The organism is Paenibacillus anseongensis (assembly GCF_009757995.1).
Taxonomy (GTDB): Bacteria; Bacillota; Bacilli; order Paenibacillales; family NBRC-103111; genus Paenibacillus_E; species Paenibacillus_E chondroitinus.
Window position 1 is genome coordinate 288,356 of record NZ_WSEM01000008.1, and the last position, 115,343, is coordinate 403,698.

At 44.7% G+C, this 115,343-nt stretch carries 91 protein-coding genes and 1 riboswitch (2 of these 92 running past the window's edge); of the genes, 13 read left to right on the forward strand and 78 right to left on the reverse strand.

Annotation, left to right across the window (positions count from 1 at the left end):
• From GON05_RS39025 to GON05_RS09115, 14 genes are all read right to left on the reverse strand, one after another.
• Nucleotides 1–763, reverse strand: the beginning of a protein-coding gene (locus GON05_RS39025; protein ID WP_220138836.1) for an SfnB family sulfur acquisition oxidoreductase. 1,472 nt of this gene lie to the left of the window's left edge; 763 of the gene's 2,235 nt are visible here — the first part of the coding sequence; its start codon is at nucleotides 761–763; its stop codon lies off the left edge, out of view.
• A 13-nt stretch (nucleotides 764–776) separates the two neighbouring features.
• A complete protein-coding gene (locus GON05_RS09055; RefSeq protein ID WP_157318852.1) occupies nucleotides 777–2,156 on the reverse strand; it encodes an LLM class flavin-dependent oxidoreductase in 1,380 nt (459 codons plus the stop codon).
• A gap of 17 nt (nucleotides 2,157–2,173) precedes the next feature.
• Nucleotides 2,174–2,839 carry a methionine ABC transporter permease gene (locus tag GON05_RS09060; RefSeq protein WP_157318853.1) on the reverse strand — a complete coding sequence of 222 codons (666 nt, stop codon included), beginning with the start codon at nucleotides 2,837–2,839 and terminating at the stop codon, nucleotides 2,174–2,176.
• Complete coding sequence (locus GON05_RS09065) at nucleotides 2,832–3,602, reverse strand: methionine ABC transporter ATP-binding protein (RefSeq protein ID WP_157318854.1); 771 nt, start codon at nucleotides 3,600–3,602, stop codon at nucleotides 2,832–2,834. The genes GON05_RS09060 and GON05_RS09065 overlap by 8 nt, the downstream gene beginning before the upstream one ends.
• An 18-nt stretch (nucleotides 3,603–3,620) precedes the next feature.
• The gene (locus tag GON05_RS09070; RefSeq protein ID WP_157318855.1) at nucleotides 3,621–4,514 is read right to left on the reverse strand and encodes a MetQ/NlpA family ABC transporter substrate-binding protein; all 894 of its coding nucleotides are present in this window, start codon (nucleotides 4,512–4,514) and stop codon (nucleotides 3,621–3,623) included.
• Nucleotides 4,515–4,561: 47 nt separating this feature from the next.
• Complete coding sequence (locus GON05_RS09075) at nucleotides 4,562–5,845, reverse strand: acyl-CoA dehydrogenase family protein (protein ID WP_157318856.1); 1,284 nt, start codon at nucleotides 5,843–5,845, stop codon at nucleotides 4,562–4,564.
• Between the two features lie 43 nt (nucleotides 5,846–5,888).
• Nucleotides 5,889–7,046 (reverse strand): FMNH2-dependent alkanesulfonate monooxygenase, encoded by a 1,158-nt coding sequence (gene ssuD / locus GON05_RS09080; RefSeq protein WP_157318857.1) that lies wholly within the window; start codon nucleotides 7,044–7,046, stop codon nucleotides 5,889–5,891.
• A gap of 97 nt (nucleotides 7,047–7,143) precedes the next feature.
• Nucleotides 7,144–8,601 (reverse strand): 4-hydroxyphenylacetate 3-hydroxylase family protein, encoded by a 1,458-nt coding sequence (locus GON05_RS09085; RefSeq protein ID WP_157318858.1) that lies wholly within the window; start codon nucleotides 8,599–8,601, stop codon nucleotides 7,144–7,146.
• Nucleotides 8,602–8,788: 187 nt separating this feature from the next.
• Nucleotides 8,789–9,388, reverse strand: a complete 600-nt coding sequence (locus tag GON05_RS09090; protein WP_181646234.1) for a TetR/AcrR family transcriptional regulator — start codon at nucleotides 9,386–9,388, stop codon at nucleotides 8,789–8,791.
• 504 nt (nucleotides 9,389–9,892) lie between these two features.
• Nucleotides 9,893–10,879 carry an ABC transporter permease gene (locus tag GON05_RS09095; protein WP_157318860.1) on the reverse strand — a complete coding sequence of 329 codons (987 nt, stop codon included), beginning with the start codon at nucleotides 10,877–10,879 and terminating at the stop codon, nucleotides 9,893–9,895.
• Between the two features lies 1 nt (nucleotide 10,880).
• Entirely contained in the window at nucleotides 10,881–12,386 is a 1,506-nt protein-coding gene (locus GON05_RS09100) for a sugar ABC transporter ATP-binding protein (protein WP_157319275.1), read from the reverse strand.
• Nucleotides 12,387–12,462: 76 nt separating this feature from the next.
• Complete coding sequence (locus GON05_RS09105; protein WP_157318861.1) at nucleotides 12,463–13,560, reverse strand: sugar ABC transporter substrate-binding protein; 1,098 nt, start codon at nucleotides 13,558–13,560, stop codon at nucleotides 12,463–12,465.
• A 141-nt stretch (nucleotides 13,561–13,701) separates the two neighbouring features.
• Nucleotides 13,702–14,307: a pentapeptide repeat-containing protein gene (locus GON05_RS09110; protein ID WP_157318862.1), complete on the reverse strand. Its 606-nt coding sequence runs from the start codon at nucleotides 14,305–14,307 to the stop codon at nucleotides 13,702–13,704.
• Nucleotides 14,300–15,241, reverse strand: coding sequence for a helix-turn-helix transcriptional regulator (locus tag GON05_RS09115; protein WP_157318863.1), 942 nt, complete (start codon nucleotides 15,239–15,241; stop codon nucleotides 14,300–14,302). The genes GON05_RS09110 and GON05_RS09115 overlap by 8 nt, the downstream gene beginning before the upstream one ends.
• A 102-nt stretch (nucleotides 15,242–15,343) precedes the next feature.
• Between GON05_RS09115 and GON05_RS09120 the strand changes: the two genes are divergently transcribed.
• Nucleotides 15,344–15,808, forward strand: coding sequence for a VOC family protein (locus GON05_RS09120; protein ID WP_157318864.1), 465 nt, complete (start codon nucleotides 15,344–15,346; stop codon nucleotides 15,806–15,808).
• A gap of 4 nt (nucleotides 15,809–15,812) precedes the next feature.
• Nucleotides 15,813–16,382 (forward strand): YdeI/OmpD-associated family protein, encoded by a 570-nt coding sequence (locus GON05_RS09125; RefSeq protein WP_181646235.1) that lies wholly within the window; start codon nucleotides 15,813–15,815, stop codon nucleotides 16,380–16,382.
• 87 nt (nucleotides 16,383–16,469) lie between these two features.
• On the opposite strand, the gene GON05_RS09130 is transcribed toward GON05_RS09125, so the two are convergent.
• From GON05_RS09130 to GON05_RS09145, 4 genes are all read right to left on the reverse strand, one after another.
• The gene (locus tag GON05_RS09130; protein WP_157318866.1) at nucleotides 16,470–17,291 is read right to left on the reverse strand and encodes a carbohydrate ABC transporter permease; all 822 of its coding nucleotides are present in this window, start codon (nucleotides 17,289–17,291) and stop codon (nucleotides 16,470–16,472) included.
• Nucleotides 17,291–18,157: a carbohydrate ABC transporter permease gene (locus GON05_RS09135; RefSeq protein WP_157318867.1), complete on the reverse strand. Its 867-nt coding sequence runs from the start codon at nucleotides 18,155–18,157 to the stop codon at nucleotides 17,291–17,293. Before GON05_RS09135 ends, GON05_RS09130 begins: the two co-directional genes overlap by 1 nt.
• 65 nt (nucleotides 18,158–18,222) lie before the next feature.
• A complete protein-coding gene (locus tag GON05_RS09140; RefSeq protein ID WP_157318868.1) occupies nucleotides 18,223–19,491 on the reverse strand; it encodes an ABC transporter substrate-binding protein in 1,269 nt (422 codons plus the stop codon).
• Between the two features lie 217 nt (nucleotides 19,492–19,708).
• Nucleotides 19,709–20,719: a LacI family DNA-binding transcriptional regulator gene (locus GON05_RS09145; protein ID WP_157318869.1), complete on the reverse strand. Its 1,011-nt coding sequence runs from the start codon at nucleotides 20,717–20,719 to the stop codon at nucleotides 19,709–19,711.
• Nucleotides 20,720–20,888: 169 nt separating this feature from the next.
• Nucleotides 20,889–20,949, forward strand: a riboswitch (Fluoride riboswitch).
• Nucleotides 20,950–21,046: 97 nt separating this feature from the next.
• On the opposite strand from GON05_RS09145, the gene GON05_RS09150 reads away from it, so the two are divergent.
• Nucleotides 21,047–22,327 carry a voltage-gated chloride channel family protein gene (locus GON05_RS09150; RefSeq protein ID WP_157319276.1) on the forward strand — a complete coding sequence of 427 codons (1,281 nt, stop codon included), beginning with the start codon at nucleotides 21,047–21,049 and terminating at the stop codon, nucleotides 22,325–22,327.
• Between the two features lie 20 nt (nucleotides 22,328–22,347).
• Here the strand turns inward: GON05_RS09150 and GON05_RS09155 are convergent, their stop codons facing one another.
• Genes GON05_RS09155 through GON05_RS09170 form a run of 4 tightly spaced genes read right to left on the reverse strand, consistent with a single transcriptional unit; the run spans nucleotide 22,348 to nucleotide 26,455 of the window.
• Nucleotides 22,348–23,460, reverse strand: coding sequence for a GerAB/ArcD/ProY family transporter (locus GON05_RS09155; RefSeq protein WP_157318870.1), 1,113 nt, complete (start codon nucleotides 23,458–23,460; stop codon nucleotides 22,348–22,350).
• 32 nt (nucleotides 23,461–23,492) lie between these two features.
• Nucleotides 23,493–23,693, reverse strand: a complete 201-nt coding sequence (locus tag GON05_RS09160; RefSeq protein ID WP_157318871.1) for a hypothetical protein — start codon at nucleotides 23,691–23,693, stop codon at nucleotides 23,493–23,495.
• 13 nt (nucleotides 23,694–23,706) lie between these two features.
• Nucleotides 23,707–24,900 (reverse strand): Ger(x)C family spore germination protein, encoded by a 1,194-nt coding sequence (locus tag GON05_RS09165; RefSeq protein WP_309491784.1) that lies wholly within the window; start codon nucleotides 24,898–24,900, stop codon nucleotides 23,707–23,709.
• On the reverse strand, nucleotides 24,887–26,455 hold the full coding sequence (locus GON05_RS09170) for a spore germination protein (protein WP_157318873.1): 1,569 nt from the start codon (nucleotides 26,453–26,455) through the stop codon (nucleotides 24,887–24,889). The genes GON05_RS09165 and GON05_RS09170 overlap by 14 nt, the downstream gene beginning before the upstream one ends.
• A 148-nt stretch (nucleotides 26,456–26,603) precedes the next feature.
• Between GON05_RS09170 and GON05_RS09175 the strand changes: the two genes are divergently transcribed.
• Nucleotides 26,604–26,984: a hypothetical protein gene (locus GON05_RS09175; protein ID WP_157318874.1), complete on the forward strand. Its 381-nt coding sequence runs from the start codon at nucleotides 26,604–26,606 to the stop codon at nucleotides 26,982–26,984.
• Between the two features lie 87 nt (nucleotides 26,985–27,071).
• Here GON05_RS09175 and GON05_RS09180 read toward each other — a convergent pair whose 3' ends face one another.
• The 14 genes from GON05_RS09180 to GON05_RS09245 form a co-directional block, all read right to left on the reverse strand.
• Nucleotides 27,072–27,806 (reverse strand): glycerophosphodiester phosphodiesterase, encoded by a 735-nt coding sequence (locus GON05_RS09180; RefSeq protein WP_157318875.1) that lies wholly within the window; start codon nucleotides 27,804–27,806, stop codon nucleotides 27,072–27,074.
• Between the two features lie 14 nt (nucleotides 27,807–27,820).
• Nucleotides 27,821–28,636 (reverse strand): carbohydrate ABC transporter permease, encoded by an 816-nt coding sequence (locus GON05_RS09185; RefSeq protein ID WP_157318876.1) that lies wholly within the window; start codon nucleotides 28,634–28,636, stop codon nucleotides 27,821–27,823.
• Between the two features lie 15 nt (nucleotides 28,637–28,651).
• Nucleotides 28,652–29,545 (reverse strand): carbohydrate ABC transporter permease, encoded by an 894-nt coding sequence (locus GON05_RS09190; protein ID WP_157318877.1) that lies wholly within the window; start codon nucleotides 29,543–29,545, stop codon nucleotides 28,652–28,654.
• A gap of 124 nt (nucleotides 29,546–29,669) precedes the next feature.
• Complete coding sequence (locus GON05_RS09195) at nucleotides 29,670–30,992, reverse strand: ABC transporter substrate-binding protein (RefSeq protein WP_157318878.1); 1,323 nt, start codon at nucleotides 30,990–30,992, stop codon at nucleotides 29,670–29,672.
• An 11-nt stretch (nucleotides 30,993–31,003) separates the two neighbouring features.
• Complete coding sequence (locus tag GON05_RS09200; protein ID WP_309491785.1) at nucleotides 31,004–31,882, reverse strand: HAD-IIA family hydrolase; 879 nt, start codon at nucleotides 31,880–31,882, stop codon at nucleotides 31,004–31,006.
• A 220-nt stretch (nucleotides 31,883–32,102) separates the two neighbouring features.
• Entirely contained in the window at nucleotides 32,103–32,651 is a 549-nt protein-coding gene (locus tag GON05_RS09205) for a glycerol-3-phosphate responsive antiterminator (RefSeq protein ID WP_309491786.1), read from the reverse strand.
• 104 nt (nucleotides 32,652–32,755) lie between these two features.
• On the reverse strand, nucleotides 32,756–38,344 hold the full coding sequence (locus GON05_RS09210) for a glycerophosphodiester phosphodiesterase family protein (RefSeq protein WP_157318880.1): 5,589 nt from the start codon (nucleotides 38,342–38,344) through the stop codon (nucleotides 32,756–32,758).
• 244 nt (nucleotides 38,345–38,588) lie between these two features.
• A complete protein-coding gene (locus tag GON05_RS09215) occupies nucleotides 38,589–41,249 on the reverse strand; it encodes a glycosylhydrolase-like jelly roll fold domain-containing protein (RefSeq protein ID WP_157318881.1) in 2,661 nt (886 codons plus the stop codon).
• 75 nt (nucleotides 41,250–41,324) lie between these two features.
• On the reverse strand, nucleotides 41,325–42,905 hold the full coding sequence (locus tag GON05_RS09220) for a type 2 periplasmic-binding domain-containing protein (protein WP_157318882.1): 1,581 nt from the start codon (nucleotides 42,903–42,905) through the stop codon (nucleotides 41,325–41,327).
• A gap of 77 nt (nucleotides 42,906–42,982) precedes the next feature.
• Nucleotides 42,983–43,852, reverse strand: a complete 870-nt coding sequence (locus GON05_RS09225; protein WP_157318883.1) for a carbohydrate ABC transporter permease — start codon at nucleotides 43,850–43,852, stop codon at nucleotides 42,983–42,985.
• 2 nt (nucleotides 43,853–43,854) lie between these two features.
• On the reverse strand, nucleotides 43,855–44,709 hold the full coding sequence (locus GON05_RS09230) for an ABC transporter permease (RefSeq protein ID WP_157319278.1): 855 nt from the start codon (nucleotides 44,707–44,709) through the stop codon (nucleotides 43,855–43,857).
• 203 nt (nucleotides 44,710–44,912) lie between these two features.
• On the reverse strand, nucleotides 44,913–46,496 hold the full coding sequence (locus tag GON05_RS09235; protein ID WP_157318884.1) for a response regulator transcription factor: 1,584 nt from the start codon (nucleotides 46,494–46,496) through the stop codon (nucleotides 44,913–44,915).
• 27 nt (nucleotides 46,497–46,523) lie between these two features.
• Nucleotides 46,524–48,353 carry a sensor histidine kinase gene (locus tag GON05_RS09240; protein ID WP_157318885.1) on the reverse strand — a complete coding sequence of 610 codons (1,830 nt, stop codon included), beginning with the start codon at nucleotides 48,351–48,353 and terminating at the stop codon, nucleotides 46,524–46,526.
• 216 nt (nucleotides 48,354–48,569) lie between these two features.
• Entirely contained in the window at nucleotides 48,570–49,439 is an 870-nt protein-coding gene (locus GON05_RS09245; protein ID WP_258567551.1) for an NADPH-dependent F420 reductase, read from the reverse strand.
• 149 nt (nucleotides 49,440–49,588) lie between these two features.
• Between GON05_RS09245 and GON05_RS09250 the strand changes: the two genes are divergently transcribed.
• Nucleotides 49,589–50,197, forward strand: a complete 609-nt coding sequence (locus GON05_RS09250; RefSeq protein ID WP_157318887.1) for a TetR/AcrR family transcriptional regulator — start codon at nucleotides 49,589–49,591, stop codon at nucleotides 50,195–50,197.
• An 85-nt stretch (nucleotides 50,198–50,282) separates the two neighbouring features.
• Here GON05_RS09250 and GON05_RS09255 read toward each other — a convergent pair whose 3' ends face one another.
• Complete coding sequence (locus tag GON05_RS09255) at nucleotides 50,283–51,047, reverse strand: GTP cyclohydrolase II (RefSeq protein WP_397369395.1); 765 nt, start codon at nucleotides 51,045–51,047, stop codon at nucleotides 50,283–50,285.
• A gap of 219 nt (nucleotides 51,048–51,266) precedes the next feature.
• Here GON05_RS09255 and GON05_RS09260 point away from each other — a divergent pair, with 219 nt between their 5' ends.
• The 3 genes from GON05_RS09260 (at nucleotide 51,267) to GON05_RS09270 (ending at nucleotide 54,778) form a co-directional block, all read left to right on the forward strand.
• Nucleotides 51,267–52,886 (forward strand): AraC family transcriptional regulator, encoded by a 1,620-nt coding sequence (locus GON05_RS09260; RefSeq protein WP_157318888.1) that lies wholly within the window; start codon nucleotides 51,267–51,269, stop codon nucleotides 52,884–52,886.
• 103 nt (nucleotides 52,887–52,989) lie between these two features.
• Entirely contained in the window at nucleotides 52,990–53,985 is a 996-nt protein-coding gene (locus tag GON05_RS09265) for an ABC transporter substrate-binding protein (protein ID WP_246238939.1), read from the forward strand.
• A gap of 319 nt (nucleotides 53,986–54,304) precedes the next feature.
• Nucleotides 54,305–54,778, forward strand: coding sequence for a hypothetical protein (locus GON05_RS09270; protein WP_157318889.1), 474 nt, complete (start codon nucleotides 54,305–54,307; stop codon nucleotides 54,776–54,778).
• Between the two features lie 66 nt (nucleotides 54,779–54,844).
• On the opposite strand, the gene GON05_RS09275 is transcribed toward GON05_RS09270, so the two are convergent.
• The 5 genes from GON05_RS09275 to GON05_RS09295 all read right to left on the reverse strand — a co-directional run bounded on the left by GON05_RS09275 (nucleotide 54,845) and on the right by GON05_RS09295 (nucleotide 60,310).
• Nucleotides 54,845–56,476, reverse strand: coding sequence for an extracellular solute-binding protein (locus tag GON05_RS09275; RefSeq protein WP_157318890.1), 1,632 nt, complete (start codon nucleotides 56,474–56,476; stop codon nucleotides 54,845–54,847).
• Nucleotides 56,477–56,554: 78 nt separating this feature from the next.
• Nucleotides 56,555–57,415, reverse strand: a complete 861-nt coding sequence (locus tag GON05_RS09280; RefSeq protein WP_157318891.1) for a carbohydrate ABC transporter permease — start codon at nucleotides 57,413–57,415, stop codon at nucleotides 56,555–56,557.
• 13 nt (nucleotides 57,416–57,428) lie between these two features.
• The gene (locus GON05_RS09285; RefSeq protein ID WP_397369399.1) at nucleotides 57,429–58,397 is read right to left on the reverse strand and encodes an ABC transporter permease; all 969 of its coding nucleotides are present in this window, start codon (nucleotides 58,395–58,397) and stop codon (nucleotides 57,429–57,431) included.
• Between the two features lie 46 nt (nucleotides 58,398–58,443).
• On the reverse strand, nucleotides 58,444–59,604 hold the full coding sequence (locus GON05_RS09290; protein ID WP_157318892.1) for a Gfo/Idh/MocA family protein: 1,161 nt from the start codon (nucleotides 59,602–59,604) through the stop codon (nucleotides 58,444–58,446).
• Between the two features lie 19 nt (nucleotides 59,605–59,623).
• Entirely contained in the window at nucleotides 59,624–60,310 is a 687-nt protein-coding gene (locus tag GON05_RS09295; protein WP_157318893.1) for a GntR family transcriptional regulator, read from the reverse strand.
• 349 nt (nucleotides 60,311–60,659) lie between these two features.
• On the opposite strand from GON05_RS09295, the gene GON05_RS09300 reads away from it, so the two are divergent.
• Nucleotides 60,660–61,595: an AraC family transcriptional regulator gene (locus GON05_RS09300; RefSeq protein ID WP_157318894.1), complete on the forward strand. Its 936-nt coding sequence runs from the start codon at nucleotides 60,660–60,662 to the stop codon at nucleotides 61,593–61,595.
• A gap of 102 nt (nucleotides 61,596–61,697) precedes the next feature.
• Here the strand turns inward: GON05_RS09300 and GON05_RS09305 are convergent, their stop codons facing one another.
• The 4 genes from GON05_RS09305 to GON05_RS09320 form a co-directional block, all read right to left on the reverse strand.
• The gene (locus GON05_RS09305; protein ID WP_246238941.1) at nucleotides 61,698–62,501 is read right to left on the reverse strand and encodes a polysaccharide deacetylase family protein; all 804 of its coding nucleotides are present in this window, start codon (nucleotides 62,499–62,501) and stop codon (nucleotides 61,698–61,700) included.
• Between the two features lie 170 nt (nucleotides 62,502–62,671).
• Entirely contained in the window at nucleotides 62,672–63,967 is a 1,296-nt protein-coding gene (locus tag GON05_RS09310; RefSeq protein WP_157318895.1) for a hypothetical protein, read from the reverse strand.
• A gap of 18 nt (nucleotides 63,968–63,985) precedes the next feature.
• Nucleotides 63,986–65,218 carry an oligogalacturonate lyase family protein gene (locus GON05_RS09315; RefSeq protein WP_157318896.1) on the reverse strand — a complete coding sequence of 411 codons (1,233 nt, stop codon included), beginning with the start codon at nucleotides 65,216–65,218 and terminating at the stop codon, nucleotides 63,986–63,988.
• Between the two features lie 15 nt (nucleotides 65,219–65,233).
• Nucleotides 65,234–66,619: a family 4 glycosyl hydrolase gene (locus tag GON05_RS09320; protein ID WP_157318897.1), complete on the reverse strand. Its 1,386-nt coding sequence runs from the start codon at nucleotides 66,617–66,619 to the stop codon at nucleotides 65,234–65,236.
• A 161-nt stretch (nucleotides 66,620–66,780) separates the two neighbouring features.
• Here GON05_RS09320 and GON05_RS09325 point away from each other — a divergent pair, with 161 nt between their 5' ends.
• Nucleotides 66,781–67,641 (forward strand): AraC family transcriptional regulator, encoded by an 861-nt coding sequence (locus tag GON05_RS09325; protein WP_157318898.1) that lies wholly within the window; start codon nucleotides 66,781–66,783, stop codon nucleotides 67,639–67,641.
• Between the two features lie 25 nt (nucleotides 67,642–67,666).
• Here the strand turns inward: GON05_RS09325 and GON05_RS09330 are convergent, their stop codons facing one another.
• The 15 genes from GON05_RS09330 to GON05_RS09395 all read right to left on the reverse strand — a co-directional run bounded on the left by GON05_RS09330 (nucleotide 67,667) and on the right by GON05_RS09395 (nucleotide 87,501).
• Nucleotides 67,667–67,942: a hypothetical protein gene (locus GON05_RS09330; RefSeq protein ID WP_220138837.1), complete on the reverse strand. Its 276-nt coding sequence runs from the start codon at nucleotides 67,940–67,942 to the stop codon at nucleotides 67,667–67,669.
• 221 nt (nucleotides 67,943–68,163) lie between these two features.
• Complete coding sequence (locus GON05_RS09335; RefSeq protein WP_157318899.1) at nucleotides 68,164–68,520, reverse strand: cyclic-phosphate processing receiver domain-containing protein; 357 nt, start codon at nucleotides 68,518–68,520, stop codon at nucleotides 68,164–68,166.
• A gap of 68 nt (nucleotides 68,521–68,588) precedes the next feature.
• Nucleotides 68,589–69,566 (reverse strand): phosphotransferase enzyme family protein, encoded by a 978-nt coding sequence (locus GON05_RS09340; protein WP_157318900.1) that lies wholly within the window; start codon nucleotides 69,564–69,566, stop codon nucleotides 68,589–68,591.
• A 113-nt stretch (nucleotides 69,567–69,679) separates the two neighbouring features.
• Nucleotides 69,680–69,808: a hypothetical protein gene (locus GON05_RS39665; protein WP_276509480.1), complete on the reverse strand. Its 129-nt coding sequence runs from the start codon at nucleotides 69,806–69,808 to the stop codon at nucleotides 69,680–69,682.
• Between the two features lie 84 nt (nucleotides 69,809–69,892).
• Nucleotides 69,893–70,402, reverse strand: coding sequence for a shikimate kinase (locus GON05_RS09345; protein ID WP_157318901.1), 510 nt, complete (start codon nucleotides 70,400–70,402; stop codon nucleotides 69,893–69,895).
• 73 nt (nucleotides 70,403–70,475) lie between these two features.
• A complete protein-coding gene (locus tag GON05_RS09350; RefSeq protein ID WP_157318902.1) occupies nucleotides 70,476–71,948 on the reverse strand; it encodes an amidase family protein in 1,473 nt (490 codons plus the stop codon).
• An 82-nt stretch (nucleotides 71,949–72,030) separates the two neighbouring features.
• Complete coding sequence (locus tag GON05_RS09355) at nucleotides 72,031–72,477, reverse strand: acetyltransferase (protein WP_157318903.1); 447 nt, start codon at nucleotides 72,475–72,477, stop codon at nucleotides 72,031–72,033.
• A gap of 119 nt (nucleotides 72,478–72,596) precedes the next feature.
• Nucleotides 72,597–72,992, reverse strand: a complete 396-nt coding sequence (locus tag GON05_RS09360) for a GNAT family N-acetyltransferase (RefSeq protein ID WP_157318904.1) — start codon at nucleotides 72,990–72,992, stop codon at nucleotides 72,597–72,599.
• A 113-nt stretch (nucleotides 72,993–73,105) separates the two neighbouring features.
• The gene (locus tag GON05_RS09365) at nucleotides 73,106–73,825 is read right to left on the reverse strand and encodes a hypothetical protein (RefSeq protein ID WP_157318905.1); all 720 of its coding nucleotides are present in this window, start codon (nucleotides 73,823–73,825) and stop codon (nucleotides 73,106–73,108) included.
• A gap of 63 nt (nucleotides 73,826–73,888) precedes the next feature.
• Nucleotides 73,889–80,383, reverse strand: coding sequence for an InlB B-repeat-containing protein (locus GON05_RS09370; RefSeq protein ID WP_157318906.1), 6,495 nt, complete (start codon nucleotides 80,381–80,383; stop codon nucleotides 73,889–73,891).
• 169 nt (nucleotides 80,384–80,552) lie between these two features.
• Nucleotides 80,553–82,145, reverse strand: coding sequence for a response regulator transcription factor (locus GON05_RS09375; protein ID WP_181646238.1), 1,593 nt, complete (start codon nucleotides 82,143–82,145; stop codon nucleotides 80,553–80,555).
• A 23-nt stretch (nucleotides 82,146–82,168) separates the two neighbouring features.
• Complete coding sequence (locus tag GON05_RS09380; RefSeq protein WP_181646239.1) at nucleotides 82,169–83,842, reverse strand: sensor histidine kinase; 1,674 nt, start codon at nucleotides 83,840–83,842, stop codon at nucleotides 82,169–82,171.
• Between the two features lie 110 nt (nucleotides 83,843–83,952).
• Nucleotides 83,953–85,581 (reverse strand): type 2 periplasmic-binding domain-containing protein, encoded by a 1,629-nt coding sequence (locus GON05_RS09385; protein WP_157318909.1) that lies wholly within the window; start codon nucleotides 85,579–85,581, stop codon nucleotides 83,953–83,955.
• A gap of 62 nt (nucleotides 85,582–85,643) precedes the next feature.
• The gene (locus GON05_RS09390; protein WP_157318910.1) at nucleotides 85,644–86,522 is read right to left on the reverse strand and encodes a carbohydrate ABC transporter permease; all 879 of its coding nucleotides are present in this window, start codon (nucleotides 86,520–86,522) and stop codon (nucleotides 85,644–85,646) included.
• 25 nt (nucleotides 86,523–86,547) lie between these two features.
• Nucleotides 86,548–87,501, reverse strand: a complete 954-nt coding sequence (locus tag GON05_RS09395; protein WP_157318911.1) for an ABC transporter permease — start codon at nucleotides 87,499–87,501, stop codon at nucleotides 86,548–86,550.
• 244 nt (nucleotides 87,502–87,745) lie between these two features.
• Between GON05_RS09395 and GON05_RS09400 the strand changes: the two genes are divergently transcribed.
• Nucleotides 87,746–90,529, forward strand: a complete 2,784-nt coding sequence (locus GON05_RS09400; protein WP_157318912.1) for a glycoside hydrolase family 31 protein — start codon at nucleotides 87,746–87,748, stop codon at nucleotides 90,527–90,529.
• 75 nt (nucleotides 90,530–90,604) lie between these two features.
• Here the strand turns inward: GON05_RS09400 and GON05_RS09405 are convergent, their stop codons facing one another.
• The 3 genes from GON05_RS09405 to GON05_RS09415 form a co-directional block, all read right to left on the reverse strand.
• The gene (locus GON05_RS09405) at nucleotides 90,605–90,961 is read right to left on the reverse strand and encodes a 3-keto-alpha-glucoside-1,2-lyase-like domain-containing protein (protein WP_157318913.1); all 357 of its coding nucleotides are present in this window, start codon (nucleotides 90,959–90,961) and stop codon (nucleotides 90,605–90,607) included.
• 3 nt (nucleotides 90,962–90,964) lie between these two features.
• Nucleotides 90,965–91,168 (reverse strand): hypothetical protein, encoded by a 204-nt coding sequence (locus tag GON05_RS09410; RefSeq protein ID WP_157318914.1) that lies wholly within the window; start codon nucleotides 91,166–91,168, stop codon nucleotides 90,965–90,967.
• Between the two features lie 150 nt (nucleotides 91,169–91,318).
• Nucleotides 91,319–92,068 (reverse strand): C1 family peptidase, encoded by a 750-nt coding sequence (locus tag GON05_RS09415; RefSeq protein WP_157318915.1) that lies wholly within the window; start codon nucleotides 92,066–92,068, stop codon nucleotides 91,319–91,321.
• Nucleotides 92,069–92,394: 326 nt separating this feature from the next.
• On the opposite strand from GON05_RS09415, the gene GON05_RS09420 reads away from it, so the two are divergent.
• Nucleotides 92,395–93,480 (forward strand): fibronectin type III domain-containing protein, encoded by a 1,086-nt coding sequence (locus GON05_RS09420; RefSeq protein ID WP_157318916.1) that lies wholly within the window; start codon nucleotides 92,395–92,397, stop codon nucleotides 93,478–93,480.
• A gap of 440 nt (nucleotides 93,481–93,920) precedes the next feature.
• On the opposite strand, the gene GON05_RS39235 is transcribed toward GON05_RS09420, so the two are convergent.
• From GON05_RS39235 to GON05_RS09475, 11 genes are all read right to left on the reverse strand, one after another.
• Nucleotides 93,921–95,279, reverse strand: coding sequence for a fibronectin type III domain-containing protein (locus GON05_RS39235; protein WP_246238942.1), 1,359 nt, complete (start codon nucleotides 95,277–95,279; stop codon nucleotides 93,921–93,923).
• A gap of 253 nt (nucleotides 95,280–95,532) precedes the next feature.
• Nucleotides 95,533–97,143, reverse strand: coding sequence for an RCC1 domain-containing protein (locus GON05_RS39890; RefSeq protein WP_157318917.1), 1,611 nt, complete (start codon nucleotides 97,141–97,143; stop codon nucleotides 95,533–95,535).
• 34 nt (nucleotides 97,144–97,177) lie between these two features.
• Nucleotides 97,178–98,080: an ATP-grasp domain-containing protein gene (locus GON05_RS09435; protein ID WP_157318918.1), complete on the reverse strand. Its 903-nt coding sequence runs from the start codon at nucleotides 98,078–98,080 to the stop codon at nucleotides 97,178–97,180.
• Between the two features lie 195 nt (nucleotides 98,081–98,275).
• Entirely contained in the window at nucleotides 98,276–99,001 is a 726-nt protein-coding gene (locus GON05_RS09440; protein WP_157318919.1) for a LutC/YkgG family protein, read from the reverse strand.
• A complete protein-coding gene (locus tag GON05_RS09445) occupies nucleotides 98,994–100,511 on the reverse strand; it encodes a LutB/LldF family L-lactate oxidation iron-sulfur protein (protein ID WP_157318920.1) in 1,518 nt (505 codons plus the stop codon). The genes GON05_RS09440 and GON05_RS09445 overlap by 8 nt, the downstream gene beginning before the upstream one ends.
• The gene (locus GON05_RS09450) at nucleotides 100,508–101,236 is read right to left on the reverse strand and encodes a (Fe-S)-binding protein (protein WP_157318921.1); all 729 of its coding nucleotides are present in this window, start codon (nucleotides 101,234–101,236) and stop codon (nucleotides 100,508–100,510) included. Before GON05_RS09450 ends, GON05_RS09445 begins: the two co-directional genes overlap by 4 nt.
• 95 nt (nucleotides 101,237–101,331) lie before the next feature.
• Nucleotides 101,332–102,246: a fumarylacetoacetate hydrolase family protein gene (locus GON05_RS09455; protein ID WP_157318922.1), complete on the reverse strand. Its 915-nt coding sequence runs from the start codon at nucleotides 102,244–102,246 to the stop codon at nucleotides 101,332–101,334.
• A gap of 30 nt (nucleotides 102,247–102,276) precedes the next feature.
• Nucleotides 102,277–103,050, reverse strand: a complete 774-nt coding sequence (locus GON05_RS09460) for an SDR family NAD(P)-dependent oxidoreductase (protein WP_157318923.1) — start codon at nucleotides 103,048–103,050, stop codon at nucleotides 102,277–102,279.
• Nucleotides 103,051–103,062: 12 nt separating this feature from the next.
• The gene (locus GON05_RS09465) at nucleotides 103,063–103,908 is read right to left on the reverse strand and encodes an amidohydrolase family protein (protein WP_157318924.1); all 846 of its coding nucleotides are present in this window, start codon (nucleotides 103,906–103,908) and stop codon (nucleotides 103,063–103,065) included.
• Nucleotides 103,909–103,949: 41 nt separating this feature from the next.
• Complete coding sequence (locus GON05_RS09470) at nucleotides 103,950–104,915, reverse strand: aldo/keto reductase (RefSeq protein WP_157318925.1); 966 nt, start codon at nucleotides 104,913–104,915, stop codon at nucleotides 103,950–103,952.
• A gap of 32 nt (nucleotides 104,916–104,947) precedes the next feature.
• The gene (locus tag GON05_RS09475; protein ID WP_157318926.1) at nucleotides 104,948–107,653 is read right to left on the reverse strand and encodes a UxaA family hydrolase; all 2,706 of its coding nucleotides are present in this window, start codon (nucleotides 107,651–107,653) and stop codon (nucleotides 104,948–104,950) included.
• Between the two features lie 196 nt (nucleotides 107,654–107,849).
• Here GON05_RS09475 and GON05_RS09480 point away from each other — a divergent pair, with 196 nt between their 5' ends.
• Nucleotides 107,850–108,752 (forward strand): AraC family transcriptional regulator, encoded by a 903-nt coding sequence (locus GON05_RS09480; RefSeq protein ID WP_157318927.1) that lies wholly within the window; start codon nucleotides 107,850–107,852, stop codon nucleotides 108,750–108,752.
• Between the two features lie 52 nt (nucleotides 108,753–108,804).
• On the opposite strand, the gene GON05_RS09485 is transcribed toward GON05_RS09480, so the two are convergent.
• The 3 genes from GON05_RS09485 to GON05_RS09495 form a co-directional block, all read right to left on the reverse strand.
• Complete coding sequence (locus tag GON05_RS09485) at nucleotides 108,805–109,971, reverse strand: response regulator (protein ID WP_157318928.1); 1,167 nt, start codon at nucleotides 109,969–109,971, stop codon at nucleotides 108,805–108,807.
• Nucleotides 109,968–111,776, reverse strand: a complete 1,809-nt coding sequence (locus GON05_RS09490) for a histidine kinase N-terminal 7TM domain-containing protein (RefSeq protein ID WP_157318929.1) — start codon at nucleotides 111,774–111,776, stop codon at nucleotides 109,968–109,970. The genes GON05_RS09485 and GON05_RS09490 overlap by 4 nt, the downstream gene beginning before the upstream one ends.
• A 186-nt stretch (nucleotides 111,777–111,962) precedes the next feature.
• Nucleotides 111,963–115,343, reverse strand: the 3' portion of a protein-coding gene (locus GON05_RS09495) for an S-layer homology domain-containing protein (RefSeq protein WP_181646240.1). The gene runs 1,731 nt beyond the window's last position; the window shows 3,381 of its 5,112 coding nt (coding positions 1,732–5,112); its start codon lies beyond the right edge, outside the window — the gene reads right to left on this strand; it ends in the stop codon at nucleotides 111,963–111,965.

Below are 115,343 nucleotides of genomic sequence, written 5' to 3' on the forward strand. Positions count from 1 at the left end.
GCTGTTTAGCTGCAAGCCGATGCGCTTCCGTGGGATGATTGATAGCCCAATCGGAAGCTAGGGATATATGGGCGAGCAAACGTTCAACCTCAACGGAATGCTCTTGAATCAGAATCGCCCCCGCCGAGACAGTCAGTACTGTCAGTACGGGAGTATGAAAGCTGAAGCCTTCCATTTCACGAAGGCCTAGAAGCCGTCGGGACTCTTCGGAGAGTGCCCAGTCGGCATACACGGCATCAACTTCATTGCTCAGCAGAGCGCGTAGCTCCCTCCTCCCAGGATGGATTCCGTCCGCAGCCTGTTCGCTTTGAAGTTCAATCCATTTCGGACGTGCTGCCGCAATTTCCGCTTTATGCAGTGCAGCGTCCACGAGCTTTGCCGCATTAAGTTTTCGAAGGCTGTCATCCGGGTTGATCCTCGCAGCGATCCCAAGCTTCGCACCCTTTAAATCGGCAGCTGTTCGTAACGGTGAATCCGAATGCACGAGAATGCCACTTCGCCGATCCTGCTGCTGAAGCCCGATAATGTGCAGCTCCTCTTTCAAGGCTAACCGCTGAAGAACAACCGACGCCGGCTCCATTCGGAGCTCCAATTCATCAGCTGTCCCCGCCTTAATTCGTAGCCTCCCGGATCCAGCATCCCGCAAGACCGGAATGCCTCTTCGCCGCAAATCGAATGGCAGTTCTCCCAATTCATAGGCGAGATCAATGGCATTCGGAATGTCCGTCGCTGGCAACGGTAGAGCATCTATTTTTATTGACATACTTATCCTCCTATCAGGTCAAAGTAGGCTGCTTACGGTAGGCGGCGCCGGGATGATCTTCAGGCAATCTGTTTACGCCAGCACCAAACAAACGTTCTCTTAGCGTCGATTCCTCATACTCTTCCCGAAACAAACCTCTACGCTGCAGTTCAGGAATCACGAGCTCCACAAAATCGCGCAATGTATCTGGGGAGATAATCTGCGTGACATTAAATCCGTCGATCCCCGTCTCCTCTATCCAAAATTGCATTTTGTCGGCTACCTCTTCCGGCGTCCCAACGACGAATAATCCCCGTCCACCAAGCGTCCCTAAGGTTTCCATGACTTCCCGCACTGTCTTCGGACGCGGGCTGTCCTTCGTAAATTGTGCTGCTGCTGTCTGCCCATGGTCCGTTTCCGTGTAGGCTAGCACGTCTCCCGGTTCGTAAGCGGACAAATCATAGCCGCTTCCTCCCCCATAATGAGCCAATACGCCTTCCAAATTGTACAGTTTTTGGAAGCTCTCAAACTTACTCCACGCTTCCTCTTGCGTTCGTCCTACAATAGCCAGCAAACCGGTCATCAGTTTGATATGATCCGGATCACGACCGAAGGCGACGGCCTGTGCGCGAATATCCGCTGCATATCGTTTCAGCGTTTGAACGTTCCCACCGCCAAGAAAGACGGCTTCCGCATGCTTCGCTGCAAATGCGCGTCCGCGTGCGGAACTGCCGGCTTGATAAATAACCGGCGTCCGCTGTATGGAAGGTTCGCTTAAGTGCGGTCCGGGAATTTTGAAATATTTCCCCTCATGATGTATGTGATGCACTTTATTCGGGTCCGTGTATACGCCATTTTCGACATCGCGAATAACGGCATCGTCTTCCCAACTGCTTTCCCAAAGCTTATAGGAAACGTCTAAATATTCTTCAGCAATTTCATAGCGGTCATCGTGTTTGATCATTTGATCCATCCCGAAGTTACGCGCAGCGCTCGGCAAGTATGAGGTCACCACGTTCCAAGCAATTCTGCCCTTCGTTAAGTGATCGAGTGTCGACATCCGCCTCGCATGGCTGAAGGGCTTCTCGTATGTCGTGGAAAAGGTGACAGCGAAGGCCAGATGTTTGGTAACAAGCGCCATAGGCGGCACAACAAGAAAGGGATCGTTGCAGGGAATTTGCACAGCTTCACGAATTGCCGTCTCTGGTCCTTGCTTGTAAACATCATATACCCCGACAACGTCAGCTAAAAATAAAGCGTCAAACTTCCCACGTTCCAGCAATTGCGCCAACTCCGTCCAATAACGGATATCTGTGTAGCGGTGCCGGTTGCTGTCGGGATGCCGCCATAAGCCGTGTGCGATATGGCCGACGCAGTTCATTTCAAAGGCATTGAGGTGGATTTTTTTGGGCATGTTGATTTCCCCCTTCTTTACAACCGTTTATCCAGTTTGCGTACAATATAGTTGCCAGTGAATTGAAAAACTTGAACGAACAGCACCATAATGACGATCGTAACGAACATTACATCCGTTTGGTACCGGTAGTATCCATACCGGATGGCAAAGTCACCGATGCCGCCGCCGCCGACTAGTCCCGCAACTGTAGAGTAGGAGAGGAAGCTGACGGTAACAATCGTAATCGCATTTGCAATACCGGAACGGGCTTCCGTATATAACACTTTCCAAACGATCTGGAATTTACTTGCCCCCATCGACTCAGCTGCTTCTACCACACCACGATTGACTTCCAGCAAAATTTGCTCGATAAATCTCGCAAAATAAGGTACCGCATTGATGATCATCGGCACGGTGGCCGCTGTTGTACCAAGCGCCGTTCCGACGACAAGCCGGGTAAAAGGAATGATCGCAATCATCAGGATTAAAAAAGGAAACGAACGAATCAGGTTGACGAATCCATTCAGAATGAGATAAAACTTGGGCCATTTGAGAAAAGAGTCGGGCCGTGTCAGGAATAAGATTGTTCCTAGCGGTGTACCGATGGCAACGGCGATTGGAATTGTCAAAATAAGCATGTATAGTGTTTCCAACAGCGCCTCAATAAGCTCGGGCCAAGCAGTTGCTATGTTATTAAACATAGTTGGCCTCCAGTTCTCTCTCCAGCGAGATTTCGTTGTTGAACAAATACTGTGCGATGTTGGATTGAGGTACGATATTTTTTTCGCTCAAATCAAATTTCTCCACAATTTTCCCATGCTCCATGACCGCTACTTTATTGCAGATTGCTTTCACAACGTTCATCTCATGAGTAACAATGACAATTGTGATGCCCAGATTGCGATTAATTTCCTTCAATGCAGCCAAAATACTGCCTGTCGTCTGGGGGTCAACCGAAGAAGTCGGCTCGTCGCACAGTAGAATTTTCGGGTTGTTGGCCAGCGCCCGGGCAATTGCAACCCGCTGCTTCTGACCTCCGCTCAGCTTCGCTGGGTACGCCTTTGCCTTGTCGGTTAAGCCGACCATTTCGAGGCAGCTCTCAATGCGTTTATGCCGTTCGGCCTTGGGCACCTTGGCAATTTCAAGCGGGAAGCTCACATTGTCATACACATTTAAATTGTTAAGCAAATTGAAATGCTGAAAGATCATGCCAATCGAGAGTCTTTTCTTCCGCAGTTCGCGCAGCTGAAGTTTCGTCAATTCCTCGCCGTCAACGATGACATTGCCTTCGTCAGGCCGCTCCAACAAATTGATCGTACGCAGCAGAGTGGACTTCCCCGCTCCACTAAACCCGATCAGTCCATAAATATCGCCTTCTTCAATTTGCAGCGAAGCGGAGGATACCGCATGCAGCGGTCCTCCGGCAGTGGTGAACGTTTTGCTTATATTTTGCAGGGTGATCATGGACAACCCTCCCCTTCGTCATTTATTCAAACTTTCCAATGTTTCAATGGCATCTCCGTATTTTTCCTTATAAAAATCTTTTATTGCCTGGCTCTCGTAAGCTTTTTGCAGCGCTTTGACTTTGGGAGTGCCTATTAGCTTGTTATTCACTGCCACGATTCCTTTATAAGGCAAGTCTTTTCCTGTCTCCAACGCCAAAGCATCCTGTTTTGGTTTATAACCAATCTGAACCGCAGTTCCGGCAAACAAGAAACCTACGTCAACGTCGTCAAGCGTCCTCTGCAGCATTAATTGGTCGACTTCTTTAAATTTGTACTTATGCGGATTATCCGTAATGTCTTTCAGCGTCGCATGGATGACATCCACGCCATCCTTCAATTTCAGCAGTCCCAGATCACGAAGCATGAATAGCGCGCGTCCATTGTTTGCGGGATCGACAGGAATACCGATGATTGCGCCGTCGGGAACGTCTTTGAAAGATTTATATTTCTTAGAGTACAAGCCTGAAGGGGTGAACGTTGTATAAAAAGCTCTCGTGATATTCTTGAGGCCCTGATCCTTTACGAATTGATCAAAATACGCTTCGTGCTGAAACGAATTCGTATCCGCCTGGCCTTCGTTGACGATTTTATTGGGTTGGATAATGTCGTTTACAATCACATAGTCAAGCGAATAACCGTCCTTGGCTAGTTCCGCTTTTAATATTTTGACAATCTCTCCGTTGAACCCCGCATCACTCATCACATGATGAATCACCTTATCTTCGGGATTAGCGGTCGCTGCAGCTTTCGAGCTGGCAGCAGGCTGAGCAGCAGCGTTCGTGCTTGCCTTATCCGTTTTCGAGCAAGCCGCAAGAAGGAACGTGAGGGCGAGGATAACGAACATGGTGGTGCGTATGGCTGGTTTTTTCATCTTTTTTTACCACTCCTTTAATCTGATATTTTATATAAAAAAAGAGACTAGGACGGCGGCTTCAGCCCAACGTCATTGTCCCCAGTTGTCTGGTCGGTATTTGATGGTTCGCCTATTCCTGTTTGCCAAGCGAATGGCGGCCGCATGCCGTTAACAACGTAATCACCTATAATACGTTCTTTATAGATTAAGGGGTTATGTGAAGCGATCGTCCGGGCATTCCGCCAATAGCGATCAAGCGCCTTCGATCTGTCTGTTGCCGAAGCGCCCAGCGCATCGAAAATTGCGGCAGTGGCCTCAAGTACCAGTCTCGCGACAATCGTCTGCGCTTGAGCTACTTCCACCTCCGCTTCGACATTCACCCGATCCGCGTATCCGGCGTCTTCCGAAGACTGGGCATCGTACGCGCGCTGCACAGCTTCGGCCGCCTTCAGCACGATCGCACCCGCAGCGTAAGCCTGACTGTGCGTACGTCCAACAACTTGCAGCACTTGAGGATCTTCGCCTGCCCGGGCAGCTGATGCGTGCGAGTACGTTCTCCGCCGTTCAGCAACCGCACCTGCAACATCCCTCGCAGCTGCTCTGGATATGCCAGACAGCGTTGCAAGATGAACCATTTGGGCAAACGCGGTGCCATACTTGGTGTAGGTTTCTCGGTCGAATACATCCTCTCTCTCGACCGGTGTATTAACGAACTTCGTCGTGCCGCTGCCTGTCAGCGTTTGCCCAAAGCCAGCCCAATCATCGACAATGTCGACGCCTTCCGCAGCAGCTGAAACCATAGCTGAGACGATGTCGTCTTTTCCAGCCGTCGCGCTAACTACGATCCAATCCGCATAAATCGTGCCTGTGGAGTAATATTTAACCCCATTTAAACGAAGCCGATCCTCCGTCTCGGACAACGTAGTTGCGTAGCTTCCCACCTTGTTTTCTCCGATCTCCGTCAAAGCATTCCCGACAATTGCACCGCCTGCAATACGCTTTAACCATCGTTGCTTTCGTTCTCCATCCGGCAAGTTTAATACTCTTTCGACGAAGCCGAAATGGATCCGCAGCGCTTGTGTGACGTTGGAATCCGCTTCTGACAACTCGATCAGCAGTCCAAATAATTCCGGAAGCGTAGCACCGAACCCGCCATCCTCCTGCGAAATGCGAACGGTCCCGAAGCCGCACTCCCTCAGCCACTCCATCTCTTCATGTAAAAGTTTACGGCTCCTTTCCCGATCAACAGCCCCTTCGCGAATTTGTTGAAAGGTCGGCCGGAAACGCTCAGCCAGTTTCTCGTAGTTGTCCGACGGGCTACCGCCCCAAACACCTTCGGTTCTTCCCATTTTCCTCCTCCTTGTTCCCAATCTATACGTTGCCCTCAAGCTTTCAAGAGGATGCTAGCGACCTATTATCCGCATTCGGTAAAATATCGTTGGCAACCATTTCGCCAAATGGACTGACGAACGCATATTTCTCTTTTGGCGCCTCCCTGTTGCTCAGTGGAAGTTTGGGAAAAAGCAGCTCTTCCACTCGGTAGGCTTCTTCCAGGTGAGGATATCCGGACATAATGAACGTCTCTATCCCCAGCTCACGGTACTCCAACATCCGCTCCGCCACCGTGTCCGGATCGCCGACCAATGCCGTCCCTGCCCCGCCTCTGACGAGGCCGACACCTGCCCAGAGATTAGGGCTGATCTCCAGCTTGCTGCGATCCCCTCCGTGCAGCTCTGACATCCGCCTTTGACCGACGGAGTCCATTTTGGCGAAGGACGCTTGTGCTTTAGCAATTGTCGCGTCATCCAAGTTCGAAATTAAACGGTCTGCAGCCGCCCAAGCCTCCTCTTCCGTTTCTCGGACAATGACATGCAGCCTTATTCCGAAGCGAACTTTCCTTCCACTTTTTGCAGCGAGCTCCCGAACTGTCTCGATTTTTTCTTTGACTTGTTTAGGCGTCTCACCCCACGTTAGATATACATCCACATGATCCGCAGCGATTTGCTGAGCGACAGGCGATGAACCTCCAAAATAAAGTGGCGGGTAAGGCGTTTGAACCGGCGGATATAAAATTTTGGCATTTTCCACCGTGATATGAGATCCATCAAAGTCGATCTGCTTCCCCTGCATAAGCTGTCTCCAGATCGTCAAATACTCATCGGTAAGCTCATAACGAGTATCATGATCAAGCAGCAGTCCGTCGCCTCTTGCTTCGGAGGTATCTCCGCCGGTAACGATATTGATGAGCAATCTCCCTTGGGACAACCTGTCAAATGTGGCCGCCATCCTTGCCGATAAAGTAGGTGACATCAGACCTGGCCTCAGGGCGATAAGAAACTTTAACCGCTTTGTAGCCGGGATTAACGCAGAGGCTGTTACCCAAGCATCCTCGCATGATCTTCCGGTTGGCAGCAATACGCCGCTGAAGCCAAGCGTGTCAGCCGCCTTGGCAATCTGGGTAGCATAGTCCAAATCTACCTCTCTTGCTCCCTCTCCCGTGCCCAAGTATCGTCCGTCTCCATGTGTCGGTATAAACCAGAAAATTTCCATTTTACAATCCATCCTTTCATCAAATTAAAAAGGAGACCTAATCCGCCTTATATGGCAGAAGGTCTCCGGTTGTCCGGTTGACAATACGTATAATCAATTAACTTCCATTCGCAGCTCCCCGCTTTGCCGACTCTTTAATGAGTTTCCAAATCGGAGCGGTTAAACTTTCTTTATCGTGAGTCAAATATTGATTCGCAAAACCTCGTACAGGATCCCCGGCGTAAAATCTCTCATACAGTTCATGTCTGGAACCAAGCGGGCTCCCCACCAAATCCCAGGCGAGCTTGAACAACTGCACCTTTTTCTCAGCGCTGACAGTGGCTCCCTCGAAGTACTCGCTCATTAACTCAGATATGGTGCCATAGAAATCTTCAATACTAGAGGGGACTTGAACAAACCCGCCACCGCCAATCTGCTGTAAAATCTCAACAGCACGTGGATAAAATTTTGTCCCTATATTTCTGGCCGTGTTTATATAGGACAGCTCTGGAACCAAAACGCCATTCTCATCATATTTGGCTTGTGCCTCAGAAGCAATGACAAGCGCCTTCATGGTATCGATTTGCGTCAACAACTCGCCAAGCTTCTCTTGAATGTGGAGAAACCCGCCTACACCAATCGCTTCCGCAACAGCAAATGTAACGCCGGTAATAAATTCGAGCTTCGCAACATAGCGCACGACATTCTGATGAAACGCTAGTGCATTTGCCGTCGTATTCGCCCTAAGCGCCATGACCTTATCCGCATCGCCGTACATGAGTACGCGTTCCCAAGGAATCAAAACATTATCGAAGAACAAGACGGCATCCATTTCGTCATATCTTGCGCTAAGTGGGGCATCATGCGCTTTATCGCTCGCATAGGATTGCCGGCAAACGATATGAAGTCCTGCAGAATTCGCTGGCACTATTAGGACATGAGCATGCTCTCTATGGGCTTGTTCCAATTTGAGAAAGGAGAAAATAACAAAGTCATGCGTATACGGCGCACCAGTCGCAATCATTTTAGCTCCTCTGACTACAATTCCCTCGCTTGTCTCCCTAACCACATGCAGAAAACGGGATGCGATTCTGTTATCGTCCAATCCGCTCGATCTGTCAATTTGGGGATCAATGATGGCTGTCGTCAAAAAAAGATCGTTGTCCCTGGCCGTTTCATAGTAAGCCGTAATTTTTTGTGCAAAACCCGGTTCTAATCGATCGAGCTCGTGGCGTGCAGCATACCATCCGGTGATGAAAGAACGGGCATAGTCAGAGAGCCGGCTCATCATGCCATTGCATTCTTTGGACCAAAAGGCAAAGGATTGGCTTCTCTTTGCAAGCTGCTCCGGGGTATAGGGAACAAGGAAGGAACTGTGGGCATAAGCCTCCCTGCCCTTGATTCGATAACCTACCTGATCTCGAAGCTCGGGGTCGTCAAGCGAATCAAATAAACCTCGTATTGTTGATAATGTTCCGCGAAAGGCAGGATGCGTGTCGAGATGAGTGACTTTATTGCCACCCAACCATACCGTTCGCCCATCATTCAAACTTTTTATAAACCTTTCGCCTCTCAAGCTCTCACTCCTACCTTTTCGAAATTCCATAATTCCGATGAATTAACTCAGGTATTGACTTCATCATATCCATCCAACGCAGCCCAGTCAACAAACAAAAAGGGATAAAATGAAGCTTTTCGGACATATTGAATCATTTTGACTCGTTTATTTCATCAAACCAAACACAATCCATTCAATTGTGCACCTATAAACTCATAGCCTGATAGAAGCCAATTGATGCTATTCTGCTTAGTTGAATTGCCATATAGTTGGGTGAATAAATCATCCCTTGTTTTAACCAGTTTAAGATCATACCAACAATCCAAGATGCCATGCTTACCAGCAAAATATCCAATGGAATCGGCTGTTTCTGGTCCATTCGATTATTATCAACCCTTTGACCTATCGTGTGCTGGATCGTTTCACTCATACGATCTTCAAACCGTGAATGTGGCAACCGGAAGAGCAGAACACGATAAATGGTTGCTTGCTCGGACAAGTGCATGAAAAGCAGCAGGAAGTAGGGATCAGGGACTTCATGATGCGGTACATATCTCAATATTTGCGTTTTATTGTTTTCGTATAACCGGAATAACTCAACAAGCTTATCTTTTATGATTTGTTCAAGCAGATCGTATTTGTCTTGAAAATGGGTATAAAAGGTGGATCGACTAATATCCGCAGCATCTGTAATATCCCTCACGACAATGTCCTCGAAATCCCTCTTATCACAAAGCGTCAAGAATGCATGGGTAATATGTTGTCTCGTTTTATGAACTCGGCGATCTGATCGTAAAGTAGTCATGCTCATCTCCCCTTTTACATATAAATAGTCGACACTTTAGCAAATTTTGTCCGATAACGGACATTTCCTGGAATTATGTTCCTTTCCTGAATTTGTTATATGTTATCATAGAATATAATTCATAGTTAATCAATTGGAATTATGTAATTTAACAGTGATCATGACTTCGTCGGCCTCCTTAGAGGAACTACAGGCCGCTATGCTAGCAAATTCAGCCCGTTTCCGCGTTCAGCGGAACTACAGGACCTTATTTGCCCGCCTAAACCCGTTTTCTTTAAGAAAACGGACAAATAGCGGCCCTCAGTTCCCTTCCACGCGAAAAGGGCGCTATTTCGATGAAATAGCACCCTGTAGTTCCCACTGGGGAGGAATCGTTGGAGGAGATAACTTCTCCTCTATCGTTCAGCTTGTTAAGAGCCCGGTAGGAGCTAATTTCCGGGTGAGGAACACCAGCGCCGCTATAAATCCAGCGTTACTGAGGCAATTGGCGTAAGAGCTAACCTCTTACGCTTTCTTGCGATTTAAATGAACAAACGTAATCGCTAAAGCAAGCACCAGCACGCCGCCTTTGACAATGTCGAAGCCAAAATAAGGGACATTCAGCATCGTCAAACCATTCAGCAAAATGCCGATCAAAACCGCTCCAAAAAACGTCCCGATTACATTCGGCTTTCCAGCACCAAGCACGGAATAACCCACAAATACGGAAGCAACAGCTTCCATCAGTAATGGAGCACCCGCGTCAATTTGACCGGAACCTACACGAGAAGCATAGAGGATCCCTCCGAACGCGGCAAAAATCCCCGATAGCACGTACGCAGCCAGACGGATTTTATTCACGGAAATGCCTGATAAACGGGCAGCTTCGCGATTTCCGCCTGTCATGTACATTTGCCGACCCCAACGCGTATATGTCAGAAAAATATGAACGGCGATTACAGCCACCAGCATGAGAATAACCGGCACAGGCACCCCGAGCAGCTTGCCTTGGCCAATCCATAGAAACTCCGGTGTGAATTTACCTTTGGCTACGGTCCCATCTTGGAAACGCATATTGTTATAGATGGAGAAACCTTTGGTATAGGTCTTTTGGACACCGCCAATGATGTACATCACAGCCAAAGTCGCGAGCAAATCCGGAATCCGCACCTTCACAATCAGGAGTGCATTCAAAAGCCCAATAACGGCTCCAATAATAATCGGAACAATAATGACAATAATCAAAGGCTGTTGGTACCAGACCATCAACGCCGCCGCACCTACCGTCGCCAACGAAACCGTCGAGCCTACGGACAAGTCAAAGCCGTCTACAATTTGCGATAACGTCACTCCGATAGCAACGAACATAACAATAGAAATGGACCGCAGAATATCGGCGATATTATCATAGGTCATGAAATTCTCATTAATAATCGAAAAAACGACGATGACCAAAGCAATAATGAATAATGCGCCATATTTAAAGGAAAAATCCAAGCTTTTTTCTTTCATGTTATTCGGCCTCCCCCGCACTCGCATATGTTAAAATGAGATCCTGCGTCGCTTCCTCTCGGGTGAGCTCCTTCACGACTGAACCATAACTCATCACTATAATGCGATCAGCAATTCCTATAATTTCATTTAGCTCGCAAGATAAATAAATAATGCCTTTGCCTTCTGTTGCCAGCTGCCCGATGAGGCGGAAAATATCGCTTTTCGCGCCAACGTCAACACCTTTGGTCGGCTCGTCAAACATATAGACGTCGGCATTCGTCGGCAGCCATTTGCCTACGGCAACCTTCTGCTGGTTGCCTCCGCTCAAATGTTTGACGACGCGGTTCGGGTCGCCCGGCTGCACGCCGAGCTGCGCCACCATCTTCGCGGCGTGTTCACTTTCCTCGCGCTGCCGCACGAAGCCCAGCGAGCTCAGCTTGCGCAATATCGGCAGCGACAGATTGCGCTTCACGGTCTCCTCGACGAGGACGCCCTGCTTGCGGCGCTCCTCGGGCACAAGCGCGATGCCGGCGCGCACGGCATCCTCCGGCTGGCGCAGCGCAAGCTTGCGGCCGCTGAGCCACACCTCGCCGCCGTCCGCGGCATCGGCGCCGAAGATCAGCCGGCTCAGCTCCGTCTTGCCGGCGCCGACCAACCCCACGACGCCGAGGATTTCACCTCGGCGGAGGGCAAAGCTGACGCCGCGCACCTTCGTACCGCGGCGCAGATCCTTCACCTCGAGGAGCGTTTCGCCAATGGGCACATTGGCTTTGGGAAACTCCTCGGTGAAGGTCTTGCCCAGCATCGCCTCGATCACGCCGGCGATGTCCATGGCAGCGGCCGCCTGCGTGAGCACCTGGCGGCCGTCGCGCATGATCGTGATCCGGTCAGACACCCGGAACACTTCCTGCAAACGGTGGGAGATGAAGACAATTCCCACCCCCTCCTGCTTCAGGCTATCCATAATCTGGAATAGCCGCTCTGATTCCTCCAGACTGAGAGGGGCCGTCGGCTCATCGAAGATCATGATCTTCGCCTTGTGCGCCATCGCTCTGGCAATCAAAACAAGCTGCTTCTGCGAAATGCTCAGCTCATCCACTTTGCGCCGCACTGAAAACGTTGCGCCGATCTTAGCAAGAATCGCTTCAGCTTCGCTATGCAGCTTGCGCCAGCTAACCCAAGCGCCGCCATGAACCATTCGGTCCATCATCACGTTTTCGGTGACAGTAAGCTCAGGAACCAGCGCGGTATCCACTTCTTGATAGACGCAATAGACGCCCTGAGCCATCGCTTCCTTAGGCGTTTGGATCGTTAGCGTCTCACCGCCTATGGCAATTTGACCGATGTCGTACGTGTAGGCACCGGACAAAACCTTCATCAATGTGCTCTTCCCAGCTCCATTCGCACCTAACAAGGCGTGAATTTCACCTGCATGCAGGTCAAAATGAACCTCCTGCAGCGCCTTCACACCGGCAAACGATTTGGAGATGCCACTCATTTGTAATAAAACTGCGCTATCCTTCATCGACATCCGCCTTCACCTCTCTTAGCAATCTGAAAGTCCCATCGCAGATTTGGCGATGGGACCCCATTTGTTCCGATTATTTTTTTTCTGCTGCTTTCAACCAATCCGTGTAGCCTTGTTGGCTTCCGCCCCAGCCTTTTACATATTCGCTAAGCTGCGTTGTATTCACTTGTTTGTCTTTCGGCAGTTGCTCTCTGGAAACATACACAGGATCCAAAACAACTTTCTCTGGCGTTTGATCACCATGCAGCTTTTGGTACAAGTAACGGACTTGAACGCGCCCGATATCTTTTGGATCTACGGCAGCAGATGCTACCCAAGGGCTTTTTGGATCTTGCAGAAGCTGCAAATCTTCATCGCTAAGGTCGATACCGTATACTTTAATTTCCGTACGGCCTGCTTGTTGAATCGCACGAGTAGCACCTTTGGCAAACTCATCCCAAGCTGCCCATACCGCTGTAATATCGCCTTTGTTCGGATACTTTTTAAGAATCGCTTCCATTTGGGTTTGAGTATCCAAAGCAGGGTCTTTGGCCGTTCCGAATGCCGCTACTTCTTTAATATCCGGATATTTCTTCTGGAAAGCCTGGTAAGCTTCTTGTCTGCGCTCCATCGGGGCGAAACCGGCAACCCATACTTTCACGATATTTCCTTTGCCGCCCGCATCTTTAGCCAACTGCTCCAAAGTTGCTTCAGCCATTTTTTGGTCGCCTTGCTCCAGGGAAGTTACGCCTGGCACAGTGAGGATAGAATCGAAACTAACAACTGGAATTTTCTTCTCGACAGCTTTTTTCACGCCAGCCTCAAGTGCTTCAGCCGTTCCATGGTCGATCAAAATACCATCAAATTTTTGGTTAATGGCTGCATCCAGATTGGAAGCCATTTTGGCAAGGTCCGTATCAGCAACGAATACCGTAACTTTCCCGCCTAGTTTTTCCACTTGCTCTTTCACACCTTCAACATATTGAGATGAGAACGTGCCTGTATTGAATTGCATAATAAGTGCAATTTTCTTTCCGCTTAAATCCGCAGCACCTTTCGCCGCTTCCGTTGCTTTCGCGCTTGCCGCTGGGCTTGCTGTCGCACTGCTGCTCTCTTTTTGTCCGCAGGCTGCAAGCAAACTACCGAACACAGCTAAAATAACAAATAAACTGACCAATCTTGTTTTTTTCATGATTACCCTCCCGATCCTTACTTCTCCTATTTCCCCTATCAATTGTCGGATAAAATATACCAAGTTATCCACTAGGAATTAATTTATATTAGCATCGGTTGAATATCTCGTCAATAGTTTTCATTAAAATTTGTCCATTGATCAATTCACTTTGGCTCCATGCGAGATTGCGAACAACACGGCCTGTTCTGTATCCATTCGTAACCCCTTGAGCGTAATGCTTTTGAAATCCACGCCATCCATCTTAGCTCCCCTTACGTCAGCTCCCTGCAATTTCGCTCTAGCTAACAATGTTCTCGTAAGATCACAATTTCTTAAGTCGGCTTTTTCTAAATTGGCTTCCGTTAAATCTGATTCTAAAAATTTAATTCCACGTAAATCTTGCTTAACCAATCTGGCACTTCTCAAATTCGTATAAGACCAATCTCCTTGGAAGATGGTGATTCCATCCAATTGGGCACTGGAGAAATCTGAACCTGTCATTTTGCAGGTTTCAAACTTCGCAACAAATAAATTGGCTTCGATAAAATTACAATTCTCAAACGCGGATTCCTTATGAACGGAGCTATTTAACGAGGCCCCCCGAAAATTACATTCGACAAAACGGCAGTTCCTCGTTGTAATCTCCTCTAACGATCCGTTAGCAAATTTGCACCGATGAAAAGTGCAGCTGATTAGCTCCCCATACCTTAAATCTTGATTGCTAAAGTCTATTCCTTCATAACTTTGATTGATATGTTCAAACATAGTAATCCTCCTTTAAATCTTTTAACGTATACCTCTCTATCATTTCTTTCAAATAATCTCGAAACTCTTCAACATAGGCCTTCGGCTCTACGATTTCCAGATTTGTCCCGAAGCTCGCTAAAAATTGAAAGCCAATACTATTTTGAGGAACATAAATGGTCGCCAAAAAGTATTCAGAACTATAGGCTTCAATGCTCTTTCGACCGTATCTTTCAAGAAGTTTATCTTTTATGCTCGGTGAAATCAACGCTTTAATAGCGACAAGTTCCGGTTGATAACTTGCTTCATGTTCTTGTTCCAATAAATAATCTCTAGGGTTAAAGGTATTTTCGTCCATAAGAAGATGATCGATCCTGGATAATTTAAAGGTTCTATAACTCTGTCGATGTAAACAAAATCCTTTCAGATACCAGCTCGATTCACTAAAATGAAGCTGATAGGGCTCGACAACTCTATTCGTTGTGGATCCATTTTTATCTATATAGTCAAAGGTTACCAACCTTTTCTTTAATATCGATTCTTGGCATATCTTCAAGGTTTGAAGTATCTCAGACCTTCCCTCCCATTCATAAAAGGACAGTTGGATTGAACCTTTCGGAGATAATGGGCTAACCATGGCTTCTATTTTTTTTATAGTCACTTCAACTTCTTCGCTAATCAGAATTTGTTCCAATCCACCTAGAGCAGTCAATATATTCTCCAAATCCGAGTTGCTTAAAAGACGTTTATCCACCTTGTATTCATCCATAATACCGTAGCCGCCATGAATTCCATTGACCGAATAGATCGGGATGTTTGATAAACTCAGGGTTTCCATATCTCGAAGAATCGTTCTTTTGGAAACGTTAAATAATTGTGCAAATACTTTTGTTGAAACGATATCTTTTTTCAGCAATATCATGATGATCGATAATAATCTCTCAACCTTCTCCATATTTCCCCCTTAATTTTTGTTCCTTTATTTTAAAAAGGTGACATACGTATGTCACCACTTATCTAGTATACTTCATTTATCACAAGAAAGAGGAGTGGTTTTATGGCAGCTATTGCCTATTTAAACTTTGATGGAATCGCAGAACAAGCTATTGAATTTTATTCGAAGGCTTTACATGCAACCGAGGTAAAAAAAGTAAGATTCAGCGATTTCCCGCAAGATCCCAACTATCCATTGCCAGAAAATGAATTAACTATGATTATGGAGTCTTCCATCGAATTTGCAGGCGGTAAAATCATGATGTCGGATATTCTCCCTTCGATGAAGCGTGTAACGGGCGAGTTGGTTAAAGGCAACAATATCCTGATTACTATCGTTATCGATGATACGCAGCTACTAGAAAATTACTTTGCTAATTTGTCTGTAGGTGGTCATGTTATCATGCCATTATCAGAAATGCCTTGGTCTTCCTGCTTCGGAATGTTGGTTGATAAGTTTGGAGTTTCTTGGAAGTTTAATAGTGACGCAGATAAGTTCCTCGATAAAGTTATTTCCAGCAAACGGTAACTCCGTGAAAATTGAAAATTTTATTCCAGTTAAATCGAGAGCAGATTTCAGAAATTGGCTGCAGAACAATGGCAAATCTGAAAAGTGCTGCTGGGTCTTGGTTAGTATGACGCCCACCACGGATGTGTTGTTATATTTGGACGTTGTCGAGGAAGCTTTGTGCTTCGGATGGATCGATGGAGTCAAGAAGAAGATTTCAGAAACGGAGCTGGCTCAGAGACTATCCCCTAGAACTAAAAAAAGTTCATGGACTGAATTAAATAAAGAACGGGTCCGCCGCCTCGAGAAGTTGGGGTTAATGAGCAACGAAGGAAGAAGGGTTCTTCCTGATATGAATCACAATTCTTTTAGAATAGATGAAGAGATAGAGATCAGGCTTAAAAAGGAAAAGCAAGTATATGATAATTTCATGGCATTTCCAGAACTTTATAGAAGAGTTCGAATCGATACCATACAAAGCATTAAAAGTCAGCCAGAATTGTTCAGTAGCAGATTAGACAAATTTATAACCAATACTAGAGAAAACAACATGTACGGTCAATGGAATGATCAAGGACGTCTACTAGATAATTAGACGCTCTAGGCAATTTAGCTGAATGTACGCCCATCAAAAAAATGGCAGTGCCCGAAGTAGGGACACTGCCTTTTTCTATATCTTTTTCTACTTCACAGCGCCTTGCGTAATTCCATTAATAATCCACTTTTGCGCAATCAGATAGACGATGACCATTGGGGCAAGCGCAAGCAGGTACGAGGCAAAAGCCAAGTTGAAATCCGTGCTGAATTGGCCTTGAAACACGTACTGCACAAGAGGAAGCGTGTAGGATTCCGGTTTGCCTAAAATAATAAGCGGCAGCATAAAATCATTCCACGTCGACAAGCAGCTTAAAATGGCGATGGTGGCATTAATCGGTGCAAGAAGAGGAAATATAATGCGCCAGAAGGTGCCATACGTGGAAGCACCGTCAACCGTAGCGGCTTCTTCCAATTCAATCGGTATCGTGCGGATATACCCGACATACACAAAAATGTTAAAAGCAAGTCCGTACACGATATATAGAATAATTAATCCGGGCATATTGTTCATATGCAAATTTGTTGTCAGTTTTACAATTGGAAGCATAATAATTTGAAAAGGAATGAACATCGCACTGATGAAATAAAAATATAAGCCTTTAAAGAACTTGTTGTTCATATTTCGCGCAATCGCATAGGAAACGAGTGAATTGGTCAAGAGTATGAAACCAACGGAACATACAGTGATCACAAAGCTGTTTCCAAAAGCCGTGAAAAAGTCGGTCGCTTCAATGGCATTTGCGAAGTTTTCAAAATGCAATCCTGTCGGCAGTGAAAAGACTGATATCGCCATTTCCTCCGGATTCTTTAGAGCAATGGCAACCGCCATATATAAAGGGAACAAAATAAGCAATGATCCCAGTGCGATCAAAGTTGTGACGATCCAGTTCGTGGAGTGTTTGGTCATTAGGCTTCCATCTCCCGTTTCTGCAAAAATTTAAGCTGTAGGACAGAGATGACGACAATCACGATAAAGTAGATGACGGCATTCGCGGATTGGTAGGCAAATTCTCCGCCTTGGAAACCGCCTTGATAAATCAAGAAAGCAATGGACTGCGTCGCGCGACCAGGCCCGCCTCCTGTCAATGCGACGATCTGGTCAAATACCATCAGGGATCCCTTCATGGCAAGTACCATATTGATCGTGAAAAAGGAGGAGATCATAGGAAACGTAATTTTCCAAAACGTCTGCCATTTACCGGCCCCGTCCAAAGAGGAGGCTTCATAGATATCTTGTGGAATCGTTTGAAGTCCAGAGAGATATAGAATCGTATTAAACGCAATGCCTTGCCATACAGCTACAATCACGATCCCGATCCATGCCCATTGTTCATTTCCCAGGATGTTGGTGGAAAGAAACTCGATTCCTAATTTCTCCCCCATGGTAGGAACAACGTTGGAAAATAGGTAGTTGAAGATATAACTGACAATAAGTACACCAAGCACGTTAGGGAGAAAATAAACACCCCGAAAGAAATTACGATATTTAATACGTGAATTAAGACCTAGAGCAATGAGCAGGCTTATTACATTAATGAGTATGGTAACGACGATAGCGTATTTAAACGTAAACAAATAGGAGTTAATGACATTGTCATCTTGAAAAAGGTTAATAAAATTCTTAAAACCTATAAAATCGTACCCTTCACTGTACCCATCCCAATTGGTGAATGCGTAATAAATGCCTTGTAGAGCTGGAAAGGTATGAAAAGCGAAAAACAGTAGCAACGCTGGTATTGCCATACTGTAATACGCCGCTTTTTTTGAAACCATGATGAACCTCCTTTATAAATAGGGAGAGAGCACCTTACGGCGCTCTCTTCTATATGTGTCGGCGCTTACTTGCGGTTAGCAACTTTATCCCACTCGGTATCAAATTGTTTCACATAAGCATTGACATCTTTCTTCTGCAGGTAGCTTTGGATAATCGTATCCGCTTTAACAGCACCAGGAATGTAGTGATCGGAGAAGTCTTCAATGGCGCCGCTCGTGAATGAAGCATTCAGATCCTGCACACTGGCATCGGTTTGATTCACATTTTTCACGGCAGAGAACGCTTTTTGCTCATCAATGTAAGTTTGAACGTTTTCCGTTTTCAGCATGAATTCAATAAATTTCTTGGCCTCTTCAGGATGCTTGCTGCTTTTGGAAATGGTCAACAGCGTGTCCACACCGGAAATAACTTTATTTTTAGCCGGATCGTTCGTCGCCGGGAATGGGAATACACCCAAATCTATGCTAGGATTCGCTTTTTTGATTTCTGGAATAGCCCATACCCCTTGCAGATACATGGCAGATTCACCTTTAGCGAAAGCCGTGTTACCATCGTTATAGCCCTTGCCCATCATATCTTTTTGACCAAAATCCAGAAGCTTTAATTGCTTGTCAGCTACTTCACGGAATTCCGGGCTGTCAAACTTCACTGAGCCTTTGGATCTTTTATCATAGAAATCAATACCCAGAATGTTGGTCGACAAGGAGTTAAATGGCACCATCACCGTCCAGGAGTCTTTGATCGTCAAATAGATCGGAGTTTTACCGGCATCTTTCACTTTTTGCGCAGTAGCCAGCAATTCATCCCAGGTTTTTGGAACGCTTAGGCCCAACTCTTTAAACATCGTTTTATTGTAAATAACACCACTTGCATTCGCTGTATAAGGAATCGCGCTCAGTTGATCGCTTCCTGTCAGTTTCTTCAACATATTTATGTAGGAAGGCTGGATATTGGCTGTCAGAGAATCGTTCGAAAAATCTGCAAATAATCCGCTCTTGGATAGCTGAGCATACGTATCCGTTGCTCCGAGACCAATAACATCAGGCACATCTTTTTTGGCAACACGCGTTTTAAGAACCGTTTCCGCATCCGGCGGGTTTACTTGAGTCACGACAATGTTCGGATTCGCATCGTTAAACTTTTTCACCAGCTCATCGAAGGAGGCTTTCGCTTCCGCTTTATTCTGGAAGAACTCGAGTTTCACTTTCTCTCCGGATGCAGCTGAAGTTGCCGGATTGGCAGCAGATTCACTGTTCGTCTTCCCGCCACCACAGCCTGCTAGGACGGAAAGAGCAAGGACACTTGTACAAATCGTTGTAACTGTTTTTTTCATCGAAGAAACCTCCATTTTATAAAAGAATAAATATGAGTAAGACTAAGCTTTAGTAAGAGTAAACGTTTACTTAAGGGAGAAAAAAAAGAACGAACCAACTTGCTTCACATCACCACCCATAAAAAATGAAACTTGTTCAATTTTATGACTCTAAGCCCTTCATGTAGCAGACATTTAGGTTAAACGTTTACTTAAAATTCTGAAAAAGAAGCCCTTTTCAAGGCTTGGATCGCACGGTTTGTCTTTCCACCAATTGATGGCTTACGATACTGCTTGACACTTGCATTTCACTTTGTTCAATTAAAGAAATCAGCTTCTCTGAGGCCAAACGTCCCATCATGGTCAATGGTTGATGGATGGTCGTCAGCGGCGGGTAGACCATTCTCGCAAATTTCAAATCATCATACCCTATGATCGAAAGATCATCCGGAATCTTGATCCCTTGTTCAAAAGCATAATTCATGGCGCCAATGGCCATCTCATCGCTTGCCGCGAACACAGCTGTAAAAGGAGGCGCTTCTGTCAGCAGCTTCTTCATAGCCTCCCTGCTGCGCTCCAATTGAAAACCGCCAATGGCTACGCGCGATTCGAGGTATTCAATGCCATTGTCAGCCAAAGCCTGACGGTACCCCTCCAAGCGTGGATAACCCGCAATCTGATCCTTAAGCGAACCGCTGATCATGGCGATCTCCCGGTGTCCCTTTTGAATGAGATAGTTGGTCGCATGGTAAGCCGCTTGTCGATCATCGACTTTGACATACGGGATCATATGTTTTTGGGACATTGTATTTACAAGTATAACGGGAACTCGCATTTCCTTGATTGCTTGATAGTATTCATCTTTAAGCACTTCGCTTGTGAAAACAATGCCATCTACCTGCTTCTCCCTTAGAACTTGCAGATACTTCATGGTCCGTTTGCCTTCTTCAGCCGTGTTGCACACAATGACACTGAACCCTTTTTCTTGAGCAGTCTCCTCAATACCATGAAGAATATCGGATGAGAAGCTGCTGGACACATGCGGAAACAAGACGCCAATGGTCTGAGTCCTCTTATTAACGAGCCCTCTTGCTATGGCGTTAGGTTGATAACCCAGTTCTTCCACCGCTTGCATAACCTTCTGTCTGGTTCTATCCGAATAGCCAGCGAGGTTATGAAGCACCCGGGAAACCGTAGCGACAGAAACATTCGCTGCCTTGGCCACATCTTTAATTGTCGGAGGATTCATACGGTAAATTCCCTACTTTGCATAACATCGAATGGATTACGTAAACGTTTAAGTAATTTTAGAATAGTCGCCTGTGCAGGATTTGTCAATTAGTTTTTAAATCGCTTACAAAAACTGGACAACACCTTGATATAAATACCGGATATGCGTATACTAATAAAAGCACTATAATTTTATAGGCGATGGAGTTCGCCATTAACCGCCTTTGCGCTAATAACTCCTACCAGTTTATTTGGCATGAAAAACTGGTAGGAGTTTTTTGTTTATACCTGCACGATAAAGGAGAGACAGAAGTTGAAACATTATTTCCAAGGTCATACGTTAAGGATGAAGGACTATGCAGAAAGGTGGATTCACTTTGGCATCCTTGCTTCCATGCTCAAGTGGATTGTAATTGGTGGACTTGTCGGTATTTTAACAGGTTCTGCGTCTGCTCTGTTCTTGGCAAGTTTGGATTGGGCAACGAACACACGGACGAACCATTCGTGGTTGTTATGGCTTTTGCCTATCGGTGGAGCTGTGGTCAGTTACCTATACGTTAAATTTGGTAAAGATTCGTCCAAAGGCAATAACCTCATCTTGGAGCAAATACACGAAGGCAATGGAAAGATCCCTTTCCGAATGGCGCCGCTCGTTCTATTTGGAACCCTCGTCACCCATTTGTTCGGAGGTTCGGCAGGCCGGGAAGGAACAGCGGTACAAATGGGGGGAAGTTTATCCGAATGGATTAGCAACGTCCTCAAACTCCATCCACTCGATCGTAAAATCATTTTGATGTGTGGAATAAGCAGCGGTTTCGGCTCTGTTTTTGGTACTCCTTTGGCTGGCACGGTATTTGGCCTTGAAGTTCTTGTTATTGGCCTCGTCCGGTACGAAGCACTGATTCCTTGTTTTATTGCAAGCTTCGTAGGGGATAAAGTTACCACATCTTGGGGAATCCATCATCTTCACTATTCCATGGGGGCAGTACCGGATTTTAGTACCCTTCTCCTGTTGAAAATCGTGACGGCATCCGTCTTGTTTGGATTGGCAGGCTTACTCTTCAGTGAATTAACCCATCGTCTAAAGGCACTATTTACGAGAATTTTCAAGAATCCCGTCATAAAGAGCTTTTGCGGAGGATTTATCATTATCGGAATGGTCTACCTTTTTGGTACTAGAGATTATCTTGGCTTAGGTATTCCGCTGATACAGCAGTCATTCAGTGAGAGTGTAGCCCCTCTTACATTCTTGCTTAAAACCATCTTCACTTCGGTTACTTTAGGCGCAGGTTTTCAAGGCGGAGAGGTCACCCCATTATTTGCAATCGGCTCGACTCTGGGAAGTTCGCTAGCTCAATACCTACATTTATCTGCTCCGTTCCTGGCGGCAATTGGATTTATCTCTGTTTTCAGCGGCGCAACCAACACGCCAATTGCTTGTTTTATTATGGGCATCGAACTATTCGGGGCGGAAGGTGCTGTGTACATGTTCATCGGCTGCATCATCAGCTTCTTGTTTTCAGGTCACACTGGCATTTATACAGCCCAAAAGATCGGTATTTCAAAAAGCAGGAGTGTCATGATAGAAGAGAATGCAACTCTTGGTTCTCTACATAACAAAAAGTAATAGCAGAAAAAACAATAATTCTAATCTTCCATTACATTCTGGCTCACCCGCGAACGCTGTACGTACCTTTTGATGATGGAAATCCCCCAATAAATGAGTGGGGAACATTCGACAAAGTAGGCAAAATTCACCCAGGAATGCAAGATGAAATCATTCAGTTCGATTAAGTTTTTTACGGAATGCATCGCCATGCCCACCACTATCGCGCCAAAAGAGAAGGATAACGGTCGTGAGTCTTTGAGCTTCAATAGTTGGGAGGATATGAAAACCGCCATGTAAAGTAAAATACTGATTTTAATAAATAATCCTGCCATCCAGATAGCAACTACAATGGGATCTAAATTTTCCAGGAAATCCCCAATACGGATAAACCGCAGCATTTCCAAAATGGGATACGTGAAATGGGCCATTAGCGGCGCATCAAATAACAAAATACATAACAAAAAGTAGACTTCAAAAAATAGGGTACTTATTAACGAGGACCATAATAAAGTCCGAACTGTTTTCTCTGCCTTTGCAAGAAAGGGAAAGATGAACATAACCAAAAACATTTCTCCAAACCAAGGGACGAACGGGTAACTCGTATGTATCAGATCTCTCCAACTAAGACTGGTTATTAAGGCAATTGTCCGGTCATAGTTTAATTCTTTTCCCACTAATAGAGGGACAATCGTGGCTGTGGAAAATATAACAAAAAAGAATCCCGCGGCACATCGAAATATGGCTTCGATCCCTGATCTCACAGCGATGGAGATCACGAGTCCAAACGAGCTTGCTATAACCCAACTTGGGGTAGAAGGCAAATAAATTTGGACCAAGAAATCCGTGGCTTGTCTAAGTACCATCCCAGCAAGATGAATAAAGAAAAAACAATAAATGATCATCATCACGAGATTCAGCCATTTGCCAACAACTTCTTTCCCATAATGAATGATAAACTCGTTTGGCCGCTTCTTGGCATACCAAATCGATAAGCTTGTTATAAGAAGCCCACCGGCGTGGGCGATTATTACGCTTAACCACCCTTGATAACCCGCTACACCCGTGAGAGGACCTATAAGAAACCCGGCAGCGGTTGAGAAATTAAACAAAACAAGCATTAAACCTAACTCCACTTGACTGATCCGTTGCATGCTTGCTTTCATCCTCTCGTCAACAACTGGATTTATTGAAAATGAAATAGGTATTCAATCAATTGGTTAGAGCTAGGTAAATCCTGATACAAATAAATAACCGTCAGATACAAATAAGCCGCTACAATAAATGAGCCCGTAATCCAATATGTTCTCGGTTTACGCTTGTGTCGAATCAAAAAGCTCAGCTCATACGATGTTATCCCTATAAAAACAATGGTTATGCCAATCACAAGAGCAATCCTCCTATTCCTTATTGTTCCTGATGATTGCATTTTTTTCTGCTCCGGTCCGTTTAACGGAAATTTGGGTAACTACATGGAACTCGCATTTTTTATACTGTTCACGCCAATTCCCCTTCATTTGTTGCCATGCTTTGGGGTATCTCCAACTAAGAATTCTTCCAAAGTTAAAGACGTCCACCTCTTCAGATTGCGTAGTTTGCAGCGTTCGTAAAATTCTGCCCTTCAACTGCTCCGAAAGCAGCCCCTCAAGAGCTTTTATTTGTTTTGGGTCCATCAGATCGATATCCGATTCAGATGACAACACATCATCATCAGCTTTAATAAGAATATCAAAACCAATCTGACCACCATTGATCAATGGTTTAATCGAAGATTTGGATGTTTGAATGAGAAAAGAAATCGTTTTGCCATCCGTTGGGGATTTGATTGAATTCATTGAACTGCTCATTTTTCCATTTAACCAAAGTCCTGCCCGCATGCCTATGACATCCAACGTTCCAACCATGACACCGCTTCTGAAAAGTGCTGCACCATCTGTTCCAACCCATGTGCTCATTTTTCCTTCTTCGCTGATCATTTCCGTTTGCCCGATTGTCAGCAGTCCGGTCACCATATCTCCGCCTGATGCCTCCGCTTCCAAAAAGTCTTTGATCGTCGCGCCCAGTGTCACATTTCTCTGAGCAAACTCACGCAACACCTCTGACGGCAGCCGTTCAAACACAGGAGTTAATTTGGCAATATCAAGACCTTTTGTTGGGGATACAAATAGGAAAGATTTCGTATGGAAATTCGGCTCACGTGCAGCAAATTCCAACAATTGATCAATCCCAAATTCCGCCATTCTCCGGCCAACCACAATAACGCGACAGTGACCCCAGGATATTTCTCTTGAAAGATCCGATCGGATTTTACGAATAGCGACGGGGATACTCTCTCCTCTTTTCGTCACAATGGAATAGGGGTTGCCTTTGGGCACACCACTGAGTCCCATACCCGTTGACATTCGATTGGGTAGAGGAAATCCTAATGAAACTTCAAAAACACCATCTTCCGAATAATCAATAAACATGGATGTCACAAAGGCGTGATCATTGATTTCAATTCTGGACCAGCAGCCAGTTAGAAGTAATAAAGAGATAAACATAACAAAATACCTTACGCTTTTTAAGTTCGGGCACAGTTTAATCACCATCATCTTCAGGAATTTGCGGTCTGGGCTTGTACGTTAATCTTTGATCGCCTTCTGTGCCGTATAGCGCTGGCCTTCTCTTCATCATCCACATGGGGACCCGAACCAGCACATCCTTCCAATCACGAAATACAATCGGTGCTGTTGGGGAAAGGTACGATGTACCAAATGAACGAAGGGTCACCAAGTGAAGATAAATAAGGATAATGCTTAGAATGACGCCGTAAAGTCCTAGGGATGCCGCAAGAATCATCACCGGAAACCTCAATAAACGGAAAGTCAAACCCAAATCAAAATGCGGAATGATGAAAGAAGCTATGCCCGTAATGGAGACAACAATGACCATTGGAGCGGAAACAATTCCTGCTTGCACAGCTGCCTGTCCAATGACTAATGCTCCGATAATGGATACCGTTTGTCCTATTGGCTTCGGAATTCGCAAACCCGCTTCCCTCAACGCTTCAAATGTAATTTCCATAATAATGGCTTCAATGATAGCGGGAAAAGGCACATTTTCCCTTGCTGCGGCTACAGCAATCAGTAAATTGGGCGGAAGCATTTCAGGATGGAAGGTTGTGACCGCAATGTAAACGGAGGGAAGCAAAAAAGAAATGAGCAAAAAGAAGTACCGAATCCATCGTATCCATGTACCTGCTACAAATCTTTGATAGTAGTCCTCGGCGGATTGAAGCAGCATATACAAGGTAACAGGGATCAAAATCGGTACAGGCGTTCCATCAACCAGAATAGCAACTCTTCCTTCAAGAAGCGCTGCACACACGGTATCCGGCCTTTCTGTATACTGCACTTGAGGAAACGGAGAAAAGGGATTATCCTCAATAAATTCCTCAATATAACTGCTTCCTAGTACACCGTCTATCTCAATTCTCGATATTCGTTTTTTTACTTCGTCCACCAATTTTTGTTGGCAGATCCCTTCGATATAACACACGGTTACATAAGTGTTCGTGTACTCACCATATTGAAACTTCTCAACCTTCAAAGCAGGATGCTTGATGATTTTGCGGATCATTGTCAGATTAACCGATAGATCCTCAACAAATGCCTGCTTCGGTCCGCGAATGACATTCTCATTTTCCGCTTGTTGAATCGCCCTTTTTTCGACGGATTTCATAGGGAATAAAACCATCTGGGTCTCATTTTCGATTAATAAAACAATCGTGCCTTCAAACAAGCTCTGTAATACAGGACCTACTTCCTTACTGCTGCTTAGGGAGGAAACCGGAATTTGCTTAAATTGAAGAATGTGCTGAACAAGTTCCTCTGTCGACGCTACGCTCAATTCATATAACATCGGAGCAATAACTTGCTCCTGAAGCATTTGTTGATCGACAAGACCCTCAATAAAAATAAATACACAAGAGATGTCACCGATCAGGCATTCATGAAAACAAATGTCAGCACAATTTTTCAATTGTTCTTGGAACCATTGACGTCTTAAAGATAACTCAACCTCAACATTAGGTATGGGAGATAAATTAACGAGTGAACGGGTTGGCCGTGCACTTCGCTGCCTTTTTAACCAACTGGGGAAGCGCATAAATACTCCAAGTTTTTTCTTTTTAGCATGCAATATAACGGAGTTATTTATTCATAAATTTGGAAATTACCCCAAGGGCAACTATCCAAACCATTAAAGCAGTTTCGACATCTACTGTACTATTAGAAGAGAGGAGCGTTGGTTGTTCATGTCAACAAAGCGAATTACATTATCAACCGGTATTTTGCGCAGACCTAAAAAAACTAAATTTGCCTTAATAGACATCGTTAACTTAAATAAAATGCGGTCCCGCAGAGTGACGGTACAAGTTTTCGACTGGTCTAACGGCTCTCCAGTACCTTTGAAGGTAAGTCCTTGTGGTAGAAAAATATGTACAATAACGATCGCTCCCAATAAATCTGTTTTCCTGTTTGCTGATGTGTCGAAGGTAAGCTTTAAGTATGAAGTTCGAATACAACAAAACGAAGATCCAAAACTGATTACGAATGTAACAGGTGTTACGAATACTCCTTTCACCCCGCAACCAGGAGATACCGTGCTGCAGCGAAACTTAGTCAGAATATGTTAGCAATTAGGCCAATCCGCATAATAAAAAAACGGCAGCTAGAGACTTGTAAAAAGTTCTAGACTGCCGCTTTTTATTTAATTCAACCTATCAGCCCACAATCCGCCTCAATTTCGCCGGATAATCCGTTATAATTGCCGAAACACCACACTCCAGCATCCGCTTCATTGCTTCTTCCTCATTCACTGTCCAGACGATGACCTGTCTGCCGCTGTTGCGAATCGCCATGACATCCTCACGTTCAACCATCGCATGATGCAAAGAAACCGCTTCTACCTCCAATTCAAAATCCTCAATCAATCGAAGCGGACGCAGCAGCTTGCCGGCATAGACAAGGCTGATTCGGGCTTCAGGTGCCAGCTGCTTGAGGCGGTATAACATGCGATGATCGAAAGAAGAAAAAATAACTGAGCTTAGCCGCCCGTATTCGCGCAGCAAGGCGACCACCTTGTGCTCAATGCTGCCGCCATAGCTTAGCTTCAGCTCCACATTCAAGCCGATTTCCAGAGGTACCAGCTCAAGGACTTCACGGAGTAAAGGGACAGGCTCTCCGGCATATTGATCTGAAAACCAAGAGCCCGCATCTGCCTGCCGGATGTCGGCGAGCGTCATCTCTCCAATGCATCCGCGCAAATTCGTGGTCCGGTCCAGCGTTTCATCGTGACAGACCACGATTTCCCCATCCTTCGTGAGATGAATATCCAGTTCAATCGCATCGCATTGCTGTTGAAGTGCTAACCGAAGAGCAGCCATCGTATTTTCAGGTGCTTCACTTGCCGACCCACGGTGAGCCAAGACTAACGTCTTTGCATTTTGCCAATTCATTTCAATTCCCCCTATTATTTAATCCCCGAATGCATAAAGCTTTCCACGAACTGACGTTGGAACACGAAAAAGGCCGTTAAAAGAGGCAGAATCACCAGTACCGTAGCCGCTGTTACAGTCCCCCATTGCGCTCCCGTCTCAAACGATTGGGCAAAAATCGCAATTCCTACCGTCAACGGTCTAGTTTCAATGGAATTCGTTACGATGAGCGGCCACATGAAATCATTCCAATGCGCACTGACAGAGATTAAGCCAAAGGCCAAATAGGTTGACTTGGCGGAAGGCAAATAGACGTGCCAGAGGATTTGCCACCAACGGCATCCATCCATTCTCGCAGCTTCGTCCAAGTCCATCGGAATTTGCTTAAACGTTTGCCTGAGAAGGAACACACTGAACGAAGAGGCCCAATAAGGCAGCATAATTGCCAATTTGGTGTCAACAAGGCCTAGCTCTTTCATGATCGTGTAATTCGGAAAAATGAGAATGTCAGGCGGAATCATAATTTGAACAAGAAACAGCATGAACATGAAACCTCGTCCAGCGAAATTCAATCGGGCAAACGCATAAGCGGCAAGGGTTGCCGTTATCAGTTGTGCAGTCAGCACACCGAAGACGATGATCATCGTATTGGAGTAATAGCGTAGAAAAGGAATCGTGTGCCAAGCGGTCATATAATTTTGAATGGTGGGATGCTCAATGGCAAAGGGATTTACACGGGTGATGACCTCACTGGATGGTGTAAACGAGGTGAAAACTGCCCAAACGAGCGGAACCGCAAAAACGATAGCCAGCAGCGCAATGACAAACCTGTTGGTGATCTTAACGACCATGACGCTGACCCCTCTCTAGTAATGGATACGTTTATCCAGAAATGCGTAGTTAAAGATCGAAATACTCAGTAGAATAACGAGTAGAACGACGGTAAGGACTGAAGCTTTTCCCATATCCCAGAAACTAAAAGCCGTCTCATAAATATGGTACAACAGCAAGTTGCTTGCATTGTTCGGACCGCCTTTCGTCATCACATACAGGTGATCCACCAATTTAAAAGAATTCGTCGTGGCAATAATCATAACGAATAGCGTTGTCGGCATTAAGAGCGGGAATGTAATCCTCCTGAAGGTCTGCAAAGGGCTTGCCCCTTCCATGGCTGCCGCTTCATAGACTTCCTTCGGTAAATTCTGCAAACCAGCCAAATAAAAAATCATAAAAAAGCCGGCTTCCTTCCAAATCACCATGAGCATCATCGAAAACAAAACCCATTGCGGATCGCCAAGCCAATGCGGAGCCGGTAAGCCAAACACACCAAGAAACTTATCCAGCAACCCATAACTGGGTGTATAAATAAACAACCATATATTTGCTATAGCAATCATCGGGATGACTGTCGGGTAGAAAAATAGCGCACGCAGCAAGCCGGTACCTCTAAGCTTATTGTTCACCCAGATGGCTGCATACATAGCCAACAAAATACTTACAGGAACCGTACCCATAGCTAGCAGTACATTATTACTCAAAACCTTGAGGAAAATATCGTCCTGGAACACATGCGCATATTGATCGAATCCGACAAACGTCTTGTCGGTGAAATCAGAGCTATAGAAGCTCCAATAGATCGATTTCAGGATAGGGTAAAACGTAAATACCCCTAAGAATAGGAGCGAGGGCATGAGCAGCGCATAGGCGAAACCATGTAATTTCCAGTTGATCTTGCTTTTTGTACGAAGTGCCGGTTGCATCGAATAGATCCCCCTTCTATCTTACAAACTCGTGATAGCGAGCGGAAGGGAAGTGTTGGCCAATAACAGGGAGTTAACCTCCATTAGCCGAACACTTCCCTTTCGTTTTCGCTATCTAACGCTGTTATTTTTGAAAGTTTTTCAAAATGTCATCCGCTTGCTGCTGCGATTTCTCCAATGCCTCTTTCGGTGTCATCGTTCCTAGCAGCGCTGCCTGGATATTATCGTTAAACAGCTTGGTTACTTGGCCATTCTGATAGGTCGAAAGCTCGCTGTCCGCATATTTCAGTTGATCCCTTGCTACAGATGCCTGCGGGAAATCCTTAATGTAGTTTTTCAGCTTGTCTGTCTCATAAGCGGCTTTTGTCGTACCTACATAACCTGTATCAATTGACCACTGTGCGACACGATCAGGCTGCGTCAGGAATTGAATAAACTTGACGGATGCTGCTTTGTGGTCTTCAGGAATATTTTTGAACACATACAGGTTGCCGCCGCCAGTTGGTGAACCATACTTTTTATTGGCTGGCAGGAACGCTACGCCAAAGTTGAATTTCGCATCTGTTTTGACTTTTGTCAGATTTCCTGTTGTGTGGTACATCATGGCCGTTTTCCCGCTGATGAAATCGGAAGGAACGGTTGCCCACTCGAGTGCACCTTCCGGCATGACTTTATCCTTGCGTCCTAAATCGGTGTAAAACTGCAAAGCTTCCTGTACTTCCGGTTTGTTAAAAAATACTTGCTTCCCGTCGGCTGAAACAATGTTCGTACCGGTTTGAAGGGAAAGGGCTTGCGTCATCCAGTATTGATAACCCGTGCTAGGAATTTCAAGCCCCCACTGCGATTTGTCACTCGTCGTGAGCTTCGCTGCATACTCCTTCAGTTCCGTCCAGTTCGCCGGTGCCTTCTCCGGATCAAGACCTGCCTTCTTAAATAAGTCCTTGTTGTAGTAGAGCACGATCGTACTGCGCTGGAACGGTACACTCCAAACCGTATCGCCTGACTTCGTATTTCCCATAAAAGCTTCGTAGAATCCATTGAAATAATCCTTGGAGAAGCGAGGTGTCAGATCCTCAACGGCTTTCATGGATAGCAAACTGTACAGGTCAGTTGAGAGTAGTACCGCTAAGTCAGGCGAGTTCCCCCCTTGTACAGCTGTTGCAACCTTGGTCATCGTATCCTGATAGCTGCCGCCATACACAGGTTTTACAGTAATTGTCGGATTTTCTTTATGGAAATCGTCAGCCAACTGATCAATCAGTTTCGTAATTGGGCCACCGACGGCCACTGGAAAGTAAAACTGCAATTCAACCGGTTTCGTACTTGCCGTTGCTGCGGCGCTTGCTGTCGGCGCTGCTGCCGTTTTGGTTTCTGTTTTGCTCTCTCCTTTCGCGCAAGCTGTTGCAACCAACGTGACCATAAGTAATGAGACTAGTGCTTTTTTCATTGTTTTTCCTCCTAAAGGTTTTTGGATTTAATCTCGCTAAGCTGATTTAAAATATAGTCAGGCTCAATCCCTGTTTGTACAATGTCTTTCTTAGAGTCCGCACCTGTCAGTACAAGAGCGGTGTACATGTCGTTTGAATTCCCGAGCTGTATATCCGTGGATAAGCGATCCCCAACCATCAGGCATTGGGACGGCGGGATTTTCAGCAGATCAAAAGCTTTTTGCGCATAATATTTGGAGGGCTTTCCAATCACACGGACCGTTTTCTGCAGGCTGGCCGTCTCCAGTGCTTTGACAAGCGACCATGTATCCGGAATCACCCCATCATCAATCGGGCAAAAGGGATCGGGATTAGCTGCAATCAGCTTGGCCCCGTTTCGAAGAGCATTCACGCCGACTGTTAGCTTCTCAAAGGTAAACTGTCTGTCCAAGCCGACAAGGACATGTGTCGCCAGCATCGGGTCCATCGTCATCTTGACGCCATACAGCGCCAATTCTTGTTCCATCGCTTGTTCACCAATCATGAGAACGCAGGCATCCGGTTCATGCTCTTGAAAAAATCTTCCAGCCACACATAAGGCCGTGAGCACCTCATTCACCTTGCAAGAAATGCCTAATTCGCTAAGCCTCATCTGCACGCTTTCCTTGGTACGAATGGTTGTATTCGTAACGAACATAATCGATTTGTCTTGCTCACGCAGCCAATTCACCGTATTCAACACACCCGGCAAAAGCTTACTGCCCGCATAGATCGTACCGTCCAAATCGAATAAGTAGCCTTTAAATGCATGCAAATCCTTACTTCTTTTCTTCACATGTTTTCGCTGAAAAGGCACGATACCACTTTTCTCATCGATGCCACGCTCAGGGAATCTGGATGTTTCTGCCACAGCACTGCCTCGCTTTCAATAAAAATAACCCTTATCCGAAAAAACACGAAAACAAGCCTTCTCGGAGGATGACAAGCAAACTCCTGCTTATTTTCACATTTCCTGGACAAGGGTTTTCTCATGGTCTCGACCCTAAGTATCAGTTCTTGTGATAATCATAGTTCTACTATAGAGGAAGATTGTAAGCGGAAAATTATCGATATATAAACCTTTTGTAAATCTATTGTCTATTCCACATGTTCGGATCCCCAATAGATATGAAGTCTGCCCCGCTTTCAAGCGCTTCTACGATCTCTTTTTCATATCGAATAAGCCCTCCGACAATCAACGGTTGTTTAATCATGTTTTTCAATTCCTTGATCACTCTTGGCATTAAGCCTGGCATTAACTCAACTTCATCCGGTTGTATGCTGTTAATCATGCGGACTGCCGTTTGCAATGCGGCCGTATCAATAATGAAGATTCGCTGAATACTTTTTATGCCGGCTTGCCTAGCTGCTGCTATGGAGTTGGATTTCGTCGTAACAATCCCGTCCACTTTAAACTTTTCAGCTAAATATCCGACTGCATGTGCATCTCTGCCAAGACCGCCCACCATCTCCAAGTGCACATATACCTGTTTACCTGCTCGGTGAAGCTGTTCCACAATAGATTCCAAATTGCCAATATGACCTGTCATTAAATTAACGCGAGTTACATCACTTTCTAAAACCTTTGCGAGCTGATCGTCTTTCGTCACTGATGCGATAATTGGATATTTACTAGACATGCGCATACACCCCCACTTTCACCTTAACAAACATTTATTTGCTAAGTGTTAACACCCCTCCGTCATCCGTCAAATGGATTTCGGAGGGAATGTTAACCAGTCCATTAATTAGAAAGGTTTAGGGCTTGCAGCATGCGGCTTAGCATCACAGCACTTTCCGCACGAGTGCCGGTACTTAACGGAGCAAAGGCATTGCCATCCCTGCCGTTAATGATGTGCAGCGTGGAAGCTACTATACTTGCATCCTTGGCCCACTCGGCGATATTCGCATCATCAGCGAACGTGGCTAAGTTATTTGGTTGCGGCTTTGCGTTGTAGCCTGCGAAGCGTAGGGATCTGTCAATCATAACCGCCATTTCTTGGCGGGTTATTGGCGCATCCGGACGGAAGGTATGATCCTCATAGCCGCCAACGAGTCCGAATTCTGCTGCAAGGCTAACCGATGCCGCAAACCAATCGGAAGCTCTGACATCCTTGAAGCTGTTTGCCATTGTGGCTTTGGATGAAGTTAAGCCAAACGATCTCACCAGCAAAGCAGCAAATTCCGCGCGAGTTACTTGGCGATCAGGTGCGAAACTTGAGGCCCCAACACCTTGAACAATCGATTTTGCCGCCATTCCTTCAACAGTTTGCTTGGACCAATGCTGTTCTAAATCACCGAATGTCACTGGGTTCGCGATAAGTAGATACGTGCTGTTCGTGCGGCTGAAAATAACAACTTCATTGCCTCGGATCATAAATGGAACCGGATTATAGACCGAATGGCCATTGGCATCTTGCTCTTCTCGTACGGCGGCCAAAGCTTTGGTATCCGTTCCGGCATCCAGCTTGATGGATCTTGCTATAAACATGTTGAAACCAGAAACGTCTACGCTTTTCCCTTCTCCTGTTCCTACTCCTGCTGTAAGTGTAAAGTCAACGGCTTTCTTGACAGCTTTCCCGCCTGACGTTGATTCTGCAGCCGCTTTTTCATTCAGTTTAATTTGAATCGTGAAGTTTAACTTATCTTGAGAAACCCCTAGCTTATCTGCCAAAGCTTGTAAATCTACAGCTGACAGATTCAGCTCATAGGAACCAAGTTCGCTTTGAATATCGACTGTATGATGGCTTGCAGCCAACAACGTTTGAACGGCAGATGGTAACAGGATGGCAACAGCTTGATCCTTCTTCCCATTCAGAGGCACGGTTACAATCACCTTATCGTTCGTTCCCGATTGCTGGGTGGCCGATTGAATCATCACATCCGTCACTGTATATACAGGATTCTTGATTTCCGTACCAGTGCTTGTGCCACTACCTGCTCCTGATTCTGTTCCTGAACCTGAACCTGGGTCTGGATTCGTTCCCGGATCTGTCCCTGGATCCGTTCCCGGATCTGTTCCTGGATCTGTCCCCGGATCCGTTCCTGGATCTGTCCCCGGATCTGTCCCTGGATCTGTTCCCGGATCTGTCCCCGGATCTGTTCCTGGATCCGTTCCTGGATCTGTTCCCGGATCTGTTCCTGGATCTGTACTTCCAGAAGATACGTTCAACGTGATTGGTTGTGTATATAAGTCATACATATTTCCGTCGTTCATCGTATAGGTGTATCGTAAAAGTCCGTGCGCAACCCCCGACTTCTTGGCAGTAATCTCCCGGCCATTCACAACCAATACCTCTTGTCCATCAAGTAAAATAAAGTCCGGTACAATTGTCTTCGTATCGCCTTTGTACGATGTCACTTGCGCTTGAAGGAGAAGATGCTCATCTTTATTGAGCGTAAACTCCGTTTTCTCCGGTTTAATTCCTGCCGCCATATCTGCCGCCCAGTTGGCATAATCGGTCGTTAATCCCCATGCACCATTTAAGAAAAATTGATTAAACGCCGTTCGATCATTCAGTGTCCAAGGTGAAATCAAGATGCCTCGATGTTTAGCAGCCTCCATAAAATTTTGCGAAATACCGCCGTAGCCATTATTAAAGGTAGCATTCAATGGCTGAATCGAACTAAGTACCGTTCTCAGCATTCCCTTAACATTACTGCCTCCAGACAAGCTGGATAAAAGACCAGAAGGCATCGTCGGCATCAAGCTGTTCGTGCGCGCAATCTGAGCGGCAACGAAGGACATGTTATCGATGTCAGCTTCGGCATTTTTGGCATTCACCAATTGGACGAAAGCGTCAATGGCCGCTGGTGTCGATGTCTTGACTTCGTTCATGATCATTTTCCCGCGTTGTTGAACAAGATCAATTTGTTCTTCCAACGTCGGAATTTTCACATCCGGATAGCCCGCTGGATGAGACTTGTTGGCATTAAGCGCCTTAATTTCGGCTAATGTGTAATTCTCGATATTTCCCGTGCCGTTCGTCGTACCCGACAGTTCTCCATCATGATGAATGACCAGATAACCATCTTTGGAAATATACACGTCATTTTCGATAAAGTCCGCCCCATTATCGAGTGCTAACCGATTACTTTCAATCGTATTTTCCGGCGCAGCCGAAGGCAATCCACGATGACCGATAATATATGGCTTACGGATCATCGTTTTATTTTGGTTATACACGCCCAGTGCGGCGAAAGCAGCAGATGGCGTATCCGTTACGATACCGTTCACTCCTGCCGTAATCAAGGTATGCATGGACAGATTTTTCCCGGCAACTGCCGCTTCATCTTTTGCCCAGACCATGATCGTTCTCATTTGCAAATAATCCGTATTCTCTTTCGTAGCCGCCTGTTGTGGAAGCACAGCAATATGAGCCAGGTTGGCATTCGTTTTCTGGCGAATTTCCATCAATTGTTCTTGGCTAAAATTCGACATAGCGCTAAAATCTACAATTCCGCGAATAATCGGATACGCTAATCTCGCTTTTTTAACCAAATCGCCGTTGTCCGACATCACGAATACATCTTCGATTCGATTATCTTTCAAATAAGCGATCAGTTTATCGACGGTTACTTCATCCTTGAGATAAAATGCCGGCATCGTCTTCGTCCCAAAGGAATCCAAGATGGCTGCTACATCTCCAATAACTACTTCTCCTGTTGGATTGGTTACTTTCAGTTCGTTGTTCACGTGTAAAATAGCCGTAGCCGGTGTTGCTGTTGCCGCATCCGCCCATTTCGTCAAATCTGCCGCCTGGGTAACTTCAGTCACAATGGTCGAAGCCATCGCAATTTTCGTATCAGGCTCTGTTACACTCGCATAGCGATCAGTTGCCGTTGGTGGCAGGGCATCCTGCTGTAACGTTACCCGAATGTTATCAACCTTCATTTTGCTGCCGTTCGCTTGTAAGCCAATTCGACCTTTCATATACGAACCTGCATTATCTGTATCCACGACAACCTTGTCGTTAATCATTTCCATTACACGATTGTTAAAAGCTTTTACCGTATAGTGATACATTTTGCTCGGATCTATGGATTCCGTAAAAGCACCTGTATCCATAACGTTCCACGCATTAGCCGTGGTTCTTTCAGCAAACTCTACGCCATTGGCCGCTGTAGCGTCTTTTCTGACTGCCATTTGATAATACGGATAATCATTATTTTGAATGCGATACATGATGGAATGCCATCTGGCCGTATCGTTCGCTTGCAAATGCGTGACATCGGCTTCGATTTTATAATTGCCAAATGTCCCTAGATAGTCGGGCAAAAGTACGCGCGAAGGATTGTCCGGCGATGCCGCCGCATCCATTTCAAAGCTTCCGGCTTTAACAACGGCTTTACTGGCTGTCGTCCCTTCTTTGCGAGTCCAACCTGCAGGAAGTGTTCCTTCCGTTAGCTGGTCAAAATTTTCTTCATAGAGGACATATTCCCTATCCGTTGCTTCTTTCGCTACGACTAGCATTGAAATGGAAACACCGTCTTTTTGGGCAGTTAAGGTGTATACACCCTTTTGAAGAACGTTCAGGCTGCCGCTATTCACCACAACGGAAGGGCTGCTGGATGTCCAGGTCAGATCATTCCCAGTCACAGTACCTGACGTAAAATCAGTAAAATCGGCTTTAAACGTAATTGAAGTTAAATCTACCGGCTGATTCACTGTGGCCAAAAAATAATTGGTATCATGCTTGAGGGAGCTGACTTTCGCTGGCACCATGCTAGGTGTTACGGTTACTTCTTGCACGTATTCCGCATTCTCATAAATGACTCTAACATCTGCACTCCCTGCTTTCACAGGGTAAAGCACATTGTTCGAGACTTTGATAATCGACTCATCCGAGGAGTAATATTTTAGCGGCTTATTTAAAATGGATTCCGTAATACCGTCCGAATAGTACACACTGCCTGTAACACTTATCGGTCCAGTCAAGGCTTCGATCGAGCCAGGTACAACGAGGTTAAGGCGATCTGCTGTAATTCGCGTCACCTTCAAGTTGTCGAATGACACCTTGCTTTGATCCGCTTGCAGCCCTACCTTGCCTTTTTCCATCACTACCGTTGTTGGCAGGGTGGTGTCCGTTACCATAGTATAACTTGGATCTGACTTGGCCTTCATGTATTCTTTGACATTGTTATCAAAAACGCGAACCTTCATCGAATAGTCGGCATTCAAGGTCAATGCTCTCCAAGTACCAGAGATTGGCGTCGGTGAATACCAGTTGCCGTCCGCTTTCCGATAGGCGAATTCATAGGTACCATTTTGACGGATGGCCATTTGATTGTAAGGCACTTTTCCCGAAGAAGGCACCCTGAACATCAATGAAGCCCATCTTGCCGAATCCAGCACAGATTCAAATCGGATATCAGCTTCTACCGTGTAATTGTCCCATTGGACTGGCGCCACAACTCGAGCTTGTTTGCCCGAAGCTTTCCCATCAAAAGTGACTCTGCCATTGCCATAAGTATCCTGCACGACTGTAAACGCGGGACTTCCTGCGTTCACATCACTAATCCATCCATAAGGTAGGGTTCCTGCCGGAATCGTATCAAAATTTTCCTCAAGCAGCACCGGATTCACTGTATCTGTCACAGGATTGCTATCGATCAAGTTGATCACACCGAAGCCGGAGGTATCATTCCAGAACGAACTTGACTGATAGGCACTCCAATAGCTGTTTCTTTGCTGTGTTGCGTCCACCCCGTAGCGGTCCGTTACCCCAATTTCCAAACCCAACTTCTTGGTGAGATTAGGATCCATCCTCAACATATCCCATGGTATAGCCGTCTCCAAGGACCACCCCGTCGCCGTTTTCTGCATGGCTCTCAGAATCTTATTTGCATCTTTACTGCTTTGGCCGTTTGTTGCAGCTCCGAAATGAAACTCTGGTGACGTAGAATCCGCTTGGTACACAAATCCGAGCTGCATATCATCTGCCACGTAAGGGGAAGATTGGTGCATCGTAGGATCTAGAAAGAAATTAATATTATCCTGGTCAAACCAATTACCTGATCCCGCCGCAGTCAGACTATCATCATCCGCCTTGACTCCTATGTATAGATACTTATTATCCCAGAGCATGCCGAATTTACTATCTTTAAACGTACCGCTGCCTGTTTGTTTGGTTAAGCTTTGGTTAATTGACCATAGTGACTCATCCAACTTCCCGTCTATAACCGGAGCATTCACCGTTTTCCTCACATTTAATGTATTTCTAACGTCATCTGCTGCATGAGCCTGCTGCTCAGGCGAGAGACCATGCGGTACGAAACTGGCAACTAATGCAGCTACGATAAGACGATTAATAACTCTTTGATATCGTTTCATAGAATCAATCCTCTCTTCTGATAGGTATAGCATAAATCCGTGTTCCATCTAGCATTTTCCCCTTGCTCGCTGCTCCTTTCTGTTTTTTGAGAACACAAAAAACCCTTCAAGCAAACAAATGATACAGCTAGCTTCCACTAGCCAATCAATTGCTGCCTAAAGGGTTTTCTCCTGGTCTCCTACCCCTGCCTATTCAATTCGGTTGTCCTATAAACAATACTAGCGAGTGATTGTTTATTAGGTGTTATCTATGCAATAAGAAATTGTAAAGTTTAACAGGCCCGATAAGACCACTTGGTTCCTGCTGCGCGAAGGCCGACAAATAGTCGCGCTGATCCTTCACAAGGGTATTCGTCACTTCAATGACAAGCTTGTTATTGCCCTGCTGGATTAGTCCATGAATCTCCATCCGATATGGAGGACAAATACGCACTCCTGCAGGCTCACCGTTCAACCATACTTCTGCCGTTTCATATACCTCACCCAGATCTAACAAAACGCTGTTCGTCGGCTCACGCCATTCAAACTCCATTTCATAGCGAAAAGTTCCCGAAAAACGTGGTAAATAATCCGGCCCGCTCATGTTCGTTAAAGCCGTTAGTTTTCCCCATTCCGTAAACTGAGGGTAGTGTTCAGCATCAGCGGTAGAGACCGTCCATTCGCTTTGTAACTCAACTTCCGATGAAACCGCGTAACGCGGTGATACTGTATAACCACCTAGATCAGCGCCGTTGAGCAGGATGATGGATTCGTATGGAGACAGGTCCAGCTGAACCATTTTTGCCCCGTTCTCCTCTACGACATTCACATCAATCAACCGATTGGAGAAAGCATCGTAGGCGAATATATCATCTTGGACGGGTAACGTAATTTTTGTCTGAATGGATTCATTGGGGTGTTCATTAAAGAACATATAAACATCCAAATTCTCATGCACATAATGATAATTACGAAGATACGGTTGGTATTGATCAACTTTAATCTCATAATGTCCATCTGCGAGAAGATCTTGCCCCAGCATGTCCAAGGAAGTAAGCTTCACTTTCGGATGAGCGGCAAGCCGAGACTGTTCGTCAGAAACATCACTGCCTTCACTCGACCGCAGCGGTAAGCCATCGATGAAGCGAATCATGAGTCCCTGATCGGCAAACTGGACCAACCGCCTAATCATTGCTCCTGGAAGTGCTTCCGCATAGGGCACGATGAGACACTCGTAATCCTCAACATGAACATGCAGCCTCCCGTCTTTTACGCTTGCCATGTCCAAAAGAGCATCTACCGGAATCACATCACAGTCAATCTGGTGCTGCATCAATTGTTTTACCGGCTTTTGAAAATACATTGCTTCCCCGGACCACTCAGCTTCAGCGTGATATAAGACGGCAGCGGATGCTACATGCCTGCCATCTGATATCAGATGAGAGATGCGATTCATATATTGATTCAAGTACTTATAGTAACGGAACTGCGGATTTTTCCCATTCGCGTACAGATGCGGCGGACAATCCGGATCCGGAAAAGCTTTTTGCGTAAAGGCATGGGGGACAAAATAGTTCACTCCGCGAACGAGCATATGGTCCGTGATCCACTTCATCAGCTTCAAGCCTTCCGCCCACCCGTACGCGCCGTATACCTCGCACATCGTCCTGCCCAGCTTTTTGGGATCGATGTGTCCAAGCGACACGCCAAGCTTGGCAAGGCCATAGTGATAAAACTCACCATCTGCGATCCCCGTAGCACTGCGGAAAGTCAGCTCATCGAAACCGGGGACAATCTGCCACAGCACCACATCGATCCCGGACATGTCTTGCCCCCAGAGTGATCGGAAGAAGTGTCCGGTGCTGGGGCCAAGCCTGGCATGAACGTTGTTGTCCTCAAGTACATGTCCAATGTAGGCTACTCCACGGGCCCTGCACCATTCCCCGATTTGGTTGCAGAAATTCTCCGCATATAACGCACTGACAATGTTCATATAGGCATACCGCACCCTATTTGACTGCTCGCCAGCCTCATGCCAGAGGAGATGCAGGTGCTTGCGGTACTCCTCACCTAACGCCTGCTCAAGTAAAGCCGGCATTTCACGGCTCCAAGGGAGGACAACCCCTTGTTTTCCAGGCCTGGAATGGAAGTCAAAGGTCACTTTATCATTGTAAAATCCCGGTTCATCCGAAAAGAAGCCGGCAAGTGTTTTGCCAAAGTCATCCTTGTAGCGCTCGTAGACAGCCTCATAAACCGTATCAAGCAAGATTCGAACAGAATCCCGAACGAGCGGATTCAAATAATCTTCCTGGAGCTGGCTGCCGCCATCCTTGTTTTCAGAAACAATAAAGACACGCCAATAGCCTTCGGGAATATCCCAGTAGAGGATGCCGTCTTGCACGAGATCCGTAATATCGATGCAGTCATTTGTTAGTGTTTCGTTAGTTGGATGGCGACGGACGGCGACAACGGAAATCAGCTTGTTTTTCCCATTCGCATAGTTGAGTTCAGAAAATGTTGGGCGAAGCCCGCTCATCAGCAGCGTATCCAACAGAAATGATGAACCCTTGGCAGGACCGATGGTATCGATGAAACGTTCGCCTAAAAACTTGCGATGAAGCTCCTCGGGAGCCTCCTTCACTCTGCCTGCTGCATGTCCCGTCGGAAAATGATCATCATCAAGTATCCATACCTTCATGTTGCGCTTACGGGCTTCATCCATAATGATGTCCATATCCTTCCACCACTGTGGACCGAGAAAATCCGGATGAGGACGGGCCTCGACACACACAGCGCCAATTCCCGCTTCATGCACACGAGCTATTTCCTCCCTGATCACGTGCTCTTCCTCTCCATGCTGCCATAGAAATGGAAGGATGTAATTGTGTTCCTGACCCTCTAGCACTTCCTTAAGACGATTGCTCATCGATCGTAGCCTCCTGTGTAAATAAAATACCCGCCCGTCTTTCGCTCGACTTTGGGCGGGTTATCTGGGCAATAATTATTTCTTCACCTTCGAATACCACTCTCTAGCACGTTTCGTAACTTCTTCGCCACCCGTTTTGTTCCATTTCTCTACAAACTCATCGAATTTGCTGAGCGGGTATTGCCCAAGAATAATCTTGGTCGCATATTCAATAAACAGAGTACGATTGTTAATGTCCGGGAAACCGTCATAGATGCTTGCTGGTATACCGTCGCCGGCAATGGTTTTTGCATACTTTTGTGCTTCTTGCATATTTCTGTTGGTCTGATCAACAGCCCACATGCGATCTTCTGACGCTGTACTTTTGTTTAATTCCGTCATAAAGTCAAGTGTCGACAGTTTGGAATATGGATCAAGGATAAGGTTCTCCTGTGTGCTCTTGTCATCCGGAAGTCGGACAGCTTTGCCATCCTTCATCGTATAGTGCATACCTTCTACACCCAGAAATAAAGCGTTCCAATTTTTCTTGTCATACATATTGTTCAGCAGCTTCAACGTAGCCATCAGCTTCTTTTGATCCTTCGAGTTCTTAACAACCCACTGCGGCTCTAAAAATCTCTTCCACGTATAGAAACCTTTGTATCCTGGAACTTCCGGTATGGGGAGAACGGCAAAGTCAGGTTTTACGCCTGTATTTTTATAGGTATTTTCCATGTATAAATAGCTGGTTTCTGCCCAGTGAAAGAAGTTTCCGGCTCTTCCGTCATTCACTTTTCCGTCCCACTTCGCCTTGTCGTTGAGGAGCGACTCTTTATCCAACAGCCCGTCTTTATACAACTTAGCAGCAAATTCCAGAGCAGCTTTCATGTTCGGTGTGACTGCAGCATAACTCAGCTTGCCGTCGTACAGATCCCACTGGGGATATCCTTCGAACATAGCCACTCCATACATCGCGAATAAATGATCCATCCAGCGCGCTTCCTGACGGCCACCTGTAGGAAGTTCATCCTTCAGTCCGTTACCGTTGGGATCTTTGTCCCGGAACGCTTCTAATACTTTTACGTACTCATCTTGCGTTTTCGGCATCTGTAAGCCCAGTTTATCAAGCCAATCCTTGCGAATCATTCCTGCGTATCTGCCATAGTCAACTACACCGGGGATAAAATAAATTTTTCCTTGGCCGGTAGGGTCGTTAGCTTTGACAATATCCCAAATGTCCTTCGGGATGGCTTCCCAGAGATTCGGCGCATATTTGGGCAGCAGATCTGTCAGATCGGCGATCGCGCCATTTTTAGCCAAACTATTTTCAATGCCCTCTTTCGGCAAGAATAAGTCCGGTATTTCACCGGCAGCAATTTTCAGGTTCAACTGGTTCAAGTAGTTCGTGCCACCGTTCCACTCTACATAGGGATGAATAACGCCTACACCAAGCTTCTCTTTATATAATTCATATAGCTTGCTTCCTTTGGTAATCGGTTTGTAGCCGATGTTGGTCCCCCATACTTCAATATCAACAACTTCACTTCCATTCGCATCCTGAACCTTCGCGGAAGGTGCTGAACTGTCGGAGGTGCCATTTTTTGTGCTGCAAGCAGTTACAGCCGTTATCGCAAGGAGACATGCCGCAGAAACCAACCCTAGCTTTTTAATATTCATGTGTGAATCCCCCTCTTAATTGAAAATAAATGAATTCATATGTTCAAGGCAGATGCCAATAAACCAGAAATGTCCGATTACCCTTTTACTGAGCCAATCATAGCTCCTTTGACAAAGTATTTCTGAAGGAAAGGATACACCATCACAATTGGAATGATAGCGAAGATGACCGTGACAGCTCTTAAAGTGCGCTCGTTATAATTCAAGCCAGCCGTAGAAGCCGCCCCCACCATAATCACGTTATCATCGGTAATGAACTGCCGAATTTTAATCTGCAGCGGGAACCAATTCGGATCTTGCAAGAAAAAGAGCGGATGCTGGAACTGATTCCACAGCACAACACCGTAAAAGAGTGCGAGTGTCGCGAGTACGGCTTTGGACAGAGGAAGCACGAATTGAAAGAGCATCCGGAAGTATCCACAGCCTTCGATAAATGCCGCTTCCTCCAATTCCTTCGAAAACTGTTTGAAGAAGCTTCTCATGATGATCAGATTGAACGGATTCAGAATGTGCGGCACGATGAGTACCAATGGGTTATTATACAACCCTACACCTCGAACCGTCAGGAAGTAAGGGATAATCGGTGCTTTAAAGATCATCGCGATGACCACACCGACCATGATAACAGGTCCCGGGCGGAATTCCGATTTCGACAGCGGGTAGGCAAGTAAAGCGGTCATCAACAAAGCAAGCCCCGTGCCTATAACCGTCGTGACGAGCGTTAGAAAAAACGATTTCCACAGGTCGGGACGGTCAATCATTTGCCCCCAGGAATCCAACGTAAACTGCTTGGGCCAGATGGTGACCAGGTTCATATCGACGGCACTTTTCGAGCTTAACGAAGTGGAAATCACCGACAGCAGCGGTATAAGTGCCATAATAGACAACAAGATGAGAATGGCTGTAATGGCCGATACGAATATTTTTTCTCCACGTGATTCGTACATCTCTACCAGAGCCCCCCATCCGAAACTTTCTTCGACAGCCTATTAAAGATAAACACCAAAGTGAACCCAATCACGGATTGAAACAAGCCAACCGCCGTTGCAAAACTGTACTGGGCTTGCTGAATACCGGTTCGGAACACGTACGTATCGAGGATGTCTCCTACGCTGTAGGTCATCGGAGTAAGCATGTTAAAAACCTGATCGAATCCTAGATCCAAGAAATTGCCGATTTCAAGCAAGAACAGAACTAGCACGGTAGGCAGCAGAAGCGGAAAAGTAATATGACGGATTTGCCTAAACTTCGATGCCCCATCGATCATGGCCGATTCGTAGAGCTGAGGGTCGATCGCACTGATGGCAGCCATATACACCACCGTTCCCCAACCAGCGTCTCTCCAAATGGATGAGATTACATAAATAGGCCGGAAGTACGCGCTCTCCTGCATCGCTAACACAGGTTCATGACCAAACCATCCAAAGACGATATTGAACAATCCGCTGATGGAAAAAAAGTCAAAAATGATACCGGCCACAATCACCCATGACAAAAAGTGCGGGATGTACAGCGCGGTTTGAATCCCTTTCTTCAGGGCCGATTTTCGAATTTCGTTCATCATCAGTGCCAGCAGGACAGCTACCGGAAACACTAAAACGATTTTCAACAGCCCCAAAATCATGGTGTTGCTGAACACCCTGACGAAATCAGGATGATGAATTAACGTCTTAAAATGTTTAAGACCTACCCAAGGACTATCGATGAATCCTTTAAAAACCGAATAGTCTTTGAAGGCGATGACAGCACCGGCCAACGGGATGTATTTAAAAATAACGAGAAACACAATTCCCGGAATCGCCATGACATACAACGGCCAATACACCTTCAATCGATTTAATGAGATTACATTCACTTTATTCCCCCCGTATCTTGCTGTTGTTATCGCTTACATGTATAACTATACCGTCGGAAGGAACATCCCTCAATTGGGCAAATCCAAGTAAAAACAAGGTCATTTCTTAGAATATATAAAAACCACTCCTAATCGGAGTGGCGAAATACGCGTTACAGAGTTGGTGTATTTTTTCTATACTCCCTGGGTTTACATCCAGCTAATTTTTCAAATAACCTGGCAAAGTGCTGCGTATCCGAGTATCCGACTATTTGGCAAATTTCATATACTTTGAGATCGGTGTTCTGCAGGAGTTCCTTTGCTTTATTAATTCGGATCTGCGTCAAAAAATTCACATAGGTTTCCCCTGTCTTTTGCTTGAAAAACTGGCTTAAATAATAGGGGCTGATGAAAAAACGGGCGGCCAGATCCGCAATTTTAATCGGTTCATGATAATGCTTGGTCATATATTCCTTGATTTCTGTAATAATGTCTTTCTTCTTTGGAATATTATGCTCTAACTTGAACGAAATAATTCCGCGAATCACTTTCACTGTCCATTCCTCAAGCTGCTCTAACGTCCGAGACCGGGAAATACTATCTAGCGACAGAATATGCCGGCCAAGGAAGTCGTTCTGCTGCAGCTGTTGAAAGGACATATTTCGAACGCTGGATAAAAGGATATTTAAACACTGCGACTGTAGATCGGCCGGTCTCATACTCTTTTCGGCTTCCATCCTGCGAAAAATCTCTCGGATGATGTCCACACACCCTGCTTCGTCCATGTTGTCCAGTCCGGTTTCCAGCTTGGCTATCAGTTCTGTAGGAACAGCGTGGCTTGGTCCTGTTAGATTCGTGATCTCTGGAAACGGAATTACAGCGTTCGTTCCCTTTATGACTTTGTAGCTTAATGCATAACACGCTTCTTCAAAAGATTGACTAACTCCGACAACACGTTTCTGTATTGTGCCTATTCCGATCGTCATGGACAACTTCAGATCTTGATAAACGGCCTGCTTGAGAAGAACACAGGCCCGGACTACATCCTCATTTTTTATCAATTTGTCATTGGCCAGGATGACAGCGACTTGGGCTCCCGTATAGCGAAAGCGGAAAACCCCGCGATAGTGTTTAAAGGCGCGGTCAATGTGGTCAAAAACAGGATGAAGCCCGAACTCCTTACTACCATCGACATTGCTATCGAATTCAAGAAGAACACTTCCGAAAAAGGCGCCTTCCATTGGAATCTGGGCAACCTGAAGAAGTTCTTCCACGAGTTCCAAATTGTCGTTGCCTAGATCGAGAACATCCCTCCAGGCTTTCTCCTGCTTACGACTAAGAACCTCTTGCTTCAATTCGTTTACTTCTTGAACTTTTGCTTTATCCGCCCGAATCGCGTCCATAACCTGATGCACGCTTTCACGTAGCTGATCTATTTCAACCGGTTTGTTGATATAGAAGCGAACACCCAGCTGCATACCGCGCCGAGCATATTCAAAATCTGTATATCCGCTTAAAAGAATACATGGTATCGAGCTGCCTTCGTCCTTCAGCATGGAAATCATCTCGAGACCGTCTGCCTGAGGCATCCGTATATCGGTAATAACAAAATCCGGCTGCAGGGTTTGAATTAGCTTGAAGCCTTCCAAGCCATTGTGGGCTGTACCAATAACCTCACATTCCGGTATATAGCGATTAACCATTCGCTTGAGCCCTTCTACAATGCCCTTCTCATCGTCCACCAAGATGACCTTCATACGAAATAACCTCCCTTTTTCACATAGTTAACCCACTTGGTTCGGCATATAGATTTCAACGATTGTTCCACGCTCACTCCCAGAACGAATCGTTAAATAATACTGATCTCCATAATGGAGTTTAATGCGTTCTGCAATATTTTTAAGACCTAGTCCACTGCGCTCCGATTTGACGTCCTCTTCGAGTTTGTACTTGTCGAGCTCCGCATCCACCAATCCGGCAAGCAGTTCCTGCTGCTTATCGATGGACATCCCGCCGCCATCATCAATGATCCGTATGACGATCTCCCCTTCTTCGGTCCAGGCGCCTTCAATCTCAATATGCATAGGCTGGGTATAGTCCAGAAATCCATGATTGATACTATTCTCAACGATAGGTTGAAAAACGAGAGGGATAATCGTGCATGCCAGCATCTCATCAGGAATCCTGATCTTCAAACTGAACATATTATCAAATCTGATGTTTTGAAGTTGCAGATAGTTCGCTGTATACTCCAATTCGTTCTTCACCGAATGATGTCGGCCTCCCTTGCCTAAGACAAGCCGAAACATGCGAGCCAAGATCATGATCATCTCAGCGCTTTCATCATCATCTTTGGCCAATACCTTCATGCGAATGGATTCCAACGTATTGTAGAGCATATGGGGGTTAATTTGATTTTGGAGTGCCATGAATTTCGCTTGGCGCTGCTTGATTTCCGCAATATATACCTCTTCAATTAAGGTTCGAATCGTTAAAATCATTTTATTGTAACTATAGACAAGACTTCCAATTTCATCGTTCGCCTGCTCTTTCTCAATGGGCAAATATTGTCCCGTTTCCGCCTGCTTCATACTTCTGCGTAGTGCTTTAATAGGCCTTGTGATCGTATAGCTTAATCCAAAAGAAATAAGCATAATAATCAAGCAGCTTAGTACAATGACGATGACCGTTATTCCTTTGATCCGGTTAATTTTCTGCAGCAGCTTAGAACGCGGTATCTCCGTTTTGATGGACAAATCCCCTTTGGAGGTACTTCCTGATAAAAGAATCAGATTTTCGTCTCCGGTATCCTTGATCGCATTCATTTCAGATTCGGAAACCTGATCCCAAGACAAACGCCCGCTAGCCGCATCGGAATGATAAACAATTTCTCCCTGTCGATTGCTGATGATGACACTCATGCCATATTTATCACGGGCCAGGACAAAATCATGATCAAGCTGCAGCAACGTGAAAGGGTCAAGGTCGATCAGGAGCATGCCCGCATAGGCCCCATTGGAGCTGAACAGCACCCTCCCTACAGTCACAACCGCACCAGCACCTTTATCTTCGTAGTAGGAACGATCGTGTAACCCCGTGATGAAAAAAGGATCATCCGTATTCAGATACTTTTTATTCCACTCTTTGGCCTGGGCAAGTAAGGCGTTCTCATTCACTCTGCTTGTTGTCGTCGTGTATTGATACACGTTGTTATCACGACTAACCAGCATCAACGTGCTGATTTCGGATTTGAGCCATGTGACTCGCGTCAGCATGCGTTGAACAGCGACCTTTTGGTTAATCAACTCTTCCATGGACAAGCTTTGTTCTTCGGCCAAATTGTAAATCAAACCGTTATCGACAAGAACCGATTTGGTCACTTTGTCGTATTCGTCGATAAACTGATTCAAAGTAGTCCTGATCTGAGACGTATACAAAGAGGCAAACTCCTGGGAGGAATCTTCAAGTCCCTTTGCCGATTGAGTAAATATGATAACGCTTACACCGATAAGAGGAATAACGCAGGCGAATAAATATCCGAACATGAGTTTGTTTTGAAATTTCATATTTCTGATCATGACAACGATTTTTCGTGTCCAACGGCTGTTCATCATGACGAACCCATCCTTTTGTAAACATCTTATCGACTATTGTACATGCTTTTGTTTCCGTTTACACGAAAATATACCTAAATGGTTGATTGAAGTAAAGGGGGGATTTCTAAGTCTTTACAGGGGCATTTCATGGATATTTTAAAATGACTAAATAAGCCTCCCAATCCGGTTGCAGACTGAGAGGCTCCTGTATCATTCGCTATTATTCATTTTTATTTAATCCAATCGTTTATTCTCAAATATGTTGGCTAGAATGTCTCCCGGATTTTTACCCGACATGAATTGATCAACGATTCCCTTCGTTGCACTTGCTTCTGACCATTGCTTCGTTTCTACCAGAACTTGAATCGCTTTGTTGAAGGTCTCGAAAAACGCGACTTGATTCTCCTGTGCGGTTTTTAATTCTTCTTCGCTATCACGGATGCCTGACGATTCCGGTTTCCGCTCGTTAGTCGCTTGGGAAAGAGCTTTGCGCATTTCTTCGACGCTGAGGTCCGTGCAATAAGCAGGCGAACCGGGCTGTAGACGCCAGGATTCGTCAAGCCCGCCGGCATCGACAGGATCAAAACCTGCCTCGGCGACCAACTGAGACACGACCGCCTTAGCTGCTGCATCATCGCCGGACACAGGTAAAGCAAAGCGATGAGAAAGTTGTGACTGAACTTCTTCCGTCAAGTTATACCAATTCGTGGCGCTGAACGCTTTGATAACCGGATGATTGATTTGCTGCTCAACCCAGCGGCTTTCGGGCACACCTTTTTCAATAGGCTCAATAGCGCCATCACGGTGTAAAGGATAATAATTGCTGGTATCGACCACAATCGCCTCTGGTGCAATTGTATTGAGGAATTCCTTTGGCAAATCGAGAATTCTTTTGGTAGGAATAGAAAGGATAATAACTTCGGCTCCTTGAGCGACATTCTGGACCGTTGCGGAAGTTGCCCCCGTCTCCTTGGCTAATTCGTGCAGAGCTGGGGAGTTACTTGAATTCGCGATAGTTACAGTATGCCCTTTTCGAGTAAAAATACGAGCAAGGCTTCCTCCGACATTCCCCGTACCGACAATAGCAATTTTCATACTGAACAACCTTCTTTCTTTGGTTTTTATATTTCAGTCATATGTGACCGAAGTCACTATACTGTAGTCATGTGACTGAAGTCATTTTACTGCGGTCATATTTAATTTGTCAATTAGGATAACATGCGTTATAGTTTAGATGTCGGGGGTGATATGCGATGGAAAAAAAAGAAACGAGTCGACAACTAAAAGGAATATCCACAAAGAAAAAAATTTTCACGGTAGCGAAAGAACTTATCGTGTCCAAGGGATATAACAACGTTACGGTCGATGAAATTTGCGAAAAGTGTGAGATTTCTAAAGGGACTTTTTATATCTACTATAAATCCAAAGAGGACATCGTCCGAAAGTTATACAGAGACGACATGTCCGAGTATATGGAAGAAAATTTCGGGAAATATATTCAAGAGAACAAAGATGCTTCCCCTGTAGACAAACTCAAAACGTTTATCATGGTTGCGCTTGGCTTTCCTATAACTGTTGGCGAAGAACTTACTAGACTCACTTTCGTGGTCTACCTCTCCCTTAACTCAACCGAAACCTCGTTTTTTGAGGACTGCATCAAACAGGAGTTGTTATTTGAAGCTATTGAAGAAGGCAGAACGCAGTCCATATTTAGAAAAGATTTAACAACGGAAGAAATCGTTAATTATGTTTACTCTTTTTTGACAGGGACCTGCATCACTTGGTGTCTATCTGAAGCTAACTATGACATTGGCAAAGAGAATGAAAAATACGTGGATGCTCTAATCAAAGGTCTCCAATGATAGATTGTTTCGAATAAAAAAGACCGTTCGGCCGAGTCTTGTGCTCGTTCGAATGGTCTTTTCTGTATCTCAGCAATATTCGCGGTTAGTCATTGTTACAACAGTCTTCACCTTCGTTTAAGTGTCCTGATCGCTCGATTTTCGTTTTCAAATACTTCTCATTATATTCAGAGACATCTCCCCAAAGCTGAACACGATCCTCTACATCCAGCCCCGCCTTTCTAAGCGCATCCAATTTCCTCGGATTATTCGTAATCAAGGTAACAGGCTTTGTTCGAAGCGTCTGCAAAACCTTGATGGCATCACTGTAATCACGGGAGTCATCCACGAAACCAAGCTGAAGATTGGCATCTACGGTATCAAATCCATTTTCTTGAAGAATATACGCAAGAGCCTTACTAAAGAGCCCGATGCCTCTTCCTTCATGATTTGCTAGATAAAATAGCGCTCCGTTTCCATGCTCGGCAATATGTTGCATTGACTGTTTGAGCTGGTATCCGCAGTCACATCGCTTACTGCCAAAAATATCTCCGGTATGACAGATCGAGTGAAAACGGATCAAGGCATGATCGGCATTTGAGAAATCCCCATGAACAAGTACACTCGATTGTTGAAGCTCAGCTAAATTAGCAGCGGATAATTTGGCCACTATACGCTCAAAATCTTCCGTCACTTCATTGCAATTCAGCCAGCAATACCATTTAAACTCGACGGTTTCCCCCTGTAAATTAACGGGTAATTTTATGGGGCCAACTAGATAGATAGCTCCTTTGTTTGTTTGGATCCGTTTTATTTTCTCTTGTAAAAGCGAAATCACTTTAGGATCAAAGTTCTTTACGGTTGGCATCATCGAAGTGTCTCCTTTCGCCCTATATTTTTCCATTTTCCATCCATATTATTCTAACAGTCTTGAAATAAACTCCCCGCGGATTACAAGTCATCCTCACACCTCTACATCAGTCAATTTTGTAAAGACGCCCTCATTGCGAAGCTATATAATAAAAATAAGCAATTAATAAGTACATAACCTCCCCTGTTATAAGTTTTGTGTAAGAAAGGAAAATGTGCAATGAACGATTGGAGTTCGAGTGAGCTGCTTGAACATTTGTTTTTTTCATCGATCCGGATTTATTGCAGCAATAAAGATCAGAATGGTCACATTTTGAGCAAAAGAACGATTCAGAGATATGCCATCTGCCTAATTACAAAGGGTACTGGTGTGCTTTCTATTAATGAGGTTACCCATACAGCACAGGAAGGAGATATATTCATCTTGTTGCCTGGAATGATTATCGAGGGCACATCCCAAGTGTTGGATCCCATTCACTATTCAGTTATCTTCTTCTCTTGCTTTCAAGTGAAGAAACATCGCAAAGAATGGCACATGGAGCCTCCCCATTTCCCTGTCAGCGGAAAGCATCCATTATCCTCTCAAGACCGTGCTGTAAAAGAAAGAATCGAGCGCATTCTGGCCCCCGTCAAGAATCGCCAACTCTCTGAAAAGCTCGATTTGAAATATCAATTACACAGCCTACTTACTAAACTAATGATAGTAAAGAGTGCAAAAGAGCAAGAACCTGAGACGCTAGTTGGCATGGAATATGCGCTCGCATTTATAAGTGAGAACTATATGAAAGACCTTAAAATTAGCCAGTTAGCTAAAATGGCCGGTTATAGCATCAATCATTTTACAAGAATCTTTAAAAATCATATGAATATGACTCCAACGGAATACTTTTTGCAACAACGTATTAGAAAAGCCAAACAATTGTTATTTTCTTCTGAGAAAATGAAAGAAGTGGCTCAACAAGTCGGATATAAGGACGAACACTATTTCAGCCGGGCATTTAAAAAAGAAGTAGGGGTCGCTCCTACCCTTTACATGAAAGACAAAAGTCGTCGAATCGCTGCTTTGTACTATGGGCTTGATGATTATTTAATGACGCTGGGCCTGTATCCCGTTGCGTTTTTGTCCTATCAAGGTCGGGTAACCCAACACGCTTCTGTTCCTTTGTTTGAATCCTTTGGTCAAGAAGCTGCCCGACTTGAAAGTATCAAACTGAATTACGATAAGCTGATTCAAACCAAGCCTGACCTCATCCTGACAAGTGATCGTTATGAAATGGGCGGAACCTTGGAATGTATAGCACCGACCATCAAGATAAGGCACTCCAACGATTATACAAAGATGTTATCCTATTTAGCTTCAATACTGGGTAAAGAATCGCAAGCAGCGTCATGGAAAGACATGTACGCGGATCGCAAAAATACGTTACAAAATAAAATAATAGAAAAATGGGGCTCACAAACTGCGTATTATATTCGAGTTAGTTCTGATTTCTATCGCATTTATGGCTCCCTTAATCAAACAGGAACCCTGCTCTATGATGATCTTGGACTGAAACTTCCAGTCGAATTTCCACATAAAGAATGGGCAATTGATTTTCAATTATCTGATCTGAAGTTATTCAATCCGGATCATATTTTTTTAATGACAGATCCTACAGAAATTGCAAGACAGCGGCTGCAACAGCTCATGTTATCTGAGGAATGGTTGGCATTGGAAGCGGTAAGAAAGCAACACGTTTATGAGGCAAGCGATTTGCTATTCAAAACGTTAGGTCCAACCGGCAGACTCTACGCCATGAATCAGATCGCAAGTCAATTACAACTTGATAAGGTGAAATAGTTCAAGGAAAAATAGGGAGATAATCCATTGAACCCGTTAATGTGATTCCCTACAATGATAATGATTATTATTATTAATGTAGAGGAAAGAGGAATGATTACAAATGTTTAGGAACAAATATATGGGATATATCCTGACCATCTTTATAATACTTATGTTATCAGCTTGCGGCACGGGGAAGGAAGCAAGCCAGCAAGTACAACCGAGTACAAGTCCCGATTCACCTGCAGCTACAGCTGCTAATCAAACTACAAGAACCATAACCCATTTGAAGGGTACAACCGTCATCCCTGCTAAAATTAATAAGATTGTTGTCCTTTCAGCAGCCTATATCGACCACCTGTTAACCATTGGCGAAAAGCCTGCCGGCGTAAACAACGAAGTCCGTTATGGCGGAGATTATCTTCCGTATTTATCCAAACAACTGCAAGGTGTTCCCCTTGTTGGATCAGCAGACAAGCCTAATCTTGAGGCTATCTTGACAATTAAGCCAGATGTCATTCTCGTAGAAAGCCGTACGGCTGCTACTACCTATGATCAACTTCAGAAAATCGCACCGACCATTGTGATGGGAAATGAGTGGCAAGAGTATGAGAGCGACGTGAATTTTTGGAAAAAGGATATCATGACGATCGCTGAAATGTATGACAAAGTGGATGTGGCAAAAGCGAAAATTGCCGAGCTTGACCTGAAAGTAGCAAAAGCACGTGACCAAATTAAAACATTGAAAAATAAGAATTTGGCTTACTTACGTGTTAGAGAAAAAAATCTTCAGCTCTATGCTCAAAATGGACATCCGACCAACGTATTGCTCTATAACGACCTAGGATTTACGCCGACTGCACTTACACCTAAAGATAAACGTATTGATCTATCTATGGAAAAAATTCCTGAAATAAATGCAGACTATGTTCTACTAGAGACGGATCCTAATGCCAATGACAATTTAAAGAATCTGAAGTCAAGCCCTCTCTGGAAAAACACACCAGCCGTTACGACAAATAACATATATGAAACGGACTCTTTCTGGTTATTTAAAGGTTGGGGTGTCATCGGCCGTGGTGAAATTATCGATGACATCATGAAGATCATTAAGTAAATGATGATGAATAATAGCGACAGCGACGATGCATTTATTTACTCCATGCAAAAATATTTCGTCACATCTCTTCGCAACTGCAACGAATCGTCATATCCCTTTTCAGCCATGGATCTATTGCAGGAAACTTCTCTTTCTTGCATCCTTACTCAGCAGTCTTCTCTGTTAGGTAATGCTGAACTCATTGTTACAGGCACTCTATTTGCTAAAACGATATTCCGTATTTATTAGGGGCCTCATTGCATCAGCAAGTCTTCATGATACTTTGCTATCAGCATCTCCCAGCCACGTCCGGTTCCGTTTGACTCAGGGCGGTGCTATGGCATATGAGACAGAAATGATGGAAAGCTCTCTCTTACCCGCGTTTTGTACCCTGGAACGTGATCATCAATTGACCGAATATATCAAAAATGTGCAAAATCATACGGAGTCACTTTTCCAAGCAATAGCCTTGCACACAGGTGCTAACATCAAAGTGATGTGGGCGCTTGTCACTCACAATTTGCGACAGCTCTATGTTCAGCTAATGAGCGATCAGAAGCACTGGCGAACAAAGAACCGTTTGGAACTAATACGGAGAGATCAGACGGCTGTGTTTGAATCACGAATGGATAATCGCTTTGCCATTAAGCTAAACCTTTTCGAGCATCCGGATTGGCAGGGTCCTTGCTTCTATTTAAGGCCATACTGCTGTTTAGCTTATCAAATTGATTCTGGCGCAGCGACTCGTGATTACTGCACGACCTGCCCCAAACTAGATCCAGAAGAAAGACTGCTTCTGCTCAACAACTAGCAACATGAAAAAAAGCCGAACTTGGGTAAATCCCTTGTCCGGCTTTTATCACGTTTAGACTCTCACTTATTTACCATTCTGAGCCTTGTAATTCTTTATAAATTCGTCTTCAACTGCTTTCCCGCCCTGATCCATGTACTGTTGAACCAATGATTTGTACAAGCCATCAACTTCAGCCGGTTTAGCAACAATTAGTTTTGCAAGCATTTGTGCTGAAAGATTCTTAAGCGCTGCATTGTTTTTGGCATCGGCTGCATTCGGTATGGAATAGAAGTAGCCGGCATAATAGTCCACCATACTTACTTTCAAAGCATTCTCTGCATCCTTTTCATAACCCGGATATCCTGTAGAAATGGCTGCATCATTCTTTTTCTGATCCCCAAGTTCAATTCCATTGGATAGGATGTCATAGTCCAGGTTGTTAGCAACCGTCATCATTTTATCTCCGGTATTTGTCGTTCCTGTCTGTTTTGGAACGTCATTCACCATGTTGTAGTCTACGCCTTCCTGACCGTTCTGGAGGAAAAGGGTTACCTTAGGGTCGCTCATCCAGTTGAGGTATTGTACGGCAAGGTCAACATTTTTACTTGTTTTAGGGATGATGATATACATCCCATTTGGGCTGTACCCGTTCTTAGGATGTTTGCCTGCATCATTTTGCCATGGATCGATTGGAACAAGCTGAGCACCAGGAACATTTTTAGCCAGATTGGCATAGGTGCCGGGAGCCGTTCTGTACGGACCATCCCAGTTCGTTTGGAATGCTCCGACTTTTCCGTTGGAAATATCTGCGTCCAGCAGTTTTCCATCTTTGTCAGTTGCAAAGTTCGGGCTAATCAAGCCGGCATTATACATTTTGTTGACATACCCAACCGCTTTATCAAATCCAGGCATACTCCAGTTGGCCAACCAGATCGATTGCGGCTGAAGGGTAGCAAACTGTTCTTCCGTAAGATTAGATGGTTTAAAGGCTTCTGGTATGAAACTTAATCCAGGATTTAAAGGCTGCAGGGAATACCCGTATGGAATGACGCCGCTTACATTACCAGGATTCTTCTCTTTAAATGCAACCATGGTGTCATAGAATTGTTGCGGTGTAGTAGGAACAGGAAGCCCCAATTTATCAAGCCAATCTTTACGGATAAAAGTGTTTGAACTTGCAAGAACAGTTCTCTTGCCCGGTATAGAATATTGCTTGCCATTAAACTTTCCATATTTTAATACATCATCGCCCAGATATTTTGTAAGTGTAGATCCATACTGCTTGAGAACTGGATCTAATTCTGCCAAGCCACCTTGCTGTACATAATTGTAAACAACACCCTGGTTGTACGTGAACGTAATGTCAGGTGCCTGGCCGGATGCCATCAATACGTTTAATTTGTCTACTTCCTGTGCTCTAGGAACGGAAACAAATTTTACTGTGGCATTAAACTGCTTGCCGAAATTATCGTTGATATACTTCGTCCAGAAGTTATCATTCAAATCCGGCTGTCCGGGTTTACCTCTGTCGAAAACTTCGACAGTTAATGTGCGATGTTCTTTTGTAGCACCTGCTGCAGCCGTTTGTGTACCAGCGCTTGCTGTAGCAGTGGCGTTTGTGCCGGCTGGTGAACTACTCGTGCAGGCGGATAATGTAGAAGCAAGCAATAGGGCGGCCAAAGAAAAACCGATAGATCTTCCTGTCTTTACCTTCAAAGAACCCAACTCCCTTTTTTAAATTAATCGTATATAAACTCGCGAAATAGATGAAATCATCCATTTCACAAACCCATATCAGCCTTTAACGGCACCAATCATAATACCGGATACAAAGTATTTCTGAAGCCACGGATACACAAGAAGAATCGGAATTGTGCCAAACATAATACTTGCCGCTTTCAATGCCTCAGAAGGCAGATTTACAATGAGATTCTCGCCGGACATCTGCTGTGAGAGATTGATAACGTTATACAGCTTAAGCTGTATCGTATAGAATTTCTGGTCTGTAATGTAGAAAAGAGCATCCTGAAAATAGTTCCACCGGAATACGGCATACAGTAAACTGACTGTAGCAAGTGCCGGCTTGGAAAGAGGCAGCACGATTTTGATCAAAATCTGCAGCTCATTGCATCCGTCCAGGTGTGCAGCTTCCTCCAGACTTTCAGGCAAGCTTTGAAAGAACGATTTCAATATGATCATGTAGTATACGCTCATCATACCCGGGAGAATCAGTGACAATGGCGTGTCCAAGAGGCTCAGATTCTTTACATTGAGATAGTCCGGAATCAACCCGCCGCTAAAATACATGGTAAACACCATCAACAATAATAAAACGTTTCTGCCCTTGAGTCTTTTTTTGGTCAGCGGATACGCTGCCAATATGGTAACGGTCAAAGATACGAGCACAAATACGGCCGTCAGAATGATCGTATAAAACAAGGAGTACAACATACCAGCATCCCTGAAAACAACTTTATAAGCTTCTATATTAAAGTCTATGGGGTAGATGGTAACAGCTTGGGATATAATCGCCGTGTTAGAGCTAAGTGATTGGGAGAGAATATAAAGAAAAGGAACCAGACATATAAAAACCGCAATTAAAATAACCGTTGCTGCTGTATAGTCAATCATTCTATTTTTAAACGTATGTGACATTGTCGATGCCTCCTCACCATATTCCGTTTTCCCCTAATTTACGGGAAATAAAATTAGAGGTTACCAAGAATATTAAGCAAATAACAGACTGGAACAAGCCTACAGCTGCACCAATTGAAAAGTTCGCAGATTGAATCCCTACACGATAAACATAGGTACTGATAACGTCCCCATAATCCATAACTAGGTTGTTTTGAATGTTGAATGGACGATCGAAATTAATAGCCATAATGTTACCGAGCTGCAGAATAAGAAGAATTGCAATGGTTGGACGGATACCTGGCAGTGTAATATGCCATATCTTTCTTAATCTTCCTGCTCCGTCTGCATCTGCGGCTTCATATAACTGTTTGTCGATTCCCGTCATAGCAGCAAGATACAGAATTGTCCCCCATCCAGCGTTCTGCCATACGCCAATTAAAGAATAAGTTGCAACCCATGCAAATTTGTTCGTGAGGAACGGTAACGCTTGCCCACCCATATGGCCAATTAAGGAGTTTAACATACCTGTGGGAGAAAGCAGCTGAGTAACAATGCCGCCAATAATAACCCAGGAAAGAAAATGCGGCAGATACAATACGGTCTGGCTAATCTTTTTGAACTTATTCCATACCAGTTCATTTAATAAAATGGCTAAAATAATCGGCGCTGGAAATCCCAGCAGCAAATCCAAAAAGTTCAGCATCAACGTATTTCTAACAACTTGAAAAAATTGTGGTGAGGAAAAGATTTGCCTGAAGGTTTCAAAATTATTCCATGGACTCATGCTGACGCCCTGAAAAATGTTGTAATCCTTAAAAGCAATTTGTATGCCATACATAGGTGCATATTTAAATGTCACGATATATGCAATAGGAACTAGCAACATCAGGTAAAGCATGTAATCAAGTCTTATATAATACGACAAGCCTTTCTTTTTTTGCTGCGGTATGGCGACGCTTTCCTTCTTATCCAGAGCAACACTACTGTTCATTGCCTGCATAAACGACTACCTCCATTTCACTGGTTTCTCAACTTGCCCAGAGCAGTTACTTCTTATAATCGCTGCCGAGAGTAATGTCGTTCTTCGAGAAGGAAACAACCGAGGCGGTCTTCTCGTAAAAATGCGGTGCATTCGCGAGCAAGCTGTCTCTTGAATAGAATAAGCTGTCTTTCGTTAGTGGCAGGCTTACACTCTTGCCTGTAGTAGCCGCTTCATAGATGGCGGTAATGAGCTCGAGTGTTTTGCGTCCTTCACGGCCGTCAATGAGTACCTCCAGCGATCCGCTTTCGATCGCCTTCATCACATCGTCAATTTGTCCAGCGTGCCCGGTGTACGTGAGGTCTTCCATGCTGTTGTACGTGTTCTCAAGCTCTTCCTCGAGATCAGTGTTCCGAATCGGAAATCCATTTTCCTTGGACGTGGAGGCATAAACCTTCCAGGGCGCGGAAATTCTCGCCTTTTCCCCTTGGAATATAAGCTGCTGTTCTTCTCCGTGATGCACGACAGAGCTTGTTATTTGTGCCAGACTTCCGTTACCGTAAGAAAGAATGGCTATGGAGATGTCCTCGACTTCCGCATTATCATGCGAAGTATTGCTCATCACCGCTTGGACTTTATCCGGCATCCCCATCGTCCACTGCAGCATGTCGATATGATGAACAGCGTGGTTCAGCGTACAGCCGCCGCCTTCCTTTTCCCAAGTGCCTCTCCACCACAAATCGTAATAGCAGTGCCCTCTCCACCAGTGGGAATCAACCTGTGCATGCACGACTTTGCCTGCCTTTCCGGTATCGAGCGTGCGCTTCAGCCTCATGATAGGATCCCTGAACCGGTTTTGCCCGATAACGGACAGTATACGCTGCGATTCTGAAGCCGCTTCCAACATGCGATCGCATTCTTCCAAGGAAGAAGACATCGGCTTTTCTACCAATACATGCTTGCCAGCTCTCAAAAAGTCGATAGCGATTTGCGCATGCGTATATGGCGGGGTGCAGATCGACACCAGATCAATATCGCTGTCCAGCAGTTCACGATAGTCCTCTTCGACCCTGCAATCGAGCTGGAATTTCTCTTTATGCCCAGCTGCCTTTTCCTTGTAAATGTCACATAACGCAACGACTTCGCATCTTCCTTTGAACGAGTTTGCATACGCTTCCAAATGCGCATTTGCAATACCGCCGGCACCGATCACGGCTACTTTTATCATCGTCTTTCACTCCTTTGATTTATTTGAAAAATTTGGTGTGCTTCAGCTTCAAATTTTCTTTTTCAATCAAGAGCAGCTCCAAATGATCTTTTATCATTTTTTCCGCTTGGTCGGGATCCTTCTCCTTGATGGCACGAACAATGCCGTGATGCTGGGCCAATATTATTTTCCAGTCGGAATCGGAAGCAAGCCGTAAAATCCGAATGCGGTTGTCATGCGTTGCCATTTGTTGAATGAGTCCCCACGTACGGCCCCGTCCGCAGCCGATCATAATCGATTTGTGAAACTCTTCATCGAGCTCAAACAGACGCCCATAATTTTGTTCGGATTCGCATAGTTCTTGCAGCGAGATGAGATTTTGCAGATGAAGCACCTGTTCCTTGTCAAGCAGCTCACACGCTTCTCTAACAACGGCGGATTCCAAGGTTTTTCGGACAAATCTGGATTCTTCCGCATGCTGCAAATCGATAAGCGATATGATGGAGCCCTTCTGAGGAGTCGTTTCAATCAATTCTTCCTGAGTCAGCTTAACCAATGCTTCCCGAATCGGCGTTCTGCTCACTTGGAGCATTTCGACCAGTTCTTTCTCCGAGATAAACCGCCCCGGTTCGAGTCGCAGCTCCATGATGTTTTTCTTCAAGGTTTCGTAAACGAAATCCCGGATTAGTCCTCTTTTGTCTCTTGAAATGTCAATTTGAATACTCATAAGATTCCTCCAGCCCGACGAGCCGCCATTCATCTTTGAAGCACTTTCAAAAAAGCGCTTACAAAAATATAAAATGACTAGTTACCCTAGTATACCAGCTTGATTGCAGTGAGCCGGATCGCTTTAATAAATCGGCCACCCTCTGATTCATTCAGCATATGCTGACGACGCTTTCGATTGCATAATTAGCTGCCTTTGACCTGTGATAATACTAACATACCACTACTATATTGGAGTTGACGATGCGCTAATCGTTTACAACATTTACCCATTTCTTGCATTCAATCCCGATTGAAAGCGCTGTATAAATGGTGTAGAATAGATCGAAAAGCAAGGGGGGACGTATATAATGTCTGAAATGATCGCCGATATGGTTGAAATAGGCAGGCTTCCCGACGTTCGAATGTCCTTTCACCTGATGGGGCTGCATGTTCGCGATGTGGGTCCCAGTTGGACCTATCCATCCCATGAACATCCGATGTACGAGCTTCATTGGGTGATCGAAGGGGACATGAAGATGATGATTGAAGGTCAAATTTATGATCAAAAAAAGGGAGATCTGCTTTTCATACGTCCGGGAATTATTCATTCATGCAAGTCCGCAGGCTCTCGTGGCTTCACTTATTTTTGCATCCATTTCAGCGTAGCAGATCCCGCATTCTCCAAAGAGCTGGAGCGCCGTCAAGCCACCTGTTACGAAGCCTCCTCTCCCCTTGTCAAAGAATTGGCTCCACTCTTAGCAGAATTATGCAATTTTGCCACTGAAAACAAAAATCGATCGCTTTCTGCTGCAAAAAACTTGAAAATGTACGCAGCCGTGTTTGAGCTTTTGGGAACGTTGGTGGAACAACTGTCCCAAACCGACAACGTTGTGCTTACGAAAAAGGAATTACTGGCCAGCCGCATCGCCGAAAACATTGGATCTTCGATCCGAAGCAGCCTGCTTCATGGCCAAGTGGAAGACAACGAAAGAAAATTCGTACAAGATATAGCCGAATCCCTGAATCTCAGTCCATCCCAGGTGAATCGGGTATTTCAACAGGTATACGGGAAAGCTCCCCGCAAATATATGTCGGAAATTTTATTAAGTGAGGCACAGCGCCTGCTGCTTCAGACTGATCTGTCCATCGATCATATAGCCATGATACTCGGGTATAAAACAAGCGCCCACTTTAGCCGTCAATTCAAGCGTTGGATTGGAATTGCGCCATCTGTCTATAGAGGCACTGCCGAAATGGATGAAAGTCCCCCTCTGAAACCCCCATCTCCTCAGGAATTACGATGATTTATATTCTCCAACAGCGATAACCGGCAGCCTCCTACGCAACTCAAAAGGCTGTTAGCCTGCTAAATATCGCAGTCTAACAGCCTTGAAATAAAGGTAAAATTAATTAGCAGCAAGTAGTTCTGGAACCGTCACTAAGGTATAACCCTTTTGTCTCAGATAGGAGATAATTTGAGGAAGCGCCTCTACCGTGTTACCGAGTTTCCCATGCTTCCCACCTGCAAAGTGTTGAAGAATTATTGCGCCCGGTCCAACTTCTTTTCGTACATTGTTTAAAATTTGCGGAACACTTTTCCCATCCCAGTCTAACGTATCAACGGACCAACCAATCACTTGATGGCCAGATTTCATAGATGCATTAAGAACCTGCGGAGAAACCGCACCATAGGGTGCCCGAAATAAGGTAGGGGTTACACCTGTAATTTGCTTAATCATATCATCCGTTGATACAATTTCACTCTCAATCTTATCAGCAGTCGCTTCGGAAAGATTGGCATGATCCCATGAGTGGTTACCAATAACGTGACCTTCATCTACAACCCTTTTCAACATTTTCGGATGTTCTTTCGCATGCTCTCCGACTACGAAGAAAGTCGCTTTCACCTGCTCCTTCTTCAATATGTCCAAGATGAGCGGCGTATATTTTTCATCAGGACCGTCATCAAAAGTTAAAGCCACTTTAAGCCCGTCTTTTTTCACATTATTGATTACTGCAGCACTTTCACTTTTTTGCTCACTATTAGAATCATCTATTTTCTTTATCACTTTTTGTTGGGGTTCTATGTGTACGGGTGAGATGACTTGTGTATTAGGTAAAGAAACTAGACTTTCTGGTTGCACCGAATGGCTGCACCCGGTCATTCCTAATATAACAAATAGGATTAGTGCGGTTAGGCTAACTTTCATTTTTGTACCACTTCTTTCTGCCACTCTAATTGCTAAACTCAGACAACTAATTAAATATACTATAAATGCTTATATTTATGTACTATATTTCTCATTTTAAATTGTATAAAAAAATGACCCTATCGAGTCAGGTGTCTCCTCGATAGGGTACAATTTAGTTGGTATTACACCTAGTAACCACCAGCAAAACGGTCGGTGACTTGCTTGTCGGAGGTCGCCTGTCCCATCGCCCGCTCCATAAACCTCGTTCTTTTCTCCTGCGTAACGGCTGCTGCCAACTGTGCTTGATCCTGATCCCCTTGATGTACATCATGAATGATCCATTTTTGTCCGAACCCAGCATGAACGACCTCGTCTGCCCAATCGAAATCCTGAAACGTCGTCATCAACGGATCCTGAACCTTATCGCGACAAAACTCCCACTCTTCCCTCTTCCCCGGAGGATATTTCATGGCCGCCTTTTCTATAGCAATCGTAAGGTGGGTATAAGCTTCGTCAATACTATCAAATTCATTTACGCACATTTCGTAAAATCCAATCCAATTTGGAATGTCGTAAACATTCCTTCCTTTCGCCCGTAACGCCGCTTCCCCGAACCAGGAATGACGGGCCTCGTCCCACAGATGGCGAGCCACATCGTAATGAAAGGCCCATGGCTTGCTTTCCGCACTGAAAAAGATGTATGCGAGCGCCTCGGTTGCCGTCATTTCATAAAACCGGTGCAGCATCATCGCCTCAAACCGGCCTGCGTCGTTGTCCTCGAACGTCATTCCGTCGAACTTGCGCCGGTTTGTCTTAAAACGGCTGTCCCGGATCGAAACATTCGGCAGCTCAAACGAAAAGGCTAGTTCGGGCAATACCGGCTCATGCTCCGTCCGTGGCTCCGTACCACTGATGCCCCCAGCTTGCTGCAGCAAATTCTCGAGAAGAGATTTCCACTTCTCAGCATCCTGGCGTTCCTCTTCTGAGGCGGATTGAAGCAGCTCCGTGGCGGCTGATTGGCCCCAGTCGATTTGCATCTGCCGGTCGAGTTGCTGATGCCGGAGCATCGTGATGGTCGGCTCGTCGACAATAGGCTGCGCTCGCTGCAAATAATCGTCGATGGCCTCCAGCTGAGCCGGCTTCACCACTTCAAACAACGCAATTAACAAGGTTAGTGTGCTTACGGAATCGAGCACTTGATTCGTCAACCGTTCGAGCGCGATGTCGGGACACTTGTCGAAAGCTGCCGTGCTCAGTCGCAGTTGCCTGCAGCGATTGCGGCATTGCTCATTGAAGGAAGCGTCTTGCCACACCATCCGGGCTAATGCGCCTTTGAGCTCATATTCCGGCCTGGCGATCAGATGGCCGGCTTCGATTCTTGCCAGCCGCCGATCGATGTAAGCGAGCCGGTGTAGCCGGTTGGCAGATTCGGCTACGGACATGCCAATTTTGTCCCACTGCTCTATTCCCATAAAAGGATGCATGGTATAACCCCCTTTAATTTATACAGTTTCGTGCAAATCAACGATATAGATATTGCCTTGTGTCCGTTCATTATGAGTATCCGAGGTAAAAAGAACGTACTGGTCGTTATGGCTGAAAATCGGATGAGGATGCACGTCCTGCACAGAGAAGCTGCTGTTGTGGAGACAGAGAAGTGTCATGTCCAGCTTAGCCTGCAGCCAATCTATCCGGCACAGATGAATACTGTGGGCATTAATAATGCCGTCAGTCACAAGCAGCGAGTCATCTGTGCTTGTTGTGAAATGTCCATAAGCCGTCATATCAGGTGAAAAGCTTACTTCCATGTACTTCCCTTCCCGTGAATCCATATAACCGACAAAGCTGACAATCGGCTCTTGCTCTTTCGCTACTTCCTTCATTGCCGGATCGTTAGGTACGCCTCGGGTTCCGTGATAAATTACCGCATGGTCTTGATTCGCCCACATTTCATGGCAAATCCACAAAGACGGCCCCCCGTTCGATTGATCCCTCACCTTCGAGATCTTCCCGTGTTCATACAGCCAAATACGTTGATCGACCATGCCGCCTTCGTGGTTGAACAGGATGATTCGCGGATCGTTCGGGTGGAACTGTACGTGGGTCACCCAGCCCTGGTGCGTAAAATTGTAGAGCGTTTCCCCTGAGATCGTATCGATGACGACGACTTGTGAGCTTATGTTGTCCCGCTTCACCTTTTCCCGAATCAAGCTGAAAGGATTACCATCTCCAACCTCAAACGCTGCTGAATCGATATAAGGGACGCAAGCGTATCGTCCGTCACCAGACAAATGCGTAAATCCGGTCATCACGTTTGCCGGGAGTTGATAAATGACTCTTTCCTCCAGCCTGTTTACATCGAGCAATCGCACCTCGTTGCCTTGAATATATAGCAGAAGACCTGCTCCTGGAGCGAAACTGGGGCTCGCTTTGGCGAAACCGCGGTACGGATTGCCGTCGTAGTACACATAACTTTTCATTATGCCATCACTATTGTCCGTAAGTTGAACAGCCGTACCGTCTTCCAGCGACAGCTTGAACACATTCGGATTGCCGCTGCCCAAGTCGCTGATATATAGAATCTGCCGGTTATCCGCTGTGAAGCTGCTGCTCGTAAAATATAAATGATGATGATTTCCAGGCAGAGAAGTGAGCTGAGTCACAGTCCGTCCTGTTAACTCATCCTTGCGTTTCTGTAATTGATGTTTGAAGATGGTACCTTTAACCGTATTCACTGCTTCCTCTCCCCTCTAGTTAAAAAAACGCGGCAGCCAGCTCCGATTCGCCCGTAGCAAGCTGTCAGCCAGCTCCCCGAGCTCGGAGAAATCCGCGAGCCCACTAAGCGGATCCAGGCTTAACGCCTCGATCAACGTCTCCCGTCTGCCCTCCAGCGCCGCTTTCAACGTAAGCTCATGCACATCGGCGTGAAGCCTGCACAGACTGCCGACCGGACCAGGCAGATCACCCGAAGCCCACGGGTGAATCCCGCTCGCTCCGACATTCGCGAGTGTCTCCACGATGACGTCCTTAGGCATGTTTCCGATTTGCCCTTCGTTCGGGACGTTAACAATCGCGGGCGTCTCGCCGCCAGTGACAACAGCCTTCATGATTTCCGTCATTTCTTCGCCGGAGCGCTGCCAGGAAACCTCCTTCACGCCGCTTGCCAGCTGACGGATCGTTTCCAGCTGATGCACCTTCGTCAAGCGCCTGGCGTCTACCGTCGTTTTAAGCACGCCGTATTTCATGCCGTACCCGTTTCTCACATTGCACAGACTTGGATAGAATTCGATCAGATGGCGGTCTCCAGCCAGCGGCAAGTATCCAAACTGACGGCATAATGCCAGCTTCGCTGCGCTTTTGTTGTGAAAGGAATCATTTTGTCCTGCTGCTCCTTCGTCTTCGATGTCCCAATGTTCCTGGGCATATGCGCGGATTCGAGGCAGTACATCTTGGCCATTAAGCTCTGCCTTCGTCAGCCAGATGAAATGGTTGACCCCTGCAACTTTATAATGAAACCCTTGCTCCGGAAGCCAACGGTACAGATAATCGGTCACGTTCATGCCCTCAGGTTTGGACAAACCAAGCATCGGTCCAAAATATTTCGGAGCCGCATGCAGCTCATGGCACATGCCGACGACCTTGACACTCTTGGCCGCCTTATTCATGGCCCTGGTGACGACGCTCATGGGATTCGTCACATTGAACAGCCAGGCACCCGGACATATCTCCTCCATTTCCTGCACAAGCTCGTAGGCAACCGGTGCCGTACGCAGCGAAGCGGAGATGCCGCATGGTCCAACCGTCATCGATACCGGCTGCCGGATGCCGTATTGGATTGGCAACTCCAGATCATTCCAGAACGCATCCATCGCTCCTGGACTGAACGTCGTCAGTACGAAGTCGGCTCCTTGCAGCGCTTCCTTCCGATCATCTATAATGCGGATCCGGTATTCCTTGTTACGAAGCCTATTGAAAGTGTGCAGCATAGCGGCTACAGCCTCAACATGCTCTCGGTTCGGGTCGACCAGTCTGATTTCGCCACCTTGAATCTCGTCCAACAAATACACGTCCCGCATGAGCCCCGCCATCCAGTTGACGCTCCCGCCGCCGATTATCGTTAAGTTCATAGAATCCATCTCTTTCGCCTCCAGAGAGTAAGAGCTTGATATTTTCGGATTAAGCGTACCATCCGAGCCGTGAGAGCGTCTTCAATTATCTTGTTTTTCTCCCCAAACATTCACCTATCTTGCTATAATATATTTATAGTGCTGTCGTTACTGAAGGAGGGAGCCTGCAATTGGACCGGACGACCATGTCGAACTACGATGTTCCTTATGACCGAACCCCGCCTTTCTCCATAAGCTATACGCATGATAGGGAAATCGGGAAAAAACCGGTCATTCACCATTATCATAATGCCTTCGAGCTTGATTTCTTTGTCAAAGCGGACCTTGAAATTTTCGTGCGGGACAACAATTACACGATTCGGGACGGCGACTTCTTTTTCATTAACGAATACGAGATCCACCGGATCCACTACCAGCCTAACCGTGCCTATGCAAGATATGTGATTAATTTCAGCAAAGAGTTCATTCAAGGGATACTTCGAGAAGCCGGGCTGGAGCCCACCTTGGAGTGGTTAATTCATCAAGGTCCGCGTAAGGTGGAGACGAAGCTGGAGCAGCGAAGCGCACTGACGTCTCTTTTCAAAACGGTGGTGTCCGCGCATGAATTGAACGATTGCGATCCGCTAGCCGAGGCCAAGGTAAAGCTAAATTTACTCCAGCTGCTCATCCGATTTAAGGAGCTGGCAGACCAGCAGCAGCCGTCTCCTGCCTTTAATCCGCACATTAGGGGACTCATCCGCTTTATCGATGAACATTACGCCAAGCTGATCACTCTGGAGGGGCTTCAAGCCGAATTTGGGCTGAGTAAATATTATATAAGCCATTTGTTTAAAGAGACGACCCATTTTACAGTATTCGAATATGTGTTAAACCGAAGAATATTAGAAGCCAAAAAATTATTGGAGCAAACGGAGCTTTCCATTATTGATGTTGCCCTCGGCTCTGGGTTCAATAATCTGCAGCATTTCTACCGAATTTTTCAGCGTCATGTAAAGCAAACACCTCTGCAATATCGCAGAGGTGTGAGGTGAGATTATGTTTTTATATTGGTATTCTCTAAAAAGTAGTATTTTTGCTCAGTACGTCTGCGAATAAAGAAAAGAAGGCAATTGCAAAAATAGCATATAATACAATAAAAATAGCCATCATTATTAAGCTCGCTTTGGCGTAATTAGACTTATTTTTGTTGGCACCGTCACCAAATGCCCAAACAAATAACATGACGATATTGGCAATTGGGATCATCAAAATTAAGCTAGTAATTAGCCAATTCTTCACCGTCATAACCTTTTCTCTTTGATCTAGCCCATAGTTTGTTGTTTCCATCGACATTTAAAAATCCCCCTTAACCATCTTTGTATATAATTACCATTCCATAGTATATATGAAAAAGCACAAATGTAAAGGAATATTTTAACAAATATATCATCTGGTTAACATGATAATTGAATCAGAGATAAAAATAGCGGTAGCCTTGGACGAGAATATGATGTCCAAGACTGCCGCTGCTAATTTCTTCGTGTAGTATTTCCTTTAGTTTAATGAATGAATGATTATTCACCTGAGTACTTGTTAACTGTTAAAGCATAATGGTATATCTCAATATCCTCATCAATAAACCCTCTGCGTTGGGCAGCTAGTAATGTTTCATACATATTCTTTCGCCCCACAGGGTTATCTGTGTGTAAATAAATTTTGCTGGCGCTTAAACCATTCTCACAAAAATATTTAACGAAATCATAACCATTGCGCAATTCATTACCGTTCTCATCTTCACCTAAGTCATGGTCAAGCGATAGTAGTTCTACTGTATACAGCTTAAAATATTGTATTGCTTCTTCGAATGTTCTTGCCACTAAAAAACCTTCAGGACAGTCCCTTAGATCATCCAGGTATATATTCACCTTCATATATTCACCTCTTATTAACACGATCTTTACATATTTAATTCATCGCTCCGATAGTTAAATAATTAATCTTACATTCGCGAAAAATCCAAGTCAATATATGGAGTGCTATTCAGTAAGTTGGAATAATAAAAGCGTCGAGCTTGTTCATCCCACTTACTCCAATCAGGAGCATTAAAATCTCTGCTTCTATATAGTGCGGATAAAACCCTAGCTTGTCTTAAATCGATAAATAAAGGTATTTTCTTTAACCACTCTTGACTTATCGTATTCTCCTTACAATAACCGTTTAAGAAGTTGGAAAAATAGCGCTTTGTAATCTCCTTTCTTACTTCTCCATCCACAACCCACGGGATAGGGATTTCATAAAATAGTGGAGTAGCAATATCAGAAACAAACCAACTATATTCCGCCTCGTCAAAGTCGATAATATTGGCGTTATCCCCATCATTTAGATAATTACCGCAGCTCACATCTCCATGAATAAGGCCATATGTATTTTTATCTTTGGCGAGAGCACTAACTTCTTCAATTAATCGATCGAAACTGTTAAATAATTCTGGGGGACAATTGTTCTTAAATGAGGTTAATAGAGCATTCTCATTCCATTCATAACGAAAATGTTGAGGAGTATAGTGAAGTGAATACTTATGTATCTTCCCTACAAATTGACCAATATTCTCATAAAAACTATTGCTCTCCTCGGCAATTTTTGCATTTCTGCCAAGAACTTTCTCAAAGGCAGTCACAATAAAAGCATGATCAATTACGTGAAGAAGATCCCCCGATAAAGACTGGATCGGCTTAGCTACTTTTACACCAGACTCCGCTAAAAACAAGATAAATTCTATTTCCGCTTTCGTTAATAATTCACCCCGATGTGCGTTATGGGCAATTCTTAAAATAACTTCTCGATCTCCCACCAATCCAGAAAAAACAAAGTTTTGAAACCCGTTTAACTCGATTATTGAGTCTTCGCGTATCCCATAACATTCTGCGGCTTGTCTCAATATATCTTGATTGAAAAGTTGCTTAATATTCTTATCCATAAGTTTTCTTTGATCACACTCCAAATGTTTATTAAGCCCCCATTTACCGTTAGACGAATGGCATCATTTTAACAATTGTGATGTTTAATCTTCAAGATATGATCTATAACGAACTAAAGAATTTCATCTTTAGCTTTGATAATATCTATATTAAAGAGAGTATGGTCATCTGTCATAGTCATAATTATTGAACCTACTACAAGAGAAAAGGTCCATGCAAACATTGTATTACGATCACCCATAGCGTCACCTCAAAAATCAAAATTAAGAAATATATGATCTTTTGTAAATTTTATACATTTATGTTTAAAATAATACCCTTAAATTCAGAACTCAACGCGAGTTTCATGTATTAGTTTAATAATCTCGCTTACACATTGTTCAACATCCTTGTTTAAACAATCAAGGATTTTATCACTGTACTTAGAATATAAGGGCAGTCTTTCCTCGTAAACATCCTTTAGACTATTTCCATTTTTGATAACAATGCCTCGAGTTGTTATATTAATTAGTCTTTTTTTAATCTCTTCATATGGGACGTGTAAATAAATGACTTTGCCACTTTTTTTAAGGACGTTCATGGCTTTTTCAGAATAAATAACACTTCCTCCCGTAGAGATAATGCAATTATCTAATTGCAATTCAGATATAGCGTTCTCTTCGATTTGCAAGAATTTCTCTATCCCATCAATATCGATTATCTCTTGTAGCAACTTACCTTCACATTGTTGAATGACAATATCCGTATCGACAAAATTCATTCCTAAAGCTTTTGCAAGCAATACACCTAAAGTGCTTTTACCAGCACCAGACATACCTACAAGAACTATATTCATTTTGTTCCTCACTTTCCATATTAAACTACCATTACTCCTATAGACCTATTAGAAAAAAGAGGGATTTTTCTTATCATGCTGGCGGAAACCGATGTTTCGTCGCTTGTTCGTAAGCATACGCAAGTTTAATTAGAACAGGTTCGCTATAAGCAGAGCCGGAAAAAACAATGCCGAACGGTCCTTTCGTAATCCATCCCTCCGATGTCGTGCTTCCTACGGGTGCAAACCCGGCTGGGACTGTAATTAAAGGGTATCCCGCTCTTCCCGCGATATCCGTGCCGTCGTAGTTACCAGGCAATAATAAAGCATCCAGATCGTGTTGTTTTAAAACAGCGTCGATTCCTTGAGCACGGGAATACTCCTCATTTTTCCGTTTACTCTCCAGATATTCCGTATCCTCCAACGATCCGGATGTTTCATCACACCAGATTAGGCGGGATTGGCCATATTTTAATGCGACATCCGCATGGTTTTGATTAAACGCTATTACTTCCGACAAACTATGTACAGGTATGGATGCGGGTAGTCTGGCTAAGTAATCATTGACATACTTTTTAAACTCATGACGCTTAACATCGAAATTCCAGTTCACCAGCTCACAAGGAAGAGAAACAGGGTCAACAACAGTGGCACCTTCCTTTTTTAATAGGGCTATGGCTGCCTCCATGATGGCTAATCTCTCTGAATCCAAGTTCTGATAATAAAATCTCGGTATACCAATTCTAGCTTTTTTTATAAAGCTATTATCGAGGAACTGCGTATAATCCTTATACGAGCGGTTTACACTTTCTAAGGTGCTAGAATCCCGTTCATCAACGCCTGTCAGTACTCCCAACAAAATAGCTGCGTCTTTTACCGTTCTAGTCATAGGACCCGGAGTATCTTGGCTATTCGAGATCGGAATGACCCCTGCTCGACTAATTAAACCGACAGTCGGCTTCAATCCGACGATGAAATTTTGGCTCGCTGGACAAATGATGGATCCAGTTGTCTCTGTTCCAATAGCTGCAGCTGCCAAGTTTGCCGCTATAGCCGCAGCCGAACCTGAGCTGGATCCGCCGACAAAGAATTCCCCCGGTCCATAGGGGTTCAAAGTGAGCCCGCCTCTTGAACTATAACCTGCCCACATGGTGGAAGACATAAAATTAGCCCACTCGGTCATATTCGCCTTTCCTAAGAGAACAGCGCCTGCTGAACGAAGCTGCGCTGCCACCCATGAGTCTTCCACCGCATAGGAATCCGCTAGAGCTACAGCTCCTGAGCTTGTGTGCATGTTATCATGAGTATCAATGTTATCCTTCAATAGAAGCGGAATACCGTGCAACGGCCCTCGACTTCCCGTGCAAGCCCTTTCTTTATCTAATGCACGCGCGATGTCGATGGCATCAGGGTTGATTTCGATAATCGCATTTAACCCAGAATACCTTTGGATACGTTCTAAATAAACGTTGATCAGATTTTCAGATGTCATATTGCCTGACTCCATGGCTGTCTGCATACTGTTGAAATCGGCCTCAATAATCCACTTATCCAGTAGGTCTTGCATGCAATCGCTCCTTTAAACTGGCTTTAAATAGTGCCAATTCTTACCGCTTTCTCCTATCAACGGTAACACGTTCTACGTTAAGTCAACTTTTTAACTCCAAGTGAAGTAGGGGGAATGGTTGACCTGAGCTGTCTAGTTCTGATCGTCCCACCTGATCAAATCCGATCTTTTTGTAAAATGCATACGCTCCTTCATTTTGCTCATTAACATCAACCTGGAGATTCCTTCCTTTTAGTTTCACAGCATGGTTAATTAATCTGCTCCCTATACCCTTTCCGTGGTATTTTGGGTCTACAAACAACATTTCTATCTTTTTTCCGTCAAGCCCGATGAACCCTGCAGGTTCTGTATTTTCATTCATATCCACCCAAATTTCCACTTCTTTTAGCGCTCCATTTTTAACGATGTCATGATAAAATTGAATATCCTTTTCCGTCAGAAATGTATGGGTATGAACTACAGCTTTATGCCAGATTTCCACTAATTTATCATGATCTTTATCTTGGTAAGCTACGATTTCATATGACATTTATTCATCCTCCATAATTTTAGCCTATCTGTTTCTACCTATCCTTTAACTTATAGAATACATATTTCTCTTTTATTAGTAATGTGCAAAAATTGTTATAACCAAACTGCCCCGTTAGCTTAATCCTTTCTCCTCCAAACTCCCCCAGGACAAGGAACAAACCCACTTTCTGAGTAAAACGCAGTATGTTTAGAAGCATAAGTCAAAGTTACAATCTCTAACCCAAAACGGTCAGCCTCTTCAAGTAATTTCTTTACTAAGGCTTGGCCTAGCCCTTTTCTCTGATGTTGCGGATGCACAATGATATCTTCCATATATCCGTGTTGCAATCCCATTCCAGCAATATAACCAAATGCTATGAGTTCATTTTTCTCATCCCTAAGTCCGGCCCAGAAATTACAGCGTTCAAATAAAATGGGATAATCAGAACGCCTGCCCTCCCAACCCACGAGTTCTCTTAAAGTTGGTACTTCATGAGGCTCTAACGGTAAATTAATGACTATTTCTTGATTCAATTGACCATCTCTCCTTTGCAAATCATTGTAATTAAAAAATTATCCATCTGTTGGCGCAATCCTGCCAGCTACTTCAATGAAAAATAGGGAGTAACTGCCGTGGCGATCTCTCCCTAGTTACTCCTCCCTACTCTAATCTTTGCATGTTGGACCTTTTGTTCAATGAATTCGTCATACTTCGCATTTACAATTTGCATGGCAACATCTTCTTTGACTTCGGACAATTCTCTGTACCCAGCGGTCGTCCCTAACCTGTAGATATTATCCCTGTTCTGTAAATAATATGATTCAAGCTCTCCGTCATTTGGTCTAAGTTCGTTGTCCATTAGCTTCTTTTTTAACTCTAAAACCAAGTTGCTTTGCCGATAATTATAGTACTCCAATTCACCGAAGTTTTTATTTCCATAGATTACTTTCCCACTTTCGATGGATTGTTTACGAGTGTTATTTTCATTGTTCCAAGCATCAAGAAAGGCATCATAGCTTATATCTTCAATAATACCTTTGTCTTTAGCCAGCACTTGTTCCATTTTTAATTTGGTCAATTTATCCATTGTTCTTTGCTTTAAAATCTCAAGTGGAATTTCTCCGCTGTAACTTCGATCCCAAAAAGTTTTATCAATTTCAGCCTTATATTTTTGTCTAAAGTACGTAATGACTTCGGATTTCGTATTGTTTTGTATTAATGAGAATTCAGATGCAGTGATTTCTTCACAATTAATGTAAGCCAGAGCTTTGTTTTTATCGTAATTCCAAGCCATAGTTAAAGCCGGTACCAGGATAACCATGAACACTAAAATTGGTAATAGTAGCTTTTTCTTAATAACCATCATCCTCCATGAATAAAAAGCAAGCCATTGACCCTAACAGGACAATGGCTTCCCTCTATGAAAAACTTAAAATGCTTTTTCTAACAGCCGTTGAATGAACACAGCAGCTTCTGCTCGTGTAATGATGCTTTTCGCATGAAGCTTATCCCCTGTAATAATACCTAGGTCTACAAGTGCTGGAGAAGACTTGACAGACCAATCAGATAACGTGACTGCATCTCCAAATGAAGACAATGTCTTACTTGAATCTACCTTACCATCAAGTCTTAACATCGGTAATGTTCTACCAAGAATTGCATAGACTTCTTCGTGCGTGATGATACCACTTGGATTAAACAGGTCCTCCGTTACACCGCTTATAAGCTTAGCATCTACTGCTCTTGTTACCGCATCCGCATACCAATCCTCTACCTCAACGTCCTTAAAGCGTTGTTGGGTTACTCCCTTGTCATAAAGACCTAATGCTGCAGTTAACATTTGCACAAATTCTGCGCGGGTAACCGAACGGCTTGGTTCAAAATCACCATTCGGCAAACCAGTAACCACGTATTTAGAAGCTAAAGCTTGAATACTTGCTTCTGCTTCATTTCCCTTCACATCGTTGAAAGTAATTTGTTTAGCTGCTGCTAATACATAGGTACTGTTTAATAAACTCATACCTACATACTTACCATTTACATAAACGATTGGAACAGGAACGAACGATCCATCTTTTTGTATTCTTAAAGCGATAACATTCCTATACGTTGTTTCACCTAACACACGACCAACCATCTTTTCAAACATCTCTGTAGGCTTATCCACATGATTATTCGACAACAGCACTTCAAAGGAAACAGGAGAATCCAATAATATATAGCCTTGCTTTTCAGCTTCTCTTTTTCGTTCGGCCGTTTCTATTTCATTTGAAAGTGTACTCACGATGGTAAGTGAAATATCACTTGGCGATGTATTTGGAAAAAGAAGACTAGCCTGAGCAAGCATTTCTTCGGCATTTAAGATATACGATTTATTGCCTGTTTGGAGCTCTAGTGAAATATGTTTATTCGTAAATAAACTTAGTTTCTCTACTTGCAGGTTTACCTGTATGCCTGCACCCTCTTTTCCTTTTATTGCCTTAGGCGTCGTAATTACTAAGGTTGCACCGTCTTTCAATTGATCTAGTGAAGTTTGAATATTACGAGCATCAATATTCAAGTGTGCTACGGTAGTGCCATGAACATCCGTTGTTATTCTAGTATCTTTCTCCAATTCCGTTGTCACTTCAACTCGGTCTTGCAGAATTGAGTTCGGTGTACTCGGTGAATTCGTAGTATAAGTTGTATTTCGAGATGAAGAACTGCCACCATGGTCAATGTCTCTCCAAATGGCATAAAGTCTCATATCAGATGCTGCGTCATAATTCGTAGAATTTGTATACAGTATTCCGCTGCCATCTTGATTCGTGTTCCAGCCGATAAATATATGTTCAGACCTGGTCGGAACTGGTAGAACACCAACTGGAGCAACATAGGTTACAATCTTTTCAGATACGTCTACTTCGCCGCCCTGTGCATCAAAATGTAAAGTATACTGATTTGCCAACCATCTTGCATACAAGATTGAATCCTCTGCCGTATGATACCAAGTATGGTTTGTATACGTTTCTCCCGTCCCATTAGCAACCGTGTTCCATTCCATAAACGTATACCCTGTCTTAGTAGCTACTGGTAAGGTGCCTACATAAGTGGCATAAGTCACAGAGACAACGGAGGAACTAGGGGTTATCATGCCGCCTTGCGCATCAAAGCTTAACGAATACACATTTGAATCCCAGACGGCAAATAATAACGTATCTGTTGTTGCTTGATAATTCGTGTCAGCCGTATAAACCAACCCCGTCCCATCGTTGGCTGTGTTCCAGTTTCTGAACGTATAACCTATCCGAATCGGCGTATGTAATGTTCCAACAGGTGCACCATAGCTGACTCTCTTATTGGCATAAACATCCTGACTACCATTGGCATCAAAATTCAAAGTATACGCTCCTGCCGACCATTGTGCATACAGAGTTAGATTTCCCGCTAATTGGTAGATCGTCGCTTCGGTATAGGTTTGACCTGTTCCATCAGCCACAGTGTTCCAGCCACTAAACGAATAACCAACACGGTCAATTGGCTCAATTGTTCCTACGCGTGCATCATACTTAACTTGCTTCGTAAATTGAGCGGGTATTGTAGACTGCGTGTCAAACGTAATTTGATACGTAGTCGCTTCCCATATTGCATAAAGATTCGTATCCTTTGGATCCTGATAGAGAGAGCCTTCAGCAAGTGACGTTCCGGTTCCATTCGCCACTGTGTTCCAGCCTTTAAATGTATAACCACTGCGTGTTACAACTGGTAATGTCCCGACCAAAGCATCAAATGTGACTGCTTGGTTTGTTGGTACAGGGGCTCCACCCTGTGCATTAAAGCTTAACGTGTACGATTGCGCTTGCCACTGTGCATATAGCATCGTATCTGTGTAATACGTATACACGGTTAACGGATGATATTGCACACCTTTTCCATCTGCACTTGAATTCCACCCTATGAATTTATAGCCCGCTTTAACAGGTGTTGGCATCCAGCCTACCGTATTTCCATAAGTCACTGTACTTACTGATGGAATAACCGTTCCGGATCCCGCGTTAAATAGCAATTTGGTTTCTGGCGCTTCCACAATAACCGTGTAGATAACGATTTGTTGTTGGCCATTATAATCAAACGTACCTTTAACATCAAATTTTCCTGAATTGGCATATCTGGTTACAGGAATAGATTCCCATGCAACAGGGACTTGGTTCATCAATCCTGTCACTGTATCACGTACATGTAAAGTTGGAAGAAGCACGGGTGCAGCTCCTACTGTTGTTCGTACTGTTTTATCATCTTCTAACGAATAAGGAATAACAGCCAATTCTAGACGCGGTGCAAAGTCCCCCGCAGTATCATTCCTTGATGAGAACTGTATACCCGTATTAAAGGCTGAAGATGGGCTCAAATTATTGTTTACAAATTCCGTAAAAGCTAAGCCGAAAGATACGCCTGATAATGAAAGTCCTGTTTGTAGTCTAGTATTGATAAAATCAGTAATATCAACCTCGTACCATAGGCCTTGTGCGATAGCTGCCGAAGCACTGCCGGGTACAGTTGGTGCTTTAAAGGATGCAATTTCACTGCCTTTAAATGGTTTTCTGTTCGTCCAATTAATGCCAGTCTCGCTCCAGCCGGAATCGGTTTCATAGACACCTAAATTAGTCAAAGCTTTGGAGTTCTGATCAATCGTTTTCCCATATAATTTAAGCTTGGCAGACAATGTACTATTGCTTGGGAATGTGCTGATATCAAATTGCACATAACCTACTCTAGAAAACCCGGCAGAATTGGCCGATTTAACGTGAATGAAAGTATCGTTGCCGAAATTCTCGACATTCGTTCTATCTCTTACATAGGAATCCTGTGTCGCTTTAAAGATCTGTTTCGGATAATCCGCAACAGATGTTATCGCTGATACGGTAATGTCGCACGCAGTAGAGACTGTTGGATCACTTACACTGGTTGCTGTAACGATCGCTGTTCCTTCAGCAACTGCCGTTATTTTCCCATCAGCTGAAACCGTCGCTATTCCCTCATTACTTGAAGCGAAAGTCACACTTTTATTGGTAATCATTTCAGGAAAAACATTGCTTGTTATCGTTTTAACGCTACCTACATTAAGGTATAGCTTATTAGCATCAAGTGCAACGGAAAGAACTTTGGGTTCAACAATCACTTTAATAATGACTGGCAACTCAAGTGAAGCATAGGTAGGCTCACTAATCATTCCTCTTACGTAAAATGTACCCTTTTCTGAGTACAAGGAAGGATCCACCGGTTCCCATTGCACGGCTACTGGAATACTGCTTCCGTTAGCAAGATTTGTTGCATCTACAGTTGCTGGTAGTACTGGGGCTGTGCCTACCGTTGTAGTAAGAGCTACATTTGTCGGTACTTGAATAGGAATCGAACTAACAATAAGCTGCGGCGGCATATTATCTGAAGAATCTTTAGATGTAAACTCAATATATTTGGAATCTGTATTCGCCCTCAGTGATTCATTACTTAATTCAAAGGAGACCTGGGTTTTATCACCGCCAGCTAGGTAGGTTTTCATATAATCTGTGACATTCACATCAAACCATGAATAGACTTGTGAGCTGCTGACTGGAACATTAAATGTTCCTATTGATGTTACTTGGCTACGCGCAGGTCTATTACTTCCTTTGAGCGTTGTTTCTGACCAACCTGTATTCGTAGGAAATACGGAAATGGTTTTATACGGTCCTTTTGCATCTGCAGCTGGAACCGCCTCTATCTTATGGGCAAAAATTCGAAGAATAAACGTTTTGTCATTTAAATTATCTTTTAAATCTGACGTAGGGAATTGAAGTAGAACTTTCTTATTCCATCCATCATCCGCATCTGAATTATTTTGGATCTGCAAATTATTAGGATCAGCCGTCTGTGAAATAATCGAGGAGTACGAAGCAACATTTACACCTCGAACATACCCATCGTCCGTCGGTGTGATCATCTTCATCCTATTTGAAATAGAGGAGACTTCAATCACACATTCGGCGGTAATCGTTGGATCTGAATTACTTGCGGCGATGATCTTCGCTGTTCCAGGTGAAACGGCCGTTAACACGCCTGCCGGAGAGACAGTTACTATATTTTCATCGCTAGAAGAGAACGTGATCAATTTATTCTTAACGGATTCGGGCTTAACCGTAGCCTTAATAGTTCCTGTGTCTTGCACATTCATAAAGCTTTTATACGTATCCAACTCTACATACGCCACATGGTCTACGGGTTTATCAGAATCTGAATACTCATGTGCCCCAATATCAGGAGCATCCGCGTATAATGGATTTCCAAAAAAATCTCTTCCCCCATTATTTACAATAGGAATGCCTGTGTCGATAGCTGGGGATGTATTCTTTAACTTATAACCTACTAACGTATCAATCTTCGGTTGACCAGGTACTGTACCCGTTTCGCCTTTACCTGGATCAACAAACTGCGGATTTCCAACAACTGCACTAGCATCAGCTGCCAATGGATCTGTTAGATAATACAGATTGTTCTTATATGTACCACCGCCGTTGGCAAGGCTTTTAACATAAAAAATATTATTGGAAACAACCGTATTATTATCCGGTTGCACTCTGGTATCATTATTCGGAGAATAAAACGTATTGTTATAGACAAGTCCACCATAACCGCCATAAATCAACCGATTTGTTATATTTTGCGCAATGTTATAGCGGTAAATAATAGGTTTGTAGCTCGTCTTATTCCCCTGCAAATCACAGATTAGAAAAGCTGATCCTGAATCATGTGCGTAGTTGTATTGAAAAATAACGTTGCTGCTGTTCAAGTCTGCGTCGAAAGCCGTATCATCGGCTGTTCTTGTTGTGGACCAATGATTAATATTGTAAATTTCGTTAAATTGGTAGATTCCGTCGGTTGTATTGGTAACTTCTAACCCTGAAGTTCGCCAGTCGTGGGCGATATTATACTCACTAACAGGAGCAAAGGCAGGTGAAATTAATTGGCCAAAGTCGGAGTACTCCAATCCACCCATTAACATATTGTTTCTCATCACAATATTCCGATTCGGGACAACAGCGGTTTGATTCGCATTTGAATAGGCTGCCAAAGTAGAGGCTTGGGCAATTCGAATGCCTGTTTCAGATACGCGCTCGATCGTATTATTCTCAATGGTAATGCCATCAAAATAGGTTTTCGGAGGTTGAGTCCCCGTATAACTAGGACGCGTATCTACAGTCGCAATGGATATGCCGCCTGTTCCTTTAAACCATGAGCTATCATACCCGCCTAATGCCGGTGGATTCGAGTATGCGCCAGCCACTGTACCTCCAGTTGTGTCATTGGGTCCAAACTCTCGCAAACCATTTATATCATGAATGTAACAATCTCGGATAACAATATGTTTATAGGCACCTTCTCTACCCGAAGCGGTTACGCGAATACCAGCCAAGTATCCAGTAACATCAAAAGTAGTGGTAGTCGTTAATGGAACGGTCGTTTTCGTCGTGCGCCAATTCGTTACAGCTAGATTATTAATTTCCCAGTATTCTTGATTATCTAACTTAACCGCACTCTGAATAAGACCTTCGGCATCAATCTTTGGTTTATCCCCTTCACCGTACTTATCAATGATAATAGGGCTACCCTCTGCACCGGAACCCTTCGGCCAAAGCTGTCCAAACCAGATTTCTCCTGATTTAAAAAGTATTTTGTTTCCCGGTCCAAATTGGGTAGCATTGACCTTATCCAAGGTTTTCCATGCCGTTTCTGGTGTTGTTCCATCATTCGTGTCTTGGCCATTTGAATAGTCTACATAGAAAGTACCTGGAACTGCTACTTCTGCGGCTTCTGCCTTGAGCTCTGTGTTTTGCGGCAGCATCATGGCTAGCATAAAAGTAATTAATAGCAACAAAGTCATCTTTCTGCAAATTTTGCTTATCCTCATCTAGAAACCCTCCAATTTCATTATTGCAATCGCTTCCAAAGAATTGAAATTGAAAAGGGGCACCTTGCATCCTGCCCGATGCTCCTCTTACGATAAGGATAATGATACATGATGAACCAATACGTGTATGCTGACGATTCTGACCTATTTCCAGACGATTTTTACCGCTTTATCTGGACTTAGTTCGTTTCTGCATGTAATCGCCGGGTGTCATACCCATATATCGTTTGAAGATTTTGGAGAAGTAATTTCGATCGGAAAATCCCAGAGCCGAAGCAGCCCCTTCAATCGTCGCTTCGGGTCGCTCCAACATTTTAATTGCATTATCAATCTTGTGTCGATGAACGAAATCCGTAAAAGTCGTGCCCGTAACTTTCTTGAAATATCTTGAAAAATAACTTGCATTTAGATGCAAATATTCAGCCATATCGACAGTTGTTACATTCACCGAAAGACGCTCTTGCAAATACTGGTTTATTGCCTTTAGTTTAAAATCGTGTTGAATCGCATTGTCTTTCAAATCCTCATGATCTGTTAGGCGTTGCAGGTATTGCGATACGAGTTTAAGTAGATCATCCACTTTCAGAACATACGGCAAACATTCGTAAAATGCTTCCGAATCTGCCCCCAAACCACCTTTGCGCATCTCAATTGATCGTAAAGTTGTCTGTATAAGTTTTATAAATAGGGTAGGAGCTAGTTTAGTTTCTCCCGCTATAAGGCCAAGAACGGAGAGAAGCTCCTCCTGCTCTTCTACCAGTTGCTCATAAAAGGAAGATGCGTACACTTCCATCTGACTCAGCAATCGTGTACTTGGCTCACTTAACCAAGGTTTAGGTCCATCTTGAATCTCTGTTATGACAACAGATGTGTAAAATCCATCCCACTTTCTTTCTTTCAGTAGGTGCAAAGCTGAAGCTAATCCAGATAGCTCATGCTTCTTCTGTATATACTGCAAACTCAGGCGAATTTTGAGGTATTCCTTGCCTTTGTCTATCACTTCCATCGCATAGCTACGGAATGTATCCATAGGATGGGTATGCAAACTATTTTTAAAATTATAAACCAATATGACACCATACTCCGTTGAAAATACAGTCATTCCTTCGAACGAACCTTTCAACTCATCAGCAATATTATATATGCCGTAGGAGGCTAATGAATCTCGATACATATATCTTGGGGAATAAGATGAATAAAAAGGCGCAATCATACCTACGATAAAATCATGATGCTTCCAACTAACACCTAGTCGGGCCCCATACTCCAGTAAATCTTTGGACGGGCCTTCTTTCATGAAACGATTTATAAAAGTAACTTCGAGTATCTCGCGATTCCGGCGCATATCTTCCCGATAAGGCTGTTCTTCCTGGTGCGTTTTCTGAGTCTGCAGCAATCGAATCGCCTTCTGTATACTTGCCTGCAGTTGTTCTTCCGTAAGTTCTACTTTAATGAGATAGTCTAAGGCTTCAAGTTGAAACGCTTGTTTGGCATAATTAAATTCCTCATGACAAGTCAGAAAAATAATAACAACATCAGGTTTAATTGAACGTAATTGAGCGGTTAGCTCCAAGCCATCCATTTGAGGCAATCCTATATCCGTAATAACGATATCTGGAAGCAATTTACGGAATTGCTCCAAGGCAATGATACTGGAGTAGGTTTCATAAACAATTTGTAGATTCAGTTCTTCCCAATTTATCATGCCTCGCAAGTACTGAAGCATCAATACATCATCATCAATTGTCATGACTTGATACATGTCATTGTCTCTCCTCACACTTGTCATACAATAGGAATTTTCATAAAAACATCTATACCGCCAGTCCGATGATTCTGTAGTTGAATCGTAGCTTCTGACCCATAGGTTAGCTTAAGTCTCTGAGCAATATTGGTTAAGCCAACCCGCTTCCCATTGTCCTCTAGTTCTCCCTCACCCGCTGTTAACAACTGATTCATCCATGTCAACCGTTCTGGAGCCATGCTAACGCCATTATTTCTTACTGTAATGCACAAGCATTTGTCGATAATCTCGCCGATAACTTCCAACTGCGCATCCGCTTTCCGTTCTGAAAATCCATGCACTATGGCATTCTCAATGAGTGGCTGTAGCAGCAGCTTCGGCATTTCAAGCAATTTCGCTTCGTCTGATAATGTTACAATGAAAACCAATTGCATTTGATTACGCATTTTCATAATTTCCACGTAATCCTCTAGCAGCTTACACTCCTGTTGCAGTGTAGCATTCTCGCCCGTATGTAGATAATTACGCAATAACCTCGTTAAGGAGTGTATTTTGCCACTATGGAAGGAGTCTTTAGCCATACTCAAGCTAATTTTAATCGAATTTAAGGTGTTCAATAAAAAATGCGGCCTAATCTGAGAAGCTAGAGCCTGCAGCTCAAGAATTCGATTCTGTTCGTGTTCTTGCTTATTTTTTTCCATGAGTTCTTTAATATTCTCAAGCATAATATTTAAGGTTCGGCCCAATCGGGCGATTTCATCCTGCCCTTGGTCTGGAAAACGAATTTCTGTATGTCCTTCTCCGAATTGTTCAGCTGTAAGTTCCAGTTTTCGAATTGGACGATGCAATCTTTTGGCGATTAAAAAGGAGAGCCATCCGAACAGTACAATAAACAGAACGACTACCGTACTAGCAAGCAGATAGATCCCTTTTACATCACCGGCAATTGGTGCTCTCGATGTTTCATAAATGAGTTTCCAATCATTAATTGGAAGATTAACCTCACTTCGCAATGTCTCATTTCTCTTTTCATGACGATAATAAGGGATATTCATATCTCCAGCCACGTACTGTCCAGCAGAATCGTATAAAACCATAGTTCCTAAATGCTGTTGTGTAAATAGATTCTTGAAATAAGAATTTGAAAGAGTTACATAAATAACGCCCAAGTCCTCCGTATTCCATGGATCCTGAATCACACGACCAAAATATAAGGCATATGACAAATCCTCCTGCAAGGGATACGTATAAGAGGTACCCAGTGTTTGTAAAGTTATGTAGGTATGCATCTGGATTCGGCTTTGAATGACAGGCAAATCCTTTAATAGCCGATTGTAATCTTCAACAGTCTTTTGGTTATGGATGATAAGTCCCTTGGGATTCTCAATAAAAAATTGAATATGATTGGTTAAATTCTTTTCACCAAAGTATTGAAAGGATAATTTGATTTCCTCAGCACTTTCAAACTCATCATAGGTTCGGATGGCCGTCGTATCCTTCAAAGTTCTCATGCGGCTTAACGTAGCTGTATCTTGAGCCAAGTAGCGAGAAGAGATATCGATAACATCCAGTGTTTTACTAATTTCTTGAGAGACCAGATTAAGGTAAGCGCTATTTCTTTCTTGCATACTCTGATTTACGTTTGCTTGAATGAGATAATAGGTGAAAATTGCACTTCCAGCAACAGGGAGGAGAACAAGCAATAATAGAGACATCTGAAGCCTCTTGTAAAATGTCATAGCTTGAAAATATCTCAATTTACTTCCTCCATCTCTTAACTTTCCATAGAGAAAAGGGGAGGTTGTCCCCTCCCCGTTATCACCTATTATTTACCAAGCATTTGATTGTATGCTTCTGTCCATTCTTTCTCAACTTCTGTACCACCGTTAGCATAATATTTTTTCACATACTCGTCAAAGGCATCAATTGGAAGCTCGCCAGTAATGATTTTGAAATAAGCTTCAATCGTAGATTTCGCAAGCGCATTGCTTGACTTTGCAAAAGCATTTGTCGCTGGAAGAGCTAGCGGCTCATAGCCTTTCGTTTTTACGTTTTTCTCAGCAAAATCAAACAAGAATTTGTCTCTTTTCTGTGAAAAACCACCGTTTGTAGGGTTAAATACGTTCCAACCCTTCGCGTTCACGTTCTTAGCCGGATCTTTGTCCATGTTAACAAATTGCTCACCATTCAACTTCCAATCCTGATCTTTAATCCCTTGTGTTACCGTGAGGAAATAATCATAATCAGTGAACGTCGCATCAATCATTTTCAATGTTGCTTCTACAACTTTCGGATCTTTCGCTCCTTTGGTCGTAAAGATGTAAGAGTTCGCGTAGGTTGCCCATTGTGGAGCTCCAGATGCTCCCTTCGGGCCAGTCGGAGCTTTCCCGAATGCAATTGTTCCGTTAGGCTGCGATTTGTTGAAGTTAACGTATTGACCGCCCAAGGTATCGGCTGGATTATTCGGCTCAAGCACATTACGCCAGTGATAGAACATCCCCTTGCCAGTCAAACCGATTTTGTTATTGTAAAATGCTTGCGAGTCAGCCCAATAGCCCGTTGTATTCTCTGAAGTTATGAATTCAGGATCAATAAGTCCCGCTTTGTACCACTTGCTTAACACATCAAGTGCTTCTCTCATCTCTGGTTGTGTTGCAGCGGTTACGACTTTGCCATCTTTCAGCATCGGCATTAAGGCACGAGCAGGCTCCTTTGCGGCTGCTTTCACATCATCAAATGCTGGACGACCGAATGCCCCCATTATGATCGGAATAGCAAAGTCTGACATACCGTAAGTGTCTTTTTTCCCATTGCCGTCTGGATCATTGTTGCGGAACTTCGTTAACGCGTCTTCAACCTCAGTCAGCGTCTCAGGCGTTTTGGTAATCCCTACCTTGCTCAACCAGTCCTGGCGCCAAACGATAACCGTTGGATACATGGAACGCGGATTTGTACCTGGAAGGGCATACAATTTACCGTTTACCTTTCCGAAATCCCAAGCATTTTTATTGACAGAATCAATATATTTCGCATAATTAGGGGCCACTTTACGAACAAGTGCTTCGTCAATCGGTGCCGCTACATTTTGAGTAATCAACTTTGGCAGTGTTTGAATGTTAGAGATCTTCATAAAGTCTGGCATTTCACCAGCGGCAAAGCGCATATTGAGCGTTTCGTCCCATTTTTGAGCGTCTGCATACCAAAGGTTAAATTTTACATTGAACTTATCCTGTACAAGTTTTACGACTGGATTTGTATCCGGATTCTCTACCTGAGCATTCGAATCGTATCCCAACCAATCAATTTTAACCGGTTCTTGCTTAGCAGGAGCTGCCGATGGCGATGCGCTTGCAGCCGTCTTATCTCCGCTGTCATTACTGCCACAAGCAACCAAGCTAGCGCTTAGTGTTAAACCAAGTGCAACCGTTGATGCCTTTTTCCATTTCTTTATCAATGTTACCCCTCCATCATCATTCTAGCATATGTTATCCCTATTCATAGGGGACTAACCAATCACTATCCTTTGATCGATCCGATCAAAGCACCTTTGATAAAGTACTTCTGCAAAAATGGATAGACAACTAAGATCGGAAGAATAGACACCATCAACGTTGCCATTTTCAGATTCTCAGCACTCACTGTTAATTTGTTGCCTGAAGACGCTTGCTCCAACATGGAGTCAGTTCCTACGAGCAAAATATTACGCAAAATGATTTGAAGCACTTGCTTCTTCTGATCCTGGATATAAATCATGGCATCGAACCATGCGTTCCAATTGCTAACTGCAGAGTACAAGGCGACAGTTGCAATGATCGGTAAAGATAGCGGAAGTATAATTCGAAACAAGATAACAATGTCATTCGCGCCGTCAATTTTGGCTGACTCTTCCAAGCTTTCTGGAAGTCCCGCTAAAAAGCTCCTTGTAACGAGCAGCATGTACGTGCTAATAGCGGCAGGAAGTACCAGTGCCCACATGCTGTTCATCATGCCTAAATTTTTCACGAGCAGATAAGAAGGAATCATACCACCTGAAAAGAACATGGTGACGACAATTAGACTCGTCCACAGCTTGCGATTCGGCAAATTCGCTTTGGAAAGCGGATATGCGCCCAAAAAGGTCAGCAGCACAGTGATCGAAGTCCCCAGCAATGTCCGAATAATCGTATGTCCGTAAGCCTGCCAGATGCGGTCATCTTGGAGTACGGTTTTGTAGCCACTTAAGTCAAATCTAGTCGGAATGAGATGAAAGCCATAGCTATTGATGACATCCGGCGGGCTAAGTGAATTTGTTATCACCTGCAGAATGGGGATAATGAACGACAGACATAACAGTCCAAGCAGTACATAAACAGTAGTAATAAAAACGCGATCTGTCATCGATTGTTTGATTTTCAAAGCAGTTCTCTCCTTTTCGAAACAGTTAAATGATCGACTCGTCGGCAATTTTTTTCGCAATAAAATTAGCGCTCAGAACGAGTACCAACGCAACGACATTTTTAAATAAACCAACAGCTGCAGCGTAACTAAAATTCATTCGGGCCAAACCTTCACTATAGGTATACGTCGAAATGACATCACCCACATCGAGCACTTTCGCGTTCAACAGATTAAATACTTGCTCGAAATCATCATTAATAATTGAACCGCTTGATAAAATCAACATAATGATGATTACCGGGAACATCGAAGGAATTGTAATGTACCAAATGCGTCCGAGACGATTGATTCCATCTACTTCAGCTGCCTCGTAAACCTCAGGGTTAATTCCGGCAATCGCGGCCAAGTAGATAATGGTCGAGAACCCGATATTGCGCCAAATATCAGAACCAACGAGAATACTACGGAACCAGCTTGGTTCAGTAATGAAGAAGATTGGCTGAAGCCCAAGGTCATTTAGTAAAATGTTAATCGGTCCACGACTGGGAGACAGAATTTCAATTAACAAGCCAGAAAGTACGACCCAAGATAGAAAATGAGGAACATAACTAATCGTTTGTACGAATTTTTTATAGGCACCATGCTTGACTTCGTTAATTAGGATGGCAAGTAAGATCGGTGCAGGAAATCCGAGTACTAACTTATAGAAGTTAATCAGCAGTGTGTTTCGTAGGACAAGCGGAAAATATTCCCCTGTAAACAAATCTTTAAAATTAGCAAACCCCACCCAAGGGCTTCCTGTAACTCCCTCCAGCACATGATAATCCTGAAACGCAATTAATACCCCGTACATTGGTCCATAATGAAAGATTGCATAGTAGGCAAGAACGGGTAGCAGCATGATAAACATATACTTATAGTTCCAATATTGACGCCATAGCGAATTGGTTTTGGCAGTCCTTCTCTTCTCGTGCTTGATTGCTGTTGTAAGCTCCATATCGTCCACTCCAGTACTATTTGTTGTCTGTATGACTACTATAATTTCAGCGTCGATAACTGTCTGCTTACGATTCTGACCTCTTTACAGACGATTTTTACCTAGTGCAAATCGTACAAAGTCGAAAAGAACTCATTAAGAGACGCAGGTAAAAATCGTCCTTATATGAGTCAGAATCGTCAGGAGACACATCTTTGATTTGAAAATATAGTAAAAAGATCAATGTACAGAAAAGAGGCTTCCCATGCACACAGCAATAAAGTTAGAATGGCTTTCCGGGTTATCGAGGGATGTACAGAATAAACTCTCCGTGCTAGAAAAGATCATTACATCCAACATTCGCAGTGTCAAAAAAATCGATTTGGATTCAGGCGCATCGTTGACGAGCGAAGCACAAGAGCTAAATGAGGCAAACTGGTTTTATGCTCGTTTTACACTTTCAGATATAGATAAACAGTCTCTCACTAGCGTTCAACATGTAAGTCTGGATTTCGGCTTATTCGCGAATCTTCGTAAGGTTTCGATCTACTTAAATGGCATTGAGATTGGAAAGTCCAACAATTATGGCTCAGAGTGCACATTCGTCGTGCCGAGCCGTATGCTTTTGGAGAGCAGTAGCCACTCCTTGCTTGCCGTTGTTACGGACAGTGTACAGCTGCAAACTTGGATCAAAGGCAGAGGGATGGAGCTTCATACGCCTGAAGGTTTTATTAGTATGCTTCACGAGCTACCTAGCACCCTTCGGCTCGTAGCGAAGGATGGGCTCGGGCATGTAACAGGAATTCGACGTGAAGACAGCCTAATTGTGATTGACTTCAATTCCGGCAGCCATGGTGTACTTCAAGCATGGAGCCAAGGTGTGTTCCGCTTCACGCTAAATCAACCAACAGATCCCTCTCAAAGGCCGCTCATTGATGAACTGTGTCTCGATGAACTGGATCAGCATCTGCAGGAGGAAGAATGGGGAGAAATTGAGGAACGTTACGGGGACTACATCATTCCCTTTCAAAAACTGACTATTCGCGTCACATCCAAACCATTTGCTCTGACCGTTCAAGATGCAGAGAACCGAGTCGTATTCCGCCAGGGTTCATCTGGTTTAATTAATGGTCAAATCGTAGGAGCCGCGATTGATTTAGCCCCTGACGAGCATATCTTTGGATTAGGAAAAAATGCGACACCAACCATGGATAAGCGTGGTCAGCGTGAAGACATTTGGGTGAATCACGACTGGATCACCTGTGATATTCCTGTCCCTTACTACATCAGTACACGTGGTTACGGTCTTTACATGAATAATTCCTACCATTCTATTTTTGACATGGGGAAGCTTGTCCCGAATCAAGCCATTGCTTGGGCTATGGGCGGCAAACTTGATTATTTCTTCTTGTACGGACCCGATCCGAAACAAATTGTATCGAGTTACACAGCCATTACAGGCAGGTCCAAGATGATCCCTCGTTGGACTTTCGGGTATATGCAGTCCAAAACAGGTATAGATACGACAGAACTCTCGATTAATGCGATTCAAAAGTTTAAACAAAATGACATACCCATCGACGTATATTGTATTGACCCCGCATGGCAGAATGATATGTGTGATCTGCAATGGGATAAGCAAAACTTCCCTGATCCTGCTCTCTTTATGGATTTCCTTAAAGAAAATGACATCAAGCTTATGCTCTGGACTACACCCTTTGTTAATCAATCCTGTGGCAAGTTCGAAGAAGGCGTTCGGGAATCTTTCTTCTGCGTAGATAAGGACGGTGCCTTCTATCCCATCGTGTGGTGGAAGGGCTTCGGCGCAGGCCTGCTTGATTTCTCCCAGCCGCTTGCCGTTGATTGGTGGCGTCAACAATTACGTCCACTGCTTGAGATTGGTGTTGACGCATTAAAAATTGATGGTGGAGACGGCGGAGAAGTTCCTGCAACCATTTATGATGCCACAGGACATAGCGGCAGTGAGTTTCACAACCTGTATCCGGTCTATTTTGCAAAATCCATTTACGAATCAATGCTTCGTGAACGCCCTAACGTTCGCCCTGTTGTGTGGGAAAGAACAGGATTTGTCGGCAGCGGTAAATATCCATGCTCATGGGGCGGAGATCAGAACGGTGATTTCGAGGGGACACGCGTCTTAATTAAAGCCGGACAAGGTGCTGGACTCATGGGTATTCCTTTTTGGTCACATGATATGGGCGGCTTCGGTGAATGTCCGGGGATGACGGAAGAATACTTACTCCGCTCATTCCAATGGGGACTGTGGTCACCTCTATCCAGAGCTCATGGACCTAGATCGAATCCATGGGCATACAGCGAAATGGCAACAGATATCGTCCGAGATTCGATTAAGCTTCGCTATCGCTTACTGCCTTATTTGTACAGCTTGTCTTATGAGACCGTGCAAACCGGTATTCCTATGATGAGAGCAATGATGCTGGAATACCCTTGGGATCCTGAGGCTTACAAAGCAGATTATCAGTACTTTTTAGGATCGAATTTCCTAGTTGCTCCAATCTATGAGGAGAGCGGTCATGAACTGTACACCGCGGTTCGCGATGTTTATTTGCCTGAAGGGGAATGGATCGATTATTGGACAGATGACGTTTATCAAGGGAAACAAACCATTTGCTACGAGGCAATTCGAGAAATTATTCCAATATTCGTTCGGAAAGGTGCCATCATTCCATATATCAAACAAATCAATAACACATCCGATTATCGGGGTGACCGCTATGACATTCAACTTTATCCATCGGAAACGGAAACAAGCTTCAACCTTTATCATGATGATGGAGTGAGTTTGCATTATAAGCATGGAGCTTATGACTTAATTCGTTTGAGTTGCCGCAAAGAAAAGGATCAAGTTATCGTTACCCTTACAACGGAGCATCATGGCATGTTGGACGAATGTCCAACGATAGATTTTAATCTCATTATTCATGATTCGGGAATGACTTATCGCCCATCAACCATTACATTTGAAAAAGGGACAACTCGCGAAATTATATTAACCGCGGACTTTTAATCAAGGCTATTATCTTCATAAAGAGAATCAACAAACCGGAACCCCTTCGGGGTCCCGGTCACATCCTGCAATCCCCTACTGCACAGTCACATCATCGAATTTCGCATTCGCACGATGTGCGTTCAGCCCTATTTTACCTGAGCTGAAGCTAGTATCTGTTGCCGATAATTCCAAATTGCCGTTCACCCAGAAATCGAGGTTCGCGCCATTCAGGACGGCCTTCATGTTGGTCCACGTCCCTGTCGGGAACGCATAGTTTTTGGTGGCTAACGTTGTGAACACGCCCGCGACCTTTTTCTGGATTTTCAGTTCACCGGTGAGCTTGTAATACTGAAAGTTATAACTGTTATTCGCGTCTTGATAGCGCGCATCAATCCCTACACCTGCATAACCTCCGGGATCAAAGGCATCTACTTTCACCTTGGCATTCAACGTCTAATTCGTCCAAGCTGCATTGCCATTCAGTGCATGGGTATCTGACGCCGCCGAGTTGCTTTGTTGATACACTTTGGACCCATCTGTATCCACAGCCCATTTTCCACCTGTCGTCGTCCAGCCACTTGCTGTGCCGGATTCAAAATTATCACTGAAAGCCGGTGTAGGAGGCGGTGTTGTCGTTGTATTGACCAGTTTAATCACATCAAAATACAATTAATAGCCGGTACTTGCTGCATTTTTACCCGTGACTGTGTATCGACAATTCCGGAGATGATTGAGCGGCATATCTGCGTCTCAAAGCATCTCCGGAAGTTGCCGCCGCTCACTCTCTTTAAGTGAACATTTGCTCCACTATTTGCCTGTCCACATATCGGAAACGTAGCCTTTATCAAAAAACGATTTTGGTAAATAGAAATAACCTTGATCGCCCCAGCCTGTTCCCCATGAATTTCTGACAATGATATAGACCGTTCCATTTATTTTTTTATAACCCACAGCGAGAACAGCATGTCCACCAAGCAACGCTTCGCCATGTTTGGGGAGCGGAACCATCCCTGTGCGCGCGACATCAGCGGATTCAAAGCTGTCGTACACGGAAATGCCTAGCACGACCGGATATTCGCTAGCTAGTGCGGATTGCAGAGCGGTAAATGAGGTCACGCGATGATACTCACTGATTTTGAAAGCTTTGGCGTCCGCTTCGGCTTTGACGGAAGGCGTTTCCGCAAATTTGGAAACATCATAAGGGAAATCAGCTTCTGGCGCGCATCCAATCGTCTGCAGAACCTTCATGCCATCGCGAATATACGCGCCTGCATCGGAAGAAATGGTGCCCTCCATCGAGCGCTCATGCCAATACAGGTATAAACGGCTTAACCGTGTTAAAGGCTGCCCGGCTTTCACTTCATAATATTCCCGCAGCCCGGAAGCAATTGCATTGGCCGTGCAGCTGCCTAGCGAGCCTTGATCCACCACAGGTGAGGTGAATTTTCGTAAATCGACACTTTCTGGGAGCATGGCAGCATCCATGTGAAGGGAGCGGAATATGAAATCCCGCACATCTTCTAAGTCTTGTTTTAATGTGTATTTACGTTGAGTCATACGCTCATCTCCTTATGGCCTTTGCTATCAATATATGAGAATCTAGCAAGCTAGCAACGGCGTATAAGGAGATGGTTATAAAAAATAAGAGCCGCTAGAGTTGGGATCTAGGGCTCTTAAACTTATGTTTATATGAGGAATGATAGTTGGCCAGTTGTTCCAATATTATATATATTTTCCTTCCTTTCGATAAAAAGAAGACCGGTACCTTTTGCTCGCTGCAGGCTCAGCATCTATTGATTTCCAATATTTGTTTAGACAAAATGTTACAAATGGGATATTCTACAAAAATATTGTAAAAACATACATTTAGAAAAGGTGGAAAAATGAGAAAGTATAAACTGAAATTGATATCTTCATTTTTGATTCTATCTCTCGTATTTGTTCAAATGTTTAGTGTAATCGCAGCAGCACAAAGCACACCGAATATCATTCCTGTTATGACAAGTAGCACGTCGCCTTCAGGGATTATTACTCAAAGTAGTTTCTATAATTCGCCATATTATCAACCTTATAACGCATTTGATGGGAAGACAGAAGTTAATGCTGATTGGGGAACAACTGAATACCAGAATGCCTGGCTTGCATACGAGTTTCCTACTAAAAAAACTGTCACCTCATATGCAATAGCATGTGGACTAAGTACAGCGCTTTGTCCACAATCGTGGAGATTCGAAGCATATGATGGTACATCATGGGTAACATTGGACACGAAAAGTGGATATAACGGAAGTTATTGGGTTGGAAAACTGTACCAATTGCAGGCTTTTTCAATCACAAATACTGATCAATACATCAAATACAGAATTTTTATCTCGCAAAACACAAGTGGAGATAATAATACAGTGAATATTGATTTAAATGAGTTTCAAATGTATGAAACATCAATTCAAACGCCAGAGTCACCAATCAGTCTTACAGCAGTAGGTGGGGATACAAAAGTTGATCTCAACTGGTCTGTTACTTCAGGCGCTTCGAGTTACAATGTTAAACGTTCTATTAATGCAGGTGGTCCATATACAACTATTGCAACAAATGTTGCCGTAGCATCATATACCGATACAAGTGTAACTAATGGGACAACATATTATTACGTTATAACTGCAGTTAATTCAAGTGGCGAGAGTGGAAATTCAAATGAAACATCAGCGACACCACAAGCACTAGCACAATCAGGTAGAGCAATTCTAGTTATCACGCTCTTAAATGGAGTTGAAAAAGAATACGATCTGTCAAAAACAGAAGTGGATGTGTTTATCAATTGGTATAATGCTAGGGCGACAGGAACAGGTTCAATTACATTCGCAATCGACAAGCATAACAACAACAAAGGTCCATTTAAAGCTCGCAAAGATTACATTTTGTTCGATAAAATCCTGACATTCGAAGTTAACGAGTACGATAGTAATTAAGTCACTAAAGCACCTGCAAAGGTGCTTTTTATTTTACAAATAACGTAATGTTTAATTAGATGTAAAAGTCAAACAGCCCCCCACCTAGTGATGGGAGAAACGAAATATCTTCTGTTTAGCCAGCAATGTGCTGGCATCGAGGCTAACCACAGCATGAATGGCTCCAGCGCCTGCGGATCGAGCATATTGGTTAACTAAGGCAGCTGCTCAATAGGTTGATTGCTCAACAAACTGCATTCTGTCTGATTCTTGATGTGTTCCGAAAACATTGGCAGTATATTCAAACTCTCGGTATTTTCAATTAGTTATCGTTTAATTTTAACACGACTTGGAAATAACCCGCCTGTTTACTTTAAAGAAAAAGGCAGCAAGTCATCTGACCAGCTGCCACAGTATCTATTGAACTTCCTTGGTTCTCTTAATTTAAATCATGATACATATTATTCATATTGATTTACTTCAAAGGAAAGGATTTTCCCATATACAACATAATCCTTTCGTGAAGTGAATGGGCCTTTATTATTATTGTGTTTATCGATCGCGTATATTGCCGTGCCGGTACCTGCTGCTTTTGCTTCGTACCAAGCAATGAAGCTGTTTACTTCTGTCATAGACAGGTCGAACTCTTTTTCTAAACCAGTATCCATAATAATAGTCAGAATCGCCCTGCCCGAAGTTTCAGCAGGTGGCTGCGTAACCGTTCCTTGTGGTGTTGCACTGGCTTCGTTTGATATTCCAGTTTCATTTCCTGTATTAACCGTAGTAACAACATAATAATACTGCTTACCGTTCGTCACTGTGGTATCCGTATAGCTCGTTCCATTAACACCTGTTGCTATTGTTGTATAAGGACCGCCCGACACTTCAGAACGCTTGACGTTGTAGTTTGTAGTGCCAGCAATTACGTTCCATGAAAGATCAACTTTAGCGTCACCACCAGTTGCCGTTAAGGTAAGGGTTATTGGCAATGTAACCGTTCCATGTGGTGTAGCAGTGGCATCATTTGAGATTCCAATTTCATTTCCTGTATTAACCGCAGTAATAACATAATAATACTGCTTACCATTCGTCACCGTTGTATCCGTATAGCTTGTTCCATTAATAGCTGTTGCAATTGTTGTGTAAGGGCCACCCGACACTTCAGAACGTTTGACGGTGTAGTTTGTAGCGCCAGCAACTACGTTCCATGAAAGGTCAACTTTAGCGTCACCACCAGTTGCTGTTAAGGTTATTGGCGTGCTTTGTGTACCTTCCATCATTTGTAATTCAACTATTATTAAATTATTAGTATTTGCAACTGACCCATTATTTTCTGTAACATTAATTCTATACTTAGAATAACTATTTGTGTTATTAAAAGTAAATTCCTTAACTGTATATGATACCCAATCAGTTATATTGGACCTGGAATCTAACACGTTCCACGCAGTTCCGTTCCAACCTTCAAAGGTCCAGCTTTTGGGAAGTGTTTCACGCCATTGATTAGAATGAGACATCACGTATTTATTAATTACCTTTGGATTTGGAAATTCATAAGCAAGCCAGCCAGTTTTCTGCGGAGTGCCCCATCCACCATAACCGTCGCCATCATAAGTAGAGTTCCCATCAAATGCCAACCATGCCGGAGTAATCGCATTTTCAGAACTGGCAGATACAATTCCAGATGGCAGTGTTTTTGAGGTCATCTTAGGAATTTGATTTTCAGAAAATAAACCTGTTGCAAAAACTTGAGTTACCATTAAAAAACTAAGAGAAGCCAAAATTACCATAAAAGAAAACAATTTTGCGATTTTTCTCAAGAAATTCTCCCCCTATTTTACAGTCGATGGAAATTATATAATTAATATAATAAATTGTCTATGAAAAAAATGGTATTTCGTTCATAGTTTCTGTGTCTTTATTTTCCCAAAGACCCTCAACCCACATAATACAATCGACTTAATCTTACTAGTTGAAAATATGTAAGAAACCTCGAATGCTTCTAAGAGTAATCTCTCAAAAGTGTAGACTGTGGACTTTAACTAAATCTAACCCATGCACCCTTGCCACGAATCAAGGTATCTTTAAATCAATAAGCTTGTTATTCTCATCCCATATAACTTGTCCGCCGAAAGATTCAGTGACAAAACGCAATGGAACAAGTGTTGAGTCATTTTTAATTAATGGAGCTTGATCTAGGAGCACTTTTTCATCGTTGATAAATGCCGTTTCTGAATCGACCGAAAGCTTCACCGTTACATTTCCTCTTGTTGCTGAAATAGTCTGTGTAGTGCCCTCCCATCGGATGTTTGCTCCGAGCGACTCATATATTTTTCGAAGCGGTACCATAGTGGTTCCATTAATTATGTCTGGATATTGTTGAAAAGATAATATCTCACCATTCAACCTCACTTTAATAATTGAGGGTATGCCCACTTTAATGGGTTCATCAAAACTCCATCCCCCTGGGCCTACTTGCCCCACCTGATTAAACCCCCAAGCCCAAGCGTTACCATTATTATCTAATGCTACCGTTTGTGTGCCGTCATAATAATAACGGTTTCCACTAATTTGAATTATGGAATTGATTTTAGAATTAAGCGTTAATTCCGACACATCCTTGTAAGTGCCATTGCCGATTTGACCTAGATTATTCTTTCCAAGCCCCCAAATGGATCCATCTTCCTTCAAAATGATTATAGAATGATCCGCGTAGTTCATCTGAGAGGAAAGCAGTATCGTCTTTACGTCAGAGAGAGTGGGTACTAGTTCCGGAATAGAATGAATAAAAGATTGGTTCTGACCATTCAATTTAAATATATCTGGCCCCCATTGAAAGACAGATCCCTCCTCGGTTATAGCAGCGCTTGAACCTCTTCCAAGAGTCATAATTTCTTTAACCTTGCTCTTTATTTTAACTTGTACAGGAAGATAACTTCCTTTATCTCTTCCACCTGTCCCAAGGGAACCATCTTCATTCAGCCCCCATGCCCACACCGTTCCATCTTTTTTAAGTGCTAGGCTGTGATTTATACCTGCTGCAACTTGAATGACATCACTTAGACCACTCACCTGAACTGCGGTCGAATGGATTGTAAGAGAATCCCCACTTCCAATCTGTCCAACCATATTACTTCCCCATGCCCAGACCGTTCCATCCTTTTTTAAGGCGAGAACATGAGATGCTCCTGCAGAAACAGCGACAACATCGTTTACATTTTTCACCTGTACCGGTTTGGTTTCATCATATTTTAACCACCTGGCTTGCAGGTCTATTGGAGATAATTCCATGTTCTCTTGATTGCCCAATTGTCCTGTGTGACCATGTCCCCATGACCAAACGGTTCCATCTTTTTTTACAACAATTGCAAAGTTGGTCCCTGCCGAGATAGAAGTGACATCTGTTAATTCTGAAATCCTCTGTGGTTTCGCTCGATAGTTTATTGAAAATTGACCGTTACCGGTTGTGCCATCTGCTAACTGTCCATATGTATTATCACCCCAAGCCCAAACCGTTCCATCCTTAAGTAACGCTAGATTATAACAATCACCAGAGGATATCTGGCGTATATCGCCTTTATCTGTTTCTGCATAGGTTATATCTGTTAGAAAGCAACTTGCAAAAATAATAACGGAAAAAGAAACAGTAGATAATTTTGCTATTATTTTATTAACCTGAACCACAATTCTTCCTCCTATGATTTCTGCCCTACTTGAATCAACCCTTAAGCTCTTTCATCGATGTATAAAATCCCAGAATATCTGAATCAATTGGCAAGCCAGATACTTGCCCATCCCCAATTTCAATTACAATCCAGTCTCCAGACTCGGTTTTTCCGATGTCCATCGTAAAAAAATTACTTTCAATCTTCTGAGCAAGATGATTGAAAATTGTTAAATCAGGTTTCTCATCATCGTAATGAATATCTTCCCAATAATCGAATTGAAATAGAAATTGTTTTTGGTAATAAAACAATCTATATTCCTTTGAGAGCGGTATTTGACTCTTGGAATGGATAGATATTTTTTCAAGATTCACGAACTCTCTAAGCACTATGCCTTCATTTATGTGTTCACCTTGACGATCAATGAAATTCTTAATGACTTTTGTTGCATGATTTCCATCCGAAGCATTCGGTATGAAAAAAGATTCGTTCCATTCGTGCTTTCTGGATTTCACATAGTCCTTTATGATAATCGGTTTGCTCCCAAACTCAGACAGATTCCTATAGATTTGATCGAAATCATTCTTTAGGTTTTCAATATGAATCCAATTGCTATAAGGAGTTAAGTCTTTAATCTTTTCATAGGAATTGGGAAACCAGTGACCATTCATATATTCATCAGGATTGTTAACGAGAAATATATTCTTCTTTTGTAATCCGTTGTATAAGTCTTCATAGTTCTTGGGCTTCATCATCCAGCCTCTATATAGAGCTGATTCATGGGATTCAACTGCATTAATTTTACTTAGAGACTTGTCAGCATTGCCATCCAATAATTCTTCAAGACTCATTAACAGGATAGAAAATCCAAGAGATTTAGCTATAGAGAATTCCTTCTCATAATCAAAGTCAACTGCATTTTTATTCATTGGATCTGAGCAAAAAATAAGAAGCATACAGATTCGACCCCCATGTTGGATATAATCTTGTACTCGCAGAAGTTTCAACTAACGTTATATTTGCATAGTTCGCAAACACCCTATATGTTTTACATATTCGTGAATCAGATAAGACTATCCTCCCAGTTCGTTTAATAACAAAACCATAATAAAAAATCAAAAACCGGAACCCCAACGGAGTCCCGGCCCTATTTACCCCACAATCAAAGCATACACAATACCGGGTCCGTGAACCCCAATGGTCAAATCATTCTCGATATCAGCCGAGCGGCTTGGTCCAGAGATGAAATGAATACCCGCAGGCAGGTTCCCACTTCCTGCACGATCGAAATGAACTAATGTTTCGCCTAAACGTGTTTTCAGTCTATCTACCGGAATAATGGCCATCAATACTGTTGGGAGCAAACTAACCGATCTTCCTTTGTCCCGAGATGACAGGACTGTTATGGAGCCTGTATACGCAGTAGCGTAATCCGCCATCACAATACCAAAATCAGCTTCAGCGGCGCGGGCTTTCCAGTGAGTCTCCGGCTCACGGTTCCAAACCAATACGCTAGTCTCTTTTAGCACGCCTTCCAAATCAAGAGCATCAAGCTCCGATTGGTTTTGCCGAATGATATATTTAGCACTCATTGCCTGGGCTTTATTCACTATGAATTGTTTAACATCTTCCATGGAAGATAAACGAGCCACATTTCCGCCAGCAGCCTGGAAATTTTCTGTGAATCTCTCAATCCTCTCATCAAGAGGCCACTCGAATGCTTGCCAGAAATCAGGCGCCCCTCGGTAAGGCTGAGCCGGTTTCTCAGTCACCTGTGCTCTACCAAGCTTGCTAGCGATGCCATTTATAAATGATTTCTGTTTCGCACGTGACTCCGCTTCAAGCTGATCTAACCATTCCTGATGCGTATCAGCCATGTTCATGCCCTCCTCCGGCTTTTCTTTCCTTGACAATGGCTTCCATTCGTTGACGCACTTGCGGATCCAGCTCCTTCAGCCCTTGGCGCAATTCCGCCTCCAATGTCCCCCACCCCTCACGGAACGATTGCTTAGGCAAGCTTGGTGTTACCCGATACGAGTTCCAGCCTTTGAGCGGACCCAGCTTCGTACGGATCTCTCCGCTGCGAACGACAAGTTTCTGGCCGATCTTGCCGAGCTTCAACAAACTTTTGAAACGGCCGGAGTTGCTCATAACCACCGAGAAGCCTTTCATGCCAACCGCTTCAAGCTTGTTGCCATGTCCGCTATCCACTTTACGGCGCCGTAAAGAAACAAGCATATCGTGCAGAGGGATTTTGACGGGGCACGCTTCGTAGCAAGCCCCGCATAAACTGGAGGCATTCGCAATATCGTCCCACTCGGCCACATTTTTCTTCAATGCAGGAGTCAATACGGCGCCGATCGGGCCGCTGTATGTGCCCCCGTATGCATGTCCCCCGATATGCCGGTACACCGGACAAGCGTTCAAGCAAGCGCCGCAGCGGATGCAATTCAGCAATTCTTGAAATTCGGGATCTCCCAGCTGCAAAGAACGTCCGTTATCGACAATAATAATATGCATTTCCTCAGGTCCATCGGCATCCTGTTCTCTTCGCGGACCCGTAATTCCTGACATGTACACCGTCAGCTTCTGACCTGTCGCCGAACGCGGCAGAAGTGTTGCCATGACTTCCAAATCGGTCCAGGAAGGAATAATGCGCTCCATACCCATAAGCGTAATTTGCGTCTTAGGAACCGTTGTTACCATCCGGGCGTTGCCTTCATTCTCGAACAGCACCATGGATCCGGTCTCGGCAATCGCGAAGTTGCAGCCTGTCATCCCGATGTCGGTTTCAAGAAACTTCTCTCTCAGCTTCTTACGAACAAAACCTGCTAGGATCGAAGTATCCGGCGGCAGCGTCTCTCCGGCTTCTTTGGAGAGCAACTCGGCAATTTGATATCTGTTCTTATGAATGGCCGGAATGATAATGTGGGAAGGCGTTTCTCCCGCGAGTTGAATGATATACTCTCCTAGATCCGACTCGATAGCTTCTATCCCGATAGATTCAAGCGCGTGATTTAGATGAAGCTCCTCGGTTACCATGGATTTTGATTTTACAACCGACTTTGCAGATTTACGTTCCGCAATCGCCAGCGCAATTTTCACCGCATCAGCCGATGTATCAGCGAAATGGACATGAACACCATTAGCACGAGCGTTATCCGCAAACAAATTCAAATAATAATCCAGATGAGCAATCGTATGGAGCCTGATTTGTCGACCTCTCTCTCTCCACATATCCCAATTGCCGTGTTCTTCAGCAGCTTTCTTCTTACCTCCACGCAGCCGCTCTGTTGTGAAGCGCACAGCATTGCGCAAAAACTCATCGTTAAGCGCCAGATCCGCACGTTCTTTCACGCTTGACGCAGCAGAATTAGTCGTACTCAAGCTCGATTCACTCCTTCATGCAGCAGCTCTGCCAAGTGCATCACCTTGACAGGTTCGTTCCGATAGCGCAGGTTGCCGGCGATATTCATTAAGCAGGCCATGTCGAGACCGACGAGAACTTCCGCTTCTGTTTCTTTCACATGATTTACTTTCTCAGAGACCATAGCTCCTGAAATGTCTGCCATCTTGACAGCAAAAGTCCCGCCGAACCCGCAGCAATCTTCAGCAAAAGGAAGCGGAACAAATTGTAAACCTTGGACGTTTTTCAGTAATTCCAACGGCTCATCTTTGACACCAAGAAGCCTGCTTCCGTGGCAGGATGGATGATAGGTGACTTTATGAGGAAACACCGCCCCCAGATCCGTGACCCCTAACACCTGCACAAGGAATTGAGTAAACTCGTAAGTTTTTCTCTGAAGCTCTATCGCTTTTCCCAAAAGAACAGGATCATCTTGAAAGAGATTCGAATAGTGATGAATCATGTAGGTGCATGAACCCGAGGGAGAGATAACAAAATCGCTATCTTCAAACGCTTTGAGAATTGTTTTGGCCGTTGTCCGTGCTTCATCCCAATATCCGCTGTTATAAGCGGGTTGACCGCAGCAAGTTTGAACGCTTGGAAACTCCAACTGAACCCCATATTTGGCTAAAAGCCGCACCATCGCTTCTCCTACTCGGGGATAAATCGCATCGCTCAGACAAGTAATAAATAATGATACTTTCATGGTGCACCCTCTCATCTTTATGACCTATATCTTTATCAGATTGTCAGATATGTAAAGTAAAAGAACCTCAACGATCGAGGTTCTTACTATTTATTCTATTTCTCAGCAACCATCGTATTTGTTAACGAACCCAATTTCTCAATCTCAATGGTTACAACATCTCCCGGTTTTAAATAGATCTGCTTCACCTTCGGATAGCCGAGCACAACGCCGGCAGGCGTTCCTGTAAGGATAATATCACCTGGAAGCAAGGTCATGTGTTGAGAAATGTAGCTCACAATCTCGTCGCAATGAAAAATCATATCGGATGTATGGGAATGCTGTCTAACCTCGCCATTGACGATACAGCGAATGTCCAGATTGTTCGGATCTCCTACTTCATCTGCAGTAACAAGGAAGGGTCCTAATGGGCTGAAGCCATCGCATGATTTACCAAGCAGCCATTGTTGCGTTCTCATTTGCAAATCTCGCGCGGACAAGTCGTTCACATTGCAATAGCCGAATACGTGATCTAACGCATGCTCCTTCTCCACATATTTCGCTTTTTTCCCGATTACAATCACAAGCTCCGCTTCGTAATCAACCTGCGACGATACTTTCTCCGGCAGTGGAACTTCAGCCCCATGTCCAGTTAACGTGTTCGAAAATTTATTAAAAAGAATCGGATACTCCGGAATCTGCGCATTGGTTTCTTCAGCATGCTTGCGATAGTTAAGCCCTACACAAATGATTTTGCTTGGGTTCGTCACAGAGGGTCCATATTGGATATGAGTCTCATCCACCAAATAGACTTCTCCCTCTGAGCCTGCTTCAAGCACAATGTTCACAAGACGCTGCAGCTGCGCAACAGCCGCCGTTCCGCCTTCTATGACAGCATGCAGCGTCGTCGGCAAGCCAATCGTTTGGTTCAAAGTCATTCCTTCAATTGCTGCGGCGACATCCAAAATGCCTTTATCCGTTTTAATACCAAGCTTAAATTGCCCGTTGTCGTTAAATGTCAGTAGTTTCATTCGTACATATTCTCCTCTAGCTAGCTAATGTTAGGCGTTCTTACCGAAAACAACACCACCGTCAATGTAGAGCGGAGAACCCATCATAAACTTGGAATCATCCGATGCCAGGAACAATGCCGCTTTAGCAACATCCTCTGACTTGCCCAGTTCTCCGCTGAGTTGGCGCTGTTTTAGGGATTCGATGGCAGCTGTAGGATCGTCATAGGAAGTCTTCAAATAGTTCTCTACGAACGGTGTAAAAATCGTACCCGGCAGAAGGGCATTCACCCGGATGTTGTAGGCTGCATAATCAACCTGCATCGATTTGGTTAAAGCGAGAACGGCTCCCTTCGTTGCAGCATAAGATACTCTGCGCGCAAGTCCAATTTCCGCTACGCACGACGACATGTTGATAATGGATCCTGTTTTACGCTCCATCATGTAAGGCAATACATATTTCGAGGGCAGGAACACGCCTTTTACGTTAATGCTCATAATCCGGTCCCAAGCTTCCGGCTCAATTTCATGTACGGCTCCGACGCCACTGATTCCAGCATTGTTAAACAGAACATCGATGCGGCCAAACTCAGCAATAGCCGTTTCCACCATCGTTTTGACGTGCTCAGGATTTGTTACATCCGCGTGGAGAAATAACGCTTCGCCACCATTGTCCTTAATTTCGCTCACGGTTTCTCTGCCCTTGGTTTCATCCAAGTCATTCACGATAACTGTCGCGCCTTCTTGTGCAAAAAGCAATGCCGTGCTTTTCCCGATACCTGATCCAGCTCCTGTGATCAAAACGATCTTATCTTGTAATCGCATACTTCCACTCCTCTATGATTCAGCTTGAATGCCATAAAATTTTGTCGCTGTTCCGCCTAATATGGCAGCTCTTTCATGTTCCGAATAATCGGAAATTGCCTGATTGGTTTGCTCCCAGACTTTCTCAAAGTCCCCCGCCAAGTTAGCTACTGGCCAATCGCTTCCAAACATGAGTCGATCCGCCCCAAAATGCGTTAACGCATAGTCGATATAGGGTCTCAAATCCTCTGAGCTCCAAGTATGCCAATCCGCTGCCGTATTCAATCCGGATACCTTTGCGTACACATTCGGGTACTGAGCCGCAGCAGCAAATTGTTCCGCCCATGCTCCCATTTGCTTTTCCTTGATCGGTGGTTTGGCGAAGTGGTCTATGACCATTCTAAGATCCGGTATTTTCTCAGCCAAATAAGGGACATGTTTCAAATGATTCGGGAACTCGCCCACGATATCGAAGGTCAAGCCAAAGGAAGAGAGAATCTTGAGTCCCTCTATCACCGAATCGCGGATGACCCAATCGGGATCCTTCTCTTCGTGAATCAGATGACGAACCCCTTTGAAGTAAGGATTGGCGGCGTATTCCTGCAGCTTTTTATCCGCCACTCCCGGAATATTCAAGGGTACCCACCCAACAACCGCGCCTACCCATTCTCTTTCGGCGGCTACCTTTAACATATAATCGGTATCCTCATAGGAATTCATAGCTTGTACGATGACCGTTTTGTTAATGCCAGCCTTGCGAATCAGCGGTTCCAATTCATCCGCTTCAATGGTGCGGCATATCGATCCGAAAGACGGATCCAGCCAAGGGTACGCAACCTTTTCCAAATTCCAGAAATGCTGATGGGCGTCTATGATCATGGGCGAAAGCTCCTTTGCTTGAACTTATCTCATTCGGTACTCTAAGCAAAACGATTTTCTTCAGGATCTTCCATATCATAGCCAAAGGCATCGAGCGCCGGCCATAGCTCAGGGGCAATCGGGTAATTCGCGAGTTCCAGCGTTTGAGCGATCCGTTCCGGTTTACTCATGCCGACGACCGTACTCGCGATTCGCGGGTCACGAAGCGAAAATTGCAGTGCGGCAGCAGCAAGCGGAACATCGTATTCCAAGCAAACCTTGGCGAACATACGCGCTCTCTCCAATAAGACTGGTGGGGCTTCACTATAGGCATAACGAGCGTATGCTTCCGGACCTTTCGCCAATATGCCGCTGCCATAAGGAGCAGCGTTAATAACCGCAACGCCCATACGGCTCGCGACATCAAGCAACGGTTCGGCAGCCCGATTGAGCAGCGTATATCGATTGTGGGTTTCAACCGCACTAAACGCTCCCGTTTCGACATAACGAATGAGCATATCGATCGGTCCGCCGGATATGCCGATGTGATCGATGACCCCCTGCTCTTGAAACTTTTGCAGTACTTCTAGCGGTCCGCCGGATCCCATCACATTCTCGAAGGTGGTATGTTCTGGATCGTGGATGTAGACATATTGCAGGCGATCAAGTCCTAATCGTTCGAGACTTCCTTCGATGGAACGTTTCATCTGTTCGCCGCTAAAGTCGCCGGTCTTAAGGTCACGGTCGGCTTTGGTGGCCAACACATACCCTGTAGGAAGACCACCATTTGCATGAATGGCCTTACCGATTCGCCGTTCACTCTCGCCTTCGCCATAAGCCGCAGCCGTATCCAGAAAGTTAATCGGGCTTTCGAAGGCGGCGCGCAACGTCACCAATGCTTGTTCCTCCGACGTGCTGTATTGAAAGGTTTCCGGCATATCCCCCAGCGGAGCGGCTCCAAAACATAGCGGTGAAATGAGTAGGCCCGTACTGCCAAGCGGTCTTTTGGATAATAATGCGTTCGTCATGGCGTGTTCCTCGCTTTCTGATATTGTCTGTATTATAACGACACACCCAAAAAGCCTCGTGTCATTTGAAAATCGATATTCCCTTGCTGATAGAGACGCGGTACATAAGTATGTTCCAGAATTTCTTTGCTGCGCTCAAGAATTTGATTCACCCAGAAGCTCGGGTTACCCCCGAGTACCAAATCGACATCTTGCTTATTATGGTTAGGCAGATTAACCTGTTCCGACGTCACTTGCAGCATAGGGACAAAAGGATGCGCCTGCATCGGACGATCACCGATCAGTGCGATGATTAACTCCACACCTGTGGCGGCGAGTCCTGTGATCGTCTCTACGCCATGCGTTGTTGGCGTTTCCATCACGTGGAAGCCGTTTTGGCGGACGTGTTCCCCATAGGCAATGGATGGGCGAACTGGAGATGAGCCAAATAAAAGCTGACTGAATCCGTCCTCGGTAAGCAATCCGCTGTTCTCAGGAACAACGACCAAGCCTCCGGCACCGACAATCATCTTGGTTAGCAGCCCCAACTGCTCTCCGGCCTCTTTGTTAATGGCACCAGCGCTTACAATTCCAATGCGCAGACCCTCTAGGCCGACGGTCACCTTCTCCGCAGGTTCGGCGGCAGCCAATTGATCGGTGAACCAGGCCTCTACCTTCTCGCTCACCTTGGCAATTCCCCCATCAAGCTGGATACTGGCATAACCAAGGCGGCTCGCATCGACACCCATCACGTCCATCTGATGGCGCATGTAGTCGTTATGCGTTTTCTCGCAGCCATGTTCCAGCAGCAAACAATGCTCCACCATCGGATGCGTAATATAACCGATCATCGTGCGGGAAAACAGAGATTCGGCTGGCCCCCCCGAAGTGCCGCAGCCTTCCGTGTGCGCCAAGGTGACGAAGCGCGAGAGCTCAGGCTTCCCTGCTCCTTGCTCGTTCAAGCGCCGTGTGATCATACCCGCTACCTGTCCGGCACAAAGACTGGTCGGCACGATCAAGCCGATATGATCACTGGACTGCCGATTGCGATGCCGAGTGAAAGAGAATTGAATCGGGTTAGCCATCGTTACAGTATCATCTTCAACGGCTATCGGAGCTCCTGTTGGTACAGGAGTGTGAAGCAGCGTCTCCAGCTGACTCGCATCGTTCTGCTGCCAGTTGCGCCAAATTTGTACTTGGGCATGGCCTGCCTTCTCGCCGACACTTCGCTGACCGGAGGCAATTTGAATCGCCAGCTCGAATACCTCTTGGCCCAGCTCATCCATCGATTTGCCTTCCAGATACTGCCCCGCGTTCACATCCATATCGTTCGACAGCAACTGGAACCGGCGAGTTGTCGTGACCACCTTGACTGTAGGTACATACGGGAAGTTGGTGATTGAACCATTTCCTGTTGTAAAAAAGATCATGTTACAGCCTGCGGCTATTTGTCCGGCGATGCTCTCCAGGTCATTGCCAGGACTATCCATGAAATAGTAACCGCCATCCTTCATGAGCTCCCCGTACTCCGTTGCATAGTCGATCCGTGTTGTCGGGTCTTTCTTCATGGCGGCGCCTATAGATTTGAGATAAATATTGTACAAGCCGCGATACATGTTGCCGCCTGACGGGTTACCTTCCGCACTGGTGCCATGCCAGGACGTGCGCTCCTTAAATCGGTTCACAAGCTCCAGAAATTTGCGAGCGGTTTCCACGTTGCGTACTTTCGACAGGACATAAGGCTCCGCCCCAATCAACTCATCCGTTTCGGCTAGACTCGCCGCACCGCCGTAGCGCACCAATTCTTCCGAAACCCAGCCAAGCAGCGGATTCGCGGATACTCCGGAAAATGCGTCCGAACCGCCACACTGCAAGCCAATTCGCAAGTGGCTGATGGATTCAGGCGTCCGCTGCATCGAGCTAACCGCCCCCAGCCAATTCCGTACGATCCCTTCCCCTTTAACCAGCTCCTCTTCGAAGCTGCCAGTGAGCGACACGAACTTATGCAGCACTTCATCGATCGGATAGCTATGCTCGCGTGCATAAGCTTCCACCATCTTGTTCGTGACCGATTCATTGCCATAATCGACAACTAATACCGCTCCGACGTTCGGGTTGACCATGAAACCTGCGAGCGTCCGCAGCAGCAAATCCGCATTATTCGGTTTCTCTGTGCCGCCCTCTGTGTGAGCGACAGGAACGATCCCGTCTATATTCGAATCCTTGTTCCATTTGCCTTGCAATCGAGCAGCAAGCTCATTCACGTAGCTCCCCGTGTGCGAGGTGGTACCGAGCAGTACGACGTAGTTCCTGGTGCCAACCCCGCGATCTGCATGGCGGCGATATCCCATGAACGTACGCGTATCCTCATAAGCTGGCGATGCCTGAGCCGGCTGGAAGTTCTCTTCGTCAAGGATATAGGGAGAAATTTGATCCGTAAAATTGGGCTCCGCCGGCACAGCGAATGTCAACTGGCGCACACTGAGCGCTTCCCGTACGGTTTTGTTGATCACATAGTGACCGGGCTGAATCGGCTGAATCGCAACCCCGAAAGGCAAATGCCACGAAAGCAGATCTTCGCCAGGAGCAATCGCTTTCACCGCGAATCGATGACCTTCCATCACCGTGTAATCCAAGACGAGGAATTGGCCTTCATACTGAATGACAGTACCGGAGTTCAATTGTTGAATCGCAACGGCGCAGTTATCCCCGGGCAAGGGAAGTCTCGCTACTTCTTCAAATTGGTAAACGACGTCCATCGATGACTGGCTCCTTTTATTGAGATTTTCCGAACTTATAAAATAAATAGAGTTTCTTCAAGGTTAGTGCTGCTCAATATTATTGTATCAAGAATATGCCATTTGTTAATTCTTTACCTTTGCGAAAACATACTCTATTTTGATATTCTATAAATAAGAAAATAACGCAGTGAGATGATCTGTGGAGGTCCGAAACATGCAAAAACCGCTTATAAAGAACTTTATTAACGACCACCTCCTACCATTGGACATTGTATTTAAGGACATAAAAACACCAAATCGTGAACTGCCAGAGCATCTACATGATCGCTTTGAATTGGTTTATATTTATAGTGGAAATGGTACGTTTTTCTTAAACCAAATGCTCTATGAGATGAATGAGGGAGATCTCTTCATCATTCCTGGAAATACCGTTCATCAGGCGTTGCCAGATTCCGAATTTCCTATTACCGCAACTGCTGTCTATTTCGATCCGCAACTGATCGGGCATTATGCAGCAGGCGATTCCTTTACGAATATGCAAGTTTTTGAGCGAGCCCGGAAATATAAAAGCTATAAGCTTGTTGTCCCAGCAGCCATGCGCCCTCAACTCGAAGAAAAACTCAAACAAATACATGAAGAATTGGAACGGCACGAAGCCGGTTTTAGATACGCAGTTCAACTACTTTTAAACAGCCTTCTCATCAGCATTAATCGTTTGATCTTAAAAGAATCCCATCATCAACTGGTCGCGTCCGATATCGGTCCTCCCTGGTTACTGAACATCCTTCAACACTTAGATCAGTTTCACACTGAACCAATTGCTGGACTTTCGTATTTGGCAAAGCACACTTCCGTCTCAGCCGCTCATTTATCCAGGGTGTTTAAACAACTAACCGGGATGAACATCACCGACTATGTGAATGCCAAGCGAATTTCAACTGCTAAGGAACTGCTTTTAACTACCGACTTAGGCATTGATACGATCGCCCACAATTGCGGTTATGAGAGCTTACCTTATTTTCATAAGTTATTTAAGAAGTTTACCGGCGTTACCCCAGGCGTATATCGAAGAAAAGTAATGAATGAAATTAGCTCCCAATTAGAAAACAAGACATAAAGGTCACTATTCCTCCCTGCCTTCCGCCAAGAAAGTCAAAAACCGCGATGCCTCAAGGCTTCGCGGTTTTTGGCTTTTTATCTGTAATTGCACGAACTAACGAACTGTATAGAACGGTCAACTCTTCAGAAGGGCGAATACCTAGCTCCTGATGAAGCAGCCGAACATAATCCGTATACAGCACGGTCAATCCCTTTTTGTCCCCCGTCATTTCGCGTATCATCATCAAATGGTGGATGACCGACTCATCTAACGGATTGTGCTCGTTAAGCTTAAGTAATAACTTTGAGGCGGAGCCTGTATCTCCCGACGAAATCAGTACGGCGACAAGGCGTTTGACGAATGAAGTGTACATTTGACGATAACGTTCCGTTTCGTGAATAGCCCATACATACGCTTTATCGCCGAACAAATCACCCGTATAAAGCCGTTCAACGCTTAGAGCATTTTCCACTTGGCTGGCATCGATCGTTTGAAGTTCTTTCACTTGCGATTCGAACTCTACATAATCAATATTAGCGTCCTGCCACTCAAGTGCATAACCATCGTTCTCTGAACGTATCACCTCGCGCATACCAAGCGGTTCCAGTGACTTGCGCAGTTGGTACACCGTTGTATTCAAATAGCTTTCCGCACCCGCTTGCTCCATGCCGCCAAAAATATCCGTAACCAACTTAGAACGTGGAATACGTCTACCTCGGTAAAGCAAGAGATAGGCAAATAGCTCTGCGCATTTTCGCGAGATCCACTTCACTCGGCCCGTTTCATTGCTTACAACAACGTCTCCGAGCGCTGTAATAACAATCCCTCTTCTTTGCTGCGCCGGTGGTACCTGGATTGCTGGCAGATGGAAAGCCCGCCAGTTCTGAAGCGCACGATGTACGGTTCGCTGCAGTCTCTCTTGGGAAACTGGCTTGACCAGATAGTCAATCACCGAAAGTTCATAAGCTTCTAGGGCGAAATCTTTGTGAGACGTGACGAATACAATTTGCACCGGAGAGCCGACGTTTCCTAACCTTGCAGCGAATTCCATCCCATTCTCACCTTTCATGGAGATATCAACGAATGCGAGGGCGATATCCGTATGCTCTTGTAAAAAGAAGGAAGCAGATTTCGTATCCGTGAAGGCGCCGACAACATGAACCTCTGGCAGCTTATGCAACATTTTGCTCAAAATTAAATGCATTGTCACGTCATCGTCTACCAAAATAACTTTCAAGCCTCTTCGCCTTCCTTCCGATCGTCAATGACATCCATCCCGTCTCTTGAACGGTGTAAAGTAAAGAAAAACGTCGTTCCCACTCCCGGCACGCTGTCAAACCACAGATTTCCTCCATGAATCGCAATAAATTCACGAGTTAACATAAGCCCAAATCTGGCATGCCCTGCACCTTGTTCAGGGTCTGGCACTTTGATAAATGTATCGTCACGGCGCAGCATGTCCACTGTCTCTTCGTCCATTCCTTCTCCATTATCGCGTATAGTCACAACAATCTTATCCTTGTCCAGATTAGCTCCAATTTCAATCCATCCACCAACGCCTGTAAACTTGATCGCATTCGATAGCAAGTTCCGCAGAATGAGGTCCAACATCTCTTTATCTGCGCTAACTGTAAACTTCTCGTCAATTTGCTCTCTCAGCACAATATGCTTCATTCCTGCCTTCGACTCTGCTAGTAATAGGGCTTGACGAACGACTTGCTGCAAATTCCAGCCTAGCGGTCGAAACACGACATTCCCTTTCTGGTTGCGGTACCAGTCGAGCAAATTCTCGACAAGATAGAACGTGTTCTGTACTTGTCCTTGGAGTACTCCGAACAATTCGGCATGCTCATTGTTATCTGCAGCAAGTTCTTCACCAAGCAGTTCGGTTATACTAACCAAATGCGCGATCGGGTCTCGAACGTCGTGTGCCACAACCGTAAACATCTTGTCCTTAAACGAATTTAATTCCAAAAGCTGGTTCGCACTCTCACGCAGCCTTGCCTCGTTTTCTTTCAACTCCGTAATATCATTAAAGAGAATCATTTTTCCAATTGGTGTGCCTGAATCATAGATGAACGATACACTGCATTGATAATATGTATTTTTATTGCCATCAGCTTGGGATCTGTAGAACGAGAACCGTTCGTTTCCGTGATGAGAGTCAAGAATGGGTTGAATCAATTCAGGATTGGCGGAGAGAACCTCCCCGACATAGGCAGGGTAATGTTTCGTCAATGTGAGTTCCGGTAAGACGCCTTCGGCCGCTTTGTTGTAGCTGACAATTTGATCCTTGTAATCGAGCAGGATAACACCATCTCTGATGGTATCGAACACTTGAGTCAGTGCAAGCGGTGTAAATCGGAGCAGATTAAATCGCAGAATTCCCCAGGCATAGACGATACCAGACACTGCGAACCCGAAAGGCGTCAAATCGACCACCATTCCAAACCACAAGGTAATATTGAACAGTAGGGGCACTGCGGCTCCCATGGTCAATACGATAATTTGCTTGCGAACGATGCTTGAAGACCGCCAATACATCGGGATAAATAGAAAAAATCCACACAATAATACGAAATAATTATACAGCGTATGTGCTTTATACCAAGGCCCTTTAACTGTTATATACAAAGGAAATGAACTAGACTCATTGAAGAGATATTGCTCATAAAAAAGGTGATGCCACTCATTGGTCAAATGGGAAATAAAGACCCCTGCAGGGATAACGAAAAGTGCCACTGCAAGGCGTTTTCGGTAACGCGAAGCCGTCCCAGAGAACTGAATGACCTGGAAGAGCCAAAGCGTCGTGACGAATGGAATGCCCACATATTCGATTTGAAGCGAAAGCTTAACTTCGTATAAGTTGCGGCTTAACAACTCGAAAGCATAACCCGTTGCGTACCAAGCCGCTCCTATCATAATCAGAATCATCGTTCTAGCGACTGGTAAATGCCGTTGCTGATAGGACAAAAACGCAACGTATATCATGAATCCCGCTGCCAAAAAAAGCAATAAGGACAACCATTGAACTGTGCTCACTGCAGCGTCTCTCCTCTATGGAACTGACATGCGGGTCAGTCCGAAGTAAACCTCCTTTTCAATATACATGCTTATTCATCGAGTATCTACCCTTCCCCCTTAACATTTCGCCAACTAGTAGGCTTAAGAACTTGAGGATATAAAATAAAAAAGCCGCATCACATGCGACTTTTTCTGTAACCATATTTATTTAATAAAATGCACGTACTGCAAGAGCCTTTTCAGTATAACTGCTGCCTGCGCCCTCGTAGCATACTCCGTCGGAGCAAAACGTCCGTCTTCCATCCCATTCATAATGCCGACTTCCGAAGCTCGGATTGCCGCCTCTTGCGCCCATGAAGAAATGGATTCTTGATCCGTGAAAACGTTTAGACGGCTGTCCGCTTGCCCTTGCCCTTTGCTGCTAGTTCCATTGCTGGTCAAGGTTAAGGCGCTCGCGATCACAACGGCCATTTCTTCACGGGTAATCGGGGCATTGGGAGCAAAAAGGCCGGCACCGACGCCGCTAACCAAGCCACTAGCCACTGCCGCATCTACTGTAGATGCATACCATGCAGATGCAGGGACATCCGCAAAATGGATACCGCCCCCGTTCTCCTTTACGGATAGCCCTAACCCGCGAACGAGCAAAGCTGAGAATTCCGCTCGCGTTATGGTTCCCTCTGGCGCGAAACGGTCGGCCGCCACGCCGTTCGCCAACAATTTGGAAGCCAGATACTCCACATCCGCTTTTGCCCAATGTCCGTTTAAGTCGGCGAATGTTCGTGCCTGCACATCTAAAACCGTATACATGCTATTATGTGGCACGTTCAAAATCGCTTCTGTTGTGCCATCTGGACCGGTCTCCAGCTGTGAGGGAACAAAAATGACGGTGCCGTTTGCCGGGATATACTGAACGGCAACCAGGTTGCGGTTCATGTTCTCTCGGTCTAACTTTATGGTCCGAATCGTGTACGATTCGCCAAAGTCATGCACCTCCAACGTTTGCGCTTTTGCTTCTGCCGTCACCTGGTAGTCAATGACGTCGGCGAAAACAGTAAAACCTTGGGAAACGCCAATCCGATTAATCTCTTGTCGAACATTCTCACCGACCTGCACCTGTATGATGTTCACGGTCAAATCCGATACTAGCGCGTTGAGACGCTTCGCCAAGCCGGTCAGATCGATCGTGCTTAACCGCAATTGATAGCTGGAGTCGTTCAGCCTCACCTCGATAATTGCATTAGGATAAGCTTGGGCCATATGCGCAATCCAGTCAGCCGGAAACTGTGTTTGTACCGTTTGCTCCCGATTGCCAATTTTAATGCTAACAAACGGTTCCTTCGCATCTTTCAGGAGTTCCAATATCTTTTCCCTCGTCCGTTCAGGGAGGATAACCTGTTCGACCACCGTGCCGTCCGAACGCGTGATCTTTTTGAAGTTGGAAGGATCGACAAGAGCGGTAATCCCGCCGGTCATATTTATCTTCACTGTCGTCTCCGTCGTCGCAGTCGTTCCCAATGTGATCGGTCTATCGCCATTATCCGATGAAGAAGGGATTGAGATCTCAGTAATAGTGATACTTTTCACTGTTTCATTGCCTGCTCTGTCTAGGGCATATACGCTATAGTCTCCGTTGGCCGTAATCGTGAATTGAGATGCGGCCAAAATATCGCTTCCTTTCGTTCCCCTAGCAAAATCAGCCTCGCTAAGGCTTCCTGGCAGCCAACGGAGCTCTGTCAGCGCATTTCCCGCAGTCACGCCGTACACGCTTGCGGTCACGCTGATCGCTTTACTTGCCGATCCGTTCGATTCAGCCGTCAGAGCAACATCGGGCGGTATCGCCACGATGCGTATTCCGCTCGCGTCTGGTGCTACGTAATTCAGCGAAGCCGCAAGTCCGCTGGAGGTGCGAACGATGCTTGCACCGTTCAGGAGATCCAATGCAGCGGCAACTTTTATTCCGTCAACATCCGCGAGCCCGGCCGGAATTTCGTATTCGAAAGTAAGTTTTGTCAATGGTATGCCGCGCTCTCCTGTATACGTGGCATATACCGTCTGATATACCGTCTGAGTGACGGAATCATCTCCAATTATGATTGGAACCGCGGGTGTCCCACTCACAGTTACTTCGTATCCGTAAAATATCGTAAAGCGAAGCGTGTCGTTTGTTCCATACAAATCATTGGCCGATGCGGTTAACACCACCCCCACCCAAGAGGCTCCAAATACTGCCATAGCTTCGTTCAAACTGACAGTGGCTTCATCCAATCGAGTCTGAGATTGATTCTTCGCATCGCCGGCAATAGCCTGCGCTGCATCTATCGCGATCTGCAAGGCAGTGCGGTCTTTTGCCGAAGTTTGCCCTACATCCGTACCTTCTGGATGGTCTGTCAACGCCTGCTGTGCTGCTGTAATCGCCGCGCCCAGCGCTGTCGGAATGCCCGCCTGTATCACGGCGGCATTAAACACTTGAACCGCCGAGTTTAACTGGTTAACGGCCGTATCCAATTGATCCTGCGTGTAATTACCCGCGTTAGCGAGTATCTGCTGCGCTGCATTGGACGCTGTCTGCAGTGCGGCGCGTGTTACTGCCGAAGTCTGTCCTACATCCGTACCTTCTGGATGATCCGTCAACGCCTGCTGTGCCGCTGTGATCGCTGCGCCCAGCGCTGTCGGAATGCCCGCTTGTATAACAGCAGCATTAAAGACTTGAACCGCCGAGTTTAACTGGTTAACGGCCGTATCCAGTTGATCCTGCGTGTAATTGCTCGCGTTAGCGAGTATCTGCTGCGCTGCACTGGACGCTGTCTGCAGTGCGGTGCGTGTTACTGCCGAAGTCTGTCCTACATCCGTACCTTCTGGATGATCCGTCAACGCCTGCTGCGCCGCTGTGATCGCTGCGCTCAGCGCCGTCGGAATGCCCGCCTGTATCACGGCGGCATTAAACACTTGAACTGCCGAGTTTAACTGGTTAACGGCTGTATCCAGTTGATCCTGCGTGTAGTTGCTCGCGTTATCGAGTATCTGCTGCGCTGCATCTATCGCGGTCTGCAGAGTAGCGCGGTATCCTGCCGAAGTCTGCCCTACATCCGTACCTTCCGGATGATCCGTCAACGCCTGCTGCGCCGCTGTGATTGCCGCACCCAGCGCCGTCGGAATGCCCGCCTGTATAACGGCGGCATTAAACACTTGAACCGCCGAGTTTAACTGGTTAACGGCCGTATCCAATTGATCCTGCGTGTAGTTGCTCGCGTTATCGAGTACTTGCTGCGCCGTATCCTTAGCAGTTTCCAGTGAGGCGCGCACTCCCGCTGACGCCTGCCCCACGTTCACACCTTGCGAATGATCCGTCAACGCCTGCTGCGCCACCGTGATCGCCGCGCCCAGCGCCGTCGGAATACCCGCTTGTATTACGGCGGCATTAAACACTTGAACCGCTGAGTTTAACTGGTTAACGGCCGTATCCAATTGATCTTGCGTGTAATTACTCGCATTATCGAGTATCTGCTGCGCCGTAGCCTTCGCAGTTTCCAGTGAGGCGCGCACTCCCGCTGACGCCTGCCCCACGTTCACACCTTGCGGATA

What these genes read in the sequence shown, in the direction of transcription:
- GON05_RS09370 (WP_157318906.1), bottom strand. Translation starts at nt 80,383, where the DNA reads ATGAGGATAAGCAAAATTTGCAGAAAGATGACTTTGTTGCTATTAATT.
- GON05_RS09270 (WP_157318889.1), top strand. Translation starts at nt 54,305, where the DNA reads ATGGCATATGAGACAGAAATGATGGAAAGCTCTCTCTTACCCGCGTTT.
- GON05_RS09415 (WP_157318915.1), bottom strand. Translation starts at nt 92,068, where the DNA reads ATGACTCAACGTAAATACACATTAAAACAAGACTTAGAAGATGTGCGG.
- GON05_RS09310 (WP_157318895.1), bottom strand. Translation starts at nt 63,967, where the DNA reads ATGCATCCTTTTATGGGAATAGAGCAGTGGGACAAAATTGGCATGTCC.
- GON05_RS09240 (WP_157318885.1), bottom strand. Translation starts at nt 48,353, where the DNA reads ATGATGAACAGCCGTTGGACACGAAAAATCGTTGTCATGATCAGAAAT.
- GON05_RS09250 (WP_157318887.1), top strand. Translation starts at nt 49,589, where the DNA reads ATGGAAAAAAAAGAAACGAGTCGACAACTAAAAGGAATATCCACAAAG.
- GON05_RS09100 (WP_157319275.1), bottom strand. Translation starts at nt 12,386, where the DNA reads ATGAAGGATAGCGCAGTTTTATTACAAATGAGTGGCATCTCCAAATCG.
- GON05_RS09115 (WP_157318863.1), bottom strand. Translation starts at nt 15,241, where the DNA reads ATGGAGAAGGTTGAGAGATTATTATCGATCATCATGATATTGCTGAAA.
- GON05_RS09400 (WP_157318912.1), top strand. Translation starts at nt 87,746, where the DNA reads ATGCACACAGCAATAAAGTTAGAATGGCTTTCCGGGTTATCGAGGGAT.
- GON05_RS09065 (WP_157318854.1), bottom strand. Translation starts at nt 3,602, where the DNA reads ATGATCACCCTGCAAAATATAAGCAAAACGTTCACCACTGCCGGAGGA.
- GON05_RS09345 (WP_157318901.1), bottom strand. Translation starts at nt 70,402, where the DNA reads ATGAATATAGTTCTTGTAGGTATGTCTGGTGCTGGTAAAAGCACTTTA.
- GON05_RS09110 (WP_157318862.1), bottom strand. Translation starts at nt 14,307, where the DNA reads ATGTTTGAACATATCAATCAAAGTTATGAAGGAATAGACTTTAGCAAT.
- GON05_RS39665 (WP_276509480.1), bottom strand. Translation starts at nt 69,808, where the DNA reads ATGGGTGATCGTAATACAATGTTTGCATGGACCTTTTCTCTTGTAGTA.
- GON05_RS09305 (WP_246238941.1), bottom strand. Translation starts at nt 62,501, where the DNA reads ATGAAAGTTAGCCTAACCGCACTAATCCTATTTGTTATATTAGGAATG.
- GON05_RS09295 (WP_157318893.1), bottom strand. Translation starts at nt 60,310, where the DNA reads ATGAGTATTCAAATTGACATTTCAAGAGACAAAAGAGGACTAATCCGG.
- GON05_RS09235 (WP_157318884.1), bottom strand. Translation starts at nt 46,496, where the DNA reads ATGAAGGTCATCTTGGTGGACGATGAGAAGGGCATTGTAGAAGGGCTC.
- GON05_RS09190 (WP_157318877.1), bottom strand. Translation starts at nt 29,545, where the DNA reads ATGCAACCGGCACTTCGTACAAAAAGCAAGATCAACTGGAAATTACAT.
- GON05_RS09205 (WP_309491786.1), bottom strand. Translation starts at nt 32,651, where the DNA reads ATGTCTAGTAAATATCCAATTATCGCATCAGTGACGAAAGACGATCAG.
- GON05_RS09195 (WP_157318878.1), bottom strand. Translation starts at nt 30,992, where the DNA reads ATGAAAAAAGCACTAGTCTCATTACTTATGGTCACGTTGGTTGCAACA.
- GON05_RS09260 (WP_157318888.1), top strand. Translation starts at nt 51,267, where the DNA reads ATGAACGATTGGAGTTCGAGTGAGCTGCTTGAACATTTGTTTTTTTCA.
- GON05_RS09355 (WP_157318903.1), bottom strand. Translation starts at nt 72,477, where the DNA reads ATGTCATATGAAATCGTAGCTTACCAAGATAAAGATCATGATAAATTA.
- GON05_RS09435 (WP_157318918.1), bottom strand. Translation starts at nt 98,080, where the DNA reads ATGCTTCTTATTTTTTGCTCAGATCCAATGAATAAAAATGCAGTTGAC.
- GON05_RS09055 (WP_157318852.1), bottom strand. Translation starts at nt 2,156, where the DNA reads ATGCCCAAAAAAATCCACCTCAATGCCTTTGAAATGAACTGCGTCGGC.
- GON05_RS09130 (WP_157318866.1), bottom strand. Translation starts at nt 17,291, where the DNA reads ATGACCAAACACTCCACGAACTGGATCGTCACAACTTTGATCGCACTG.
- GON05_RS09090 (WP_181646234.1), bottom strand. Translation starts at nt 9,388, where the DNA reads ATGACTACTTTACGATCAGATCGCCGAGTTCATAAAACGAGACAACAT.
- ssuD (WP_157318857.1), bottom strand. Translation starts at nt 7,046, where the DNA reads ATGGAAATTTTCTGGTTTATACCGACACATGGAGACGGACGATACTTG.
- GON05_RS09465 (WP_157318924.1), bottom strand. Translation starts at nt 103,908, where the DNA reads ATGATCATAGACGCCCATCAGCATTTCTGGAATTTGGAAAAGGTTGCG.
- GON05_RS09185 (WP_157318876.1), bottom strand. Translation starts at nt 28,636, where the DNA reads ATGGTCGTTAAGATCACCAACAGGTTTGTCATTGCGCTGCTGGCTATC.
- GON05_RS09420 (WP_157318916.1), top strand. Translation starts at nt 92,395, where the DNA reads ATGAGAAAGTATAAACTGAAATTGATATCTTCATTTTTGATTCTATCT.
- GON05_RS09265 (WP_246238939.1), top strand. Translation starts at nt 52,990, where the DNA reads ATGTTTAGGAACAAATATATGGGATATATCCTGACCATCTTTATAATA.
- GON05_RS09375 (WP_181646238.1), bottom strand. Translation starts at nt 82,145, where the DNA reads ATGTATCAAGTCATGACAATTGATGATGATGTATTGATGCTTCAGTAC.
- GON05_RS09365 (WP_157318905.1), bottom strand. Translation starts at nt 73,825, where the DNA reads ATGATGGTTATTAAGAAAAAGCTACTATTACCAATTTTAGTGTTCATG.
- GON05_RS09230 (WP_157319278.1), bottom strand. Translation starts at nt 44,709, where the DNA reads ATGGCGATTCCGGGAATTGTGTTTCTCGTTATTTTTAAATACATCCCG.
- GON05_RS09285 (WP_397369399.1), bottom strand. Translation starts at nt 58,397, where the DNA reads ATGCAGGCAATGAACAGTAGTGTTGCTCTGGATAAGAAGGAAAGCGTC.
- GON05_RS09105 (WP_157318861.1), bottom strand. Translation starts at nt 13,560, where the DNA reads ATGAAAAAAACAAGATTGGTCAGTTTATTTGTTATTTTAGCTGTGTTC.
- GON05_RS09290 (WP_157318892.1), bottom strand. Translation starts at nt 59,604, where the DNA reads ATGATAAAAGTAGCCGTGATCGGTGCCGGCGGTATTGCAAATGCGCAT.
- GON05_RS09120 (WP_157318864.1), top strand. Translation starts at nt 15,344, where the DNA reads ATGGCAGCTATTGCCTATTTAAACTTTGATGGAATCGCAGAACAAGCT.
- GON05_RS09470 (WP_157318925.1), bottom strand. Translation starts at nt 104,915, where the DNA reads ATGACGAACGCATTATTATCCAAAAGACCGCTTGGCAGTACGGGCCTA.
- GON05_RS09175 (WP_157318874.1), top strand. Translation starts at nt 26,604, where the DNA reads ATGTCAACAAAGCGAATTACATTATCAACCGGTATTTTGCGCAGACCT.
- GON05_RS09440 (WP_157318919.1), bottom strand. Translation starts at nt 99,001, where the DNA reads ATGGCTGATACGCATCAGGAATGGTTAGATCAGCTTGAAGCGGAGTCA.
- GON05_RS09220 (WP_157318882.1), bottom strand. Translation starts at nt 42,905, where the DNA reads ATGAATATTAAAAAGCTAGGGTTGGTTTCTGCGGCATGTCTCCTTGCG.
- GON05_RS09150 (WP_157319276.1), top strand. Translation starts at nt 21,047, where the DNA reads ATGAAGGACTATGCAGAAAGGTGGATTCACTTTGGCATCCTTGCTTCC.
- GON05_RS09450 (WP_157318921.1), bottom strand. Translation starts at nt 101,236, where the DNA reads ATGAAAGTATCATTATTTATTACTTGTCTGAGCGATGCGATTTATCCC.
- GON05_RS09210 (WP_157318880.1), bottom strand. Translation starts at nt 38,344, where the DNA reads ATGAAACGATATCAAAGAGTTATTAATCGTCTTATCGTAGCTGCATTA.
- GON05_RS09480 (WP_157318927.1), top strand. Translation starts at nt 107,850, where the DNA reads ATGCAAAAACCGCTTATAAAGAACTTTATTAACGACCACCTCCTACCA.
- GON05_RS09380 (WP_181646239.1), bottom strand. Translation starts at nt 83,842, where the DNA reads ATGTCTCTATTATTGCTTGTTCTCCTCCCTGTTGCTGGAAGTGCAATT.
- GON05_RS09225 (WP_157318883.1), bottom strand. Translation starts at nt 43,852, where the DNA reads ATGTACGAATCACGTGGAGAAAAAATATTCGTATCGGCCATTACAGCC.
- GON05_RS09475 (WP_157318926.1), bottom strand. Translation starts at nt 107,653, where the DNA reads ATGGACGTCGTTTACCAATTTGAAGAAGTAGCGAGACTTCCCTTGCCC.
- GON05_RS09075 (WP_157318856.1), bottom strand. Translation starts at nt 5,845, where the DNA reads ATGGGAAGAACCGAAGGTGTTTGGGGCGGTAGCCCGTCGGACAACTAC.
- GON05_RS09215 (WP_157318881.1), bottom strand. Translation starts at nt 41,249, where the DNA reads ATGAGCAATCGTCTTAAGGAAGTGCTAGAGGGTCAGGAACACAATTAC.
- GON05_RS09280 (WP_157318891.1), bottom strand. Translation starts at nt 57,415, where the DNA reads ATGTCACATACGTTTAAAAATAGAATGATTGACTATACAGCAGCAACG.
- GON05_RS09165 (WP_309491784.1), bottom strand. Translation starts at nt 24,900, where the DNA reads ATGATGGTGATTAAACTGTGCCCGAACTTAAAAAGCGTAAGGTATTTT.
- GON05_RS09350 (WP_157318902.1), bottom strand. Translation starts at nt 71,948, where the DNA reads ATGCAAGACCTACTGGATAAGTGGATTATTGAGGCCGATTTCAACAGT.
- GON05_RS09300 (WP_157318894.1), top strand. Translation starts at nt 60,660, where the DNA reads ATGTCTGAAATGATCGCCGATATGGTTGAAATAGGCAGGCTTCCCGAC.
- GON05_RS09455 (WP_157318922.1), bottom strand. Translation starts at nt 102,246, where the DNA reads ATGAAACTACTGACATTTAACGACAACGGGCAATTTAAGCTTGGTATT.
- GON05_RS09395 (WP_157318911.1), bottom strand. Translation starts at nt 87,501, where the DNA reads ATGGAGCTTACAACAGCAATCAAGCACGAGAAGAGAAGGACTGCCAAA.
- GON05_RS09180 (WP_157318875.1), bottom strand. Translation starts at nt 27,806, where the DNA reads ATGAATTGGCAAAATGCAAAGACGTTAGTCTTGGCTCACCGTGGGTCG.
- GON05_RS09095 (WP_157318860.1), bottom strand. Translation starts at nt 10,879, where the DNA reads ATGAAAGAAAAAAGCTTGGATTTTTCCTTTAAATATGGCGCATTATTC.
- GON05_RS09060 (WP_157318853.1), bottom strand. Translation starts at nt 2,839, where the DNA reads ATGTTTAATAACATAGCAACTGCTTGGCCCGAGCTTATTGAGGCGCTG.
- GON05_RS09340 (WP_157318900.1), bottom strand. Translation starts at nt 69,566, where the DNA reads ATGGATAAGAATATTAAGCAACTTTTCAATCAAGATATATTGAGACAA.
- GON05_RS09320 (WP_157318897.1), bottom strand. Translation starts at nt 66,619, where the DNA reads ATGGATTCTATGAACTTAACGATAATCGGCGGCGGGAGCGTCAACTGG.
- GON05_RS09135 (WP_157318867.1), bottom strand. Translation starts at nt 18,157, where the DNA reads ATGGTTTCAAAAAAAGCGGCGTATTACAGTATGGCAATACCAGCGTTG.
- GON05_RS09070 (WP_157318855.1), bottom strand. Translation starts at nt 4,514, where the DNA reads ATGAAAAAACCAGCCATACGCACCACCATGTTCGTTATCCTCGCCCTC.
- GON05_RS09255 (WP_397369395.1), bottom strand. Translation starts at nt 51,047, where the DNA reads ATGATGCCAACCGTAAAGAACTTTGATCCTAAAGTGATTTCGCTTTTA.
- GON05_RS09140 (WP_157318868.1), bottom strand. Translation starts at nt 19,491, where the DNA reads ATGAAAAAAACAGTTACAACGATTTGTACAAGTGTCCTTGCTCTTTCC.
- GON05_RS09330 (WP_220138837.1), bottom strand. Translation starts at nt 67,942, where the DNA reads ATGTCGATGGAAACAACAAACTATGGGCTAGATCAAAGAGAAAAGGTT.
- GON05_RS09155 (WP_157318870.1), bottom strand. Translation starts at nt 23,460, where the DNA reads ATGCAACGGATCAGTCAAGTGGAGTTAGGTTTAATGCTTGTTTTGTTT.
- GON05_RS09460 (WP_157318923.1), bottom strand. Translation starts at nt 103,050, where the DNA reads ATGCGATTACAAGATAAGATCGTTTTGATCACAGGAGCTGGATCAGGT.
- GON05_RS09335 (WP_157318899.1), bottom strand. Translation starts at nt 68,520, where the DNA reads ATGAAGGTGAATATATACCTGGATGATCTAAGGGACTGTCCTGAAGGT.
- GON05_RS09145 (WP_157318869.1), bottom strand. Translation starts at nt 20,719, where the DNA reads ATGAATCCTCCGACAATTAAAGATGTGGCCAAGGCAGCGAATGTTTCT.
- GON05_RS09170 (WP_157318873.1), bottom strand. Translation starts at nt 26,455, where the DNA reads ATGCGCTTCCCCAGTTGGTTAAAAAGGCAGCGAAGTGCACGGCCAACC.